The organism is Bartonella sp. AP30XZML, assembly GCF_042195945.1.
Classification (GTDB): Bacteria; Pseudomonadota; Alphaproteobacteria; order Rhizobiales; family Rhizobiaceae; genus Bartonella.
On record NZ_JBHIPJ010000019.1, the window covers coordinates 1 to 115,343 of the forward strand.

General features: G+C 37.6%; 94 protein-coding genes, 1 other RNA gene and 1 pseudogene (1 of these 96 running past the window's edge). 49 read left to right on the forward strand and 47 right to left on the reverse strand.

Annotation, left to right across the window (positions count from 1 at the left end; translation table 11 throughout):
- Nucleotides 1–2,779: pseudogene (locus ACFIL2_RS00530) on the reverse strand (hemagglutinin repeat-containing protein); the annotation flags it as partial.
- A gap of 39 nt (nt 2,780–2,818) precedes the next feature.
- Here ACFIL2_RS00530 and ACFIL2_RS00535 point away from each other — a divergent pair.
- The gene (locus ACFIL2_RS00535) at nt 2,819–3,043 is read left to right on the forward strand and encodes a hypothetical protein (protein WP_375618013.1); all 225 of its coding nucleotides are present in this window, start codon (nt 2,819–2,821) and stop codon (nt 3,041–3,043) included.
- A gap of 409 nt (nt 3,044–3,452) precedes the next feature.
- Here ACFIL2_RS00535 and ACFIL2_RS00540 read toward each other — a convergent pair whose 3' ends face one another.
- Together ACFIL2_RS00540 and ACFIL2_RS00545 are read right to left on the reverse strand one after the other, a co-directional pair.
- The gene (locus ACFIL2_RS00540) at nt 3,453–4,334 is read right to left on the reverse strand and encodes an outer membrane protein (protein WP_375634018.1); all 882 of its coding nucleotides are present in this window, start codon (nt 4,332–4,334) and stop codon (nt 3,453–3,455) included.
- A 398-nt stretch (nt 4,335–4,732) separates the two neighbouring features.
- The gene (locus tag ACFIL2_RS00545) at nt 4,733–5,203 is read right to left on the reverse strand and encodes a porin (protein WP_375643056.1); all 471 of its coding nucleotides are present in this window, start codon (nt 5,201–5,203) and stop codon (nt 4,733–4,735) included.
- Nucleotides 5,204–5,235: 32 nt separating this feature from the next.
- Here ACFIL2_RS00545 and ACFIL2_RS00550 point away from each other — a divergent pair, with 32 nt between their 5' ends.
- Nucleotides 5,236–5,406, forward strand: a complete 171-nt coding sequence (locus ACFIL2_RS00550) for a hypothetical protein (protein ID WP_375634572.1) — start codon at nt 5,236–5,238, stop codon at nt 5,404–5,406.
- A 289-nt stretch (nt 5,407–5,695) separates the two neighbouring features.
- Here the strand turns inward: ACFIL2_RS00550 and ACFIL2_RS00555 are convergent, their stop codons facing one another.
- The 3 genes from ACFIL2_RS00555 to ACFIL2_RS00565 form a co-directional block, all read right to left on the reverse strand.
- A complete protein-coding gene (locus ACFIL2_RS00555; RefSeq protein WP_375680662.1) occupies nt 5,696–6,532 on the reverse strand; it encodes an outer membrane protein in 837 nt (278 codons plus the stop codon).
- A 334-nt stretch (nt 6,533–6,866) separates the two neighbouring features.
- Nucleotides 6,867–7,700, reverse strand: a complete 834-nt coding sequence (locus tag ACFIL2_RS00560) for an outer membrane protein (protein ID WP_375618016.1) — start codon at nt 7,698–7,700, stop codon at nt 6,867–6,869.
- A gap of 1,358 nt (nt 7,701–9,058) precedes the next feature.
- Complete coding sequence (locus ACFIL2_RS00565; RefSeq protein WP_375634013.1) at nt 9,059–9,439, reverse strand: hypothetical protein; 381 nt, start codon at nt 9,437–9,439, stop codon at nt 9,059–9,061.
- 932 nt (nt 9,440–10,371) lie between these two features.
- Between ACFIL2_RS00565 and ACFIL2_RS00570 the strand changes: the two genes are divergently transcribed.
- The gene (locus ACFIL2_RS00570) at nt 10,372–10,500 is read left to right on the forward strand and encodes a hypothetical protein (protein ID WP_375634011.1); all 129 of its coding nucleotides are present in this window, start codon (nt 10,372–10,374) and stop codon (nt 10,498–10,500) included.
- Nucleotides 10,501–10,572: 72 nt separating this feature from the next.
- Here ACFIL2_RS00570 and ACFIL2_RS00575 read toward each other — a convergent pair whose 3' ends face one another.
- The 11 genes from ACFIL2_RS00575 to gshB form a co-directional block, all read right to left on the reverse strand.
- Nucleotides 10,573–11,193 carry a ribonuclease D gene (locus ACFIL2_RS00575; RefSeq protein WP_375618019.1) on the reverse strand — a complete coding sequence of 207 codons (621 nt, stop codon included), beginning with the start codon at nt 11,191–11,193 and terminating at the stop codon, nt 10,573–10,575.
- Complete coding sequence (locus ACFIL2_RS00580; protein ID WP_375611787.1) at nt 11,186–12,580, reverse strand: M20/M25/M40 family metallo-hydrolase; 1,395 nt, start codon at nt 12,578–12,580, stop codon at nt 11,186–11,188. The genes ACFIL2_RS00575 and ACFIL2_RS00580 overlap by 8 nt, the downstream gene beginning before the upstream one ends.
- 83 nt (nt 12,581–12,663) lie before the next feature.
- Entirely contained in the window at nt 12,664–13,539 is an 876-nt protein-coding gene (mutM, locus tag ACFIL2_RS00585) for a bifunctional DNA-formamidopyrimidine glycosylase/DNA-(apurinic or apyrimidinic site) lyase (protein WP_375634008.1), read from the reverse strand.
- 273 nt (nt 13,540–13,812) lie between these two features.
- Complete coding sequence (locus ACFIL2_RS00590) at nt 13,813–15,060, reverse strand: aminopeptidase (RefSeq protein WP_375680663.1); 1,248 nt, start codon at nt 15,058–15,060, stop codon at nt 13,813–13,815.
- A gap of 177 nt (nt 15,061–15,237) precedes the next feature.
- The gene (locus tag ACFIL2_RS00595) at nt 15,238–16,071 is read right to left on the reverse strand and encodes a cell wall hydrolase (RefSeq protein ID WP_375634006.1); all 834 of its coding nucleotides are present in this window, start codon (nt 16,069–16,071) and stop codon (nt 15,238–15,240) included.
- Nucleotides 16,072–16,618: 547 nt separating this feature from the next.
- A complete protein-coding gene (gene phoU, locus ACFIL2_RS00600) occupies nt 16,619–17,341 on the reverse strand; it encodes a phosphate signaling complex protein PhoU (protein WP_375680664.1) in 723 nt (240 codons plus the stop codon).
- A gap of 21 nt (nt 17,342–17,362) precedes the next feature.
- Complete coding sequence (gene pstB / locus ACFIL2_RS00605; protein WP_375611792.1) at nt 17,363–18,121, reverse strand: phosphate ABC transporter ATP-binding protein PstB; 759 nt, start codon at nt 18,119–18,121, stop codon at nt 17,363–17,365.
- A gap of 51 nt (nt 18,122–18,172) precedes the next feature.
- On the reverse strand, nt 18,173–19,462 hold the full coding sequence (pstA, locus tag ACFIL2_RS00610) for a phosphate ABC transporter permease PstA (protein WP_375634578.1): 1,290 nt from the start codon (nt 19,460–19,462) through the stop codon (nt 18,173–18,175).
- Nucleotides 19,459–20,919, reverse strand: coding sequence for a phosphate ABC transporter permease subunit PstC (gene pstC, locus ACFIL2_RS00615; RefSeq protein ID WP_375680665.1), 1,461 nt, complete (start codon nt 20,917–20,919; stop codon nt 19,459–19,461). The genes pstA and pstC overlap by 4 nt, the downstream gene beginning before the upstream one ends.
- A gap of 75 nt (nt 20,920–20,994) precedes the next feature.
- Nucleotides 20,995–22,041, reverse strand: a complete 1,047-nt coding sequence (locus ACFIL2_RS00620) for a substrate-binding domain-containing protein (RefSeq protein ID WP_375627631.1) — start codon at nt 22,039–22,041, stop codon at nt 20,995–20,997.
- A 133-nt stretch (nt 22,042–22,174) separates the two neighbouring features.
- Entirely contained in the window at nt 22,175–23,122 is a 948-nt protein-coding gene (gshB, locus tag ACFIL2_RS00625; protein WP_375634580.1) for a glutathione synthase, read from the reverse strand.
- A gap of 87 nt (nt 23,123–23,209) precedes the next feature.
- Between gshB and ACFIL2_RS00630 the strand changes: the two genes are divergently transcribed.
- Entirely contained in the window at nt 23,210–24,004 is a 795-nt protein-coding gene (locus ACFIL2_RS00630; protein ID WP_375636671.1) for a molybdopterin-synthase adenylyltransferase MoeB, read from the forward strand.
- Between the two features lie 920 nt (nt 24,005–24,924).
- On the opposite strand, the gene ACFIL2_RS00635 is transcribed toward ACFIL2_RS00630, so the two are convergent.
- Nucleotides 24,925–25,488 carry a c-type cytochrome gene (locus tag ACFIL2_RS00635; protein ID WP_375680666.1) on the reverse strand — a complete coding sequence of 188 codons (564 nt, stop codon included), beginning with the start codon at nt 25,486–25,488 and terminating at the stop codon, nt 24,925–24,927.
- A 104-nt stretch (nt 25,489–25,592) separates the two neighbouring features.
- Between ACFIL2_RS00635 and ACFIL2_RS00640 the strand changes: the two genes are divergently transcribed.
- The 24 genes from ACFIL2_RS00640 to truB all read left to right on the forward strand — a co-directional run bounded on the left by ACFIL2_RS00640 (nt 25,593) and on the right by truB (nt 51,621).
- On the forward strand, nt 25,593–26,324 hold the full coding sequence (locus ACFIL2_RS00640) for a 3-deoxy-manno-octulosonate cytidylyltransferase (RefSeq protein WP_375618030.1): 732 nt from the start codon (nt 25,593–25,595) through the stop codon (nt 26,322–26,324).
- Nucleotides 26,321–27,184 carry a prephenate dehydratase gene (locus tag ACFIL2_RS00645; protein ID WP_273790573.1) on the forward strand — a complete coding sequence of 288 codons (864 nt, stop codon included), beginning with the start codon at nt 26,321–26,323 and terminating at the stop codon, nt 27,182–27,184. The genes ACFIL2_RS00640 and ACFIL2_RS00645 overlap by 4 nt, the downstream gene beginning before the upstream one ends.
- 537 nt (nt 27,185–27,721) lie before the next feature.
- On the forward strand, nt 27,722–28,129 hold the full coding sequence (locus ACFIL2_RS00650) for a hypothetical protein (protein ID WP_375633994.1): 408 nt from the start codon (nt 27,722–27,724) through the stop codon (nt 28,127–28,129).
- Between the two features lie 1,594 nt (nt 28,130–29,723).
- Nucleotides 29,724–29,821, forward strand: an RNA gene (ffs, locus tag ACFIL2_RS00655) — signal recognition particle sRNA small type.
- Between the two features lie 224 nt (nt 29,822–30,045).
- Nucleotides 30,046–31,986: a DNA polymerase III subunit gamma/tau gene (locus ACFIL2_RS00660; protein ID WP_375640246.1), complete on the forward strand. Its 1,941-nt coding sequence runs from the start codon at nt 30,046–30,048 to the stop codon at nt 31,984–31,986.
- A 14-nt stretch (nt 31,987–32,000) separates the two neighbouring features.
- Nucleotides 32,001–32,324, forward strand: a complete 324-nt coding sequence (locus tag ACFIL2_RS00665) for a YbaB/EbfC family nucleoid-associated protein (protein ID WP_375606797.1) — start codon at nt 32,001–32,003, stop codon at nt 32,322–32,324.
- A gap of 30 nt (nt 32,325–32,354) precedes the next feature.
- Nucleotides 32,355–32,960: a recombination mediator RecR gene (recR, locus tag ACFIL2_RS00670; protein ID WP_273790577.1), complete on the forward strand. Its 606-nt coding sequence runs from the start codon at nt 32,355–32,357 to the stop codon at nt 32,958–32,960.
- A gap of 69 nt (nt 32,961–33,029) precedes the next feature.
- Nucleotides 33,030–34,058: a YeiH family protein gene (locus ACFIL2_RS00675; RefSeq protein ID WP_375618033.1), complete on the forward strand. Its 1,029-nt coding sequence runs from the start codon at nt 33,030–33,032 to the stop codon at nt 34,056–34,058.
- A 735-nt stretch (nt 34,059–34,793) separates the two neighbouring features.
- Nucleotides 34,794–35,480, forward strand: coding sequence for a tRNA (adenosine(37)-N6)-threonylcarbamoyltransferase complex dimerization subunit type 1 TsaB (gene tsaB / locus ACFIL2_RS00680; RefSeq protein WP_375640247.1), 687 nt, complete (start codon nt 34,794–34,796; stop codon nt 35,478–35,480).
- Nucleotides 35,480–35,971 carry a ribosomal protein S18-alanine N-acetyltransferase gene (gene rimI / locus ACFIL2_RS00685; protein ID WP_375618035.1) on the forward strand — a complete coding sequence of 164 codons (492 nt, stop codon included), beginning with the start codon at nt 35,480–35,482 and terminating at the stop codon, nt 35,969–35,971. Before tsaB ends, rimI begins: the two co-directional genes overlap by 1 nt.
- Nucleotides 35,972–36,002: 31 nt before the next feature.
- Nucleotides 36,003–37,379 (forward strand): tRNA (N6-isopentenyl adenosine(37)-C2)-methylthiotransferase MiaB, encoded by a 1,377-nt coding sequence (miaB, locus tag ACFIL2_RS00690; RefSeq protein WP_375680667.1) that lies wholly within the window; start codon nt 36,003–36,005, stop codon nt 37,377–37,379.
- A 159-nt stretch (nt 37,380–37,538) separates the two neighbouring features.
- Entirely contained in the window at nt 37,539–38,639 is a 1,101-nt protein-coding gene (locus tag ACFIL2_RS00695; RefSeq protein WP_375640287.1) for a PhoH family protein, read from the forward strand.
- 20 nt (nt 38,640–38,659) lie between these two features.
- On the forward strand, nt 38,660–39,127 hold the full coding sequence (gene ybeY / locus ACFIL2_RS00700; RefSeq protein ID WP_375618037.1) for an rRNA maturation RNase YbeY: 468 nt from the start codon (nt 38,660–38,662) through the stop codon (nt 39,125–39,127).
- A gap of 107 nt (nt 39,128–39,234) precedes the next feature.
- Nucleotides 39,235–40,260: a hemolysin family protein gene (locus tag ACFIL2_RS00705; protein ID WP_375680668.1), complete on the forward strand. Its 1,026-nt coding sequence runs from the start codon at nt 39,235–39,237 to the stop codon at nt 40,258–40,260.
- Nucleotides 40,241–41,857, forward strand: a complete 1,617-nt coding sequence (gene lnt / locus ACFIL2_RS00710) for an apolipoprotein N-acyltransferase (protein ID WP_375680669.1) — start codon at nt 40,241–40,243, stop codon at nt 41,855–41,857. The genes ACFIL2_RS00705 and lnt overlap by 20 nt, the downstream gene beginning before the upstream one ends.
- Before the next feature lie 148 nt (nt 41,858–42,005).
- The gene (locus ACFIL2_RS00715) at nt 42,006–42,419 is read left to right on the forward strand and encodes a helix-turn-helix domain-containing protein (RefSeq protein ID WP_375611810.1); all 414 of its coding nucleotides are present in this window, start codon (nt 42,006–42,008) and stop codon (nt 42,417–42,419) included.
- Nucleotides 42,420–42,549: 130 nt separating this feature from the next.
- Nucleotides 42,550–43,818, forward strand: a complete 1,269-nt coding sequence (metK, locus tag ACFIL2_RS00720) for a methionine adenosyltransferase (protein ID WP_375618040.1) — start codon at nt 42,550–42,552, stop codon at nt 43,816–43,818.
- The gene (locus ACFIL2_RS00725) at nt 43,815–44,516 is read left to right on the forward strand and encodes a tRNA (guanine(46)-N(7))-methyltransferase TrmB (protein ID WP_375655142.1); all 702 of its coding nucleotides are present in this window, start codon (nt 43,815–43,817) and stop codon (nt 44,514–44,516) included. The genes metK and ACFIL2_RS00725 overlap by 4 nt, the downstream gene beginning before the upstream one ends.
- Before the next feature lie 127 nt (nt 44,517–44,643).
- Nucleotides 44,644–45,294 (forward strand): ribosome maturation factor RimP, encoded by a 651-nt coding sequence (gene rimP / locus ACFIL2_RS00730; protein ID WP_375618093.1) that lies wholly within the window; start codon nt 44,644–44,646, stop codon nt 45,292–45,294.
- Nucleotides 45,295–45,341: 47 nt separating this feature from the next.
- Nucleotides 45,342–46,973 (forward strand): transcription termination factor NusA, encoded by a 1,632-nt coding sequence (gene nusA / locus ACFIL2_RS00735; protein ID WP_375634589.1) that lies wholly within the window; start codon nt 45,342–45,344, stop codon nt 46,971–46,973.
- A complete protein-coding gene (locus ACFIL2_RS00740) occupies nt 46,974–47,609 on the forward strand; it encodes an RNA-binding protein (protein ID WP_375633975.1) in 636 nt (211 codons plus the stop codon).
- A complete protein-coding gene (gene infB, locus ACFIL2_RS00745; protein ID WP_375680670.1) occupies nt 47,606–50,125 on the forward strand; it encodes a translation initiation factor IF-2 in 2,520 nt (839 codons plus the stop codon). The genes ACFIL2_RS00740 and infB overlap by 4 nt, the downstream gene beginning before the upstream one ends.
- Before the next feature lie 121 nt (nt 50,126–50,246).
- Nucleotides 50,247–50,654 (forward strand): 30S ribosome-binding factor RbfA, encoded by a 408-nt coding sequence (rbfA, locus tag ACFIL2_RS00750; RefSeq protein WP_375633973.1) that lies wholly within the window; start codon nt 50,247–50,249, stop codon nt 50,652–50,654.
- A gap of 4 nt (nt 50,655–50,658) precedes the next feature.
- The gene (gene truB, locus ACFIL2_RS00755; RefSeq protein WP_375633972.1) at nt 50,659–51,621 is read left to right on the forward strand and encodes a tRNA pseudouridine(55) synthase TruB; all 963 of its coding nucleotides are present in this window, start codon (nt 50,659–50,661) and stop codon (nt 51,619–51,621) included.
- A 459-nt stretch (nt 51,622–52,080) separates the two neighbouring features.
- Here the strand turns inward: truB and ACFIL2_RS00760 are convergent, their stop codons facing one another.
- On the reverse strand, nt 52,081–53,709 hold the full coding sequence (locus ACFIL2_RS00760; protein WP_375613307.1) for an MFS transporter: 1,629 nt from the start codon (nt 53,707–53,709) through the stop codon (nt 52,081–52,083).
- A gap of 314 nt (nt 53,710–54,023) precedes the next feature.
- On the opposite strand from ACFIL2_RS00760, the gene rpsO reads away from it, so the two are divergent.
- The 3 genes from rpsO (at nt 54,024) to ACFIL2_RS00775 (ending at nt 57,810) form a co-directional block, all read left to right on the forward strand.
- Nucleotides 54,024–54,293 carry a 30S ribosomal protein S15 gene (gene rpsO, locus ACFIL2_RS00765; protein WP_005774142.1) on the forward strand — a complete coding sequence of 90 codons (270 nt, stop codon included), beginning with the start codon at nt 54,024–54,026 and terminating at the stop codon, nt 54,291–54,293.
- A gap of 253 nt (nt 54,294–54,546) precedes the next feature.
- Complete coding sequence (gene pnp, locus ACFIL2_RS00770) at nt 54,547–56,742, forward strand: polyribonucleotide nucleotidyltransferase (protein WP_375640255.1); 2,196 nt, start codon at nt 54,547–54,549, stop codon at nt 56,740–56,742.
- Between the two features lie 72 nt (nt 56,743–56,814).
- Nucleotides 56,815–57,810 carry a class I SAM-dependent methyltransferase gene (locus ACFIL2_RS00775; RefSeq protein WP_375633968.1) on the forward strand — a complete coding sequence of 332 codons (996 nt, stop codon included), beginning with the start codon at nt 56,815–56,817 and terminating at the stop codon, nt 57,808–57,810.
- Between the two features lie 18 nt (nt 57,811–57,828).
- Here the strand turns inward: ACFIL2_RS00775 and hslU are convergent, their stop codons facing one another.
- Together hslU and hslV are read right to left on the reverse strand one after the other, a co-directional pair.
- The gene (hslU, locus tag ACFIL2_RS00780; protein ID WP_375640256.1) at nt 57,829–59,139 is read right to left on the reverse strand and encodes an ATP-dependent protease ATPase subunit HslU; all 1,311 of its coding nucleotides are present in this window, start codon (nt 59,137–59,139) and stop codon (nt 57,829–57,831) included.
- On the reverse strand, nt 59,140–59,721 hold the full coding sequence (hslV, locus tag ACFIL2_RS00785) for an ATP-dependent protease subunit HslV (RefSeq protein WP_375633964.1): 582 nt from the start codon (nt 59,719–59,721) through the stop codon (nt 59,140–59,142).
- Nucleotides 59,722–59,941: 220 nt separating this feature from the next.
- Between hslV and ACFIL2_RS00790 the strand changes: the two genes are divergently transcribed.
- From ACFIL2_RS00790 to ACFIL2_RS00805, 4 genes are all read left to right on the forward strand, one after another.
- Entirely contained in the window at nt 59,942–60,931 is a 990-nt protein-coding gene (locus tag ACFIL2_RS00790; RefSeq protein WP_375633962.1) for an asparaginase, read from the forward strand.
- A gap of 122 nt (nt 60,932–61,053) precedes the next feature.
- On the forward strand, nt 61,054–62,052 hold the full coding sequence (coaA, locus tag ACFIL2_RS00795; RefSeq protein WP_375633960.1) for a type I pantothenate kinase: 999 nt from the start codon (nt 61,054–61,056) through the stop codon (nt 62,050–62,052).
- Nucleotides 62,053–62,065: 13 nt separating this feature from the next.
- Nucleotides 62,066–63,439 carry a M17 family metallopeptidase gene (locus ACFIL2_RS00800; RefSeq protein ID WP_375680671.1) on the forward strand — a complete coding sequence of 458 codons (1,374 nt, stop codon included), beginning with the start codon at nt 62,066–62,068 and terminating at the stop codon, nt 63,437–63,439.
- A gap of 152 nt (nt 63,440–63,591) precedes the next feature.
- On the forward strand, nt 63,592–64,455 hold the full coding sequence (locus ACFIL2_RS00805; protein WP_375634025.1) for an NlpC/P60 family protein: 864 nt from the start codon (nt 63,592–63,594) through the stop codon (nt 64,453–64,455).
- 920 nt (nt 64,456–65,375) lie between these two features.
- On the opposite strand, the gene mutT is transcribed toward ACFIL2_RS00805, so the two are convergent.
- The 3 genes from mutT to ACFIL2_RS00820 form a co-directional block, all read right to left on the reverse strand.
- Complete coding sequence (mutT, locus tag ACFIL2_RS00810; RefSeq protein ID WP_375633956.1) at nt 65,376–65,789, reverse strand: 8-oxo-dGTP diphosphatase MutT; 414 nt, start codon at nt 65,787–65,789, stop codon at nt 65,376–65,378.
- A 125-nt stretch (nt 65,790–65,914) separates the two neighbouring features.
- Nucleotides 65,915–67,147 carry a bifunctional glutamate N-acetyltransferase/amino-acid acetyltransferase ArgJ gene (gene argJ / locus ACFIL2_RS00815; RefSeq protein ID WP_375633954.1) on the reverse strand — a complete coding sequence of 411 codons (1,233 nt, stop codon included), beginning with the start codon at nt 67,145–67,147 and terminating at the stop codon, nt 65,915–65,917.
- 131 nt (nt 67,148–67,278) lie between these two features.
- Nucleotides 67,279–68,232, reverse strand: coding sequence for a peptidylprolyl isomerase (locus tag ACFIL2_RS00820; protein WP_375680672.1), 954 nt, complete (start codon nt 68,230–68,232; stop codon nt 67,279–67,281).
- 434 nt (nt 68,233–68,666) lie between these two features.
- Between ACFIL2_RS00820 and secA the strand changes: the two genes are divergently transcribed.
- The 4 genes from secA (at nt 68,667) to prmC (ending at nt 73,975) form a co-directional block, all read left to right on the forward strand.
- Nucleotides 68,667–71,384, forward strand: coding sequence for a preprotein translocase subunit SecA (gene secA / locus ACFIL2_RS00825; RefSeq protein WP_375680673.1), 2,718 nt, complete (start codon nt 68,667–68,669; stop codon nt 71,382–71,384).
- Nucleotides 71,323–71,814, forward strand: coding sequence for a Fur family transcriptional regulator (locus ACFIL2_RS00830; protein ID WP_375618055.1), 492 nt, complete (start codon nt 71,323–71,325; stop codon nt 71,812–71,814). Before secA ends, ACFIL2_RS00830 begins: the two co-directional genes overlap by 62 nt.
- A gap of 221 nt (nt 71,815–72,035) precedes the next feature.
- A complete protein-coding gene (gene prfA, locus ACFIL2_RS00835; RefSeq protein ID WP_375680674.1) occupies nt 72,036–73,112 on the forward strand; it encodes a peptide chain release factor 1 in 1,077 nt (358 codons plus the stop codon).
- Nucleotides 73,109–73,975 (forward strand): peptide chain release factor N(5)-glutamine methyltransferase, encoded by an 867-nt coding sequence (gene prmC / locus ACFIL2_RS00840; RefSeq protein ID WP_375640260.1) that lies wholly within the window; start codon nt 73,109–73,111, stop codon nt 73,973–73,975. Before prfA ends, prmC begins: the two co-directional genes overlap by 4 nt.
- Here the strand turns inward: prmC and nrdF are convergent.
- From nrdF to nrdH, 4 genes are read right to left on the reverse strand one after another with little or no spacing between them, the layout of a single operon-like run.
- Nucleotides 73,972–74,946, reverse strand: a complete 975-nt coding sequence (gene nrdF, locus ACFIL2_RS00845) for a class 1b ribonucleoside-diphosphate reductase subunit beta (protein WP_273722534.1) — start codon at nt 74,944–74,946, stop codon at nt 73,972–73,974. The two genes, prmC and nrdF, sit on opposite strands and share 4 nt — an antisense overlap.
- An 11-nt stretch (nt 74,947–74,957) precedes the next feature.
- On the reverse strand, nt 74,958–77,108 hold the full coding sequence (nrdE, locus tag ACFIL2_RS00850) for a class 1b ribonucleoside-diphosphate reductase subunit alpha (RefSeq protein ID WP_375640261.1): 2,151 nt from the start codon (nt 77,106–77,108) through the stop codon (nt 74,958–74,960).
- On the reverse strand, nt 77,090–77,488 hold the full coding sequence (gene nrdI / locus ACFIL2_RS00855) for a class Ib ribonucleoside-diphosphate reductase assembly flavoprotein NrdI (protein WP_375613294.1): 399 nt from the start codon (nt 77,486–77,488) through the stop codon (nt 77,090–77,092). Before nrdI ends, nrdE begins: the two co-directional genes overlap by 19 nt.
- Nucleotides 77,488–77,712, reverse strand: coding sequence for a glutaredoxin-like protein NrdH (nrdH, locus tag ACFIL2_RS00860; protein WP_005774163.1), 225 nt, complete (start codon nt 77,710–77,712; stop codon nt 77,488–77,490). The genes nrdI and nrdH overlap by 1 nt, the downstream gene beginning before the upstream one ends.
- 680 nt (nt 77,713–78,392) lie before the next feature.
- Here nrdH and ACFIL2_RS00865 point away from each other — a divergent pair.
- The 3 genes from ACFIL2_RS00865 to ACFIL2_RS00875 are packed head-to-tail and all read left to right on the forward strand — an operon-like array spanning nt 78,393 to nt 80,945.
- Nucleotides 78,393–79,145, forward strand: coding sequence for an ABC transporter ATP-binding protein (locus tag ACFIL2_RS00865; protein WP_375640262.1), 753 nt, complete (start codon nt 78,393–78,395; stop codon nt 79,143–79,145).
- Between the two features lie 3 nt (nt 79,146–79,148).
- Nucleotides 79,149–80,018 (forward strand): metal ABC transporter permease, encoded by an 870-nt coding sequence (locus ACFIL2_RS00870; protein ID WP_375640263.1) that lies wholly within the window; start codon nt 79,149–79,151, stop codon nt 80,016–80,018.
- Nucleotides 80,019–80,027: 9 nt separating this feature from the next.
- A complete protein-coding gene (locus ACFIL2_RS00875; RefSeq protein WP_375613291.1) occupies nt 80,028–80,945 on the forward strand; it encodes a metal ABC transporter solute-binding protein, Zn/Mn family in 918 nt (305 codons plus the stop codon).
- A gap of 1,930 nt (nt 80,946–82,875) precedes the next feature.
- Here ACFIL2_RS00875 and ACFIL2_RS00880 read toward each other — a convergent pair.
- The 7 genes from ACFIL2_RS00880 to ACFIL2_RS00910 all read right to left on the reverse strand — a co-directional run bounded on the left by ACFIL2_RS00880 (nt 82,876) and on the right by ACFIL2_RS00910 (nt 91,933).
- On the reverse strand, nt 82,876–83,922 hold the full coding sequence (locus ACFIL2_RS00880; RefSeq protein WP_375680675.1) for a sn-glycerol-3-phosphate import ATP-binding protein UgpC: 1,047 nt from the start codon (nt 83,920–83,922) through the stop codon (nt 82,876–82,878).
- Between the two features lie 2 nt (nt 83,923–83,924).
- On the reverse strand, nt 83,925–84,776 hold the full coding sequence (ugpE, locus tag ACFIL2_RS00885; protein WP_375633937.1) for a sn-glycerol-3-phosphate ABC transporter permease UgpE: 852 nt from the start codon (nt 84,774–84,776) through the stop codon (nt 83,925–83,927).
- 10 nt (nt 84,777–84,786) lie between these two features.
- Nucleotides 84,787–85,671 carry a sn-glycerol-3-phosphate ABC transporter permease UgpA gene (ugpA, locus tag ACFIL2_RS00890; protein WP_375633935.1) on the reverse strand — a complete coding sequence of 295 codons (885 nt, stop codon included), beginning with the start codon at nt 85,669–85,671 and terminating at the stop codon, nt 84,787–84,789.
- Between the two features lie 95 nt (nt 85,672–85,766).
- Nucleotides 85,767–87,101: a sn-glycerol-3-phosphate ABC transporter substrate-binding protein UgpB gene (gene ugpB, locus ACFIL2_RS00895; RefSeq protein ID WP_375633933.1), complete on the reverse strand. Its 1,335-nt coding sequence runs from the start codon at nt 87,099–87,101 to the stop codon at nt 85,767–85,769.
- Nucleotides 87,102–88,065: 964 nt separating this feature from the next.
- Complete coding sequence (locus tag ACFIL2_RS00900; RefSeq protein WP_375611843.1) at nt 88,066–88,788, reverse strand: glycerophosphodiester phosphodiesterase; 723 nt, start codon at nt 88,786–88,788, stop codon at nt 88,066–88,068.
- 169 nt (nt 88,789–88,957) lie between these two features.
- Nucleotides 88,958–90,514: a glutamine-hydrolyzing GMP synthase gene (guaA, locus tag ACFIL2_RS00905; protein WP_375634023.1), complete on the reverse strand. Its 1,557-nt coding sequence runs from the start codon at nt 90,512–90,514 to the stop codon at nt 88,958–88,960.
- Between the two features lie 132 nt (nt 90,515–90,646).
- Nucleotides 90,647–91,933, reverse strand: a complete 1,287-nt coding sequence (locus ACFIL2_RS00910) for an RsmB/NOP family class I SAM-dependent RNA methyltransferase (RefSeq protein WP_375661931.1) — start codon at nt 91,931–91,933, stop codon at nt 90,647–90,649.
- Nucleotides 91,934–92,452: 519 nt separating this feature from the next.
- Between ACFIL2_RS00910 and ACFIL2_RS00915 the strand changes: the two genes are divergently transcribed.
- The gene (locus ACFIL2_RS00915) at nt 92,453–92,599 is read left to right on the forward strand and encodes a hypothetical protein (protein ID WP_273722522.1); all 147 of its coding nucleotides are present in this window, start codon (nt 92,453–92,455) and stop codon (nt 92,597–92,599) included.
- Nucleotides 92,600–92,778: 179 nt separating this feature from the next.
- Here the strand turns inward: ACFIL2_RS00915 and guaB are convergent, their stop codons facing one another.
- The 3 genes from guaB to ACFIL2_RS00930 form a co-directional block, all read right to left on the reverse strand.
- Nucleotides 92,779–94,278 (reverse strand): IMP dehydrogenase, encoded by a 1,500-nt coding sequence (gene guaB / locus ACFIL2_RS00920; RefSeq protein ID WP_375655128.1) that lies wholly within the window; start codon nt 94,276–94,278, stop codon nt 92,779–92,781.
- Nucleotides 94,279–94,428: 150 nt separating this feature from the next.
- Nucleotides 94,429–96,000 carry a phospholipase D family protein gene (locus ACFIL2_RS00925; protein WP_375680676.1) on the reverse strand — a complete coding sequence of 524 codons (1,572 nt, stop codon included), beginning with the start codon at nt 95,998–96,000 and terminating at the stop codon, nt 94,429–94,431.
- A gap of 403 nt (nt 96,001–96,403) precedes the next feature.
- The gene (locus ACFIL2_RS00930) at nt 96,404–97,789 is read right to left on the reverse strand and encodes a sigma-54-dependent transcriptional regulator (protein ID WP_375680677.1); all 1,386 of its coding nucleotides are present in this window, start codon (nt 97,787–97,789) and stop codon (nt 96,404–96,406) included.
- A gap of 253 nt (nt 97,790–98,042) precedes the next feature.
- Between ACFIL2_RS00930 and ACFIL2_RS00935 the strand changes: the two genes are divergently transcribed.
- Complete coding sequence (locus ACFIL2_RS00935; protein WP_375618071.1) at nt 98,043–98,402, forward strand: hypothetical protein; 360 nt, start codon at nt 98,043–98,045, stop codon at nt 98,400–98,402.
- A 274-nt stretch (nt 98,403–98,676) separates the two neighbouring features.
- Here the strand turns inward: ACFIL2_RS00935 and ACFIL2_RS00940 are convergent, their stop codons facing one another.
- Both ACFIL2_RS00940 and ACFIL2_RS00945 read right to left on the reverse strand, forming a co-directional pair.
- Nucleotides 98,677–99,669, reverse strand: a complete 993-nt coding sequence (locus tag ACFIL2_RS00940) for an SIS domain-containing protein (protein ID WP_375661932.1) — start codon at nt 99,667–99,669, stop codon at nt 98,677–98,679.
- A gap of 39 nt (nt 99,670–99,708) precedes the next feature.
- Nucleotides 99,709–100,599, reverse strand: a complete 891-nt coding sequence (locus ACFIL2_RS00945) for a UTP--glucose-1-phosphate uridylyltransferase (protein WP_375680678.1) — start codon at nt 100,597–100,599, stop codon at nt 99,709–99,711.
- Nucleotides 100,600–100,865: 266 nt separating this feature from the next.
- Here ACFIL2_RS00945 and ACFIL2_RS00950 point away from each other — a divergent pair, with 266 nt between their 5' ends.
- Complete coding sequence (locus ACFIL2_RS00950) at nt 100,866–102,122, forward strand: lytic murein transglycosylase (protein WP_375680679.1); 1,257 nt, start codon at nt 100,866–100,868, stop codon at nt 102,120–102,122.
- A 14-nt stretch (nt 102,123–102,136) separates the two neighbouring features.
- Complete coding sequence (locus tag ACFIL2_RS00955; RefSeq protein ID WP_375680680.1) at nt 102,137–103,213, forward strand: SGNH family hydrolase; 1,077 nt, start codon at nt 102,137–102,139, stop codon at nt 103,211–103,213.
- A gap of 162 nt (nt 103,214–103,375) precedes the next feature.
- On the opposite strand, the gene ACFIL2_RS00960 is transcribed toward ACFIL2_RS00955, so the two are convergent.
- Nucleotides 103,376–105,400: a M3 family metallopeptidase gene (locus ACFIL2_RS00960; protein WP_375680681.1), complete on the reverse strand. Its 2,025-nt coding sequence runs from the start codon at nt 105,398–105,400 to the stop codon at nt 103,376–103,378.
- 548 nt (nt 105,401–105,948) lie between these two features.
- On the opposite strand from ACFIL2_RS00960, the gene mgtE reads away from it, so the two are divergent.
- The 3 genes from mgtE (at nt 105,949) to ppa (ending at nt 111,017) form a co-directional block, all read left to right on the forward strand.
- Nucleotides 105,949–107,325, forward strand: a complete 1,377-nt coding sequence (gene mgtE, locus ACFIL2_RS00965; RefSeq protein ID WP_375680682.1) for a magnesium transporter — start codon at nt 105,949–105,951, stop codon at nt 107,323–107,325.
- Nucleotides 107,326–108,591: 1,266 nt separating this feature from the next.
- Nucleotides 108,592–110,418: a translational GTPase TypA gene (gene typA, locus ACFIL2_RS00970; protein ID WP_375680683.1), complete on the forward strand. Its 1,827-nt coding sequence runs from the start codon at nt 108,592–108,594 to the stop codon at nt 110,416–110,418.
- A 68-nt stretch (nt 110,419–110,486) separates the two neighbouring features.
- Nucleotides 110,487–111,017: an inorganic diphosphatase gene (gene ppa / locus ACFIL2_RS00975; RefSeq protein WP_375633911.1), complete on the forward strand. Its 531-nt coding sequence runs from the start codon at nt 110,487–110,489 to the stop codon at nt 111,015–111,017.
- 53 nt (nt 111,018–111,070) lie between these two features.
- Here ppa and ACFIL2_RS00980 read toward each other — a convergent pair whose 3' ends face one another.
- The 6 genes from ACFIL2_RS00980 to ACFIL2_RS01005 all read right to left on the reverse strand — a co-directional run.
- Nucleotides 111,071–111,385, reverse strand: a complete 315-nt coding sequence (locus tag ACFIL2_RS00980) for a DUF167 domain-containing protein (RefSeq protein ID WP_375618079.1) — start codon at nt 111,383–111,385, stop codon at nt 111,071–111,073.
- A 22-nt stretch (nt 111,386–111,407) separates the two neighbouring features.
- Nucleotides 111,408–111,701: a YggT family protein gene (locus ACFIL2_RS00985; RefSeq protein WP_375633909.1), complete on the reverse strand. Its 294-nt coding sequence runs from the start codon at nt 111,699–111,701 to the stop codon at nt 111,408–111,410.
- Between the two features lie 327 nt (nt 111,702–112,028).
- On the reverse strand, nt 112,029–112,589 hold the full coding sequence (locus ACFIL2_RS00990; protein WP_375633907.1) for an invasion associated locus B family protein: 561 nt from the start codon (nt 112,587–112,589) through the stop codon (nt 112,029–112,031).
- 99 nt (nt 112,590–112,688) lie between these two features.
- Nucleotides 112,689–113,216, reverse strand: coding sequence for an RNA pyrophosphohydrolase (locus tag ACFIL2_RS00995; RefSeq protein ID WP_375633905.1), 528 nt, complete (start codon nt 113,214–113,216; stop codon nt 112,689–112,691).
- A 39-nt stretch (nt 113,217–113,255) separates the two neighbouring features.
- A complete protein-coding gene (locus tag ACFIL2_RS01000) occupies nt 113,256–114,566 on the reverse strand; it encodes a S41 family peptidase (protein ID WP_273790634.1) in 1,311 nt (436 codons plus the stop codon).
- On the reverse strand, nt 114,556–115,343 hold the 3' portion of the coding sequence (locus ACFIL2_RS01005) for a murein hydrolase activator EnvC family protein (RefSeq protein WP_375634022.1). It continues 454 nt past the right edge of the window; 788 of the gene's 1,242 nt are visible here — the last part of the coding sequence; its start codon lies off the right edge, out of view; the stop codon is at nt 114,556–114,558. The genes ACFIL2_RS01000 and ACFIL2_RS01005 overlap by 11 nt, the downstream gene beginning before the upstream one ends.

Genomic DNA, 115,343 nt, shown 5'->3' on the forward strand with positions numbered 1-115,343 from the left:
CCCCAGAGTGAATAGTAATATCCGCTTGTTTCTGTTCTCCTGGTGCTTTCTCTCCTGACGTTTCCTCTGCCTTACCGGCTACGAGCGTCGAGGCTACAACTTCCGTGTTGTTTCCGGAATCAATGGCAATGCCTTCACCCCCTGTTATGCTTGACCCCACAACTTGGCTCACATCCATCTTGTTATGCTCAGATTTGCTGCTACTAAACACCCCACCGTCTTTATGGTACGACATCTCATAATGTAAGCTATCCTCTGCATTATTGATCAGGACATCGTTGCTGGCTTTCAGCCCCACCTTGCCCTCAGCCGCAATGGAACTACCTGTGATGCTAAGATCATGCGGTTTGCCATCCTGCCCTGCAATGACAGTGGTATCACCTCCCGATTTTATCGAAGAGCCAACGGCATGAGAGGCTTGCATGTCCACTTTCGTGTTTTTGGTGCGAAGATGATACTCCACTTCATCGTTTCTCACCCCTATCGCTATCTCCCCTTGGGCGCCAAGAGCAACATTACCCTTGGCATCTATATCGGAAGCAGCAATATGGATATCTTTTCCAGAGAGAACAGTGGTCTCTTTTCCAGAACTTAGATGAGAGCCATTGTGCAAGGCAACATGAGATGTTTCACTCCCACTCTGATTATCCATGCTGTTGCGTGTGGCATCAATCGAAACATTCCTCTCAGCTTGCAAGAGAAGTTTATCCGTTGTTTGAACATCAGAGCCTAAGATATTCAAATCTTTTCCAGAGGCAAGTGTCGTCGAGCCACCAGAGTTTAACGCAGATTTATGATGCATGGTGGCATCACCCTGTTCATCATGGTAATGGGTTTCTGCTGAACCGATCGTCAAGTTGCCTTCTTCTGTAGCCATGGCAAGATCACCCCCTGTGGTGATCTCCACCCCTGAGGCTGTGATATCTTGCTTGGCAAGAACTGTCGCATTGCCACCAGTAGAAAGCGCTTCGGTGTTTAAAACGGTCTCCACGCCGTCAACCGTTGTGCGCCCTGCATCCAAACGAATATTCTTCTCCGCAAGCAAAATAGCATCCCCACCCGCCGCAAAATGCCCTCCTTGACTAAAGATATCCCCGCCATGCACATGCAATTGGTGGTTTGCCGCAATCCGCCCTGAATTGGTTATCGTGGAATTGCTGGTATTCTGGCTGGTGATATTGATATCATCGCCCATGATCAAAGCCCCAGCAGAAACAAAGGAGGCTCTGTCTTTTTCAGGGATGTAAAGCACCGGTGCATAAACATCCATGCCCTTGACCTGTTGGCGCACATAAATCACCATCGGCGCTTCTAGGGACGCCAATTGTTCTTCACTCAAAGCCTCACCAAAAGGGAGATTGTGTGCTTTTGCATATTCTGCCCCGACATCCAGCAAAGTTTTGACTTGTTCAATGGCATCACTTCCAGGAATAAAGGAACCTTTGCCCAAACCTTGACCCACAAGATCACGCATTTGTTTTTCAATCAGTTCCTTTTCGAAATAAGCATCCCCTAAGAAAAAAATCTCCCGATCAGGATTGTAGCCAATTCTGTTCAAATAATAGGCTGAGCCATAAAACTTGCCGACATCAAGGAATTCTGCCCTAGTTTCATAAATGAAATTCTGGTTGGGCAGCGTGCCCCCAACACCCCCCGATTGGGGTTTTGGTAAAGGGAGCCCCTCAGCAAGTTCCCCTGCATTATTGAGATCGACTGTTGGTGTAAAGAGAGCGCCAGCCCCGGTTAAACCACTCAGCTCCTCCAGTGGTTTACGTTCAGCTGCTTGTGCTTTAAAATGTGCATCCCCTGTAATCGAACCTTCCGCTGCCGTGTTATTGAGTTGATCGACCACCAGATTTAAAGTGCCACCCGCTTGGACAAGACCAGGAACGCTCTCCAAAGCTTCTGAACCAATCTGGCGATCCTTGCCATTGGCTATATCTAAAGAAACATCGCGGCTTCCATCAGCTTTATAGCCATAACAACTGTCTGTATTAGCCTGACAACCAAGATAAGTGTTTTTATAAGCCGTTGCACCTAAATTGGTCAGCACATTGGCGTGGATATCGGCATTTCCCCCTGCTCTCATAGAGCTATAATGGTTGTCAATGGTATCAGCATTAATAATAAGATTGCCACTAGATTGTATTACCCCCGAAACAGTTGGTTTATGCGAAAATGCTTGTGTGACAGTCTTTTCTGTCATGTGTGACCAATTTTCGTTTATTGACCCAAACCATCCTCCCTTCCGCCGAGAACCATTCCATTGGTAGCGCTTTACGGACTTTTGATCATAGACAGGCTTAAATTCCCAAGCAAAAGCCTTATAGACTGTTCCATCGCTTGAAATTGCGGTGCCATAGGTTTCTTCTTTGCTCGACCAAAGAGGAACATCCAAGAAAATTTTTACGTGCCCTTTAAAAGGTCCGGTATGACTTTGATGTTCGTGCCCTTTTCCCCAAAGGTTAGGACCATCCTGATATAACATCCCATCACTGAGTTGATCAGAACCCTTTGGTTTTTGGAAAGAAATATCGCTATATTCCGTTTTTTCCGTGATGACAGGCGTGCTATCGGCTTCGTTTTTCAGGGTGTTGGTTTGGATATTTAAGTTTCCACCCGCTTGAATCAAGCCTGCTTTGTTCACAAGCGAAAGGCTTTTTCCGCTGCCAGCCGCATTGGTAAAAGATAAATCACCCTCTGCCATTATGGTGCCAAAATCATTCAACAAAGCCCCATCAACTTGTAAAGCACCATTGCCCTTCACATAAATTAAGCCCGNGATCATTTCCAAAGACATAAGTGAGATTGATGTACTTTGAAAAATATTTTTTTAAAACAAATGTGTGAATACACAACAACAAGTGTATTCCGTTTAGGGCGTTCTGTTTTGCATGAGGAGTATGATCCCATTAAAAAATGCAATAAACAAAAATGTAAGACAATGCATCATCTTCATTTTCATTATTTAAAAGACATTACTCTAAATGCTTTTGAAAACCGTAAAGCTAAATTAAAAGAAGATGATAAAGTTGGAAACTAGTTTTTCTTTTTGTAACTTTATATTCTTCTCCAATGAGGCTGTATTCCCGTTTCAGAACTTACTCCAACAGATATACGCAATACGCTCGCTCTAATCTGGCATATAAAAGTAAACTAAAGTTCATCACTGATTATGATCTTGTCCTATTTCTGAGATTAATTAAATACTTTTCACTTAAGCGTAAAATGATAGCCGTAATATAAGATTTTATGTAATAAGTAGTTATAAAATCGATGCATACTACTAATTCGCCTTTTATAATATAAAAATTTTTTTAAGCCTTATAATACAAAATGATACCAATAAAAATTAAGGGATTAAGAGAGATAAAATAGAGAGCTAATAAAATAAAGGCCCCGTTAAACGAGGCCTTAGTATTTTTTGTGCTGATAATTTCATTTTTTCGAAATTAGAATTTGTAAGCGACACCTACACGGAAGTCATTGGTTTTGTAGTTGAATTCACGTGTATCGTTTGCGAATTTCTTTTTACCAAAATCGGAGTAACGGTATTCTGCACGTAAAAGAACGTTGTCTGTCATTGCAAAGTCAACACCGCCACCAATAGTGAAACCAACCATTGTCTTCGTGTCATCAGCCCAAGTACCACCAGTCAAATCTACATTTTGCTTAACTGGTGGGTTTTCCACCACATCAGCATTCTGCTCAACCTTAGCTCTCTCTCCTTTTCCTGTAACTGATTGAATGCCCTGTACCTGCGCATAGGCAATACCACCAGCAACATAAGGCATAATACGGTCAACAGCAGCAAAACCGATACGAACGCGTGTAGCACCAGACCATTTTTCTTTGTAGCTGTGCTTTTCCGTTACCTTGTCACCTATTTCAAACCGTTGCTGATCTTTTAATTCAACCTTAGCTTTTTCAAGGGCATTATTAAAATCTGCTGCATTTTTTTCAGTAAGAGTCAATTCACGGGCTGTTTTTGATTCTTCACGGTCTGCCCAAACTGCATCGGTTTCAACACCGAGAATGAGACCATTTCCAAGGTCTACGTTAGATCCGGCATAAATCCCACCCATGAAACCAGAAGGACTAGGTGTATTATCTTTTTTAAAAAGTTCTTCATCTTCTCCTGGAATAGTTACTTTAGTTTTACTCGAAAAGTTACCAACTTGACCACCAAGATAAAAACCTGTCCAAGAAAACGAAGGGGCTGCTGCGATAACTGCTGGGGCTGTTTCACGAGGGATGATAACATCAGCAGCTTGTGCTGCAGAAGCTGAAATTAAAGCGGCAATAGAAGTTGCTATTAAAGATTTTGTATTCATAATTTTGCTCCTAAATTAACTATCAAACGACCTTACAAGATTACAGATAGAAAAGCTGTAGTAAAAATATCACAATCATACAAATAAAACCCCAGAAAACAGCGGTTTTTTAAAAGTCAATATCTTTTGGAAATTTAATTTTTTATTAATACTTTTTATTCATAATTGCACTTTTGATGAAATTAGAACTTGTAAGCGATACTTACACGAAAGTCATTGCTTTTGTAGACTAGTTTAAGATAATCCTTTTTAAATTCCTTCTTAGCAAAGTCTAAGTAACAGTATTCCGTACGAAGCAGAATATGATCTGTCATCGCGAAATCTATACCACCACCAAGGATAAAACCCTCCATCGTTTTTGTTTTATCAAATACTGTAGCAGAAACTCTTTACTTGGCTTACCCATTTTCCCAACTTTTTTGTTCCTGAAACTTTACCAACACCTTGTATTTGCGCATAAGCAATACCACCAGCCACATAAGGCATAATGCTGTCAGCGACAGAAAAACCAACACGAACCCGTGTTGCACCAGACCATTTTCTTTGAAACCAATGCGATACACTGCTGTGTCACCCTTTTGAAACTTTTCATTTTCATCCAATGTGACACCAGCATCTTTAAATTTATCATTAAAATCATCAATCACAAGAATCTTTGAGACCGTCTTCGTCTCTCCTCGGTCTGCCCAGACTGCATCGGTTTCAACACCTAGAATGAGAACATTTCCAAGATCTACGTTGGAACCTAAATAAATACCACCGATGAAACCGGAAGGCATAAGTAGTGCATCTTTATCTAAAGTTTTTTCTTTTGTCTCAAAATCAAATACATAAACTTTGACTTGAAAAGTTGCCAACTTAACTACCAAGATAAAAACCTGTCTAAGAAAACGAAAGAGCTGTGATAACTGTTGGAGCTGTTTTACGAGGAATGACAATATCAGCAGCTTGTGCCGCAGAAGCTGTAGTTATAGCGATAACAAAAGTTGTTACTAAAGATTTTATATTCGTAAACTTTGCTCCTCATTTATTTACGAGCACAGTATTATACGACTACAAAAAAACGCTGTAGTAAAATGATACAATTATAGGAAACGAAAGCTGACGCAAGATAAAGTCATTTCATAACTTCACGTTTCATAAAAATTTTCATAAGAAATTGTAAGTTACAAGTATGTGTAAATTATTGATTTTATGGCATAATTGTTATCTGTCATTTATAAAAATCTTTTTAAGAAAATCTAAATAATATTTTTTACTCCCCTAATAAATATAGGGTATGTGATAATATAACAACAGAAAAGAATAGAGGCCCTGTCTTTGACAGAGCCTCTTGGAAGTTTATTTCGTTTTTTACGAAATTAGAATTTGTATGCAACGCCAACACGGAAATCATTGACTCTGTATTGAAGTTCAGCTGTGTCTTTAAAGTATTTCTTTTTACCATAGTCTGAGTAACGGTATTCTGCACGTAACAGAACATTGTCTGTCATTGCGAAGTCAACACCAGCACCAAGGGTGAAACCAACAAGGGTCTTTGTTTCATCATATACGTTACCAGAAGCAATAACCTTATTAGCATCCTTACCAGCATTAGCATCTTTTTTCACTTCAAGTGCGGAAATGCCCTGCATCTGCGTATAAGCAACACCACCAGCGATATAAGGCATGATACGATCAGTAGCAAAACCTATGCGAACGCGTGTAGCTCCAGACCACTTTTCTTTCATAGTAATACTTTCTTTGTACTCATCTATGGCTGCAACTTCTAGACCATCGTTCTTTTTGATCTTAGCATCATTGAGGAGTTTATTAATTTCCTCAAGACTTTTACCAGTTGCCCGTCCAACAACCATTGTTATACCATCAATTGTGTCTTTCTTACCAATAAAAGAGACATCTGTATCCAAGCCGAAGATCACACCATTGCCGAGATCAACATTGTAACCTGTGTATAGGCCACCGAGCATACCGGAAAGCTTAAGATCGTGCCAACCTAAAGTGCTAGAACCTTTGTCAGATTTCATTGAACGACCACCAATCTGAGCACCAAGATAAAAACCTGTCCAAGAATAGGCAGGGGCTGCTGTGATGACTGCTGGGGCTGTTTCACGAGGGATAACAACATCAGCAGCTTGTGCTGCAGAAGCTGCCGCTATAGCGATAACAGAAGTTGTTACTAAAGATTTTATATTCATAAACTTTGCTCCTAATTTATTTATGAGCACAGTGCTACAAGATTACAGAAAGAAAAGCTGTAGTAAAAATGATACAGTCACAGAAAATGGAGGGCACATCCCAGACAAAATCGCTTCATAGCTTGATTTTGTACGAGAAACCTAAAGATATATATATAAATAACTTATTGATTTTTAAATATAATTCTTGTTTATTGTCTATGATTTTTTTAAGAAAACCTGAATAATATCTTTTCATATCCACAATAAATTATGTATTGTGTGATAATATAGCAACAGAAAATAACAGAGGCGCTGTTAAAGACGGCGCCTCTGTTATTTAACTTATCATCTGTTAAAATTTGTAAGCAACACCAACTCGGAAATCATTGGTTTTGTAAGATGTCTCATATTTATCATTTGAGAATTTCTTTTTCCCAAAATCAGAGTAACGATATTCCGCACGGACAATAACGTTATTGGTCATTGCTAAATCAACACCAGCACCCAGAGTGTAACCAACAAGGGTCTTTGTTTCATCAGACAAGGTACCAGAAGCTATTACTTTGTCTGAATCTTTGCCTGTTATTGAAATCAATGCAGTATCTTGAAGCTGGGTATAAGCGATACCACCAGCAACATAAGGCATAATGCGTTCAGCTGCAAAACCAATACGTACACGTGTCGCACCAGCCCACTTTTCTTTAAAAGTGAAACTGTGGGTTCGTTTAGCACCAGGTTCAAGCGCATCTTTACCAATATTAATTCCAGATTCTGTTAATATCTTCTTAATATAATTTATGTGATTTGGAGCAATAACATATGTGTTTCCTGTCTTCGTATCATCTTTATTAGACCACATGATATCTGTATCAACACCTAGAATAAGGCCATTACCAAGATCAACGTTGGAACCTGCATAAAGACCACCCATGAAACCAGATAGTTTAGGCAAAAGGTCATCAGGTACTGGAATCTTTTTTCCATTACTGAGAATATCCATTTTCGTTTTACCCGAAAAACCACCAATCTGGCCCCCAACATAAAAACCTGTCCAAGAAAAAGTTGGAGCAACAATAACGGGAGCAACAGGTGTTGGACTTGGGGGAACAATAACATCTGCTGCTTGTGCTGCTGAAGCTGAAACAAAAGCGAAAGCAGAAGCTGTTATTAACCATTTCATATTCATATTTTCTCTCCATAGCTGAATATTTATTTGAACACACCATTTCATATAGAGCCCCATCTTCAGATATCTGTAGCAAAAATGATACACTTATAAAAAAAACAAAAAGCCAATCAAAGTACCCTTAATTGCTTGATCTGTAATAAATGAGAATAAAACTATGCCCATGCACAAATGATCTCTTTTTCTCACATTTGCTCTCCTTTATAAATTTTGTAAAAAAACTGCGTCACAATACCCTCCGTGTAAAGCGTGTGCTATTGGAATGAAAATACAATATATTGATTTATAATGAAAAAATATTTTTTATATTAATTCGTCTGCAATATTGAAGATGTTCTTATCTTAAGCCTTTTTATATTAAAGAAACCAAAACCATCCCCCTGCACCTCACAAACGAGCAAGTGTGTGAATAGCTCTTTGATTGTTTTTTCTTCATTGTAAAGAATGCTTATACCGCATAAAACAAGATCTCCACTACCCCATGGACTGCAACAAGATTACATGCAATTTCATTACACTTGCTCTTTGTTTTTAATTTAGGCATTTATGCCTTTTTGACATACTTACCATTTTTTTCTTCTCTCAACCTTATAGTAAATCTTTTCAGAGCTTCAGCCTTATTTGTAGGATATCATTTCATACTCCTTTACAAGACTAAATTGAAAAAAATGCCTAAAGACAGACAACCGGTATGATAAACATTAAAACTTATATAGAAATCTCCTTAAAGCTGAAAAAACGAGAAATCTTTCTTAAAGTTTTCACACCACACCTTGCTTTAAAAATCATGAATTTGGCAGAAAAAATATCTGATATTTTGAATCATAGACAAATGAATATTTTATAAACTGTAGTCGAAGCATACCATCAAAGATCAAAAGTTTAACATTTTTGTTGCTTCACTCGATTTTGATGAAGTATCCTCTCAGATCCTCTCTGCAAACAGCTTAGTTTCTTGTCAAGAGGATTTTTCTTAACTCCTTACTTATGTGATTCACTTAACTAAAGGCTCTCTGGACAAGCCCTACTCTAAAAACACTTATCAAGGAGTTTTATATGCGCTGTATAGTCACGCTTAAATGACAGTATTTACAGTATAACAGCGTAACCCAAAATCGGGAGGTTATATTTATCCAAACCCATGAATTTTGTAACGAGCGATTGCCATTATACAGAGTATTCTTGCACCGAAATCCACCTCCCCATATCTTTTCCAAATAGTACTCTTCACCCCCTCCGTACACAATTATAATACCCTTTGCGAACAACTGCTCCTCCACTTTTCAAATGATAAAAAATATCTCCTCTCTTCAATTCCCGATCATACGTTAGACCTCTTGATGTTGTTTTCTTACTTTTTAATAACTCATTGGACTTCGTCTAAATAAATCTGGTCGTCTTCCTTTCCTTAATCCTTTTTTAGGCTTTTGAAATCTTTTTTTACCAGAATATGATACAGGTACTAACTCAGCTGCTGTTATGCATTGGTTGTTATGCGTGCAAGAAAGTTCCATTTGAACAACTTCAGAGAAGATCTTGCTCAACTGTTCACTAGAAAAAAGATCTCTAGGAGGAACAAGAGAAGGTATACCCTCTATTAACTTTTGAGAAGACAAGAAAGAAGCACCCTGAGCTACAGAGATTGAAGCAAACGTAGCAAAAGCCGTAATAAAATATTTTATGTTCATAAATTTAACCTCGTATAAATATCCATAATGGATTTTATCTAGTGTCTTCATTGCAAATTTCCAGAAAAAATAGCATGTTTATAGATAAAAAGTGAGAATCCTCAAAAAACAAGGCTTTGAAGCATTTTAATTTTAAAATAAATGCAAATTGCCCCACTTTACAAACATAGAAATCACTTGTTTGGCAATGCATAAAAGCACAAAATATCGTCTGGGGAGAATAAACTACACAAATGTCATATCAACATATTGATTTATAAATCCCCCCTATTGAATGAGCGCTCTCAGTATCATAAGATTATCTTATTTTAAATTCGCTCATTATACATTAAGCAAAATTATTCGCTTACATGTCATAAATGAGGTTGATATATGGATAAGACTCTTGAAAAAAGGAGTTTTATCTTATAAAGTCATTTAAACGCAAAAGTTACTATAACATTTTAACTTGGTAAAAGCATATTCCTTGCTAACTTGTTTCTAGGTCACTTTCTAGGTGTCGTTCTTTGCATTGTTCAGTATAATCGTGGTTATCTTTATATATTAATCATATAATATATTGATTTATAATGATAATATAGCGTTGTCCATATTAAATTAGAACTCCGAATACCATAAAACCCTTTCATTCCAAATCTTCCTCATGTTTAATCAACCAAAACCATTTGTTTGTACATTACAAGTGGGGAAGCCTATGTGGAGTGAAACTGTACAATAAAGGACTAAAAATGCCTTTTATGAAACGTCTCCAGTGCCAAGGGTTGTCGCAAAATTGGGTGTTGGCAAAATGTGTGATAGTAGCGGCTTGTTAACTCTATAAGCGTAAGATGGTAGTGTTCAATAGATTTTATATTGGTATTGGAGGCTTTATCGTTATATCTTTTATGAGCACCGCCGTAAAATGAACTTGGGTGTCTGTTTCTTTACAAAAAGTACATGAATTAGCAACACAAATATATTCCGTTTAGGGCGTTCTGTTTTACATGAAGAACGTAAATCCATTAAAAAAGCATGAGGCAATGCGTAATCTCTATTATTTAACAGACATCGCTTTAAATACTTTTGAAAGTCGTAAAGCAGAATTAAAAATGATGGTAAAGATGAGAGGATAAAATGCCCATAATGTACAAGCATTTTGTCCTCTCACATCAATAATTAACTCCATTTAAAAGCCAATTTTAAAGTTAGCTATGCGCAAAAATATCAACTTCCGCCCATCCTAAAAGATCAAGCCTAGCTCTCATAGGCAAAAATTGAAAGCATGCCTTGGCAACATTTTCTCGCTCTTCACGTCTTAAACGTTCTTCAAATATAACCTTTAAACGATGCAAATATAACACATCCGACGCAGCATATTCAATTTGTGCCTGTGATAACGTTTCTGCCGCCCAATCCGAAGATTGTTGCTGTTTAGAAATATTCACATTCAGCAATTCATTACAAATTTCTTTCAAGCCATGACGATCCGTATAAGTGCGCGTGAGTTTCGAAGCAATCTTTGTACAAAAAATAGCCTCTGGCATAACACCAAATGTATGTGCTAAAATAGCAAGATCAAAACGCCCAAAATGGAATATTTTTACGACTGCTTTATCTTCAAGAAGCTTGACCAAATTAGGTGCATTCTTTTGTCCTTTAGCAATCTGTATAATATCAGCAGTACCATCTCCAGAAGAAAGCTGAACAACGCATAAACGATCACGATGGGGTTGTAATCCTAAAGTTTCAGTATCAATCGCAACAGCATCAGTTTGATAATTATCTAAGTTTGGTAAATCACCTTGATGAACGCGAATCTCAGCCATTTACCCTCCTACTTGCTAAAGCAGCAAGAATACGCGCCCAAGACCGCTGCCCCTTATGAAACGATTTTAAATTATACTTTTCATTAGGAGAATGAATACGGTCATCAGCCAGTCCAAAACCAACCAAAAGAGTTTCCATACCAAGAATTGACCGAAAATCTGCTACAATTGGGATCGAGCCCCCCATGGCTGTCAAGACAGCAGGCACTTCCCACTCTTGTGATAAGGCATCCTTCGCCTCCTTGATAAAAGATGAATCATCAGAAATCTGAAGTGCCGGAGAAGAACCGTGATTCTTAAATTCAACCTTACAATCAGCAGGAATTGAGCTACGTACATAATCACGCAACGCTTGGCGTATTTTCTCTGGATCTTGCTTATGCACCAAACGACACGATACTTTTGCACTCGCTTGAGAAGCAATAACTGTTTTCATCCCTTCCCCTTCATAGCCGCCACTAATACCATTAATTTCCATGGTAGGACGTGCCCATACAAGCTCTAAAATGCTCCGCCCTTTTTCACCAGCTGGAACGGAAAGTCCTATAGGACCAAGAAAATTTTCAGCAGTACAATTAAGTGCATTCCATGATTGTAAAATCTGTGGAGGTGTTTCTTCTACGCCATCATAAAAACCAGGAAGTGTTGCCCTATTATTTTCATCGTGAAGTCCTGCTAAGATTTTCGTTAAAATACGAATGGGGTTAGCTGCTACTCCTCCAAAATAACCAGAATGCAAATCACGATTCGCTGCTGTGATAATAATCTCTTCTGCCATAATTCCCCGAAGAGAAAGAGCAATAGATGGTGTATCCGCATCCCACATTGACGTGTCACAAACTAATGCATAATCTGCCTTAAGTTCATCTGTATTTGCTTTTAAAAAAGGAATAAGGGAAGGAGAAGCACATTCTTCTTCTCCCTCAAATAAAACAGTAACTTTAATAGGAAGCTGCCCTGTTTCTTTCTTAAATGCACGACATGCTTCAATAAAAGTCATCAACTGACCTTTGTCATCTGAAGCTCCACGAGCACAAATAACTTTCTCTCCATCTCTCTCTTTTAAAGAAGGCGTAAATGGATCATCCTCCCATAAACTCAATGGATCAACAGGTTGAACATCATAATGTCCGTAAAACAACACATGCAAACAATCATCTGAAGGTCCTGGATGATGCCCAACAACCATTGGATGCCCCGGCGTATCACGGCGTGAAGCCTCAAAACCGATGCTTTTTAAATCCTCCACTAACCAATCAGCTGCTTTACGACATGCATCCTTGTAAGCCGAGTCTGTAGAAATCGATTGAAAACGTAAAAGAGAAAAAAGGCGTTCAAGGCTCTTCTCTATATTTCCATCAAGATGTGTTAGTACTTTATTCAGCATAAAAAAACCTTTCAAGCCTTGTGTAATTATATTATAGATGCGATGACTTTAAGCCTCTTGTAAGATTTTGCAAGACACCTTATTCATTTTTGACATTGTGAGCAGTAAAAACTTGAACGTCCAGCCTGTAAAATGCGCATAATAGGCGCTCCACATTCCAAACATTGCTTGCCTTCTCGTCCATAAACTGAAAAAGTATGCTGAAAATAACCAAGCGAACCATCTATATGCATATAATCACGTAAAGAAGAGCCACCAGACAAAATGGCTTCAGAAATCACATTGCATATATTTTGTGCTAAAGAATCTGCAAATTCACGTGCACGTGCCGTTTTTGATGCCAATGTAAATGCACCACGTTGTGGAGACAAACGACTCCGCCAAAGTGCTTCGCAAACATAAATATTCCCAAGACCTGCAACAATAGACTGATCAAGTAAAACACCCTTGAGAGACATTTTTTTATTAACAAAAGCCTTTTGTAAATAACGACCAGAAAACGAATTACTCATAGGTTCAAGACCTAGCTTATTTAAAAGTGGATGTTCATAAAGCTTATCCGTATCGACTAAAAGCATAAACCCAAAGCGACGCACATCATTATAAATAAGACGATAAACGTCACCATTCTTTGTCTGAATCTCCATGACAAAATGATCATGTTTAACTAATTTACTTGACGCTAAACAAGCTTTTCTTAAAAAATCATTCTCTATACGCCATGAACCAGACATTCCTAAATGGCTTAAAATCGTTTCATCCTGAGAAAGATGAAATAATAAATATTTCGCACGCCGGCCAAGTTCTATAATTGTTCTGCCAATAAGGCGCTCAGAAAAAGCCTCAGGAAAAGGAAAGCGCAAATCTCTACGATTAAGTTTGACAGATACTATCTTTGCATCAGTTACAACGGACTCAAGTCCACGACGAACTGTCTCTACTTCAGGAAGCTCAGGCATTACTCTTCTTTAATAATTATACACTTTCCAATCGTATCTCTGATAAATTGACTTCTTCCCACCCCTCAAAGAACGAAGACTTCCTCTACATCTACTAAACAAATTCTTGATGAGTGGATTTTACTTGGATTCCTACTCATGTGAGTCATTTAACTAAAGGCTTTATGGCCAAACCCTGCCTTGAATATATACCACACACTCTAAAATACTTAACGTATCAATGAGGCTTACATCCCACCCCACCTCAAATGACCGTGTTTTATGGTAACAAAATTAAGCCCATTCACCCTTACGAAATACAGGAACTCTTACACCATCTTGGGTAATGCCATCTATGTCAATTTCATCAGAACCAATCATCCAGTCAATATGAATGACACTTTTATTCCCACCACGTGCTGCAATCTCTTCTGACGTCAATGATGCCCCATCTAAAAAGCATTTGGAATAACACTGCCCTAAAGCAATATGACATGCAGCATTTTCATCAAATAAGGTATTATAAAAAAGGAAGCCACTCTTAGAAATTGGTGAAGAATGGGGCACAAGGGCAACTTCGCCCAACCGGCTTGCACCCTCATCACTTTGCAAAACCTGCTGTAAAACTTCTTGGCCTGTTGATGCACGAGCCTCAACAATACGCCCTGCTTCAAAACGTACTTCAATATTATCAACCAGAGTTCCTTGATAGGAAAGGGGCTTTGTTGAGCGAACGAAACCTTCAACCTTATGAGCATGAGGAGTCGTGAAAACTTCTTCTGTCGGAATATTCGGATTGCAAATAACACCATTTTGAGCAACGGATGCACCACCATGCCATTCATGATCATCTGCCAAACCAACAGTTAAATCAGTCCCTGTCCCTGTAAAGTGTAAGGCAGAAAAACGCTGCTCATTAAGCCAAGATGATCGTTTCTTTAAATTCTCGTTATGGACAGTCCACGCCTGCACCGGATCTTCTCCTGTAACACGTGAAGCAGAAAAAATTGCATCGGCTAATTTTTTAATCGCCTCATTAAGTGGTAAAGAAGGAAACATTGCCTCAGCCCATCCTGCTGTTGGATAAGCAACAATCGACCAATTCATAGCAAAATTTGATATTTGCTTGAGTGCCGGCTGGTAAGCTATTGAAGTGGCTTTATTTAAACGTGAAACCTTATCAAAATCCTGATTGGAAAGGAGCAAAGGATTATCACCAACAATCGCTAAACGCGCTGCCCCATTTTCAAAAGCCTTTGCCATTCCCTCATAAAGCCAAGAAGGGGCACAATCAAAACTAGTTGTATGGGCATTTTCAAACCGTGTAAGCGATAACATATCATCACTAAAAATTGGTGTAATGACACCAGCACCAACCTTATAAGCATGATATGCAATACGCCGAACAAAAGGTAACGCTGAAACTGGAGCAGTTAAAACAAGATCCTGCCCCTCTTGTAAATTCAACCCCACTTTCACTGTAATTTCTGCAAGACGATTAAGCATTTCAGGCGAAATTGTCTCATGAATATCAAAGTACATTACCAATACCCTTCTTTAAATAGAATGCGTTCTTTATGTCGTCATATTATAAATTGTTTTTCAGATCCTTTGAGTTCGCTTTCTCTACGTATATTTATGCGTATCATTATCGCTAAAATTCACTTAATTCATAAACCGCAATGGGTATATCATCCTTCTTTGGTCATGAAAAACTTACTAGTTCCTGTGTCGTTTTTCTAACATTGCAACAATTGCATTTAACTGATCAGATGAAGGTAAAGCCATAATCGTTTTATTTTCCTCTTTCCTAGCTAGATGTTGAGGTGCATAGGCAGGAATAGGAACTTTATCAAGCTGTACCATAGCAAAAGGAGCAGGATGTGCCGTCTTGGACTGTGCTACTTCTGTCAAAGGAGATGTACTTTTCTCTGCCTTTACTCCCCTACTCTCTAAGCCTTCATCTATAAAGCTTGGCGCATGACCAGAACGTTCTTGAGCAAAAGCATAAGCAACATCATAAGGGCGATTATTTGTAGGAACTTGAAGTTCTCCATCACGTGATCGTTTTTCATAAAAAGCATTTCCCCCTGCAACCTGAACATAATGCATGTTTTTATACGGAAAAGACAAACCAGCGGTATGAAAAAACTTAGCGTGTTTAACTTTCTTATCTCGTTCACCCCGTAAAACGGCATCAGCCGCCTCTCTTACACGAGCAACAGATGCTTTCTCCGTCATAGGACGCGTTAAAACACCAGGAGCAAATTGCCTATATTGACCAACAACACCACAAATCGTCTTAGGATAGGCGGTTGAATTAACACGATTCATAACAACCGTTCCAACGGCAATCATTCCTTCACGGCTTGTGCGATTTGATTCAAAATACATCGCTCGCATAAGACATTGACGCTCTGTCAATGGATATGTAACCGTTTTTGTCTTATTATTATCTACTTTTCCAGCATCTAAATAACTTGAAGCACATCCCACAACAACTAACGGCGCTACACAACAGGTAACAAAAACATTCCAACGATTTTTTTTCATCTTATGCAACACATTCCTATAATCTCTGAGATATTCAAGTCTTGAAATGAGCTTTAAATGTATCTCTCAATAAAGTACATAGCTAATTGTTACCACTCAGTAAAATTTTAATACAAGAGGTAATCAAAAAGTATCTATGCAAAATAAAAAATAAAAAACTATTAATTTGCGGATCGATATTGTTATTCTTCATGGCTCAATATAGGCTATAATAACCCACACGTTTCAATTACAATAAAGTAACACTATCCACTTCTTCTACATACGAAAAAATAATACAGATATCCCCTTTAATATAAAATTTTAACAAAATGATCTGAAAGGAAATCCCCTAGAAAACTCCCCTCCTGCCACAATACGAGTGATGATATCATCCAATATACAAATATGTCAAACCAAGAGTTAACAATCTGCCATGCTTCTCTGAAAAAACTCTTTGTTGCTTCTTTGTGCTTTTCCATAGATGGTTATCTTATTCTTTCTATAGCTGCACTATAAGAGAATACTCATATATCTACAAACTGATTTTATATATATAAGAGAAATTTTAATCTATTTTATTCTCACCTACCCCAACTTTATAAGTAAGGTCATCGCGAGGACGATCAGAGGACATATGGTAACCCGTTATGATATAATGCAGCATTTCAGCAATATTAGTAACATGATCACCAATTCGTTCAATATTCTTTAAACAAAACAGTAAGTGCGTACAAACCGTAATATTGCGCATATCTTCCATCATATACGTCAAAAGTTCACGAAAAAGAGAAGTATACAAAGCATCAATCTTCTCATCACGCTCACGCACCGCGTCAACACGCTCTAATAGGCGACTCGTATAAGCATTTAAGACTTCTTTTAATTGATTGAGTGCTAAAGCTGTGATTGTTTCAAGCCCATGATAAACAGAAGCAGATTGACGTATTTCTGAAAGTGCAATAGTCCTTTTAGCAATGTTTTTTGCCATATCCCCAATCCGTTCAAGATCAGAAGAAATACGAATGGCTCCAATAATTTCACGCAAATCGACAGCCATCGGTTGGCGTTTGCAAATAATAGCAACCGCTTTTTCATCAATGTCACGTTCTGCTTCATCTAAAAACACATCATCGGCAATCACTGTCGTTGCAAGTTGAAGATCACTACACACAACCGATGCGACAGAACGTTCAATCATCCTTTCTGCATGGCTCCCCATTTCTGTAATCCTTACTCTTAAATATTTTAGTTCTGCATCATAAGAACGGACAGTATGTTTCATAGACATATCTTACACTCCTCAATTCACCTATCCAAAACGCCCCGTAATATAATCTTGCGTCCGTTGCTCTTTTGGTGAGGTAAAGATCATTTCAGTCGCACCAACTTCTACCAAATGCCCTAAATGAAACATAGCCGTATATTGAGAAACACGTGCGGCCTGTTGCATGGAATGCGTTACGATAACAATTGTATAATTTTGCCGTAACGCATCGATAAGCTCTTCAATCCGTGCTGTCGCAATGGGATCAAGAGCTGAACATGGCTCATCCATCAAAATAACTTCAGGACTAACCGCAATAGCACGTGCAATACACAAACGCTGTTGTTGTCCCCCTGATAAACTTGTTCCAAGATCATGAAGGCGGTCTTTTACTTCTTCAAACAAACCTGCCTGCCTCAAACTCTTTTCAACGACATCATGCAATTCAGAGCGTGTTTTAACTAAACCATGAATGCGTGGACCATACGCAACATTCTCAAATATAGATTTTGGAAAAGGGCTGGGCTTTTGAAAAACCATTCCAACACGAGCGCGCAATTCTACAACATCAATCCGTGTGTCATAAATATTCTCCCCATCTAAGGTAATAAGACCAGTTGTTTTAGCGCCTTCAATTGTATCATTCATACGGTTAAAACAACGCAAAAAAGTTGACTTTCCGCATCCTGATGGACCAATCAAAGCAGTTACTTGATGTTCAGGAATATCAAGTGTAATACCGTGGAGTGCTTCTTTATCTCCGTAAGAAACCTTCACATCCTGACCGCGCATTTTAATCTTCATTACAAAAATTCACCTTACAAAAATCTTATCAAAGCTGTTGTTTTATTAAAATTACTGGCGGCGTTCAAATCGTCGACGTAAAAAAACCGCAGAAATATTCATGATCGCAAGAAAAATCATCAATACAATAATAGCACCTGATGTCTTTTCAACAAAAGCACGCTCTGCTTCACCCGCCCACATAAAAATTTGAACAGGCAAAGCCGTTGCTGGATCCATGGGGGTCGTAGGAATATTAACAACAAAAGCAACCATTCCAATCAAAAGCAAAGGAGCTGTTTCACCCAAAGCCTGAGCGACTCCAATAATTGTGCCTGTCAAAATGCCAGGCGCAGCTAAAGGAACAACATGATGAAAAATCATTTGTGTTTTTGATGCTCCCAACCCCAAAGCTGCTGCACGAATAGAGAGAGGAACAGCACGCAGAGCAGAACGTGTTGCAATAATGATCGTGGGAAGAGTCATGAGCGCTAAAACAAGACCACCAACAAAAGAGGCTGAACGTGGTAATCCTAAAAAATTAACAAAAAAAGAGAGTCCTAAAAGACCAAACACAATTGAAGGAACAGCTGCAAGATTATTGATATTAACCTCTATAAAATCTGTAAATTTATTTTTGCGTGCATATTCTTCTAAATAAAGAGCCGTTGCTATACCTATTGGAAGTGAAACTAATAAAACGATGCCTATCATATAAAGAGAACCAATGATCGCAACACCTAATCCCGCAGTCTCAGGACGACTTGAAGCGCCAAATGTAAAAAAACCAATATTAAATGTTTTATAAAGCGTACCATCATGCGCTAAACGCTTTATCCATTCTATTTGTCGATTAGAAACTTTACGGTTTTTTTCTGCTACACGCAAATCAATCTGTCCCTTATAAGCAGAATCAATATCCGCAGATGCCAAAACTTTAACTTTTTGCATTGTGCCAATCAGTTTTGGATTTTTTGTCACCATTTCACGCAGTTGAACACGGACACCATTCGAAAACATACGGTTAACGTCTCGAAGAGAGGCTCGATCATTTTGATTGATATTAAGTTTCTTTGCTAAAGCATTGCGTACAAGAAGTGGATAATTCGCCGTCATGAGCACTTGTGGTTTTGTTTTACGTTGACCACTTGGATCAATGATCTTTTCATCCAAATAAATCGACAATGTCATTTCACTTTGAAAAAAAGCTGTATAACCCTGACTAATGATAGACCATAAAAGCGCAAATAAAAAAAACAAACCAATAAAAATGGCAATCAAACCATAGGCACGAAAACGACGTTCAGCCCAATACCGACGATTGAGACTAATATTGCGACGAGGAAAAAAATCTTCATTCATTCATATTGTTCCCGATATTTACGCACAATATAAAGAGCTAGAATATTCATCAAAAGTGTCATAACAAAGAGCGTCATCCCTAAGGCAAAAGCCACCAGAGTTTGTGGAGAATTAAACTCAAAATCACTGGTCAATTGATTAACAATCTTAACAGTCATCGTAGTCATTGCTTCAAAAGGATTGAGTGTTAAGTTTGCTGCAACACCTGCCGCCAAAACCACAATCATTGTTTCTCCAATTGCACGCGATGCCGTCAACAAAATGGCCCCCATAATCCCTGGAAGCGCTGCTGGTATAACAACTTTTTTAATTGTTTCAGATTGCGTTGCGCCTAAACCATAAGAACCTTCACGTAAAATGCGTGGAACAGCCGTAATAACATCATCCGATAAAGAGGAAACAAAAGGTATCAACATAATTCCCATCACAACTCCAGCGGTCAAAACACTTTGTGCCATAATAAAACTAACCCCGTCTGAGAGAGAAGCAGAAAGATCACGTAAAAATGGTCCCACAACCTTCAAAGCAAAAAAGCCATAAACAATCGTTGGAATGCCAGCAAGAACTTCTAACAATGGTTTTACAATTGCTCGCAATCGCGCAGAAGCATACTCCGCCATATAAAGAGCTGAAAATAGTCCTATAGGTACAGCAAAAAGCATGGCAACAAATGCAATATAAAGCGTACCAGCAAGAAGCGGTATTAAACCAAATTGTCCTACTTCATCGCTGGAACCGCTCGCGGAAAAACGCGGATCCCAAACTGTTCCTAAAAAGAAATTTGAAAAGGATACAGACTGAAAAAAGCTTACTGTCTGAAAAAGCATAGAAAGCGCAATGGCTATTGTTGTCAAGACTGCAACAATAGATGCACAAATCAATCCAATAATAATAAAAGATTCAACCTTATTACGCGCACGTTGATGAGGCGCAATTTGCATCATTCCACAAATAAAACCAAAGGACGCAATAGCAAAAAGGAAAACATAACCTATAAATTTAAGCTTTTCAGAAGAAAATACCCACGACTGTGCTATTTTGAACACATCATCTGATGCTTCATCGGGTAAAATCAATCCCTTCGCGAGTAATTGTGCCTGCACTTCCTTATAGGAAGCGGTAGAAAGATTCCCCTCAAAACGATGAATCTTTTTGACGAGACTTCGAAGTGTCTCCCAAAGTAGATCGTGATTTACAGACTCTGTTACATGCGCACTATACGCCCCCAGCTCTCGAGAAGCATTATATTCTAAATAAATTGTACTCCCAGCATCCCAAACAATTAAAAAAATAAAAGCTGGAATAACAGTAATCAAAAATGTCCACCAGCCATAATAATACGCACGAGAATGCATTTTATGTTGTCTGTATTCAAGAATGCGTGCTCGCATATAAGAAATACAAAAGCCACAAAATCCAAAAATCAATAATAGCAAAACAATGAAGGAAATGCGCATTTTATCTTTCAGTTTTTATAAAAAAATAGCACCCAAATTTCCTATCTCAGAAATCCAACAAATTTTCCCTGCAAATTATTTCAATGTCATTACTCGACCAGCAGAAAAATCAGAACGCTGTGCTTGACGTTCCTTTTCAGGAGAAACAATCAAACCATATTCAGCCAAAGGACCCTCTGGACCAATCATTTGATCAGAAAGAAAAAAATCAACATACTCTCGCAAACCTGAAATAATACCTAAATGTGCTTTCTTAATATAGAAAAAAAGCGGACGAGAAACTGGATATTGTCCACTAGAAATCGTCTCAACTGTTGGCGCAAAACCGTTAATATCGGCAACCTTTAGCCTATCAGCATTATTTTGATAAAACGACAAACCAAAAATACCAACCCCTGTTTTATTAGAAGTTAGACGCGCAAATGTTTCAGAATAATCACCATCAATATCAACCGCTTTTCCATCCTTACGTACCGCAATACAAGCAGTGTGTATCTCCTTATCATCCATTCCTAAAGACTTCATCACCTCAACTGCCCCACTCTCTTTACACCCCTTAGTAAGTAATTTTTCCTCAAAAACTTCACGTGTCCCATGCTTCTCTCCAGGAATATACGCTGCTATCGTCCAATCAGGAAGAGCACTATTAACTGCACTCCATTTCAAAACATTATTCGGTTGCAACTTTCCGTCTATAATAATTCGAGCAGCAAGGGCTTTATAAACATCTACTGGCTGTAATTTCCAATCAGGCCCCTTAATATCAGTTGCAAAAACAATGCCATCATACCCAATACGTATTTCCTCAACATCTTTTACACCAGCATCAAAACAAGACTGTAATTCACTCGGTTTCATTGCTCGCGAAGCATTAACAATATCAACAGTGTTCTCCCCAATACCACGGCAGAATTCCTTAATACCAGCTCCTGTTCCTCCCGATTCGATAACAGGAACCTTAAAATGGGGATAAATTTCTCCAAATGTTTCAGCAACAATCTTTTGATAAGGTAAAACTGTAGATGAACCAGTAATCTGTATTTGATCGCGCGCATTGCCTCCATTTGCTGACAGCAGTAGCGCAAAAATCAATCCCACTCCAATTGATAATACTTTGTTCATCTATAAACTCCCTAAAAATTGAAAACAAAGCCTCTTAATTTATATCATACGGTCATTCTAGTTCACATTTGCAACATAACAAATATAAAAAACAACATGGATCATTTTTTTAAAACCATGTTTTTGTCCTCTGTCAAATAAATTCATTTGAACGCTTGAACTCAATAACATCCCAAAACAAATGAGCAACATCTATACCGCAGAAGCGTTTAATTTCACGAATTCCCGTAGGAGACGTCACATTAATTTCTGTTATATAATCTCCAATCACATCAATCCCCACAAAAAGAAGACCGCGTTCCTTTAAGGCTGGACCAATGCGTTCACAAATTTCATAATCACGTTTTGTTAACTCCACATTTTCCGCGCGACCTCCAACATGCATATTAGAGCGCACATCTGTTTCTGTCGGAATTCGATTAATAGCTCCAACAGGTGTACCATCAAGCAAAATAATCCTTTTATCTCCTTTTCGTACTGCCTCTAAATAGCGCTGAACAATAAAAGGTTCGTGATAAATTTCTGCAAATATTTCCAACAATGATGCTAAATTGCGATCATCTTGTTTTAAATAAAAAATACCAGCGCCCCCATTTCCATAAAGTGGTTTAACAATAATATCGCCAAATGTCTCTCTAAAAGCTGTTATTTCTTCAATATCTTTGGTAATTAATGTTTCTGGCATCAGATCAGAAAATTCAGTAACAAAAATTTTTTCTGGACTGTTGCGTACCCATGCCGGATCATTCACAACGAGTGTTTTAGGATGAATACGTTCTAACAAATGAGTTGTTGTGATATAATTGAGATTAAAAGGTGGATCTTGGCGTAAAAGAACCACATCCATATCTGTTAATTCCGTACGAACAGGCTTTTCTAATCGATAGTGGCTTCCCTCTTTATCATGTACAATCAATGGCTCTAGTCGTGCAATCACACAACCATCGTATAGAGATAAACGATCTGGTGTATAATGGAAGAGAGAGTGTCCACGTTCTTGGGCTGCTAAAGCGAGTGCAAATGTCGTATCTCCTTGAATCCGAACTGTTGAAATATGATCCATCTGAATGGCAATTTTCATAAATAAATCCTCTCTATCCTAAAAGCAGACTGGTCTATGCATCATAAACTTAGTAAACAATAAAAGAACTATGACAAGAGAAAATTTATGACACAAGAAACAGATATAAAATTAAACAACAAAGAAATCGAACGCTATGCACGCCACATCATTTTGCCTGAAATTGGTGGTGCAGGGCAACAAAAGCTAAAAAAAGCACGTGTTCTTGTTGTAGGCGCTGGTGGTCTTGGTGCTCCTGTCTTAACCTATTTGGCTGCCGCAGGTGTTGGAACTCTTGGAATTGTCGATAACGACATCGTTTCACTTTCCAATTTACAACGCCAAGTTATTCATAAAACAAATGCAATCAAAAAAAGTAAAACAGACAGTGCTGAAACCACTATAAAAGCAATAAATCCCCATGTTATAGTTGAAAAACACACCCTACGCTTAGACAAAAGTAATGTGGATAAACTGCTCAATGCTTACCACATCATTGTTGATGGAAGTGATAATTTTACGACACGCTATCTTCTTGCTGATCACGCTGCCCAATGTAAAAAACCTTTAATAAGTGGTGCTGTAGAACGTTTTAATGGCTCATTAACCGTCCTTATGCCATATAAAGACAATAATCCTCACTATCGCGATTTATTCCCCACCTCTCCAGCTCACGGGACTATCCCAACATGCGCTGAAACTGGAATCATCGGTGTTTTACCTGGCGTTATTGGAACCCTACAAGCAATGGAAGTTATTAAAATGATCACAAACATCGGAGAGCCATTAGTAGGAAAGATTCTTCTCTATAATGGATTATTAGCGCAATTTAATATTATTACTTATAAACGCTCAAATTATAAAGAAAATACCATAGTTATTAAGGAGCTTGGAGAATCATGATTATGTCCTCTCTTCCACTAATTTTTAGCACTCTCGCAATATGTATTGAAATACTAATTATTTTATCGCAAGTCATCGAAACATTGTAACCAATGAAACCTATTAAATTTATCACAAATATGGCAAACCTTTTGTGAAAAAATAATTCTCTATAATGGATTATCATCATAATTTCATGTCATCGTCTATAAATGGACAGAGACTCGTGGGAACGTAGCTGCTATCAGTATTCTTGTGTAAAAAATTTTCGACGTAGATAAAAATACAATCAGCAGAACTCTATTCAACTATTTTACTATTCACACATAAAAATTGTTTCACATGAAAGTGCTTACTTCAAACCATAACCTATAAATAATCTAAGTCATATTTTAGTGATCGATACTATAAAAGGTCAATGATCTGTCCATACATCTCTAACCTCAAGAGAAAACGTCTATTCATCAAGCATCATAAAATGCAGCTTAGGATTATTGCACGTATAAGAACAATCAATTATCTCTGTTCATAAGAAAAATACATGGGAATTGATGTAAAAGTACATAGGGATTGATGTGTATAGAAGGATTGAGATAAACTTCATGGAGAGCTTTAATTACATAATTATTGCATTCAGAAGCAGAAAGCTGCGGCTCATGAATTGATAATCCTTCAGCAATAATTTCACAGACAAGTATATGTAGAAAAAGTGAAGCACACAAATCTTGAAAACCAATCCGCAGATGACAGCGTAAAGAGTGCATTTTTATATAAGAGCTCTTTAAAATAAGCGAGTCAATATGCAATGTTAAATGTGTTCTGTTTTGCGTGAGGGGCGTTCCCCCTAACAAAACATCAATAAGAGCTCTTTTTATAAAACTATGAAACTAAAATTACAAAAAAATCAGACTTCTTTCTAAAGTTAACATCTATGGTATAAGTTAATTTGGCTCGTTCGCTTTATTATTATCCATTGGTAAAGGAACAGGATGATCGGATAAACTGCGTAAATAAAGCAAAAGATCGGCACGATCTTGGTCATTTTTAATTCCACGAAAAGACATAATAGTCCCAGGAAAAGCTTCACGTGGAGAACGTAGATAACGATCCAAAGTGATAAAATCCCATTTTTGATCAGAATGAGCACGCAATGCCCGTGAATAAGTAAAACCTGCTGCTGATGCCAAAGGGCGGTCAACAATCTTCCAGAGAACTGGACCAACACGCCCTGCTTCATTGCGTCCAGCAGTATGGCATATGGCACATTGGCGAAAAATTTTACGGCCATTTTCAAAATTGCCTTGTTGAAGGCGGCTATTTAGTGATAGGGAAACATCAGGTGCTTTTTGTTTTTCTTGAAATATATCATTCTTGGCAACTGTATGATGATATTGGACTGATGTAGGATGATCGTAAACTATATTGCTGAGTGTGAAAATCCCCACAATAGCAACCAGCACACATAAACAAGCACAAATAAAATAAATAAATCTCGGGCGATTCATAAAAACTCAAATGTTCACGGTTTCATTACAATTTTTAGTTTAAGCTTTTTCTTTATAACACACAATATCATAAATGCATCACAAATGACATTGGGAATCTTACAATGGCTCTTGAACCAATTATTCTTATTCCTGCCCGTATGGGCTCAACCCGTCTTCCTCAAAAAGCTCTCGCTGAAATTGGCGGAAAACCGATGATTGTTCATGTCGCAGAACAAGCCAAAAAAGCTGGAATAGGACGTACAATCGTTGCAACAGATCATAATGATATCGCTAAAGCTGTTGCAGATTATGGGCATGAATATATCATAACACGAGGTGATCATAAGTCTGGATCTGATCGTATTTATGAAGCTTTAGTGCGCATTGATCCTGAACAACGCTACAACGCCATTTTAAATATACAAGGTGACCTACCAACAATCATGCCTCGTGAAATCATTCGTGCACTACGCCCTTTAGAAAATAGCTTTACTGATATTGCAACCTTGGGTGCTCAAATCATTGAAGAAAATGAAACAAGAGATCCCAACGTTGTCAAAATCATTGGTACACCGCTTTCTCAAAATCGCCTTCGTGCTCTTTACTTTACGCGCGCCAAAGCACCTTATGGAGAGGGTCCTCTTTATCACCATATTGGAATATACGCCTATAGGCGCGAAGCACTTGAGAAATTTGTATCATTCAAACCCTCACCACTTGAGAAACGTGAAAAACTTGAACAATTACGTGCATTAGAAAACAATATGCGTATTGATGTGGAAATAGTCGATACAATTCCCTTAGGTGTAGATACACAACATGATCTCGATAGAGTTTGTGAGATTTTAGCATGAAAATACTTAAAAAAACTAATAAAATTTCTTTCCAAGGAGAATACGGCGCTAATTCCCATATTGCTTGCTCCAATATGTTCCCCAATATGGATGCTGTTCCCTCTGCTACTTTCGAAGACGCCCTTAATTTAGTGGAAAGCGGGAAAGCTGATCTTGCTATGATCCCTATTGAAAATACCCTTGCGGGACGCGTTGCAGACATTCATCATCTTTTACCGCAGTCATCTCTTTATATTATTGATGAATATTTTTTACCTATCCATTTTCAACTCATGGTTTTGCCCGGCGTTACACATGACGAAATTAAAACCGTCCACAGCCATACGCATGCCCTTGCACAATGCCGAAAAATCATACGAAACAACGGTTGGAAACCTGTTGTTTCTGCTGACACCGCTGGAGCTGCAAAATTTATTAAAAAAAATGCTAAACGTTCACAGGCTGCCTTAGCACCTTTAATCGCAGCAGAACTCTATGGACTTGATATTCTTGAAAGAGATGTTGAAGATAACCCTCATAATATTACCCGTTTTGTCATCCTTTCACGCTCCAAACGACATGTCCCCAAACCTCAAAATGGCGAAAAAATCATCACCAGTCTTCTTTTTCGAGTGCGCAATGTCCCCGCTGCTCTCTATAAAGCTATGGGAGGATTTGCAACGAATGGTATCAATATGACAAAATTAGAAAGCTATCAAATTGGTGGAAATTTCAATGCAACACAATTCTTTGTTGATATTGAAGGACATCCTGAAGACCCGATGATGAAACTTGCCTTAGAAGAATTATCTTTCTTTTCTGCAGAACTGCGTATTATCGGTACTTATCCAGCACAAAACGATCGAACATCGTATATATAAAAGCAATTAAGCTGCCATCATTTTTGTTGATATCAAAAAACATCATAAAAATTTCATAATGCAACGCATCTTGAAAGGGCTCGTTTTTTTCTACTCAACACCCTTCATAAACACTGAAGAAGAAAAAATAGCTCGTAACAGAATATATAAATTATTTTCATAATATTTTCTCACAAATTATATCATGATAAACCGCAATTCAATTCGTATAAAAACCAGTGTAAAAAACACAGTAACCAAAAATAAAAACGCTTGTACCATCTATTTCCCTTTGATATATTCAAAGAGAGCCTCTTGAGAAAAGTCATTTCCTCTGACAATATTCCAATAAAGATAACGAACTTCTAAATTAGCTCTCAAAACAATTCAAATTATTATACATAATAGAGCATTCGAATCTCTTAGATTAATATCATTCTAAACATGGTTTAAAACTAGAAAATGCAACTTAGCCCTGATTTTAGCGTTAAGTTTGAACTTGTATCTTTATAAAAACTGATTTATGATTCACCTCACTTTAGAAAAAAGGAGAGGATAATGAAAAAAGTCTTCACGCGAGGATTATTAGCCGCAAATATTCTCGCCTACTCTAGTGTTGCATTTGCTGGCTTTGGTGAAAAAAAATGGAATTTTGCGCGGGATGAAAGTGTTGTGATCACACCATCCTATACATTCCAGCAAGGAGTTGAATACTCTTGTAATATCTTTAAACCAAAGAAAGTATCCTTTACTTTATCATACTCTGCCCCTTCTGATTTAAACAAATTGAGAATTTTTGTTGATGATGAAAAGAAAATAACCCATGATAAAGAAAAGAAAATCTTTACCCTAAAAAATATAAAATCTCTTCATATAAGTTTTCCTTGGTCAGGACATTATATTTTTAAAAATATTACGAACAAAAAAGTTGTTGGAACAGATTGTGACACAGGAGGTTATGATTAACAATATTTCTATAACATCTAAATTTGAGTACAGTTATTCTTTTTTTCAGGTGTTTTTTTCAAAATACGGCATAATGAGCCATTAAAACTAATCGCTGAAAAGGTTATTTTTATACTAATATGGCAAACCTTAAGCTGCTTATAAGGTTAGATATTAAAGAATTTTTGCGAAAAATAGAAGACTAGACTTAAATTGTTCTGTATTTTCTACTATCAGAGCTATTTTTTTAATAAGAATATAACTTCTATCTTCGCAACTTCTTTATTTTAAGTACTATAAAGCACATCGTACCCAAATCACTTAGATAAACAGAAAAGTAGAATTTGCATCTACAGATGCATTCCTCACTGCACTTTAAGTCATACTCATTCAGCTTTTTATAAAAATTTATCTCGCTTTTCCCTCCTTATTAAAGAATATAATTATTTGAAACTATAAAATGTCGCTTATATCGAATAAGAACCATTTTTATGCTTATAAAATCAGTACCCCCTTATTTCTATAGCGTTTAATGTTGCATCTTCTCTTGCTGAGTACAATCCCTTTAAAATATATGAAATCTTTTCTCAAATAATGGAAATTCATATATTGATCCATTTTGTGATGAACATCAATGTTTTTTAATTAAAAGAACAAGCACGCAAAAAAAAGAGCGATAACATTTACTTAGTATTTATATTCATATATGTTAAAAGCAAAAATATTACATATTTGATATTCTCATTCACTATAGAAATGAGGTTGTTTTCTTATACGATATTTAAGATATTGACTTATCATTATAAGATTTTGATTTTCTTATACTGAATTAAAACCACGAATAAAGTAAGATCCTCCCATCTTAAATCTCATATTGAAATCAATTAAATTTTTTTCCTTGAAAGTTACAAATGGGAGTGATGTGTGAGTAAAAACGATTAAAAAAGGAATAAAAATGCTTCTTATAAAGCCTCTCAAGTGCAAGGGATCGCAACATTGGAGTTGTTAAGTAGTATGAGGTCTAAAGTTTATACTTTGTATTAAGCATAAAAGGGATAGTTCACAATGGACTTATATCTCAAGGAGAGTATGTATACTATTTACGAGTAGATTTTGAAATATAGTTAAGAGTATTGAGCAATCGCTTTTTAAAAAGCCTGTGAATGTACAACATTAAATGTATTCCGTTTGGGATGTTCTGTTTTGTATAGAGGAACAACACCATTAAAGCAATATTTTATAATTATTTAAATAGCACTCTTCCACCTGACTTTCGAATGTTAGCCAATTACATGATCTATCTGCTTTATTTGCCTTTTTTATCGTTGCAAATTTTTAATCATTCAATTTCGTAGTTTTAGAACAGACGTACCTATCTTAAAACTCTTACGGATTTCAGCAGTATCATCATACATTCAGATTATCTTAAACGAAGAAAATATTTTTATACCCAATAAATATAAAGAGCTATTATTATGAATAACTGATAAATTCTCAACCTCTTTGTTGTTTATATGTTAATAAATTAAACGCAAAGGAAAATTCTTCATCGTTCTTATGATATTTTTTGTTTCTGAGCTTGATTTTTCATTCTAAATCGACAATATGGATTTTGGGAGGTTGGTGGTGGACGAACTACTCGCCAACTGGGTCAGGTCTGGAAAGAAGCAGCCCCAACGAGTTCTGGTACGGGTCATTGTTCCAACCTCCTATTTTGCTGAAGAAATTATTTTTTTATACTGTCTTTTAGCGAGGTATTTTTAATCTTCAGAGCGGCATTTGTATGCAGCAAATAAAGGGATTTTGTTGTTTTTAAACAAATTGCCCCATAAATAATTTGATTAAGAAAAAATCCTTTTATATGAGACTACAGTATTGATCTATGCTTTTGTATTATCAAAATGTACGCATAAAGAACTTCGAAGTTGGAAATATTCATGGAAAATTTACCGGTAGAAACAGCCTATCGTGTTCTTGCTCGTAAATATCGGCCCCAAAACTTCTCTGACCTCATTGGTCAGGAAGCTATGGTGCGTACTCTCACCAACGCCTTTGAAAAAGGTCGTATTGCACAAGCGTGGATGTTAACAGGGATTCGTGGCGTAGGTAAAACCACAACAGCACGTATTTTGGCACGTGCGCTTAATTATAAAACAAAAGATATTGACCAACCAACAACTGTATTGGACTCTCTTGGTGAACATTGCACACAAATTATCGAAGGGCGCCATATTGATGTTATAGAAATGGATGCCGCTTCTCATACGGGCATTGATGATATTCGTGAAATTATTGAACAAATACGCTATCGTCCTGTTTCTGCACGCTATAAAGTTTACATTATCGATGAAGTACATATGCTCTCAACACAAGCCTTTAATGGTTTATTGAAAACTCTTGAAGAACCACCTTCCCATGTGAAATTTATTTTTGCCACAACAGAAATTCGCAAAGTTCCTATTACAATTCTTTCGCGTTGCCAACGTTTTGATTTGCGACGTATTGAATCAAAAGCTTTGAGTGCACATTTGCGCCAAATTGCGAAATATGAAAAGGTAGAAGTAGAAGATCAAGCGCTCTCTATGATTGCCCGTGCTGCAGAAGGATCTGCACGTGATGCATTATCCATTTTTGATCAAGCAATCGCCCATAGCAATGGCAATGTTAATGCTATTGCGGTGCGTACAATGTTAGGATTAGCGGATCAAGCACGTATTATTGATCTTTTTGAATTTATCATGAAGGGCGATGTTGTCAATGCGTTACATGAATTACGCAGTCAATATGAAGCAGGTGCTGATCCTCTTACTATATTGACAGAACTAGCCGATTTTAATCATCTGGTCACACGTTTACGTTTTACACCAAAAATAGTGGAAGATTTCTCTCTGACTGAAGAACAACGTTTAAGAAGTTTAGACTTTTCAAAAAAACTTTCCGTTCCTATTTTATCCCGAAACTGGCAAATGTTACTCAAAGGTTTACAGGAAGTTAATCAAACTGCACGTCCTCTTCAAGCCGCTGAAATGCTTTTAATTCGTCTTGCTCACACGGCTGACTTACCAACTCTTGATGAGGCTTTAAAAAAGCTTACGCAAGAAAAAACGCCTCTCACACTGGTTAAAAATTCTTCTCATCAAGAATCTACAAATGCAAATAATATAACAAAAGAAACAATGGTCGGAGCCCATGCTTCCTCGAGCGTTTCAAATATATTAGCCGATCAATCAGATTTAAAAAGCTCTTTGAAAAACCAATTAGATCATTCCTTACAACCAGAAAATTTAGTTAAAAATCAAAACCATGACAAAATCAACGCCCAAGAAGTAACAGAAATTCTAGAAACTTCTCAATCTACTGATTTTTCTGAAAAGATTGCAAATTTATCGCATTCTGTCACGCAAACAACAGAAAAGATTACTGAACCTAAAACTCTCGTGATTAATTCTTTGCACGATATTGTTCAATTAGCCGAACAGCATAATGACGTTCCTTTCAAACTCCTTGTTAAAGAATTTGTTCATCCTGTTTCTTTTGAAGCTGGGCATATTACCTTGAGACTTTCTGAAAATACCCCACAATTTCTTGCTCATGATATAGAAAAAAAGATATCTCAATGGACTGAAAAACGCTGGACAATAACTTTTGTTAATGAAGGAGGTGGCCCAACCTTACAGGAGGAAAGTATAGCGATTCAAAAGACTCTTTTTTCCAATGCAGAAACAGATCCTGATATCGCGAAAATCCTCAATCATTTCCCAGAAGCAAAAATTGTCGATATTCGACTCAATAAAGAAGAAAATGATCTTGATTTACTCCCCAATACCTTTAAAAATGCTGATATTTTTAAAAATAAAAATGATATCAATGATGAATAAGGATACCTATTCCTATGCGTGAAATGATGAGCATGATGAAAAAAGCCAAAGAAATGCAAGAAAAAATGCAGAAGATTCAGGAGGAAATAGCTAATCTGCAAGCTGTGGGCACTGCAGGGGGTGGTCTCGTCAATATCACTTTAAATGGCAAAAATATTATAACAGCAATTCAAATTGATCCTTCATTACTCAAACCTGAGGAAGCTGAAATTCTTGAAGATCTCATTATGGCGGCTTATAATGAAGCAAGAACAAAAATCGAAGTCGCAATAGAAGAAAAAACCAAAAGTATGACCGCAGGGCTACCACTCCCATCAGGTTTCAAGCTTCCATTTTAATGAAACGGATTTTTTCCGTGGGACAAAAATATGTCTAAATACATTGCAGGACCTGAAATTGAACGTCTCATTCAGATTTTATCACGGTTACCAGGTCTTGGTCCACGTTCAGCACGTCGTGCTGCGCTTCATCTTATTAAAAAAAAAGAGACATTGCTGGAGCCTTTGGGAGCGGCTATACAAGCAGCTATAGAAAAAGTCGGCATTTGTTCTGTTTGTGGAAATGTCGATACCATTGATCCTTGTTCAATTTGCACAGATTTACGCCGCGATGATACAACAATCATTGTTGTTGAGGATATTGCTGATCTGTGGGCTCTTGAGCGCGCAAAAACTTTAGCCGCACGTTACCATGTGTTGGGTGGACGACTCTCTCCCTTAGATGGAATAGGTCCTGATGAACTCAATATTGCCACCTTAATACAACGTGTTGTACAAAACCCTATTACGGAGATTATTCTTGCTGTCAATGCGACTGTCGAAGGTCAAACAACTGCTCACTATATCACCGATCAGCTTTCCAATTTTCCAGTTAAAATTACGCGACTTGCTCATGGTGTCCCTGTAGGAGGCGAGCTTGATTATCTTGATGACGGAACTTTAGCAGCAGCTGTACAAGCAAGAACAAATCTTTAAAAATTTCTTTCTCTTACCTGTTATCTCGTTTTATTTACTATCATTTCTTTGTATGGGGAAAATATTCAAGTGATAAAGAAAAAACTCTCACTTTTAAACGACTTTGGTCCTGGTATTCTAGTATGTTTACTCATATCAGCCTTAGCTTATGGCTTAGAAGTCGTAGAAAAACAGCTTTTGGGACAAGCTTGGCTTGAAAGCCTTGTTTTGGCAATTCTTTTAGGATCGATTATTCGTAGTTGTTTTCCTTTGCCAACATATTTTCAAAAAGGTATCACCTTTTGCGCAAAAACACTTCTCGAAATTGCTATCGTTCTTCTAGGAGCAAGCATTAGCATTAACGCAGTCCTTTCAGCTGGCTGGAATTTGCTTGCTAGTATCATATTCGTGATATTCGTAACGATTATCCTGAGCTTTGCCATCGGCCGACTTTTCGGGCTTTCTACACACTTAGCAATGCTGGTCGCTTGTGGGAATGCTATTTGTGGCAATTCAGCTATTGTCGCCGTTGCACCTGTCATAAAAGCAAAACATGACGATGTAGCCGCGTCAATTGCCTTCACTGCTCTTTTAGGAATTCTTATTATTTTATTTCTACCCTTTTTACATCCGTCTCTGAATTTGTCATTTAGCCAATATGGTGTGCTTGCTGGTATGGTTGTTTATGCTGTACCACAGGTTTTAGCAGCAACAGCATCTGTCTCTTTTCTGAGTGTTCAAATTGCAACAATTGTCAAATTAGTACGGGTTCTCATGTTAGGCCCTGTTATTTTTACTCTATCAATCATTTATCGCCGATCAGCACAAACACGCTTGCGTTTACATACCCTCGTCCCATGGTTTATCATTGGCTTTATTATCATGATGCTTGTTCGCTCAAGTGGTCTTATCCCTGAAAAGGCTATCAATCCCATCAAATTTATTGCCCAGTTGTTTACTGTTATCTCAATGGCTGCACTAGGATTAGGTGTTGATATCCGATCACTAAAAAAAGCAGGATGGCGCGTCATTTTGGCTTCAACCTGCTCCATAATTATTCTCGGTATTTGTAGCCTTATCATGATACAATTGAATGATTTAAATCATATAACATTTTAAATGTGCATTGATTATTATTTTTTTCAACGTAGTATGCAATCAACCCAAAGTCCTCATTATTATTAAAATCAGTTCTTTCATAAACCAAAAAAAGTTCTAAAATACTGCTCATTATTCTATACAAAAAATTGAAAGAGCTGATATTTAAGTGAAAACTGTCAAATTTGCTTTTCAGTCCATAATGATTTGCAACAGAGTAGTATCGAAATAGGTAACTCATGCAAAATAATGCCATTTCTTTCATCTGCTCTCATTACGCTGAGGTTTTTATATAAAGACGGATAGAATATATTCTTATTTGGAAAAATGTGGGGTCATAACTTTTCCTCTTTTAAATTACTTTTACTTACTATGTAATACAAGTGGCATCATCGTACTATTTGATAGCTTAAAAGTTGTGACAATCCTTACATTTAAACGATTCGTGAAAGGAGTTTTTATTCTTTTCTTCAACAGTTTTGATTCATACGCTAACTCCGCTTGTAATATACAAGCTAATAACTTTAATTGTTTCACCATAAGTAGATTTAAAATAAGAGAATCTTACAATACTCAAGATACTCATTCAAAAAGTGATAAAAATAAGGATTAAATCAACATCTCGTTCTATCCCATAAAAAGGTATTGTTGCTTATTGGCACTAGTAACTTTCTTACAAATGAAATATACGATAATGAAAAGATTAAAAATACAGCAGGACTTTTATTTATCGTTTTATTCAACTAAAATATTTTTATGCTTATCCTTGCTATAGATACTGCTTCAATTTATTGTGCTGTTGCGCTTATTCGTCATAAATCTGTTATTGCGCGTATCAATGAGCGCATGAACAAAGGACATGCTGAAAAACTTATTGGGCAGATTACACAAATAATGACACAAGCCAATATGACGCTTGATCAAGTTGAGCGTATTGCTGTCAATATTGGACCTGGGTCATTTACTGGTGTACGTGTCGGTGTTGCAACAGCGCGCGCTTTGGCATTAGCACTTGAAATACCAGCTATTGGAGTGAGTGCTCTTGAAGCGTTAGCAGCACAAGTCATAAATAGTAAAAGTACAGCATCGGCAATTACTGTTGTCATTGAAGCAGGGAGAGGGATGTTCTACCATCAAAATTTTCATAATGATCTCACACCTTTGGGAGAGCCGGGATTAAAAACAATTGAAAATATCCTCGAAGATTTGCCAAAAAAAACCCGACTGACTGGCCCAGCTGCTGATGTCGTTGTGGAGCATGTTAAAAACCATAAAATATACGAAAAAATTGTCCTAGAAAAAATCCCCTGCGAAGCGGCCGATATTGTAAACTATGCTTATCTTGCTGCAAACAAACAATCAAAAAATTCACCTCGCCCACTCTATCTACGCAACGCTGATGCAAAACAACAAACCAATTTTGCTTTACCACAAAAAAAATAATGCCCAAATTTTCATTGACAAAAAAGAATTTTGGAATTGCTCCGCTACAAGTTAATGATAGTGCTTCTCTTCATAAAATTCATCAGCATTGTTTTACCCCTTCTTGGGAAAAACAAGCTTTTGATAATTTCTTAACAGATCACTCTATCTTCGGACACAAAGTTTTTCTCATTGATCGCTCTGATCAAATTTTAGGCTTTTGCCTATGCCGTCTCATCCTTGATGAAGCAGAAATCATCACAATTGCTGTTCATCCTCATTATCGTCAACAAGGAATTGGTACCTTTCTTATCGAAAGCACAGTTCACCATCTTCACGACAAGGGCGCCATAAAATTATTCTTGGAAGTAGAAGCCACAAATCTTTCTGCTTTGAACCTTTATCAACGCTTTGAATTTCAAAAAATTTCTGAACGTCTTGCCTACTACGCGTCAAAAAATGGTCGTGGTGATGCAATTATCATGCAAAAAACTTTTAAGCAAATAGATTGAGATTTGTGTAAAAAACATTTACACATCCGCTATGAATAAAGTAAATCCTAAAAATACGCCTCCTGTTGCTCCTAAAAAGGTTTTTATCAAAACCTATGGATGTCAAATGAACGTTTATGATAGCCAACGGATGACTGATAGTCTCAGTTCGCAAGGCTATGTGACAACACAAATTCCCAATGATGCCGATCTTATTCTTGTTAATACCTGTCATATTCGTGAAAAAGCAGCAGAAAAACTTTATTCTGATCTCGGTCGTTTGCGCGTTATGCGTCAAGAGCGCACACCTGATAAACCCCTTATGGTTGGTGTAACAGGTTGTGTTGCACAAGCTGAGGGAAGTGAAATCTTGCGCCGTGCTCCAACAGTGGATCTTGTTATTGGTCCGCAAATGTATCATCGCTTGCCAGAATTGTTAGAAAAAGCCAAACAAGGGAAAAAAATTATCGAAACAGACTATGCTGTTGAAGATAAATTTGCTCATTTGCCGCCCCATAATAAACATGCAGTAAGAAAACGAGGTGTTAGCGCATTTTTAACAGTACAGGAAGGTTGCGATAAATTTTGCACTTTTTGTGTTGTTCCGTACACACGCGGTGCTGAAATATCACGATCCGTTGAACAAATTACTGAAGAGGCCCTTCAACTCATCGAAGCGGGTGTCAAAGAAATTACGCTGCTTGGACAAAATGTCAATGGTTGGCATGGACAAAGTGCTGATGGCAAAACTTGGCGTCTTGGCGATCTTCTTTATCATCTCGCAAAACTCGATGGTTTAAAGCGTTTGCGTTACACAACCAGCCACCCACGTGATATGGATGATAGCCTTATTGCCGCGCATCGAGATCTTGATATGTTAATGCCTTACCTCCATCTTCCTGTTCAATCAGGTTCAGATCGCATCTTAAAAGCCATGAACCGACAACACAAAAGCTCTCATTATCTTCATCTTATCGAAAAAATTCGAACCGCACGGCCAGATATTGCCTTTTCAGGCGATTTTATTGTAGGGTTTCCAGGAGAAACAGATGAAGACTTTGAAGAAACCATTAAACTTATTCAACAAGTACAGTACAGTTCAGCTTATTCTTTTAAATATTCCCCCCGTCCTGGAACAGTGGGAGCCACAATGAAAAATCATGTTGATGAATCTGTAAAAGATGCCCGACTTCAACATTTACAAATCCTTCTCCTTGAGCAACAAAATGCATTTTTGCGTTCTAAAATTGGTCAAAAAACGAACGTTCTCATCGAAAAACCTGGACATCACTCAGGGCAAATGGTAGGACGTTCCCCTTGGCTTTTACCTGTTGTCGTCGATACAGAAGCCTCTACAGGTAGCGTGATAGAAATTCATATTAAAAATGCAAGCTCAAACAGTTTTGTTGGTGAAGTGACAAATAGATAGACATGCCTCTAACACCTTGTTCACAATAAATATTTTGGAAAACTCTTTTATTTTAAAAGAAAATGATTACATCTAAAGCGTGCACTTTTTGTAAAAAATTGTCTTTTATAAAGTTTACTTAACAAAATGTGCAATATTTATGTAGATATGGAGAATAGGCTGAAAGCTTCAACCGAAAAAATAAAGCGTATTAAAGAAAAAGTAAATATGTCCCTTGAAAAGGCTGATACCTTGAAACAAACAAGCGCTTCAGATCTGAGCCAAGTTGTTTTGATTTTCGAAAATAATCAATATGCAAAAGCAGTTTTTGGTAAATTTGACGAAAATCTCGCTTATATCGAAAAAAAACTCGAACTTAGTATTCATCCGCGTGGTAATGAAGTCTTAATCCGTGGAAATATTTCCGTTATAAAACGTGCGCAATATGTATTGCAGCAGCTTTATGAACGTGCCAAAACACATCAAGAGCTCACTTTATCAGATATAAAAGGAGCGATTGCTATGGCAAATATACCAAAGAAGCAGAAAGAAGACACAATAACACACAAATCTGCAACGAAGCGTATACCAGCACGGTTGAGTACCCATAAAAAAATAATTCATGCAAGAACTCCAACACAAGACGCTTACATAAGTGCTATGGAGCATACTGAACTTGTGTTTGGTGTAGGACCAGCAGGAACAGGAAAAACGTATCTTGCTGTTGCTCATGCTGCAATGCTTCTAGAACGTGGTATCATTGAACGAATTATTCTCTCACGTCCGGCTGTTGAAGCTGGAGAACATCTTGGTTTTCTTCCCGGTGATCTCAAAGAAAAAGTCGACCCATATTTACGACCACTTTATGATGCTCTTTATGATATGATGCCCGCTGAAAAAATAGAACGCATTTTAGCTTCTGGTGTCATAGAAATTGCTCCTCTCGCCTTTATGCGCGGACGAACACTTGCCCATGCTGCTGTTATTCTTGATGAGGCACAAAATACTACGCCCATGCAAATGAAGATGTTCCTCACACGTCTTGGAGAAGGAACGCGTATGATCGTTACCGGTGACGTAAGCCAAATTGATTTGCCTACAGGGCAAAAATCAGGTCTCATTGAAGCAGTTCGCATTCTTTCAAATATAGAAAATATTGCAATTGTGCATTTTGATGAAAAAGATGTTGTACGCCATCCACTTGTTGCTGCTATCGTTCGTGCTTATGATCGTGATTCCGAAATACAAAATAAAAAAAAATCATTCGCATGCGATGCATAAAAAAATGAATTTGATTCATCATGATTATTATTGATATAATGATTAAAAGCGCAGGGTGGAATGATGAGAAAATGCTTTATAATATCACTGAAAAAGCATTAATGACGACTATGCATCATGTTTCATTGGGAAATGCTGTAAGCGAGATTAGCCTGCTTTTTACGGATGATGAACATATGGCACAAATCAATGCACAATGGCGCAACAAAAACAAATCTACTAATGTACTATCCTTTCCTGCTTTTCCACTTAAAGCTGGAAATCGACCTGGTCCCATGCTCGGTGATATTATTATTGCCCGAGAAACTGTTGTTTTCGAAGCAGAGAAAGAAGGAAAAACATTTCAAGACCATTTAACACATATGATTGTTCATGGTATCTTGCATCTGCTTGGTTATGACCATGAAACTGATGATGAAGCATATAAAATGGAAAAGCTCGAAAGAGAAATTCTTCAAAAGCTTTCCATAAAAGATCCTTACGCATAATTGTCTATCAATGATAAAATTTAACTTTTAAAATCAATATTACCAGCATACCATTTAAAGCCTCTTATTTATCTGTTATAAAAGAAAGTCTAGAAGATTTCAAAACCATGGCAAACAAAATAAATGCACAAAATAATAGTCAAGCATCTTCTAATAATGAAAAAGCCCCCTCTCAACAGACGAATCATACAGAAAAATATTCCCTGATGAATCATTTATTTTCATTCTTACGGGGTCGTAATTGTGCATCTACGTCACTGCGCGATGATCTTACCGTTGCACTCACGACTAACAATGAAAAAGATACCGCCCTCTTCTCACCTGAAGAACGTACTATGCTGCATAACATTTTACGCTTACGTGAAGCACGCGTGGATGATGTTATGATACCTCGTTCTGAAATCGAAGCATTAGAAATAAACACCTCTCTTGGAGAAACCCTTAAATGTTTTGCAAAAATTGGTCATTCTCGTATCCCCGTTTATGCTGAAACTTTAGATGATCCGCGCGGCATGATCCATATCCGCGATATTCTTAACTACATCACTCGCTTTATTATCAATCCAACAAAAACCGAACAAAAATCCGATTTTCTTCAATTAAACCATACAGACTTGCATACTCCAATTGGTGAATTGGATTTGATCCGAACAGTTCTCTTTGTTCCCAGTTCTATGCTTGCAAGCAAATTATTAACACGGATGCAAACTACACGAACTCAAATGGCTTTAGTTATTGATGAACATGGAGGAACAGATGGTCTCGTTTCAATGGAAGATATTGTTGAGTTAGTCGTTGGAGATATCGAAGATGAACATGATAATGTCGACAATGCTATCGTACGTGAACCAAATAATAAATGGCTCGTTGATGCAAGAACTGAACTAGAAGATGTGGAGAAAGCTCTTGGTCCTGATTTTATCGTAGGAGAATATGGTGATGAAGTTGATACTATTGGTGGTTTGATCGTCTCAATTCTTGATCGCATTCCTGCCAAAGGTGAAATTGTCGAAGCTGTACCTGGCTATAGATTTCGTATTTTAGAAGCTGATAAACGCCGGATCAAACGGTTGCGCATTTTTCGCATTCTAAAAAATAAGAATCTTGAGAACAATGCCATCCCTAAAGAATAGTCCAGCGTTTTTTAACAATTTCATCGTTTTTTTGTTCTCTGTTACAGGCTGGAAGCGCCAAGCATGGATATTTCTGTGTGGTGCTCTTACTTCTTTTGCACTTCCACCCTTTTATTTAACACCTCTTTGCTTTTTAACTTTCCCTCTCTTTATTGTTTTACTTGACTCAATACAGTCCACCAAAAACAATAAAAAACATTTTTTTACTTACGCTTTAAGCTGTGGAACATTTGGTTTTAGTTATTTTATTTGCGGACTTTGGTGGCTATGCAATGCTTTATTAACAGATCCAGATTCTTTTGGTTGGGCAGTCCCATTAGCCATTTTATTCCCTCCACTCTACCTTTCTCTTTATTGGTTTTTTTCTGGTTTCATTGTCGGTTTATTATGGACAAAAGGAATAGCACGCTTTTTTGTTTTAGCCTTTGCATTAGGATTATCCGAGTGGTTGCGTGCGTTTTTATTCACAGGATTTCCATGGAATTCTCTTGGCTATACAGCCATGCCAACCCCAGTGTTCATGCAATCTGATGCAATCGTAGGACTTTACGGAATGAATATTCTTGCTGTCTTAGCCTACAGTTTGCCAACTGTTTTATTAACGGATGAAAAAAAGAAAGTGGCACTTTCTCTTTGCTTATCACTTATATTAATTCACTGTGGTTTTGGGTTTTATCGTCTTCATACTATAGAAAACACAGCTGAAGATCAAAAAAGTGCTTATTGGGTGCGCATTGTTCAACCGTCCATCCAACAAAATATAAAATTGCGTGATAATACACGAGAATCTATGTTGGAAGCGCATATGAAGCTAAGTGCAACGCCAACAACCGATCAAAATTCAGAACCCGATTTTATCGTATGGTCTGAAGCTTCCGTTCCTTACCTTCTCTATGATAACTCATCTACCACAATGCGCATTGCCTCTCTTTTAAAACCTAAACAATGGGCTATCGTTGGAGCAATACGCGCCAGCAATGATCTACCTCATTCCCAAACACAATATTTTAATACAATTGCAGTCATTAATGCTCAAGGTAATATTTTAAATACTTCCGATAAACTTCATTTGGTTCCTTTTGGTGAGTATCTTCCTTATCAGAATTTATTGAAAAAAATTGGATTGCGTACCCTTGCCGATAATATTGGTGGATATAGTGCTGCAAGTGTGCGCAAAATTGTTACAATGCCAAACGGATTTTCTTATCTACCCTTGATTTGTTATGAAGCAATATTTCCCCATGAAATGACTTTTAAAGGCTCCCCGCCTCAAGCAATTATTAATATTACAAATGATGCATGGTTTGGTGTAACACCTGGACCCTATCAACATCTTCAACAAGCACAGCTTCGTGCCGTTGAACTGGGAATCCCCCTCATACGGGCAGCCAATAATGGCATATCAGCTGTTATTGATTCTTATGGACGAATCGTTGTAGCTCTTCGACAAAATGCTGTGGGCATTATTGATTCACGAGTTCCATCATCCATTACCCCTATAGGAAGCAATGAATACAGAACTTTCTCTACTTTTATCTTATTCATCCTTATGCTATTGTGTCGTATTGGTTTTGGTTTTACAAAACAGCTTAAATGATTCAAGTGCCCTTTGTACGGTATTATGTTGCGTGTACCAGTAATATTGGGAAAAAATATTACATATTGTTTTAATTATATGATAAATCAACTGCGCATAAATATGATGTTGGTTTAGAAGAAAAATGCTGGAAATAAAGAGTTGCATTATGACCGAAACTAGAAAAAAACCTGACCCTATAGATATCTATGTTGGAACTCGTATCCGTTTACGTCGTAATATTTTAGGACTCACTCAAGAGAAACTAGGTGAAAAATTAGGAATTACTTTTCAGCAAATCCAAAAATATGAAAAAGGAACAAACCGTATTGGTGCCAGCCGTCTTCAAGCGATAGCGGAAATTATGGATGTTCCTGTTTCTTACTTTTTTGATAAAGGTATTACCTCCCAACAAGTAGAGGGTTTTGCTGAAAGTGAACACAATTTTATAGACTTTTGTTCTAGCAGCGAAGGGATTCAACTCATGCGCGCTTTTACAAATATATCTGATGCTAAAGTGCGTAGAAAAATTATTGACTTGGCAAAAGCACTTTCTGAGGAAGATTTGACAAATAAGTTATAAATTAAAATTATATTTTTTCTCTTTTATTCATATACATTTGCATTGACTATTTGCTGTAGAATTAGCAAATGGTGATGACTTTAGTAAGCAATTGATTAAATCGTTGGTTTTCTTTTTTGAAGGAGTTCCTATGCCGCATCAAGATTATCTTTTTACGAGCGAATCGGTATCGGAAGGACATCCTGATAAAATTTGTGATCGTATTTCCGATGAAATCGTTGATATGATCTATAAAGAAGCTGAAAAGACTGGTACTGATCCATGGTTAGTACGCGTTGCCTGTGAAACTCTCGTCAGTGTCAACCGTGTTGTTATCGCTGGTGAAGTACGTGTTCCCGATACGCTATTAAAAAAAGATAAAAATAAAGAATTCATCTATGATGAAACTAGCTTTCCACTCATTAATCCCACACGTTTTCGTACAGCAGCCCGCCGTGCTATTCGTACCATTGGCTATGAACAAGCAGGCTTCCATTGGAAAACTGTTAAAATTGATGTTCTTTTGCGCCCACAATCAGCTGATATAGCAAGAGGGGTTGATAATGCTACGGATCGGCATGGTGAAGAAGGAGCAGGTGATCAAGGCATCATGTTTGGATATGCTTGCCGTGAAACACCTGATCTCATGCCTGCGCCAATTTATTATGCGCATAAAATTCTCAAACTTCTTGCCGCAGCTCGTCATAAAGGAGAGGGAGAAACTGGAAAATTAGGACCAGATGCTAAAAGCCAAATAACCATACGTTATAAAAATGGAAAACCGATGGAGGTCACATCCATTGTTCTTTCAACGCAGCACCTTGATGAAAGTTGGGATTCCAATAAAGTACGTACAGTGGTTGAACCTTACATTCGCCAAGCTTTACATGACATTCCCATTGCAGCTCAATGCAGTTGGTATATTAACCCAACAGGAAAATTTGTCATTGGAGGACCTCAAAGCGATGCCGGATTAACGGGACGCAAAATTATTGTGGATACTTACGGAGGTGCAGCACCCCATGGAGGCGGTGCTTTTTCAGGAAAAGATACAACAAAAGTTGATCGTTCTGCTGCCTATGCGGCACGCTATCTGGCTAAGAATATTGTTGCTGCTCATTTAGCAGAGAGATGCACCATTCAACTCTCCTATGCAATTGGTATTGCACAACCTTTATCTATTTATCTTAATCTTCATGGAACAGGAAAAGTCGATGAAAAAGTTATTGAAGAAGCCATCCGCAAAATAATGGACCTTTCACCTACCGGCATTCGAAAACATCTTGACCTCAATAAACCTATTTATGCGAAAACAGCTGCCTATGGTCACTTTGGTCGTAAACCAAAACACGATGGCTCGTTTTCATGGGAAAAAACTGATCTCGTGAAAACGCTTCAAACAATGATCCAAATCCCATGATTAAACATAATATACGTAAGAGTGAAGCATTTTTTGGACGCCGACAAGGAAAACAACTTCGAAACAGTCAGCTTACACGTATACAAATGCTTCTCCCCAATTTGAATATTGATTTAAATGTCCCTCCTCCCTTAAACCTTACATCCTTATTTTCAAGCAAAGTAAGAGAAATTCGACTTGAAATCGGTTTTGGTGGAGGTGAACATTTACTTCATGAAATGGAATATTTTCCAAAAACCGGTTTTATCGGCGTCGAGCCCTTTATCAATGGCATGGCAAAAATATTATCGTCTCTTGAACAGCATCAAAACCATCAAAATCGTCTTCGCCTCTATAATGATGATGCTACACGCCTTCTTGATTGGCTCCCTGATAACTCACTTGATGGAATAGACCTCTTCTATCCTGATCCTTGGCCGAAAAAGAAACACTGGAAACGACGCTTCATCAACATAAAAAATCTTAACCGTTTTGCTCGTGTTCTTAAAATAGGGAAATTTTTGCGCTTTGCTAGCGATATAGACAGTTATGTAAACTGGACTTTGTACCATTGTGCACAACATGATCACTTTGAATGGAAAGCAGAAAGCCCTCAAGACTGGAAACTCCCTTATCCACTATGGAGGGGAACCCGCTATGAAGCAAAAGCTTTACGCGAAGGACGAACGCCTGCCTATCTTACCTTTATCAAGAAATAAGTGATCAAACGCTTTTCTCATAAACAACTTGAAAAATTTTGAATTTAAGAGTATCAATAGTTAAATTCTTGGTCTTATGATGAAGAGTGGGCCGTTGGACCCGCTCTTTTTTAATATCATAAAACTGATGAAACCAACTTGGATAAAATGTATGAACGAAGCTGAAAAAATAAGCAATCTTGACGAACCACGCCTGTTTGAAGAAGATGGTATCGAAGCACAGGTTGCTGCTCTTGTCATACCACTACTTAAACCTTTAGGTTTTCGTTTGGTTCGTGTGAAACTTCTTGGTCAAAATGGTTTAACACTTCAAATTATGGTTGAACGTGCCAATGGTTCTATGACCATAGAAGATTGTGAAACTGTTAGTCGAACAGTTTCTCCCCTCCTTGATGTACAAAATGTTATTGAACGCAAATATCATTTAGAAATCTCATCACCTGGAATTGATCGTCCATTGGTAAGAAAATCTGATTTTTTTCATTGGCAAGGGCATCTTGCAAAAATTGAAACCAAAATAACAATTGATGGGCGCCGAAAATTTCGTGGGACACTTACAAATATCACGCAAGATGGATTTATTTTAAACACTGATAAAGCTGCTTATGGAGAAGCCATGTATACCCCTATTTCCTTTTGTGATATCATAAATGCGCATTTAGTGCTTACCGATGAGCTTATTCGCGATGCATTGAAACAAAATAAAGATTTAAGTCAACAATTCATTGCCGAAGAGAACGCTAACGACTCTATACAGACGCTCAATTTCAAAAAATAATATCACTGGGAAATACCCATCGTGTGGCACAAAGAAGGAGAAAATTGATGGCTACAAGCGCTAACAGGCTTGAGATTCTGCAAATTGCAGATGCTGTTGCACGTGAAAAGTCAATCGACCGTGAAATTGTCATTTCTGCGATGGCTGATGCTATTCAAAAAGCAGCACGTTCTCGTTATGGTCAAGAAACCAATATTCGTGCTGAAATCAATTCTAAAACAGGTGAAATTAAATTACAGCGCCTGCTTAAAATCGTTGATGTCGTTGAAGACTATACAACGGAAATTACTTTGTCTGATGCTCTCAAACGTCAAACAGAAGCAAAAATTGGTGATTTTTTTGCTGATCTTTTACCTCCTATGGATTTTGGACGTATCGCAGCACAATCTGCTAAACAGGTTATTGTACAAAAAGTACGCGATGCAGAGCGCGATCAGCAATATGAAGAATTCAAAAATAAAGTTGGTGAAATTATTTCTGGTACAGTTAAGCGTGTGGAATATGGTAACGTCATCGTTGATCTAGGACGCGGTGAAGCTATTGTTCGCCGTGATGAATTAATTCCTCGTGAATCATTCCGCTATGGAGATCGCATTCGTGCTTTTGTCAATGATGTACACCGTGAAACGCGTGGTCCACAAATTTTCCTTTCACGCACACATCCCCAATTTATGGTAAAACTTTTCACTATGGAAGTACCAGAAATTTATGATGGTATTATAGAAATCAAATCTGTTGCTCGTGATCCAGGTTCACGGGCTAAAATCGCCGTTGTTTCACGCGATGGTTCCATTGATCCTGTTGGAGCATGCGTTGGAATGCGAGGAAGTCGTGTACAAGCTGTTGTTGCTGAATTACAAGGCGAAAAAATTGATATTATTCCTTGGTCGCCTGATGCGGCAACATTTGTCGTTAATGCACTGCAACCTGCTGAAGTTTCTAAAATCATCCTTGATGAAGATGCTGAACGGATTGAAGTTATTGTGCCAGATGATCAACTTAGCCTTGCTATTGGACGACGTGGGCAAAATGTTCGCTTGGCTTCGCAACTAACAGGATGGAACATTGATATTTTAACGGAAAAGGAAGAATCTGAAAATCGTCAAAAAGAATTTACTGAACGGAGTAAATTGTTTATGGCAGCCTTAGAGGTTGACGAAATGATCGGACAGGTTATGGCATCAGAGGGTTTTTCTTCTATTGAAGAAATCGCCTATATTGATCTTGAAGAAATCGCTTCTATTGATGGTTTTGACCATGATACCGCCGCTGAAATCCAAAGTCGTGCCCGCGAATATCTTGATCATCAAGAAAAAGAACTTGATGAAAAACGCAAAAAGCTCGGAGTTTCTGACGAGTTGCGAACACTTCCTGGAATGACAAGTGCTATGTTGGTTGCTGTAGGTCAGGATGGTGTAAAAACAATAGAAGACTTTGCTGGCTATGCCGTTGATGATTTAGCTGGTTGGAGAGAACGTAAAGAAGGTCAAACACAGAATTTTTCTGGTATTTTAACCCCTTTTGATATTACACGCGCAGATGCAGAAGCTATGGTTTTAGCCGCACGTGTACAAGCAGGCTGGATAGACCAAGCTGATCTTGTTACAGAAAATCCTGTAGAAGATGAAAATTCTGCAGAAAATGAAAAAACAGATGATTTGGATGTGGATACACTTTAAATGAATGAACGGACTTGCATTGTGACCCGAAAAAATGCTTCAGCACAAACGCTGATCCGTTTTGTTATTGGTCCCAATAACCAAATTGTTCCTGATCTTAAAGCGAATTTACCAGGGCGTGGCGTTTGGATTTCTGCCCATCACGCTGTTATTGAGAAAGCAATCAAACAGAAAGCTTTTCATAGAAATTTTAAAACAGATGTTGAAGTTACACCAAATCTTGTGCATGTTGTTGATACGCTTTTACTAAAAGCCGCTCTTTCAAGCCTTTCCATGGCACGAAAAGCGGGAGCAATTGTTATGGGAGCAACAAAGGTTGACGCTGCTATCCGCTCTGGTAAAGTTATTCTTGTACTTCATGCTAAAGAAACAACAGAAGATGGGAAACGAAAAATTGCACAGGCCATCCATTCAATACAACAACAAACAAATCGGACTATAAAAACCATATCTTTATTTACAAATGATGAAATGCGAGTGGCTTTTGGCTCTAATCCTGTAATGCACGCGGCCTTACTGGACACAAAAGCTGCTGAAGGATTTCTCAAAACGACATGTAGATTGATCAGCTATCGTGACGACAAGCATAGTAAGTCTAGTGAGATGACGGCACAAGCCGTGAAGGAAGTACAATGAGTGAAAATAACAACGACAAAACAACGGTCAAGAAGATACTAACTCTCAAGAGGTCTGTCTTGGAAACGAGCACGGTTAAACAAAATTTTAGTCATGGCCGTACGAAGGCTGTCGTTGTCGAAACCAAACGGCGTAAAATTACGCGACCTGATGAAAAAGCTGAAACCCTACAGCCCATTACAAAGCCGCATGTGGCCCCCCAGCGTTCTAAACCGCGTTTTGAGGAAAAAAAGCCTCAAGAATCTGTGGCCAAAAGCAATCTTTCATCAACTGAAATGGAAGCGAGACTTCGCGCGTTAGAAGAAGCACATATCCAAGAAAGAATAACGCGAGAACAAGCCGAAGAAGAAGCAAGACGCGCTAAAGAGCGTGAAGAAATTTTACAGCAAGAAATTAAAGAAAAAGAAATCCATCTCCAACAAGAAGAAGAAATATCGCCAGTGCAGACTCCACCTGTTCCCCCTCTCATTGAACAGGCAGATATTCCTATTGCCACTAAACAGACAACCGTGGTTGAAAAACGCAAAATAGATGACAATAATGAGGAAGAACGGCATAGTCGACGTGCTAATCCTGCTAAATCAGAAATACGTGTACCCAAAGTTGTCAAAGGAGCTGATGAGCGGAGACGCGGAAAGCTAACTCTGAATAGTGCACTGGATGAAGAAGGAAGCGCACGTGGGCGCTCAATGGCTGCAATGCGGCGTAGACAGGAAAAGTTTAAGCGTGCACAAAATCAAGAACCAAGAGAAAAAATTTCTCGCGAAGTTGTTCTTCCTGAAACGATTACCATTCAAGAGCTCGCACAACGTATGACTGAGCGTTCTGTTGATGTGATTAAATTCTTGATGAAACAAGGACAAATGATGAAACCTGGCGATGTTATTGATGCAGATGTTGCCGAACTCATCGCTGTTGAATTTGGCCATACTGTTAAACGTGTTTTAGAATCTGACGTAGAAGAAGGTATCTTTAATATAACAGATAATCCTCAAAACATGCAGCAGCGCGCCCCTGTTGTAACCATTATGGGCCATGTTGACCACGGAAAAACTTCTCTTTTGGATGCTATTCGTAAAGCAAATGTTGTTTCTGGCGAAGCAGGAGGTATTACGCAGCATATTGGTGCCTATCAAGTAGAACAAAACGGTCAAAAAATTACCTTTATTGATACACCAGGTCATGCTGCATTTACGGCTATGCGTGCACGCGGAGCTCGTGTTACTGATATTGCTGTTCTCGTTGTAGCCGCTGATGATAGTGTTATGCCTCAAACGATTGAATCAATCAATCATGCGAAAGCTGCTGGTGTACCTATCATTGTTGCTATCAACAAAATTGATAAACCAGCTGCGAATGCACAAAAAGTGCGTACAGAACTTCTACAACATGAAGTGTTTGTTGAAACTATGGGTGGTGAAACTTTGGACGTTGAAGTTTCTGCTAAAACTGGTCAAAATCTTGATAAACTTCTCGAAGCTATCCTTCTTCAGGCTGAAATGCTTGATCTGAAAGCAGATCCCCAACGAACTGCAGAGGGCGTTATCATTGAAGCCAAATTGGATCGCGGACGTGGGTCTGTTGCAACAGTTCTTGTTCAAAAAGGTACATTACACCCTTCTGATATTATAGTTGCTGGAAATGAATGGGGTCGTGTGCGTGCTTTGATTGACGACCATGGCCGCCATGTCAAAGAAGCCGTTCCCTCTACACCAATTGAAATTTTAGGCATGCAAGGAACACCACAAGCCGGAGACCGTTTTGCTGTTGTCACACATGAAGCAAAAGCACGTGAAATTTCTGAATATCGACAACGATTAGCACGTGATAAAGCTGTTGCTCGGCAAACTGGTTCGCGTGGTTCTCTTGAGCAAATGATGACAAAATTGCAAACGACTGGTGTTAAGGAATTTTCTCTTATTATAAAAGGGGATGTGCAAGGATCAATCGAAGCAATTGCTTCAGCATTGGAAAAACTTGGAAATGATGAGGTTCGTGCACGTATTGTACATTCTGGTGCTGGAGGAATTACCGAAAGTGATATTTCTCTTGCAGAAGCTTCTAACTCTGCTGTAATTGGCTTTAATGTTCGAGCCAATAAGCAAGCACGTGATTTTGCTAAAACACAAGGAATTGAGATTCGTTATTACAACATCATTTATGATCTTGTTGACGATATCAAGGCTGCCATGTCTGGATTACTCTCACCAGAACAGCGTGAAACTTTCCTTGGTAATGCTGAAATTCTAGAAGTCTTTAACATTACAAAAATTGGAAAAGTTGCAGGATGTCGTGTTACAGAAGGTAAAATAGAACGAGGAGCCGGTGTTCGCCTTATCCGCGATAATATCGTTATTCACGAAGGAAAGCTGAAAACACTCAAACGCTTTAAGGATGAAGTCAATGAAGTGCAAAGTGGTCAAGAATGTGGAATAGCCTTTGAAAATTATGAAGACATGCGTGCAGGAGACATCATTGAGACCTTCCGTATCGAACATATTAATCGCACATTATAAAATAATCCAATAACTTTACTCTGTTGTGAAATGAGAAAAGTTATTAGGTTTTATACACAATATCTCTTTTTCCTTATCTAAATGGTCAAAAAAGAGATCTTGTAGCAAGGATAAAACTTTGATGAAAAATGCAGGTCCATCACAACGGCAACTTAGAGTAGCAGAGCAAGTACGTCATGCAATAGCGCATATATTACAGCGTGATATTTTGCTTGATGATATCTTAAAAGATATTGTTATTTCTGTCTCTGAAGTACGCATGTCACCAGATTTAAAAATTGCTACTTGCTTTGTATCACCTCTCAGCACTCTTAAAAATGCTTCTCATACCGATGTTGTTGATACCCTCAATAAACATAGTCGTTTTCTCCGTGGAGAAATCAGTCATGCGTTGCGACAAATGAAATATATGCCAGAACTGCGTTTCCGAATTGATAATAGTTTTGATAATTTTTCAAAAATTGATGCCCTCCTTCGCTCGCCTGAGGTTGCGCGCGATCTTCACCATAGTGATACAGATGAGGATTAAAGATATGGCGCGGCAACACAAGAAAAAAGGGCGTCCTGTTTCTGGCTGGGTCATATTTGATAAACCAAAAGGAATGAAATCAACAGAAGCTGTCTCACAAATCAAATGGCTCTTCCATGCTCAAAAGGCAGGACATGCGGGTACACTTGATCCTCTTGCTTCTGGTCTCCTTCCCATTGCATTGGGCGAAGCAACCAAAACCGTCCCTTACGTGATGCAAGGCAAAAAAACTTACCGTTTTCATATTGCTTGGGGGCAAGAGCGCTCAACAGATGATTTAGAAGGAGAAATAACGAAAACTTCTCTCATACGTCCAACACAAGAAGAAATACTTGCTCTTCTTCCTCAATATACAGGTGTTATTTTGCAAACACCTCCACAATTTTCAGCAATCAAAATTGCCGGAAATCGTGCCTATGATTTAGCGCGTGAAGGGGAAGTTGTTGAAATTCCGCCCCGTGAAGTGGAAATAGAAACTTTCAAGTTATTAGAAATGCCTACCAAAGAGCATTCTGTCTTTGAAATAACCTGCGGAAAAGGAACTTATGTGCGCTCTTTAGCACGCGATATGGGACGTGATCTCAGTTGCTATGGGCATATTGCTGATTTAAGACGTATTGCCGTCGCACCTTTTGATGAAGAAGATCTCATTACATGGGAGGAACTAAAAGCAGCCATTCCGCCAAATAAAAACACTACAGATGAAAATAATCGTTCTTTTGAAAAAAACTTCACAACACTTGATGAGCTCTTAATTGACACAAGCGCCGCATTGGATTGCCTCCCTCACTATATCCTTAATGAAACTCAAGCACAGAGGATTATAAGAGGCCATTCTATCCTCTTGAATCATCACAAAGTACCTCTTGATGAAGAGGAAGTTTGTGTCCTCTATAAGGAACAACTTCTTGCTATTGGCACTCTCGACAAAGGTCTATTTAAACCAAAGCGGATTTTCACAATTTAATCGATTCTTTTCCCAACCACCTTCTGCGGAAAGATATTTTTCTCTATCAATTAAGAAACATATGGTGCTTTTCATTGTCTATATTTACCGTATTCATATCAAAATTTAAGTCAGTGCTATAAGCTAACACCACCACACACTTTTTCCTCTTAATGTCGCAACAATCCTTGCATTTAAAGGATTCATAAGAGGCTTTTTATTTCTTTTTTAATCGTTTTTTACTCATACTTTAGTCCTCGTTTATAATGTACAAGCAAAGATATGGACTGATTTACTCTAAATAGATTTGAAACGAGAAAAGCTTAAGATTTTCAGAACTATCACTCAACATGAAAAATAACAAATAACCATTATAAATCAATTCATTAAATATTGAAACAGCAATTTTTTTATGATTATGCTAACAAATTGATCGAAATAATATTAATATATTTAATATTTACAAAAACTGTTTTAATCCTAAGGGAGATGATCAGAGGAAACTTTTAAAAGCATCTCATTGGCTTGAGGTATTGTTTGGCGTTCAATCATGCGGTGCACTCTTATACCGTTAGGAGCACAATTTAAATGACGCAGACGCTTATTGACTTCTGCATCTGCTTTTGTACGACGATGATTATGGCGTAAATAATCTACCCATGTTGGCATATGATAAGCCTCTGTCCAATATTCAGGTCTTTCAAGATCTCGTAAAAGGACCCACTGACGCGCACCATCACGTAATCGAATATGGCGTCGACGCGTCATCACTTTGAGAAACTCTTCAAGATCATTTTCATGAATTTTATAATCGATCATTATCATGATCGGTCCACTTCTTGCTTTGAGGTCAAGTAATAATTCCGGCTCTCTAAAATGATCAAGAGGATTTAAATCTATCTGAGGAATTTCTTGAATTCTAAATTTTACCCCCGCAAGAGCACCAAAAATCAAGAATAGAGAACAAACGCTCAAAGCAATTGTTGGAGAATAACCATCAGCCAAAACTCCCCAGATTGCACTTCCAATAGCCATCCCCCCATAAGATGCCGTTTGATAAAGTGCTAAAGAACGTGCAACAACCCAGCGTGGTGTAGAGAGTTGTACAGATGTATTAAACAATGATAATGCCAAAACCCAACATAACCCTGCAGGAAATAAAGCAATATGGCTTATAATCAGTGAACGGCTTATTCCCAATAAAAAGCAAGAAAAGGCAAAACCAATAAATGCACTTGCAATAATTGTTTCTGAACGAAAATGATGCCGTACAACTGCATTAATAATACCTGCTGTCATGGCTCCTAACCCAAAACAACCGAGCAATGTACCATAAAGAAGGGCACTTCCTCCAAGAACTTTATGCGCAACAATTGGCAAAAGTGCTAAAATAGAAATTGCTCCTATACCAAAAAGGAACGCTCGAACCATAATACTCAGGAGATTAGGTGACATCGCAACATAACGCAAACCATCTGAGACAGCTCCTAACAGCCTTTCTCGTGGTAATGAGTTGTTTTCATAATTCGACTTCCAGAAAAACAACGCACCAATAAGAGGAATATAGCTTATAGCATTAAACAAAAAAGCAGCAGATGCCCCCAAAGTTGCAATGATGGCACCACCAATAGCAGGACCAACACTCCGCATCAAATTAAAGCCTACACTATTCAAACTAACAGCAGCAGGAATATTTTCCCTGCTCACAATATCTCCTATCGTTGCTTGCCAAGAAGGATTATAAAAAGCTGTGCCACATCCAATCAAAAACGTAAAACATAACAAAAGCCAAGGTGTTAGAAATCCCATATAGGCTAAAACAGATAAACTCATGGATATGACCATCATCATAATCTGCGCACACAACATAATTTGACGCCGATTAAAATTATCCGCTAATGCCCCTGCCATCAAAGAAAACATAACAAGTGGTAATGTTGTGGCACTTTGAACAAGCCCAACCATGGAATGCGAAGAACTAATCAACGCCATTAACCACCCTGCTCCAACAGCCTGTATCAGCCCCCCTAAATTAGAAATAAGAGTAGATGACCATAGATTTCGAAATACCGAATTACGAAAAAGTTTTAATGTTGAAATGCTCTGCATCTTTTTCCTCCAAATCGGTATTTATCATCTTTGTTATCACACACACGCTCATAATCTTTGTATCAAAAGGATGCATAATTCTTTAAAAAACTTCTCATAAAACTCTATTTAAATCAATATTTCAAAACAAAAGCTTTTATTTAAAGAAAGACTTCAAAATGCTGTAAAGGACTAGTATTTTAACCTTCTTTCCTATATAAGGACGAAAATAGGTAAGAGTCTTTGACTCTTCTTGTTTCCTCACAGACCCTTGCTGAACGACATCTCGGCTATGGGTGACTTTATGTTTCTTCGTTTTTGGAAAGGATAATACGATGTCGATTACAGCTGAACGTAAACAAGCTCTTGTCGCAGAATACGCAAATAAAGTTGGTGATACAGGATCACCAGAAGTACAGATTGCTGTACTTTCTGAACGTATTTCTAATTTAACAAACCACTTTAAATCTCACAAAAAGGATAATCATTCTCGTCGTGGTCTTTTGAAGATGGTGTCTCAACGTCGGCGTCTTCTTGATTATCTTAAAGGAGTTGACCAAAATCGTTATCAGACACTTATCAAAAAGTTAGGTTTGCGTCGCTAAAAGAAAAATGGTGGTGGCGTTTAAAAAAAAACCACCCATTTTTTCAACGTGTTGCTTTTAATTAAAAAATTTAAAAACTGACAAGTTATTATGGGATAGGACTGCTCATCATTTCGCATTTAAGGCAGTTTACTTCTCTATTCTCGTAACAAAGATAAAAAGTATGTTGTCCACCCCAGAGCTTGGAAATATGCTACGCAAAACCAGAATGTGAGCAATCAAAGATTTAAACACTGGTCATTAAGGATAAAAAATGTTCAAAACGCACAAGATAGAAATTGAATGGGCTGGGCGTCCTCTCACCCTTGAAACAGGGAAAATAGCACGTCAAGCTGATGGTGCAGTGATTGCTACCTATGGAGAAACTATTGTCTTAGCAACCGTTGTATCAGCCAAAAGTCCAAAACCAGACCAGGACTTTTTTCCACTCACCGTTAATTATCAAGAAAAATCCTATGCTGTTGGTCGAATACCTGGGGGCTATTTAAAACGTGAAAGTCGACCAAGTGAAAATGAAACTTTGGTTTCACGTTTGATTGATCGCCCAATTCGTCCCCTTTTCGTTGAGGGATATAAAAATGATACGCAATTGATTGTTTCCGTTATACAGCATGATCTCGAAAATAATCCCGATATCCTTGCGATGATTGCATCTTCTGCCGCATTGACCCTGTCAGGTGTTCCTTTCATGGGGCCTATAGCCGGTGCCCGCGTTGGCTATTGTAATGGACAATATATTCTTAATCCTCATATTGATGAAATGCCTGAATCAAAACTTGATCTTGTTGTTGCTGGAACAGAAAGTGCTGTTTTGATGGTTGAATCAGAAGCACAAGAATTATCGGAAGATATCATGTTGGGAGCAGTGATGTTTGGTCACAAAGGCCTTCAACCTGTCCTTGATGCCATTATAAAGCTTGCTGAAGTTGCTGCAAAAGATCCTCGTGATTTTGTTCCTGAAAATCTTTCTGAACTTGAAAAAGCGGTGCAGAAAATAGCAGAACAGGATATACGAAAGGCTTACACAATTACTGATAAGCAAGAACGTTATGCTGCAATTGATGCACTAAAGACAGAAATCCTCAATAAATTTATGCCAGAAACAGAAAAAGACTGTCAATTTAGTGCAGATCAAATTGCAACCGTATTTAAACAGTTGCAAGCAAAAATTGTTCGCGGGAATATTCTTGATACCCAAAAGCGGATTGATGGACGCAATCTTTCTACCGTGCGCCCTATCCAATCAGAAGTAAGTATTTTACCCCGCACACATGGATCAGCACTCTTTACCCGCGGAGAAACACAAGCTATTGTCGTTGCAACACTAGGAACTGGTGAAGATGAACAATATGTTGATTCCTTAACGGGAATGTATAAGGAAACATTCCTTCTCCATTACAATTTTCCACCATTTTCAGTGGGTGAAACGGGACGCCTTGGTTCTCCTGGTCGTCGTGAAATTGGACATGGCAAATTGGCATGGCGAGCAATTCACCCCATGTTGCCAACGAAAGAATCTTTCCCTTATACTATTCGTGCTGTCTCAGAAATCACTGAATCCAATGGATCTTCTTCTATGGCAACGGTTTGTGGGACCTCACTTGCTCTCATGGATGCCGGCGTTCCTCTAGCACGCCCTGTTGCTGGTATTGCCATGGGCTTGATTAAAGAAGGAGAACGCTTTGCTGTTCTGTCTGATATTTTAGGGGATGAAGATCATCTTGGAGATATGGATTTCAAAGTCGCAGGAACAGAAAATGGTATTACTGCCTTGCAAATGGATATCAAAATTGATGGTATTACCGAAGAAATTATGAAAATCGCGCTTGAACAAGCCAAAGGTGGACGAATCCATATCCTCAATGAGATGGCGAAAGCTTTAACCAGTGCACGTGCTGAGCTGAGTGAATTTTCTCCACGAATCGAAGTTATGAATATTTCTGTCGATAAAATCCGTGATGTTATCGGCTCTGGTGGTAAAGTTATTCGGGAAATCGTGGAACAAACTGGAGCAAAAATTAATATTGAAGATGATGGTACCATTAAAATTGCTTCTGCTGATGCTAAAACCATTGAAGCAGCAAAACGCTGGATCCATTCTATTGTCGATGAGCCTGAAGTTGGTGCTGTCTACCAAGGAACAGTTGTAAAAACTGCAGAATTTGGTGCATTTATAAACTTCTTTGGTTCTCGTGATGGACTCGTTCATATCTCTCAGCTTGCATCAGAACGCGTCACCAAAACAACCGATATTGTGAAGGAAGGTGACAAAGTTTGGGTTAAATTAATGGGCTTTGATGAGCGTGGAAAAGTTCGGTTATCAATGAAGGTTGTTGATCAAAAAACCGGAAAGGAAATCACCGGTGATAAAGCGATGAATGAAGAAAAGTGCGTGGATGAAAAAAAACAACCTGAAAATAAGCGCCGCCGTAAGAAAAAAGAAGAGTAAGTTTTTCCTCTTATCGTATCATGAAATGCCATCCCAACATTGGAGTGGCATTTTTCTTTGAAAGAGTCATATGTGTTATTATTTTTGCCTTTTGAAAATCATGAACTCCCATATCCTGATCCAAACCAATGTTGGTTAAGTTTCGGTTTAACAGAAATCCCAGCTCCAGAATGGGCACAGAATTTAAAAGTTATTACGCCTTGGCGACCAGATTTTTTAAAATTTGTCGATACTCAATTTCACTGCTCTCCCCAAATAGATAAAACCTTCAGCTATGATGGTGCATTTTTACATTTGAGCAAATATCGTGGTTTTAACCAAAATTGTTTTCTTGATTTATTAGAATGCGTTAAACCCAATGGATGGATTGTAATCAGTGGGAATAAAACTGCTGGTGCTGCTTCAATGATGAAGTGGGTCAAAACAATTGTTCCCATCACCAACAAATTGTCTAAAAATCATGGTCTTGTATTTTGGTTGCAAGTTCCTCAACAAATTGAGAGACATAACATTGCACAATTGCGCTCACCACCGCTCACTTTTGGTAAATTTCAAACCACTTCTGGTATGTTCTCACACGGACGTATTGATCCGGGATCCGCTGCACTTGCTTCTTATATGCCCAAAGTTATTTCTGGAAAAATGGCTGATTTTGGTGCTGGATGGGGCTATCTTTCTCACGTTGCGCTTGAAAGAAGTGAAAAACTCACCGCTCTCGACCTTTATGAAGCAGACTACAACGCTTTGAGAGCAGCAAAACAGCACCTTAAATCCAGAACAGCTCCTTTTTCAATTCATTTTTATTGGCACGACCTTGTGCATGAACCTATCACAAATCTGTATGACACAATCATTTCAAACCCACCGTTTCACACGCAACAAACGACAGATATTTCATTAGGAAAAAATTTTATTATAAATGCTGCAAAGTGCCTAAAACCAGGCGGCAGTCTGCTTTTTGTTGCAAACCGCCACCTGCCTTATGAAACATTATTAAAAAATATTTTCCGCACAGTGTTGATACATGAACAAGCCCATGGTTTCAAAATTATCGAAGCGCGCAGATAAAGAAAACAAGCGATAACTCTAAAGAATAAAACGTGAAAGATCGATATCAGCAGCAAGTTCGCCAATAGATTTTCTCACATAAGCGGCATCAATTGTAAAGGATGTTCCAGCTTTATCAGGTGCCGTGAAAGAAATTTCATCCAAAACGCGCTCCATCACTGTTTGCAAACGACGTGCCCCTATATTTTCAATCCTTGCATTTAAATCTACAGCAATATCTGCTAAAGCATCAATTGCATCATCGGTAATTTCTAAATGAACCTCTTCTGTTGCCATAAGAGCAATATATTGTTTAATCAAACTAGCTTCTGGTTCCGTTAGAATGCGCCGTAAATCTTCTCTTGTTAAAGGGTTTAGCTCCACACGGATGGGCAAACGTCCTTGAAGTTCCGGTAATAAATCAGATGGCTTAGAAACATGAAATGCACCTGAGGCAATAAAAAGAATATGATCTGTTTTGATTTGCCCATATTTTGTAGCAATTGTTGTTCCTTCAACCAAAGGCAAAAGATCCCGTTGAACGCCCTCACGCGAAACCGCAACACTTGCTCCACCATCCCTAGTTGCAATTTTATCAATCTCGTCAATAAAAACAATCCCGTCATTTTCAGCAACACGAAGCGCTTCTTGAATAATTTGATCCTGATCAAGGAGTTTTTCAGATTCATCATCAATGAGCGGCTTAAAAGCATCCCTTACTGTCGTCTTATGAACTTTTGTACGACTGCCCATTTTACCCAAAATATCTGATAAATTCATAATACCCATTTGTGCCCCAGGCATACCAGGAATATCAAAGGTTGAAGCACTATTGCTATTATTATCGGCTACTTCAATTTCAATCTCTTTCTCATCCAATTCACCTCCACGCAATTTTTTGCGAAAACTATCACGGGTAGCGGGACTGGCTGTTTTACCAACAAGGGCATCTAAAACGCGCTCTTCAGCATTCACGTGAGCCTTTTCTTTTATTTCATCCCGTTTCTTTTCACGCACAAGAGAAATGGCAATTTCAACAAGATCTCGAATAATTTGCTCAACATCACGTCCCACATAACCAACTTCAGTAAATTTAGTCGCTTCTACTTTAACGAAGGGTGCTCCAGAAAGTTTTGCTAATCGACGTGCAATACCAGTTTTACCAACTCCTGTTGGCCCTATCATTAAAATATTTTTTGGCATAACTTCTTCACGCATCGGCGCATCAAGCTGTTGCCTACGCCACCGATTGCGCAGTGCAATAGCTACAGAGCGTTTGGCATCATTTTGGCCAATAATAAAACGATCAAGTTCAGAAACAGTTTCACGAGGGGAAAATACAACACACATTTAAATAGCTTTCTCTAAAGAAGATAATTCTGCATCCAATGTTTCAATCGTAAAATGATCATTGGTGTAAACACAAATTTTAGCGGCAATAGCCATAGCTTTACGAGCAATAGTTTCTGCATCCAAATCCAAATCCATGAGTGCACGCGCTGCTGAAAGAGCAAAATTTCCTCCAGAGCCAATTGCCATAACCCCATCTTCTGGTTCTAAGACATCACCAAGCCCTGTTAGAGCCAAAGTTACTTTCTTATCAGCCACGAGCATCATTGCTTCGAGACGACGCAAATAGCGATCTGTTCTCCAATCTTTTGCAAGTTCCACACAAGCACGCATAAGCTGATCAGGATATTGCTCAAGCTTTGTTTCCAATCTCTCCAGTAATGTAAAAGCATCTGCCGTAGCACCAGCAAAACCAGCAATAACCACTCCGTTCTTTCCAAGACGACGCACTTTACGTGCATTACCTTTCATAATTGTCTGTCCAAGAGAGACCTGACCATCCCCGGACATCACGACTTTTCCACCTTTTCGTACCGTAATAATTGTTGTACCATACATTATGTCTGGCTTATGTTCTGTCATAAGGAAACTCCTTAATATTAACTTTACTTTTTAATATTGATTTCTTTTCATACAATGTAAAACTCAATTACTATTGTCCTATTTAAGAACATATACAGCAAAACACAATGATTCAGCATAACTCAATTTGTTGAAAATGGAAAAATGATATCATTGTTGTCAATGTAAATTACTGCTAAATAGCTTTATATAAACAGTTTGTGCTTTTTAGAGGAAAATTATGAAAAAAATAGCCATAGGGACCTTAGGTGGAACAATTGCAATGACTGCTGATAGTTTTGGTCACATGCAACCGACTTTAACTTCAGATAACCTCATAAAAAGTGTTCCTGATTTAAATAACGTTGCTGATATTAATGCACAAACATTAATGCAAATACCAAGTGGATCTTTATCGTTTCAAATGCTTTTTGAAATAATTAAGTGGGCAAAACAACAAATAAACGCTGGTGCAGAAGGTATTGTTTTAACACAAGGGACTGATACTCTGGAAGAAACAGCTTTTTTTCTTTCTCTTTATTGGAAAGAAGCCGAACCACTCATCATAACCGGTGCTATGCGCATGCCTCATGAAGCAGGCGCCGATGGCCCCGCCAACATTTTAGCAGCCACTCGTGTCGCAGCAGCCACACAAAGTCGTAACAGGGGCGTTCTTGTTGTCATAAATGATACAATTCATTCACCTTATTGGCTCTATAAAAGTCATACCGTCAAAGTCGAAACATTTCAATCAGGTCTTGCAGGTATTTTAGGAACTATTTTAGAGGGAAAACTTATTTATTTCAATGATCGAAAATTTTTCCCAAAAACGTTTGATCTTCCCCAAAACCATGATCATCAAATTGCACTCCTCTATTCCTCTTTATCATCTGATGCACAATTAATGAAACTATGCCTTGAAAGTGGGTATTATGCTGGAGTTGTTATTGCTGGTTTTGGTGCAGGACACTGTAGTTTTCAAGAAGCAGACCTTGTACAACAATATGCACAAAAAATACCAATCATTATTGCTAGTCGTTGTTGTAATGGCTCAACAACTCGTATAACTTATGGCTATAAAGGCTCCGAAATCGATATGATTGCTTCTGGTGCTCTCATGTCTGGTTATTTATCAGCCGTAAAAGCGCGCCTACTTTTATGGGCTTTTTGGGCACAAGGGTACTCATTAGCACAAATCCGTGCAAACTGGAATGACTGGACTATAAGTTAATGAAAAATGATCTATTATCTTAAAAGAAGAGAGCATGCAAAACAAAATTTACTTGAAAATAAAGCCGCTCATCTGTCTGCTCTTAATCAATTGCTGCTGCAAAAAATTCTCGACCAATACAAATGATTGATACGACTATACAAAAAATTAATCAGAAAGATAATCTGGTCAAATCCGTTTCTGACCGATATTCACCCTATCGCGTTTTTACTGCACAAGAATGGTCAGAGTTTCGTGCAGACACACCTCTTACTTTGACTTTTGATGAAATTAAGCGTTTACGCTCTATTGATGATCCTATTGATCTTAAAGAAGTCCAACGCATTTATCTTTCTTTATCGCGTCTATTATCATGCCATGTTGAAGCAGTACAGGAACTTTTTCACAAACGTCAGCAGTTTCTCCATCAAGAAGAGAGTAGAAAAACGCCCTTTATTATTGGAATTGCTGGTTCTGTAGCTGTAGGAAAATCAACCACGGCTCGCATTCTTCAAGAACTGTTGAAAAGATGGACATCTAGCCTTAAAGTTGATCTGATAACGACGGATGGTTTTCTCTATCCTAACGCAATCTTACAGCAAAAAAATCGAATGAATCGCAAAGGATTTCCTGATTCCTATGACATTAAAAAGTTGCTGTGCTTTCTTTCGGCGATAAAAGCAGGTATCGGAAATGTCCGTGCCCCGCTTTACTCACATATGATCTATGATGTTCTAGAAAATCAGACTATTACCATTGATCGTCCTGATATTTTAATTGTTGAAGGTATTAATGTATTACAGGTCAGTGATCTTCCTAAAGATGGGAAAGTTATTCCTTTCGTATCAGATTTTTTTGATTTTTCAATCTATGTCGATGCCGAAACAGAAGTCATTCGTCACTGGTATTTAGAGCGCTTTAAACGTTTGCGTAAAACAGCTTTTCAAAATCCTGAATCCTATTTTCATCGTTATGCCCACCTCAATGAAAAAGAAGCTTCAAAAATCGCTGAGGATCTTTGGCAAACGATTAATTTAAAAAATTTACAGGAAAATATATTGCCAACACGACCACGGTCCAATCTCATTCTACGAAAGGGAAAAAATCATTTGGTCGAATATGTCGCACTTAGACGACTATAAGGATCTCATAACTATGCAGCACCACCACATTCATTTTACCTCAACGCGTATCGATAACAGTTGCCCTATCATCTTGGTAAACCAAAGAACTCTTGCCAACTTATCACTTGATGCGTCAACAACAGCATGGATAAAAGTTAATGACTTTACTGGTAAAGCAGGACAAATACTCTTTATTCCTCACGAAACGGGACATTTAAAAAAAGTTTTATTTGGAATTGGCAATGGTAACGATCCTTTTATCACAGGACTGCTTGCTCAAAAGCTTCCTGCTGGTCAATGGCATCTAAAAGGTACAACCTCTGATGAAATAAATACCTATCTTGGATTGGCATTTGGTAGCTATCAATTTAATCGCTATCGTCAAAATTCTTCTTTCAAATCATTATCTATCCATGTCAATGAGGCGATTGATCTTAATGAGCTCCAACGAATTTATGAAGCTGTCTTTTTCGTCCGTGATCTCATTAATATTCCAGCCAATGATATGAACCCTGATACTCTCGAAAAAGAAGCTCGAAAACTAGGAAAAACCTACGGTGCTCATATCAAAAGTATTTGTGGAGACGATCTCTTAATCCATAACTTTCCGATGATTCATGCTGTAGGACGAGCAGGCAGCACTGCACCACGACTGATTGAGTTACTCTGGGGGCAAGAACATCATCCTAAAATAACGTTGGTGGGCAAAGGCGTAACTTTTGATACTGGAGGTCTTGATATTAAATCAGCCAATAACATGTTGCTTATGAAAAAAGATATGGGGGGTGGAGCAAACGTTTTGGGATTGGCTAAACTTATCATGGATGCAAAATTGCCTTTCCGTTTACGCGTTTTGATTCCAGCTGTAGAAAATGCAATTTCTGGGAATGCTTACCGACCAGGTGATATTCTCAAAAGTCGTAAAGGTTTAAGTGTTGAAGTAGGTAATACAGATGCTGAAGGGCGAATTGTCCTTGCCGATGCACTCGCCTATGGTGATGAAGAAAGTCCACAATTCATGCTTTGTATGGCTACTTTAACAGGGGCAGCGCGTATAGCATTAGGACCAGATCTTCCCGCATTTTATTGTAATGATTCAATATGGGCACAACAAATTTCTGAATCTGCTCACGCTGTCTTTGATCCTCTTTGGCAAATGCCCCTTTGGAAACCTTATCAAGAGATGTTATCATCACCAATTGCTGATCTTAACAATGTAACTGGAAATAGCTTTGCTGGTTCTATAACGGCTGCTTTATTTCTTAATTCTTTTGTTGAAAAAGCTGAACATTTTGCGCATTTTGACCTTTATGGATGGGTTCCAAAAGAAAAACCAGGATACCCTATTGGTGGATCAGCACAAACTATTCGTGCCCTTTATAATATTTTTAAAAATGAATTTTGACACAAATATCCACAAAAATGGACAATTTTGCAGCTTAAAGAATAATTGGTCTTACACTGTGTTCTTAGTTTTGTTTGAGGATAAAAACCTTACCAATACAGTTTTCATGAGTTTGTTTAAAGGTAAGGAGTAACAAAATGGACAGCAAAAAGATGATCTCTAAAGACCCAAGACTTCATGCATTCAGAGATGATCTAGCAGATCAACGTCTTGAAACAGAAATTACAGCTCAGCGCTTTGTTCAAGGTGAAAAAAGACGTGTTAATACAGCGGTCGCTGAACTTTTTAAAGAAAATAGTAAAAAAAGTGAAAGACAAACAGAATGCTTATTGGGAGAAGAACTTCTCATTTTTGAACAAGGGGAAACATTGTCGTGGGGACAATCACTCAAAGATGGTTATGTCGGTTATATTGATACAAAAGTTCTTTGTACATCAACCATAAAACAAACCCATGTTGTTTCAGTACCACGCACATTTAAATATTTACACGCTGACTTACGTGGACCAATAGTATCCCCATTATCTATGGGAAGCAAAGTCAGTGTTGTTGATGAAATTGAAGTCCGTGACACAATGTATTCTATTCTTGAAAATAGAACAGCAATCATTACGAGCCATCTCAGCCCCATTGGACGCGTATATGAAGATTATGTCACAGTTGCAGAAACCTTTATCCGTACACCTTATCTTTGGGGTGGTGTCAGCGGTTTTGGAATTGATTGTTCGGGACTCATTCAGCTCTCTATGATGATGACTGATCAAATAGTTTTACGTGACACCGATATGCAGCAAAAAACTATAGGCAGTCCTCTTACAGATACTGATAAACTTCAACGAGGTGATTTAATTTTTTGGAAAGATCATGTTGCTATTATGGTCGATCACGCAAATATTATTCACGCAAATGGTTTTTCTATGGACGTTATGATTGAGCCATTGGAAAAAACAATTACGCGTATCGCTAAAAAAAATCAATATCCCATCGCAAAACGCCGTCCAATTCAAGAAACTTAATACATGCCTCCTATAAAAAGTTAATTGAATGTTTTTATTATACAATAGATTGATTTATAAGGATAACTATCCATCATTCGCTCTGCATCAAGCATTCTAAATATCGTAAAATTCTCTTATTTCAAATCTGTTTTTATGTTGAATCAATCAAAATCGCTTGCTTGTTCATCACAAGCGAAATTGATGTATAAGTAAAAATGATTACGAAAAGAAAAAATATCCCTTCTGAATGCTCTCAAATGCCAAGAGCTATCATAACTAACATTGGAACCAGCTTACTCCTTCATAAGCGTAAAGATAGTGGCGCTCAATAGATTTTATCTTATAAGGCTTTACCATTATACCATTCACGAGTGCCAGCACGAAATGGGCTTTGGAATATTGCGAGATGTCTCTTTTAAACAACCCCGTAAATATGCAACACAATGGCGTTCTATATTACGTAAGGGATATGCCCCTCTTAATCAAAAGCAACATTTTTTGAAATTTTTCCTATTATCGATATCTTATGAAATAAATACTCCTAATATCTCTCGATGCATCCAAGACAATCTCTCAATAATAATCGCGAAAAGTATAAATCCATTATCTACCACCATTTTTATGCTTATGAAGCGCGCAAAGGCATCATTATACACTTTTTGCCAATTCTCAATGTTGCGATAACCCTTGGCTATTGAAGAGTGTTCTTTCAGCACGTATTTTATTTATTTCTGTCTTAAATAATTTTATCCATATGACCCGCCCCACTTGGAACGTGCAAAAGAATGATTTTGATTAATTTAACATAAAACAGATTTGAAATGAAAAAATTTTTTATGACCCTGGACTTCCCCATTCAACATAAAAAAAATTATAAATTATTATTATAACTCAATATATTGATTTATATTTAAACAATATTTCCTTCTTATGACACATTAAAGAAGGTGATTTTTCAATACCTGAACCAATGGTTTATCAGCATCAGGCATAGGGTATTTATCAAGATCATTAATAAAAACCCATTCTAAATTTTGCCCTTCTCGTCCTTGCGCAACGCCCTCATAATGGTCACAAAGATACAATGGCATTAAGAGATGAAATGTTTTATAGCTATGACTTGCAAATGTTAAAGGGTGTAAATTATTTGGTTGAACATAAATACCAAGCTCTTCCTCTAGTTCACGAATCAATGATGCTTCCAGAGTTTCACCTTGCTCAACCTTGCCACCAGGAAACTCCCATAAACCAGCCAGCGATTTTCCTTCAGGACGCTGTGTAAGCAAAACACGATTATTCTGATCTAACAGTGCGCATGCAACAACAAGAAGAATGGAACTTTTCATACACATATCACTCCCCAATAGGGAACATAAAGATAACTGACTTTTCTATCATATCCCCTCTGCTCCTAAAAGAGCTCACATACCCCATTTGCTCTGAAAAATAATAAACTGTTAAATATAAAGTGCATCCATTAACTTCTGTAATCGCTATTGATCATAACGTACTCTTTTGTTAAATCGCAAGACCAAACCGTCGCCGTGCTCTTACCCAAACCGATATCAACACGAATCGTGATGTGCTTACCTTGCATATAAGTACCTATTGTTTCTTCACAATACTCAGGATCTCGTACGCCATTCACGGCCACACGATGCTCACCAAACCAAATCGTCAATAGATCACGATCGACTTCAACACCGGCCTTCCCAACTGCCATAACGACCCGCCCCCAATTCGCATCTTCACCGGCAATAGCCGTTTTTACGAGCGGTGAATTTGCAATTGATAAAGCAATAGTTTTAGCTGCATTATTTGTTGTAGCACCCACCACATTAACCTCAATTAAATGACGAGCACCTTCACCATCACAAACAACTTGTAGTGCAAGTTCATGCAGAAGTGCACTCAATTGTTTCACAAAAACCCCATAGCGCGGATCAGATTTACTTGTAAGACATGGAAAATGTTCTTTCCCTGTCGCAAACAACATAAGCGTATCTGAAGTTGAGGTATCGCTATCAACAGTAATTGAATTGAAAGAACCCTCAACTGCCTCTGATAACATGGATTGGAGTACATCCGAAGAAATGGTAGCATCACTAACCACAAATGACAGCATTGTCGCCATATCGGGTGCAATCATACCAGCACCTTTTGCAATTCCATTAATGGTAACACGCTCTCCCCCACAGTCAAAAGTGCGCGTCGCAAGTTTTGGAAATGTGTCCGTTGTCATTATGGCTTTTGCAGCTTCCAACCAATTTCCCTCTTCTGCTGTCTCTGTCATACTTGGTAAAAGATTGACAATACCCGATGCATCCATTGGCTCACCAATAACACCCGTAGAAGCTATAAAAATTTCATCTTCTCTAACCTTTAAAGCGTTCGCTGCTGCACAAATAATTGCATCGGTTGTGTGCTTTCCTTTGCTTCCTGTAAAAGCATTTGCATTTCCAGAATTCACAACAACACCCCTCGCAACCCCATGAGGAAGCGATGCACGACAATGCTCTACAGGGGCAGATGGACATTTTGAACGAGTAAAAACACCGGCCACACTCACTGGCTTATCAAATATGATGAAAAGAAGATCTGTACGATCTTTATATTTAATCCCAGCTTCAGCTGTTGCTATCCGTACACCAGATAATGGAGAAAGCTCCTGGATCTTTTGAGGCGACAAAGGAGAAATTTTCAAAACCACAATATGCTTTCTATAAAAACAAATGAAACGATTGCAGATCAATAACCTCTCATAGAAAACTGCTAGGCTTTTTGAACAAAACTAACCTAGCAAATTATCTATTAAAGAGGCTATCCACCTATTTTTCCTAGCTATTCCGTATCTTCTTCATCAGATGTTTCATCGGGAAGTAGCGTCCCATTTTGATGAAGCGATTCCATGATTTTTGTAACATTAGGATCAGGGTATTTCACATCTATCTTGCTACGTAAATCAACAATTAGTTCTTGATAGCGCTTTTTTATCAGCTGTGTCCGCAACATCTCTTTAACATCATCAAATGCAGGCGGTTGTTTTACACGACGATCTTCTAATTTAATAATATGCCAACCAAAAGGACTTTCAACGGGTTGTTTAGTGTATTCGCCAACTTTCAAACCAAATGCAGCATCTTCAAAAGGCTTGACCATTTGACCATGGCTAAAATAACCAAGATCACCCCCAACGGCAGCAGAACCATCTGTTGAACTTTTCTTTGCAATCTCTTCAAAATTTTTGCCTTTATTTAAATGCTTAATGATAGCTTCTGCTTCTTTTCTCGTTTTGACCAAAATATGACGCGCTTTAACCTCATCCTCTTTAGGTAAAGCAGCAACTTCTTGCTTATAAAGAGCTTCCAAATCAGTATCCGATATTTTGTCAACAATCGCCTGTTTAAAATAAAGCTGTTGAAGAACATTGTCACGCATGACTGCCATACGTTTATCGTAAGCTTCTGTCTTATCAAGACCTTTGCTTCTTGCTGCTTTTGCAAGTGCCTGCATATCTAAATAAGCTTTTAGAACCATCATACGACGTTGTTCATCAGGAAAACGTGCTAAATTAGGATTTATTTCAAGTGCTAAATCATCCAATTGGCCTGCTGTAATATTTTTCCCATCAATAACCGCCATAACATGAGAAGGAGAAACGGCTTTTTCAGAAGCTTTCTCCAAAGTCTTTAAATCATTCGACGATGAATTCAAACCTTCTTGGGCTCTCACCCCTAAACTTGTACTTGCCAATAAAGTTGATGCTAAAAAAAGCGCGATAAAGTTAAATTTCATAAATATACTCCTTAAAAATGAAGGCAGGTTCAAGATTCCAATTTTCTTTAACATAACACTTTAATCTTTAAACATAGAGAAATAAATTAGTAATTTATTTTAAAAAAGTATAAAATTATCCTTTTATCTCAGTTTCTCCAATCCTATCTAATGCAGATGAAAAGCATGATAATAGAGAAAAATGACATATTGTATCTTAAATTACTTTGTATTGTATCAGTTAAATAGCATACTTAAAGTTGACATAAAGCGCTTAGCCTCTTATCTCTACTTTACAATTAGAGTGAAAAATTGCACACCAGCAAGTATAATGGTACCATCTGCATTTCATGATGTCTCCAATGATATCAGACAACCTGAAGGAAATGTAGAGTATGGGGAGAGCATATGAATTACCCAACAAGAGTGACAACAATTAAAAGAAAGGGCCAGAGATGGTCAGTTTAGGTGTTTTTGCCCGTAAGTTTTTTGGTTCAGCTCATGAGCGACATCTCAAAGCACTCCGCCAAAAAGTTGCACAAATTAATGCTTTGGAAGAACAATTCGTAAAATTAAGTGATGAGCAGCTTTGCCAAAAAACAGATGCCTTTCGTAAACGTCTTAGTGAAGGTGAAAGTGTTGATTTGCTCTTACCAGAAGCTTTCGCGACTGTTCGTGAAGCCGCAAAACGTGTTTATGACATGCGTCCTTTTGACGTGCAACTTATTGGTGGAATGGTCCTTCACGACTGTGGCATAGCTGAAATGCGTACTGGTGAAGGTAAAACATTAATGGCAACTCTACCAATTTATCTCAATGCATTGGAAGGTAAAGGCGTTCATGTTGTGACAGTAAACGATTATCTCGCCAGTCGTGATGCTGAAACAATGGGGAAAATTTTTAGTTTTCTAGGGCTTACAACAGGCGTGATTCTTCATGATCTTGATAGTGATGCCCGCCGAGAGGCCTATGCATGCGACATCACCTATGCCACAAATAATGAACTAGGTTTTGATTATTTGCGTGATAATATGGCCTTCGATCATAGTCAAATGGTCCAACGTGGACATCATTACGCAATTGTTGATGAAGTTGATTCGATTCTTATTGATGAAGCCCGTACCCCCCTTATTATTTCTGGTCCTCTAGAAGATCGTACTGACTTCTATAACCTTATTGATACATTTATTCCTGCCTTAACTCCAGAAGACTATGAAATAGACGAAAAACAAAAAACAACGACCTTTACCGAAGTTGGTACTGAAAAAATTGAAAAAATGCTCGAACAAGCTGGGCATCTTAAAGGTGAGAGTCTTTATGACATAGAAAATGTCGCTATCGTTCATCATGTCAATAATGCTCTAAAAGCTCATAAACTGTTTGCTCGCGATAAAGATTATATTGTTCGCAATGATGAAATCGTTATTATTGACGAATTTACAGGGCGAATGATGCCTGGGCGGCGTTATTCTGAAGGACTTCATCAAGCGTTAGAAGCTAAAGAGCATGTTTCTATTCAACCAGAAAACCAGACACTTGCTTCCATCACTTTCCAAAATTACTTCCGTATGTATAGAAAATTATCTGGCATGACTGGAACTGCAACAACAGAAGCCGAAGAATTCAGAAATATTTATGGTCTTGACGTTGTCGAAGTCCCTACCAATTTGCCAATACAACGTATTGATGAAGATGATGAGATTTATCGAACAGCAGAAGAGAAATATCGGGCAATTGTGCGTGATATCCGTCAAGCACACGAAAAAGAACAACCTATTCTTGTTGGAACAACCTCTATTGAAAAATCAGAACAATTGGCAGAGCGTTTGCGAAAAGAAGGCATTACCGATTTTAGAGTCTTAAATGCTCGCTATCACGAACAAGAAGCATATATCATTGCGCAAGCAGGAGTTCCTAGAGCTCTCACCATTGCAACCAACATGGCAGGACGCGGTACGGATATACAGCTTGGTGGTAATGTTGAAATGCGCATCCGACAAGAGTTACAGGATATCCCCGAAGGTCCAGAGCGGACAGCTAAAATTGAAGAAATAAAAAAAGATGTTCAGAAGCTTAAAGAAAAAGCTTTAGCGGCTGGAGGGCTTTACGTTATCGCTACTGAACGTCATGAAAGCCGTCGTATTGATAACCAGCTTCGTGGACGTTCTGGTCGCCAAGGCGATCCTGGTCGCTCAAAATTCTTTCTCTCTCTTCAAGATGATCTTATGCGTATCTTTGGCTCTAACCGTATGGATGGTATGCTGCAAAAACTTGGATTGAAAGAAAATGAAGCTATTATCCATCCATGGATTAATAAAGCCCTTGAAAAAGCGCAAAAAAAGGTCGAAGCACGAAACTTTGAAATTCGTAAAAATCTGCTAAAATATGATGATGTCATGAATGATCAACGCAAGGTTATTTTTGAACAGCGTATGGAGGTCATGAACGCAGATGATTTATCAGAAATGATCCTTGAAATGCGCAATGAAGTCGTAGAGGATCTCGTAGAGGCTTATATTCCATCAGGGACATATTCTGAAAAATGGGATGCAAAAACTCTCGAAGAAGAGCTTCAACAACTCTTTAATCTTGAGCTTCCAGTGGAAGAATGGGCAAAAGAAGATGGAATTGCCGAGGAGCAAATTCTAGAGCGTGTATCAGATGCTGTTACAAAACTTGAAAATGAGCGTACTGAACGATATTCTCCAGAAGTTATGGCTTATTTTCACAAAGCAGTATTGCTCGAAACTATTGACACGTTATGGCGTGAACATCTGGTGAGTTTAGACCATTTGCGTTCTGTTGTTGGGTTTCGTGGTTATGCGCAGCGGGATCCGCTCAATGAATATAAGACAGAATCATTTGAACTCTTTCAAAGTATGTTGAAAAATTTGCGCCGAATTGTCACTTCTAAGCTTATGCGCTTTGAAATCATTCAACACCCCACAGAACCGACCATGCCTGAGCAAACTGATGCTGCTTCTTCTGTCTTTAATGATCAAAGTCAAGAAAATGCTCCCACCTTATGGGCACGATCACAAGAAAATAGATTTGTTAATCCACAAGATCGTGACCCTAACGATATAACCACATGGGGAAAAGTTGGACGTAATGAGCGTTGTCCTTGCGGTTCAGAAAAAAAATACAAACACTGTCATGGAGCCTTTGTTTGAAAAGCAAATTATGCAAATGAATAAAAAGCGAAATTATGAGCAAGAATTGCGTACAGCTGGTTTAAGAGTAACACGTCAACGACGAGTTATTCTTGATATTTTGACTGATACAAATGATCATCCCAATGCATTTGAAATTTTTCAGCGTGCAAACAAAATAGATTCGAATATTTCACTCTCAACTGTTTATCGAACCATGAAAATATTAGAAGGAAATGGAACAATTCATCGCCATAGCTTTAGTGGTGGTCCATCTCGTTTTGAGCAAGCAGATGGGCAACATCATGATCATCTCATTGATATAGAAACAGGACAAGTCATCGAGTTTCATTCTGATGTTATTGAAAAGCTACAAGAGGAAATTGCAAAATCTCTTGGCTATGATATTATTCATCACCGCCTTGAACTTTACGGAAAAAAAAACTCTTAAAAAGGTGATCATATATCATTAGATAAAAAACCTCAGGCAAATCAAATTTTATAAAAATTTACCTTTAAAATATAATAGTTTTCATTGGCAAAAAAAAGAATTGCTTTATTACCCCTCTTTGTATGATGCTATACGGTAATTCATTGCCAATATTATAACAAACAATCATTGCAACAAAATATTATAAAAATTGTATTATGAAAAATTAGGCCAATATTATCATGGTTTCCTTGCCACAAGATCGTATGAGACAGCTTGAAAAGCGCTTTGAAATAATTGAAAGCCAAATGACGACGAATCCAAATGCTGAAACATATGTCAAATTAGCTTCTGAATATGCAGAACTACAACCCGTTATTGCCTCTATACGCGCATTAAATGCTCTTTACGAAGAGATTACAGAATTAGAAACGATTATCAACGATAAACAAACAGATATAGAGATGCGTAATCTTGCTCAAGAAGAGCTACCATCGTTATATAAAAAAGTAGAGCAATTTGAAAAAGAACTCCAAATTCTGCTTTTGCCTAAAGATGTTGCTGATGAAAAAAACGCTATTGTTGAAATTCGAGCAGGAACGGGTGGCTCAGAAGCAGCACTCTTTTCCGGTGATCTTTTCCGCATGTATGAACGTTATGCCCATGCTCACCATTGGAAAGTAGAAGTTATTTCACTTAGTGAGGGGGAAGTTGGCGGATATAAAGAGATTATTGCTAGCATTTCAGGAAAAGGTGTCTTTTCTAAATTGAAATATGAATCAGGGGTTCATCGTGTGCAACGCATCCCTGAAACAGAGACAGGTGGACGTATCCATACATCTGCTGCTACCGTTGCTGTGCTTCCAGAAGCTGAAGATATTGATATCGATATTCGTCCTGAAGATATTCGTATCGACACAATGCGTGCATCTGGAGCAGGAGGACAGCATGTTAATACAACGGATTCAGCTGTTCGTATCACGCATATTCCAACAGGAATTATGGTCGTACAAGCAGAAAAATCACAACATCAAAACCGAGCACGAGCCCTTCAAATTTTACGGGCACGCTTATTCGATATCGAACGACAAAAAGCGGAAAGTGAACGTTCAGCTTCTCGTAAAAGCCAAGTTGGTTCTGGTGATCGCTCAGAACGTATTCGTACCTATAATTTTCCACAAGGACGTGTCACGGATCACCGTATTAATCTAACCTTGTATAAGCTTGATCGCATTCTAGAGGGAGATCTTGATGAGCTTCTTCATGCACTCATCTCAGATCATCAAACAACACTGCTGATGGAAATGGATAATAATTGAGCAAATATTCTTTCAAGAACGTTATCCAACAAATGCAAGAAAAATTGCGCACGAAAGGGATTGCTGAAGCCGATCTCGATGCGAAAATACTCGTTGAATGGATAACAGGAATAAATGCTGCTAAAAGAATTTCTAAACCAGATATGCATCTATCTTCTGAGCATATTATACAAATAGAACAGGCTTTACAACGGCGTATTGCAGGCGAACCCGTTTACCGTATTATAGGAGCACGAGAATTTTATGGTATATCTTTTACATTGTCTCAAGAGACGTTAGAACCTCGTCCTGATACAGAAACGCTGATAGATCTTGTTCTCCCTTTTCTCCAAAAACAGGTCGAAAATTCGAGAAGAACAACATTCCTTGATATGGGAACAGGAAGTGGCGCCATTGCTATTGCACTCCTTAAACAAATTCCCCAATCCTATGCGGTGGCAGTCGATATTTCTGAAGATGCCCTTAAAACAGCGAAAAAAAATGCAAAAAATGCTGAAGTAGCACACCGCTTCACACCTCTTCTTAGCGACTGGTTTGATTCTGTCACAGATCGCTTTGATTTTATTGTTTCCAATCCACCTTATATTCCCGCAAAAGATATCAAAAAACTTGCAAAAGAAGTGCGCTTACATGACCCATTGCGCGCTCTGATAGGAGGGGAAGATGGACTTGATTTTTATCGAAAACTCGCCCATGAAGCAGCCAATTACTTAAAAGAAAACGGCTATGTCGCTGTTGAAATTGGTTTCTCTCAAGAAAATGAAGCCTGCAATTTGTTTGAAAAAAATGGTTTTCAATGTTTAGAAGTGCGCAAAGATCTAAGTGGAATACCCCGCGCACTTCTATTTGCATGCAAACATTAAAATTCCCAATCATCATCCGTAGTAGCAACCGCCTTGCCAATGACATAAGAAGAACCTGCCCCTGAAAAAAAGTCATGATTTTCGTCAGAGTTTGGTGATAAAGCTGCCAAAATAGCGGGATTAACACGACAAACCTCAGGGGGGAAAAGAGCTTCAAAACCTAAATTCATTAAAGCCTTGTTAGCATTATAATGAAGAAAAATTTTAACATCTTCTGTCAATCCAAGTGCATCATAAAGATCTTCAGTATATTTGCACTCGATATTATAAAGGTCAAAGAGCAGGTTAAAAGCAAAATCTTTAATTTCTTGTCTTTTGGCTTCATCAAGCTTTGCAAAGCCCAATTGGAATTTATAACCTATATAATAACCATGGACTGCTTCATCACGAATGATTAATCGAATGAGATCTGCTGTATTGGTCAACTTAGCGCGACTGGCCCAATACATGGGCAAATAAAAACCAGAATAAAATAAAAAGCTTTCCAGCAAAGTCGAAGCAATTTTTTTCTTAAGTGGATCATTTGCTTCATAACGCTCAAGTACTAATCTAGCCTTTTTCTGCAAATGAATATTTTCTTCTGACCATCTAAACGCATCATCAACTTCTACCGTCGAACAAAGGGTTGAAAAAATAGAGGAATAAGAACGTGCATGAACAGCTTCCATAAAGGCAATATTCGTCAAAACTGCCTCCTCATGCTCTGTTATCGCATCAGCCAGAAGCGAAATGGCTCCTACAGTGTTTTGAATTGTATCGAGAAGCGTTAGTCCTGTAAAAACACGAATCGTTAGCTTGCGTTCTTCATCCGTTAAGCTTGACCATGAGGGAATGTCATTGGAAAGTGGAACCTTCTCAGGTAACCAAAAATTCCCAGTTAAGCGGTTCCATACTTCAAGATCTTTCTCATCATGTAATCTATTCCAATTAACAGCGCACACAACAGGATTTTTGGTTGTAATCTTTGTCATATGATGATCTCCTATAAACTGCACGAAACACAGCCATCAACTTCTGTTCCACTTAATGCTACTTGCCGTAATCGTACATAGTAAATACTCTTGATACCCTTTTTCCAAGCATAAATTTGTGCGCGGTTAATATCACGTGTGGTCGCTGTATCAGGAAAAAATAATGTTAATGAAAGACCTTGATCAACATGCTGTGTTGCAGCAGCATAGGTATCTATAATTTTTTCAGGACCAATCTCATAAGCATCTTGGTAAAAATTCAAATTCGTATTATCCATATAAGGAGCGGGATAATAAACGCGCCCAATTTTTCCCTCTTTGCGAATTTCAATTTTTGAAGCAATTGGATGAATGGAAGAAGTGGCATGATTAATATAGGAAATAGATCCCGTAGGTGGAACTGCCTGCAAATTGCGGTTATAAAGCCCATACTCAATAACTAATTTTTTGAGTTCCTGCCAATCCTTTTGATCTGGAATAACAATATTATTCCGTGCAAAAAGCTCTTGCACAAGCGGAAATTGCGGTTTCCATTCTTTTTCAATATATTTTTCGAAAAAACGTCCATCTGCATAAGCTGATTTTTCAAACCCTGCAAACATTTCTTGACGTTCGTGCGCAATTAAATTGGAAGCCCGTATGGCGTGATATGTCACAATATAAAAATAGATATTGGTAAAATCAATCGCTTCTGGAGACCCATAATAGATCTGCTCACGCGCTAGAAACCCATGCAAATTCATTTGTCCCAAACCAATCGCATGACTTTCAGCATTGCCTTTCGCAATGGAAGGCACACAAGCAATATTGCTCATATCCGAAACAGCAGTAAGAGCACGAACAGCAGATTCCACGGTCTGTCCAAAATCAGGACTTTCCATTGCTTTGGCAATATTCATGGATCCAAGATTGCAGGATATATCACTTCCAATCGTGCGATAAGTTAAATCTGTCTCCAGTTCACTCGCCTCACTCACCTGCAAAATTTCTGAACATAAATTGCTCATACTTATGCGCCCAGCTATCGGATTCGATCGATTAGCAGTATCCTCAAATAAAATATAGGGATAACCCGACTCGAATTGTATTTCCGCTAATGTCTGGAAAAAAACGCGTGCACTTATTTTCTTTTTACGAATCTTTGCATTATCAACAAAAGAACGATAATGCTCCGTTAAAGAAATATCGCTAAAGGGCTTACCTGTCACACGCTCGATGTCATACGATGAGAAGAGATACATATCCTCATTATTCCGTGCAAGCTCAAAAGTAATATCAGGAATAACGACACCAAGCGAAAGCGTTTTAATTCTAACTTTTTCATCAGCATTTTCACGCTTTGTATCCAAAAACTTCATAATATCTAAATGATGAGCATGCAAATAAACAGCTCCAGCCCCCTGTCGTGCCCCAAGCTGATTGGCGTAAGAAAAAGAATCTTCCAAGAGTTTCATCACCGGTAAAACACCTGAGGACTGATTTTCTATTTGCTTAATTGGCGCCCCTGCTTCCCGCAAATTCGTTAAACAAAGCGCCACACCTCCACCACGTTTTGAAAGCTGCAAAGCCGAATTAACCGAACGACCTATCGATTCCATATTATCTTCAACACGTAGCAAAAAACACGAAACCAATTCACCTCGTTGTTTTTTCCCAGCATTTAAAAATGTTGGTGTTGCCGGTTGAAAACGTCCTGTAATAATTTCATCCACAAAACTTTCAGAAAGAGCTTTATTCCCTTGTGCCAAATATAAAGCTACAAGACAAACGCGATCTTCATAACGTTCAAGATAACGTTTCCCATCAAAAGTCTTCAGTGTATAGCTGGTATAATACTTAAATGCGCCTAAAAAGGTAGGAAAACGAAATTTAAATGCATAAGCACGTTTAAAAAGCTTTTTAATAAAAGAAAAATCATAAAGCTCAAATAAAGCTTTTTCATAATAACCTTCCTCTATTAAGTAATCTATTTTTTCCTTCAGGTTATGAAAAAAAACTGTATTTTGATTAACATGCTGAAGAAAATATTGCCGCGCAGCAAGCCGATCCATATCAAATTGAATATGACCATTTTCATCATAAAGATTAAGCATTGCATTCAACGCATGATAATCAGTAATCTGATCCGATTTCTGCGATTGTCCTATACCAATTGTTTCCAAAATCTTTCCAATCCCTTTTTTACATAAATAACGTCTTCATCAGTTCCACGCAGCTCAAAACGATAAAGGCAAGGTACACAACATTTTTCAGCAATAATTTTACTTGCTAGATTATAATAGCGACCAAAATTACGATTCCCACCGCCAATAACACCACAAATTAATTTTCGGTTCTCAGCTTCATTAAGAAACTGGACAACGGCTTTCGGCACGGCCCCTCTTCCTTCACCATCTGCATATGTAGGAACAACCAATACATAAGGTTCACCAACCAATGCAGAAGGCTTTCTTTTATCAATTTTGAAGAGTCGTTGCCCAAGCTGCGAGACAAAATGTTCTGTATTACCCGTTGCACTCGAATAATAAACAATAAGCCCCATTAAGCACAAAGACCACTAATCATATCTGGTCTAAAACCAGACCAATGATTTTCACCACAAACAACGACAGGAACCTGACGATACCCCAGAGATTGAACAAAACTGTATGCTTGTTCATCACAGGAAATATCAACAACACGATAATGAATGCCTTTTGCATCAAAAGCGCGGCGTGTAGCATCACATTGGACACAAGATGGTTTGCTATAAATAGTGATCGACATTTTCTTCAACTTTCACAATTCCAAACAATCAACCCTGAAAGGTCAATCTAATAATTTTATAGGTACTCAAGAATAACAAAAAATAGAAATTGTACGCAAAACATGTGGTTATTTTCAAATAATACACAGCTTCCTGAACATAACAGAATTCCTCATCAAATAACTTCAAAAACTATGATGAGAATAAGCGATTATTCTACAACTTAAATGACAAAGCCCCCTAGTTATAAAACAATCTTTTGCTTGCATTACAATTCCCTCCTGCTGTCTAAAAAACTAATGTTCTAAACTACCGTTTTTCAAGAGCTCTGTTCGCTCTTTTACGGCAAAAATCAATTACAAAAACGAAAGGAAATCCTTCCAAAAGAGACCCTTCAGTAAAAATACTGCTATACCTTTGGCCAATAAACTCTTTACAATAATGGAAATAACTTAGATACCAAACGAAACACACTAACACCCTCTCTTGTGCTTATTTAGAATCACCAATCATTTTGATACTATATATAGTATATACTCTCTCTCTTTCGTCAAGGTGAATTCAATTATTATTTTTAATTTTCCACGATCTTCCCACTAAAATTTTCAGTACTCAAAACTATGTAATAATATAACATTTTGTTGACAAACGTTATATTATTACATAGTTTCCAAAATAATAAGCAACGATGGTAAAAAATATGGATCTGCACTTCAATAAGACAACATTAGGCTATAGGAATAGAATAGCAATAAAGAACTTTTCAGCAAAGTTAAAAGCTGGTTCATTGGTCGCAATAACAGGTGATAATGGCGCTGGAAAATCGACACTGCTAAAAGCCATCGCCGGATTGATTAAACCTCTTAAAGGAAAAATTACAAAACCAAAAAAAAGCCGCATTGCTTATCTTGCTCAGCAATGTGATGTAGATCAAACATTTCCAATTGATGTGAAAACGCTTGTAAAAACAGGACTGTGGTCTTTTTGTGGATTATGGAAGAATCAGCGCCCTTATGATTCTAAGATTCAAAATGCTCTTAAAATGGTTGGGCTTACAGAACTCGCACCCCGTTCACTTGAAACATTATCAGGCGGGCAATTGCAACGCGCTCTTTTTGCACGTATCATTGTACAAGATGCCAATATTATTTTACTTGATGAACCTTTCAATGGTGTAGATCATAATACCCAAAAAGACCTTCTTGCACTGATCACATACTGGCAACAGCAAGGACGCACAATTCTCACAGCACTCCATAACCCTCTCATCGTGCAAGAATTTTTCCCCCAAATGATTCAAATTGATCAACAAAACGCCTTTTATGGAGAAACAACACAGTTTTTAAACAACACCATTCATCACGTTATGCCACATCTCATATCCAATTCTTTCCCTATTAGCGCACAAAAACAAAATCTTCTCATCAATGATCCTCTCTTTCTTAGGTTATAAGACGTGTATGCATTTTTTCTTGCCCCCTTTGTTGATTTCCAATTTATGCAAAACGCCCTTATCGGTTCTATTTTTCTGTCTATTAGCGCTTGTCCTGTTGGTGTGTTTTTGATGCTCCGTGGAATGAGCTTGACAGGAGATGCTATTTCTCATGCCATTCTTCCTGGTGTTGCAACTGCTTTTCTGATTTGTGGTTTTTCCCTCATATCTATGACACTTGGTGGCATCTTCGCTGGTCTTATTGTTGCTTTAGCAACCATTTTGATTTCACGAAACAGCTTTCAGAAAGAAGATGCATCCATGACCGTCTTTTATCTTATTGCACTCGCGGCAGGTGTTATTATTATCTCACTGAAAGACTCAACAATTGAGCTGCTTCATCTCTTATTCGGATCGGTTCTTGCACTTGATGCACAAGCCCTTTGGTTAATCGCTACTATAATGCTGATTACACTATGCAGCCTTTGTGTTTTTTGGCGTGCACTCGTTTTAGAAAGCTTTGACCCCCTCTTTTTTAAATCACTCTCTCCATTGAGTAAATATATTCATATTTCATTGCTTGGACTTGTCGTATTGAATCTGGTTGGAGGCTTTCAATCATTGGGAACATTACTTTCCGTTGGCATTATGATGATTCCAGCCATTACAGCCCGTTTTTGGTTTTCACGGCTAGGCCCTATTTGCGCGCTTTCCACTCTTTTTGGAATCATTTCTAGCGTATGTGGTCTCCTGCTTTCTTTTCATCTTTCACTTCCCTCCGGCCCTGCTATCATCATTGCCGCAGGATTTATTTATCTCGTTTCCTGTTTGATAAGTCCACGTGGCTTTATTGTAACATGGTTTCCCCACCTCTTTTATACCTCCTCACTTTAAGGAAAAAATGTGCCTAAGTTTGCTCAAAAATTTGTTCTTCTTGGAGCTTTATTGCTTGCTCTTTCTCCATTTTCTGCTTCTGCACACAATAAAATCAAAGTTGTTGCGAGCTTTTCTATTCTCGCAGATCTCGTAAAAAATGTAGGAGACAACCATATCTCTATGACTACTTTTGTAGGTCCAAATGCGAATACCCACACTTATGAACCTACCCCCCATGATGCTCAAGCGCTTAGAAATGCTCAAATTATTTTCATCAACGGGCTTCATTTAGAAGGATTCATTGATCGCCTCATTACAGCAAGCGGTACAAAAGCACTTCTTGTCGAAGTTAGCGCTAACATTCCCTCTCTCAAAATGAAAAATCAAGAACATAATGCCCATCACCACCATAGCGTTATTGATCCACACGCTTGGCAAACAATTCCCAATGTCAAAATCTATGTGAAAAATATCGCTGCTGCTTTTTGTAAAATCGATCCACAATCCTGCACCAGCTACAAAAAAAATGCCGAAACCTACATCCAAAAACTTAAAATAGCACAAGATACCCTGAAAACAAAAATTGCTACCATTCCTAAAGATAAACGTATCATTATCACATCTCATGATGCCTTTGGCTATTTTGCCAAGGAATATGGTTTTACTATCCTTGCCCCTCAAAGTGCTTCAACAGAAACTGAAGCAACCGCAGCCGATGTTGCTAAACTTATAAAACAAATTAAAGCGAATAAAGCAACTGCCCTATTCGTTGAAAATATCTCTAATCCCCGTCTCATAAAACAGATTGCAAAAGAAACAGGTTTAACAATTGGTGGAACACTTTATTCTGATGCATTGTCAAACAAAAATGGCCCTGCAGCAACTTATCTCGATATGATGGAACACAATGTGAATACCATCATTGATGCTATCACAAAACATTAAGATCTTCTATAAAAGAGAGTTCATAAAATCGTAAGTCTATGATTATGTTACTAATGATGCTCCAACAGCTATAATTGATAACATTGATATGAAATAAAGTTACTTTTACAGAGAAATTTATACTCTATAGATTCTAAGATAGATAAAGTAAGTGGATTTATTGCCTCATGGTGCCCAAACTGTCAGCAGTAGAGTAGCATTCTATTTTTCAATGCTTCTTTTACAATAACTCTCGACACTTGAAACGATTCATAAGAAGAATTTGGTGTCTTTTTCTTAAAGTATTTTTATCTATCCAACTTCATTTATAACATGCAAGTAGAATTAGTGTATGAATAAAAACCACTTGAAGAAAAAATGCCTCTTATGAAGAGTCTCAACACAATAATTGTTGCAATGTTGGAGACTGAAAGAGAGTATGATGATGGCCCCAGCTTGCATTTTTATAAGCATAAAGATGGCGATACACAATGGATTTTATGTTATACTACTTATAAACGACTGCGTGAATAAATAGTTGGAACAACCTTGCAAGATATTTTTTAAAAAAAGTGCGTAAATTGGCAACCCAATAGCCTTCTGTTTAGGTATTCTGTTTTGTATGAGAGATGCAATTCTATTCAAAGAACGTAAAAAAATGTGTTCGGCAATGCTTAATCGCCATTATGTAAGAGACACTGGCTCAGATGTTTTTGAAAATTGCAATACTAAATTAAAAGATGATGCTAAAGACAGAATCTATTTTTTATCTTGATGCTTTCATATTCCCCCCTAAATTAAGCTGTCTCCTCATTTTAAAAATTACACAAGCAGATAAGCTTATTCTACTCTGGCATACAAAACTGAATACAGCACTGAACCGTCTTCATATTTGTCTCAAACATACTGCTGTATAAAGTTTAGGTTGATTTATAAGCAACAAAAAAGCACGCGCTTTATAAGAAAGTAATATCATAAAACCATTAATAGACTGGTAATATATTGAAAAAATATACCAGCTTTTATAAAATGCTTTGTAAAACAATAATATAACTGTCTTGGTCTCTGCTGATTCTTATAGGTGCTTGCATCGATCCCTTATGCTATATTCATAAAGATCTGTTTGAGGATGATCTATAGGCAATTTTTAACTCAAGAATATAGAAAAGATCGATGAGATGTTACAGATGTGTTTCATCTGCTTTTATCGTTAAAAGTAATGAAAATTCTAAAACAAGCACGCCTTCTATCTCTCAGTGATTTTTTTGCAACTTATCAGATACCCTCGCTGAGAATTGCATAGTGATTTACATGAGAAAAAAATAAACTTGCAGCATGCGCGCATAGGTTTCTCTCTAATTTATGTGATTGATAGAAAAAACAAATGCTTCTTATAGGAGCTCTGAAACCATTTTAGATCATATGGCCAGCGGTAAAATAGAACGCGCCTATTCTTGTACAGACTATTTAAAACAACGTCGTATTTTGTGGATCAAATAGACCTCTTATGTTAGGGGTCAAAGCTAAGATATGGGGCGTATCCTCCCTTATCTGTGACTCATTTTTTCTCTCTATTTCTCTCATTTACTTTTATAATACACATAAATTATTACATCAAGAAACATATTATAATATGTTTTTTTTTATAACAAAATTATAAATGAGTAAAAATATGGTTAATAAAGATTTATTCTATATTGATATTTTTTTATAATGAAAATGATGTTTGAAAATTATATTCTTCTTACAGACCGTGAAAATGCAAAATTTCTTCATATAAATGTTTTGACATTCTCAGCGCCATGGGACAATGGATCATTACTAAAACTGTTAAAATTTTGTTTTTAATCCCATCGGTTACAACCTGAGTTTGTAAATGTAATCGAGAAAGTCAAAACACAACATTATCATGACGCAGCATAAAAGAGAGTCGTATCACATCAAGTAATGCTTACTTATTATTTGTGCGCTTTCCTGTGTTTTTATTAAAAGTATGAAAACTCTGATGAGCAACTGTGAAACTTAGTTTTTGACCATAGTCTTGTGTCAAGCGTTCTTTTATTTCAATCGTAAAGATGATACCATTCCAACGCGTTAAAACATGGCAACCTGTTCCAATAAGCTTGATAAGCTCAATTTTTGTGTGAAAGACAGGCCCTTTATCTGGATGTTGTCCCAATAAGATTATTTCAGGTCTGAATGCCAAAAGATCAGTTTCTTCGCCATAAGAAAATGAATGCCCTAAATGTTGTTCTAAGACATGGCGATCAAGAAAATTCATAGGAGGAGAACCAATAAAATCAGCAACAAATGTTGTTGCTGGAGTATCGTAAATTTCCATTGGTGTTCCAATTTGCTCGATAGCTCCTTTATTCAAAACGACTATTCTATCAGCTAATGTCATAGCTTCTAGTTGATCATGGGTAACATAGAGGCTCGTTGTTCCTAATGAACGCTGTAGTGTTTTTATTTCAATACACATTTGCGCCCGTAATTTTGCATCAAGATTTGAAAGAGGTTCATCAAAGAGAAAAACACGGGGTTGACGTACAATCACACGCCCCATTGCAACACGCTGACGTTGTCCTCCTGATAATTGTCGTGGTTTACGATCAAGAAATGGTTCTATCTCCAAAAGCTTTGCAGCATGTGCGATACGTTTTTTAATTTCTTCTTTAGGAGTTTTACGATTTTTAAGACCATATTCTAAGTTTCCACGAACTGTCATATGGGGATAAAGGGCATAATTTTGAAAAACCATAGCGATATCACGATCAGCTGGTTCACGATCATTGATACATTCGTTATCAATGCATAATTCACCTGAAGTAACTTGTTCAAGTCCTGCTATAATACGTAATAAGGTCGATTTTCCGCACCCTGAAGGACCGACAAGAACAAGAAGTTCTTTATCGGCAACAGTTAAATTTAAATCATCAATGACCAGAATGCCGTTGTCATACTGTTTTTTTATATTTGATAACTGGATTATGGCCACAATTACTTCTCCGTTTCAATAAGGCCTTTGATAAAAAGCCGCTGCATGAAGATAACAACAAGAACAGGGGGAACCATGGCAACAACCGATACTGCCATGAGTATATTCCATTGAGGATCATGTTGAAGTGATTCGACAATAAGCTGTTTTAAAATAATAAGGATCGTTTGATGATTTTGATCCGTTGTGATGATAAGAGGCCAGAGATATTGTATCCATCCATAAATGAACATAATGATAAATAAAGCAGCGATATTGCTTTTACTAAGAGGAAGAAGAATATCCTTAAAAAATTTAACTGGACCTGCACCATCAACACGTGCCGCCTCTAAGAGTTCATCTGGAACAGTCAAAAAAAACTGGCGAAATAAAAATGTAGCGGTTGCAGATGCAATAAGTGGAATAATCATTCCACTATAGGTGTTAACCATCCCCAATTTCGCAACAATCTCATAGGTTGGAAGAATACGAACTTCGACAGGGAGCATCAATGTAACAAAAATAAGAACAAAAGCAGTTTTTCGGAAGGGAAAGCGCATGTAAATAATTGCATAAGCAGACAAAAGTGAAATAATAATTTTTCCAACGCTAATCCCAAGAGCCATAATGAATGAATTCATTAAGAGTGGCCAGAGGTTGGGCAAACCCAGCTGTGCAAGGCCATCACCAAAGATTGTTTTATAATTTTCCAGAGCATATTTCCCAGGCAAAAGAGGAAGTGTTCCTGAGTTAAATGCTGCTGAACTATGAGTTGATGCAATGATAGCAACATAAACTGGAAAGCAAATAATGATAATACCAACAATAAGAGTAATATGGGTTAGAAATTTCAAAACAGGGCGATTTTCAACCATAATTTGTTTCCTAATATTGTACACGGCGCTCAATCCAGCGAAACTGGATAAACGTTAAGACAATAACCATCAACATCAATATTGTTGATTGTGCTGCTGATGCACCGATTATTTGATTTCTAAAGCCATCGTCATATACTTTATAGACGAGGATGCTCGTTTCACGCGCAGGACCTCCAGAAGTTGTATTATCAATAATACCAAAAGTATCAAACATAACATAATTGACATTGACAATAAGAAGGAAAAACGTCGTTGGTGAAATTTGCGGGAAAACCACTGTCCAAAATCGTTTAAATGGACCAGCACCATCAATGGCGGCTGCTTCTATTTGAGAACGCGGAACAGACTGAAGACCTGTAAGAAAAAAGAGAAAATTGTAAGAAATTTGTTTCCAACTAGCCGCAATGACAATAAGAATCATTGCTTGAGTGCCATTAATACGATAATTCCATAGCACCCCTATTTTCTCGAGAAAAAAAGGGATAATTCCGATGGTGGGATGAAAGATAAACAGCCACAATATACCTGCCAATACTGGAGCAACAGCATAGGGCCAGAGCAAAAGCATTGTATAAGCCTTTTTTGCACGGATGACACGATCAACACAGACAGCTAAGAGAAGTGATATTGTCATTGAAGCGACAGTAACTGAGATGGAAAATACTGCGGTTGTAAGAAGCGATTGCCGATATGTAGGATCAGAAAGAACGGTTAGATAATTCTCAAAACCAATAAAGGTTGTTGTAAAGCCAAAAGGGTCTTCACGCTCAAAAGATGATTTTATTGCTTGAGCAGCAGGCCAAAAGAAAAACAAAAAAGTCACAAGAAGCTGAGGAAAAAGCAGTCCGTAAGAAAGTAGACTATTTTTAAAATATGCATGTTTTTCTTGCATTCGTAGGGCTCTTTAAATGTAGAGACTTTAAAAAAGTAAACAAAAAGGACTCAACCGTTTTTGTTGAGTCTTTAATGTTTAACAATAAAACGAAATTAATGATTAGATCTTTCAAATTCACGCAAGAGTTTATTTCCACGTTCAACGGTCTCATCTAAACCATCTTTCGGCGTTTTTGAACCACTAAGAACAGCTTCCAACTCTTGATCAAGAATGGCACGAATTTGTGGTAAATTACCAAATCTTATCCCTTTTGAGTTAACTGTTGGTGGATTAAGATTAATCTGTTTGATAGCTATATCCGCACCTGGCGTTTTTTCATAGAAATGTTGTTTTTTGCTCAATTCATAAGTCGCTTTTGTGGTTGGGAGATAACCTGTTTCCTGATGCCACTTTGCTTGATTTTCTGTTTTTGAAAGAAATTTAAGAAAAGCGGCTGCCCCTGCATATTCCTTTGGAGTATGGCCCTTAAACGCCCAAATAGAAGCTCCCCCAATAACTGAATTTTGTGGTGCTCCTTCTGTATCCTTATAGTACGGTAGCATACCAACCCCCACATTAAACTGAGCTTCAGAAACAATCCCAGCATGTGATCCTGAAGATTGCATAAAAATTGCACAATTTTGTGCCATAAACATTGGTGTTGAATCTAATGCACCTGCTGGACCACCATAACGGAAAATACCTTGATCAGACCACTTTTTCAGGTCAGCCCACATACGCACTTGTAAAGGTCCATTAAATGTAAGTTCTGAATCAAGTCCTTTAAAGCCATTTTCCTTCGTTCCAAAAGGAACATTATGCAACGCTGAAAAATTTTCTATACCAATCCATTGAGCGGCATAAGCCATTGTAAAACCACAATTTGCCGCTTTAGTCTCAAGAATTTTCTTGGAAAAGTTTTCTATATCTTGCCACGTTCTAGGAGGCTGTTCTGGATCAAGCCCTGCTTTTTTAAAGATATCTTTGTTATAATAAAGGATGGGTGTTGAAATATTAAATGGCATAGAGACGATACGTCCCTGTTCATCGGAGTAATAACCACTAATAACAGGGAAATAATCTGTAGGATCAAATTCTTGTTTTGTATCAGCCATAAGTTGATAAAATGGGTAGATTGCGCCTTTTGCAGCCATCATAGTTCCAGTACCAACGTCATAAATTTGAGCAAGTACTGGCTGTTTCTTTCCACGAAATGCTGCAATGAGTGAAATCAATCCCTCTTCATATTCACCGCGAAATGAAGAAACAACTTTATACTCAGATTGACTTGCATTAAAATCGTTAATGAGACTTTCAGTTTGCTTTCCTAATTCACCACTCATAGAATGCCAAAAGCTGATTTTTGTCTGTGCAAAACTTTCTGTCATCCCCGCTGTGGACATTATGATAGCAACCGTGGCCGCTATGGAAAGATAAAAACGACTCATGCTTCACCCTTTCTGAAGTGATGGAATACAAACTACCCCCTAAATTTATAGTATTACACATGAACATGCTATGACAGTTTTATTTCAGAAACATACTCTCTCATTTAAACAGGAACCACCTAAAGGTCAAATGAATTTATTTAAATTTATTTATTTTCTTTTATAAGCTTTCTTATATATTCACGAAATACGCGTTTGTAACTATCTGAAAAAAGTGAGATGGCTTAAATAAGCAAAGCCACTTGGTAAAAAGATATGGATCGTAAATATCATTCAATGACTATTTTAATATCTGGATTTACTTTTTTAAAAAGAATTGTTTATTCTTTTATTATTTGTCTTATAACTTTCGGCTTATAACTTGAACACGATGTTGCTACTGAATTTAAAGAAGAGACAAATAGAATTTTTTTAAAATTAAGAAAATCATTTTGAAGCGCTTAATAGTCTCTTTCCCTGTAACAAGATCACACCCCTCATGCAAAACAAAATGACACTGTATGACCAATTTCCATGCTGTTAAAAAATCTTTCAATACATCTACATTTCATGATAGAACCTGTAAAATAAGACATAAAGCCTCTCCATTAAAGTATATAAGACTTTTTGTATGCCATCATTTTTACACTTCATAAAAGTGCAAAACGACATCATCATATGAGACCCTAATGCTTAATAAGCCTTGCATTTGAAATACGTTAAATGAATATTTTTATTCTTTTCTCAATTATTTTTTATCCACACACCAACCCTACTTGTAATGTTCAAACAAATGATTTTGATTGATTCATTGTAAAAATATTTGAAATAAGAGAATCTTACGTATTAAGGTCTCTTACTCACATGAGTAAAATATTAATTATCATTATAAATCAATGTATTATTGTTATATATTAGATAATTTTTCTTCTTTCATTACGCTAACTTTATGAAAATATATAGTTCCTTTTGTGTTGATGTATTTTTACCTTTGTGCACACAATTGCAATGCGAGATCAGGTTGATCTGTCGTAATATAATGTACAGGCATATCAAGCCAATATGATAACCGAGCTTTTCCATTAATTGTCCATACCCCTACAGTAAAACCAGCCTCAAGAGCTGATTCAATAAAGTTCTGTGAAACAATAGAGCCATCTAAACTTAGGTCAGAATAACCTAATTGCTTCCATTCAGAAAAATGACGGTACATATCACCTTCAAAATTATCAACACATGGACCAGATGGTATTCCTGCTTCAATAAAAGGACGAAGGATAAAAGGATCAAAACTAATTGCAGAAACCCGTTCTGATAAATTTCGGCTTTTTATTAGCGCAAGCGCTTTTTGGGATAATATTGTTTCGCGCTCCACTTCACCGCATGTCTTGATTTCAAGATGCAATGCAACATTCGTTGGTGCTAAAAGATCAAGCACTTCTTCTAATAAGGGAGGTGCTTCTTGGCTTCCTTTTACGCAGAGTTGTTTGCGTGTTTCATTATCAATGTCATGAATATACCCCTTTTTTCCAACCAATTGGTCTAGACGGAAGTCGTGAAAGACAACCACTTCACCGCTTTTTAGCAAATGAACGTCGCATTCAACTTCATCAACACCTAACGCTATAGCATTATTAAATGCCGAAAGGGTATTTTCAGGATAAAGATGAGCTCCTCCACGGTGTGCAACAATTTTTTTCTCAGACATGCAAAATCCCACACTTCTCAATTTTAAACGATATTGACGTACAGATTGTCAGATAAAGGCTTATATCATATGAAAATACACAATCATTTTTAAATGATTTTTTCTACACTTCTCGAATATCAAACCCTCAGTCATATTTTATTCTTAAAAAACTTATCCTTCATTTTAATTATTCCCATTCAATAGTACTAGGAGGTTTTGAGGTTACATCATATACAACACGATTAATCCCTCTAACTTCGTTAATAATACGTGCTGCTGTCTTACTTAAAAACGCCATATCATAGGGATAAAAATCAGCAGTCATTCCATCTACAGATGTGACGGCGCGAAGAGCACAAACAAATTCATAAGTGCGATCATCCCCCATCACGCCAACAGTTTGAACAGGAAGAAGAACAGCAAAAGCTTGCCAAATTTCGTCATAAAGACCAGCTTTATGGATTTCCTCAAGGTAGATAGCATCTGCTTCACGTAAAATTTCTAATTTTTCACGGGTCACAGTACCTGGACAGCGAATTGCAAGACCGGGACCTGGAAAAGGATGGCGACCAATAAACTGCTCCGGTAATCCTAACTCTCGCCCTAGCAAGCGAACCTCATCCTTAAAGAGCTCACGCAACGGTTCTACAAGTTTCATATTCATCTGTTCTGGTAGCCCACCCACATTATGATGGCTTTTAATGGTTACCGTTTCACCAATAGCAGACACACTCTCAATAACATCTGGATAAAGTGTTCCTTGTGCTAAAAACTCTGCACCTCCTATTTTTTTAGTTTCTTCTTCGAAAACTTCAATAAAAAGGCGACCAATCGTTTTGCGCTTTTTTTCTGGATCTGTCTCACCTTCTAAAGCATTAAGAAATATATCGGCAGCATTAACGTGAATAAGCTCTATATTATAATGATCACGAAAGAGCGTGAGAACTTCTTCAGCTTCATTCTTGCGCATCAGCCCATGGTCTACCAAAATGCATGTCAGTTGATCTCCTATGGCTTCATGAAGGAGTACCGCTACAACAGATGAATCCACTCCCCCTGAAAGACCACAAATCACACGACTTTTCCCAACTTTTTGTCGTATCGTAGCAATTGCCTGCTCACGATAAGAAGCCATTGACCAATTGCCTTTAATAGCAGAGATCTTATGAACAAAATTTTGCAAAAGTTTTGTACCATCCGGTGTATGGATAACTTCAGGATGAAACTGTACCGCATAAAAATATCTTTTCTCATCAGCAATAGCCGCATAGGGAGCTCCTTTTGAGGTTCCTATGACACGAAAACCTTCTGGTAAAGCTGCCACACGGTCACCATGGCTCATCCATACTTGATAACGAGAACCTTTTTCCCACACTCCATCAAAAAGGGCACTCTCTTCTTGAACTTCCAAAAAAGCACGCCCAAATTCACGCTCATGTCCAGCTTCAACCTTTCCTCCAAGCTGAACACACATGACTTGTTCACCATAGCAAATGCCCAAAATCGGAACACCCGCCTCAAAAATTTCCATTGGAGCACGCGGAGAGCCCTCATCAATAACGGAATAAGGACTCCCTGATAAAATAATAGCTTTAGGATTTATGCGGCGCACAGCTTCTAAAGCCAATTGAAAAGGAGTAATTTCACAATACACTCCCATTGCTCGTACCCGTCGTGCAATAAGTTGTGTAACTTGTGAACCAAAGTCAATAATAAGAACAGTGTCTGGATGTGATATGCTCATAGAAAACCAATCAACAATTGTAAAAGAAAACTCATGAGAGTTATGATTCAATCTTTCTCTTTTCACAAGCCTGTTTTCTTAAGAAAAAGATTATTCTCGTAAAGTTTATGATAAAAAGTGTAAGAATATGGATCAATGTTTTTTTTGCAACACAGATAAAAAGAACCCATCTGTTTGTGTTGTGGCCGGCGACAAAGTAAGTCCATAATTTGAAAAAACTGGTTGCACAGGAGAAAAACTAAAATGTTTCTGCCAAAGCGCTGGCATATCTATTGGAGAAAAATGAGAATGTTGTTGAAGGAAATGGGAAATTTGTTCCTCATTTTCATCTGTAAAAAGAGAACAGGTAATATAGATTAGGCGCCCATTTGGCTTAAGATAAGCTATCGCTTCATTCAAAATATCCCTCTGTTCTGTTTGGCGTTGTTTCACCTGTTCTAATGTTAAACGCCATTTCGCATCTGGACGACGACGCCATGTTCCTGTCCCACTACATGGTGCATCTAGTAGAACTCTATCCATCTGGCCTATTAATGGCTTCAATTCTTCTTTTTGTGCTCGTGTTTGTACATTACGAACACCAGCGCGTCGAAGACGATCAAAAATAGGAGCTAAGCGCGCTTTATCAAAATCATAAGCATAAATTTGCCCACGATTGTTCATATCGGAAGCTAAAGCTAATGTTTTGCCCCCAGCACCTGCACAATAATCTAATACCTGCATGCTCTCTTGCGCTTCCACAAGGTGAGCAACAATTTGAGATCCTAAATCCTGTATTTCAAAGTGTCCTTTTTGAAAAGCTGGTTCCACTTGAACATTGGGATGACGATTAAACTTTTCAATCGGTGCAATTCTTAAAGCTTGCCCAAACCATGGAAAAGATTTAAGTTTGGTTTTTGCTAATTCTTTCAGCACCTTTTCTGGTGTTGCCTTTAGGTTATTTACCCGTAGATCTAAAGAAGGACGCGTTGCTAACGCAGCCGCTTCAGTGATCCAATTATCACCAAATAAAGGACGCAGATGCGCTTGACACCATTGCGGAATATCACCACGAATATAGTCTGGAGCATCCACTAATTGCTGACCTTGCCACGATTTACGCTGTTTAGCCCCTAATAACTGCGGTGCAAACCGATCTTCTGCCAATTCACCGTCAATTTGCTCCAGCGTCATTTTTTCAGAATCTAATAAGGCACCAAAAACGATATCTCGGATATCATCACTCTCCATACGCCATTGTAAAGAATAACGTCGTCTTAAAACATCATAAACGATTGTACCAATAGCTGCACGATCACCTGCTCCAGCAAAGCGATGAGAAAGACCCCAATCCTTTAAAGCTTCTCCTACTGGGCGATGCTTCACTTCTATCTCTGTGAGAACATCTATTGCTGCTTGCAAACGCCCACCTAATCGCATTCATTTCTCCCATTAAAATAATAAAATTTTAAATCATCTAAAAAAATAATATTATCGCCTTCTTGCCAATGAAACCTTCTCAAAGCCATAAAAAATTTACATTCAATATTAAAATGATCTGATCATACTTTTTTATAAGATCCAATTTAGAGTATCTAAATTTTTCCTTTCATCTTCTGCCCATTCGCTTTTTATCCTTCTACCTCTTATGCTAAAAGATACGTAGCCATCCATAAAGAACTTATTTCCGCCATGCATTACGAAAAAACCAAACTCTTTAATTTATTTGCGTAAAATAAAATTTACGAGGATTGTCTGAACAATAGAAAAAAATCAAATATCTCCCATCTTTATATGGCTATCCTTCTGAAAAAATAGAAAAAATCTTCTCATAAAATTAAACAAGTTCATCTTACGTTCAACAAAAAATTAACTTTTTAGAAAATGCTTGGAACCACTATTTGGCATGACCGTTTTTACTCTAATGGCAACTGCCAGACAATTTTAAAGGAGAAAATAATGACTTATAATAATGGAAAAACAACTTCGTCTAAAAGCCGTCATAATACAATGCCCTCAAACAACGGAAAGAAATCCGTCCAAAGTGATCAGACAAACACTCGCCAACGTGCGTCAAAGACTGGACGGAAGACAACAAAAAGTTAATTCTAATTTTATATAACTTATTTCATATAGTCTTAACAGAAAGAATTAGAGTTTTAACCTCTAATTCTTTCCTTTTTGGGATTATTACACCAAATTACAAACAGAAAAAAGCGCAGTCTCTCTTTCTTGTTCTCGGAAAATTTTATATTTATGCAATATGATATTAGGCTCTTGTATCTTTAAACTGGTCCACGATAATTTGGACTCTCTCGTGTGATAGAAACATCATGCGTATGACTTTCATGGAGTCCCGCATTCGTAATACGTACAAACGTTGCTTTTTCACGAAACTCTACGAGATCTTTTGCTCCAACATACCCCATCGAAGCACGAAGTCCACCAGCAAGCTGATGTAGAACTGATGCTATAGGACCTTTATAAGCCACCTGCCCCTCCACACCTTCAGGAACTAACTTAAGTTCATCACGAACATCATCTTGAAAATAGCGATCTGCCGATCCTCGTGCCATAGCACCAACAGATCCCATGCCGCGATAAGCTTTAAAGGATCGTCCTTGATAAAGATAAACTTCGCCAGGACTTTCTTCTGTACCCGCTAAAAGAGAGCCAATCATAGCAGCACAAGCCCCACCTGCTAAGGCTTTAGCAAAATCACCGGAAGCTTTTATCCCCCCATCAGCAATAACGGGAATGCCCGCTTTTTCAGCAACTTCTGCAGCATTCATAATGGCTGCAAGCTGAGGAACACCAACACCTGCAACAATTCGCGTTGTGCAAATAGAACCAGGACCAATCCCAACTTTTATAGCATCCGCACCACTGTCAATCAAAGCCTGTGTTGCTTGAGCAGTCGCCACATTACCAGCAATAATAGCTGGAGAAAACGTCATTTTTTTAATACGCTCAACAGTGTCTAATACACGCTGAGAATGTCCATGTGCAGTATCAATTACTAGAATATCAACGCCTGCATCAATTAATCGTTCAGCCCGCTCAAACCCATCGTTCCCTACACTACTTGCAGCTGCAACACGCAAGCGACCTTGTGAATCTTTGGCAGCGTTTGGATTTAATTTTGCTTTTTCAATATCCTTAACTGTTATCAGTCCGACACAACGATTCTGTTCATCCACAACTAATAATTTTTCAATACGATGATGGTGTAAAAGATACTTCGCTTCATTGAGTTGAACATTTTCACGCACTGTGATTAAATTTTCATGCGTCATTAATTCATAAATTTTTTGTTTGGGATCCGATGCAAAACGCACATCCCTATTTGTCAAAATGCCAACAAGCCGTCCAGCAGTTTCACCTTTAGCACCATTTTCAACAACCGGAATACCGGAAATACCATGAGAGCACATCAAAGATTTTGCTTCTTCAAGTGTTGCATCTGGTCCAATGGTGACTGGATTAACAACCATACCAGATTCAAACTTTTTTACTTGGCGAACTTCTTCTGCCTGCTCTGCAGGAGACATATTACGATGAATAACCCCAAGACCACCAGCTTGAGCCATAGCAATTGCCAAACGCGATTCTGTTACCGTATCCATTGCCGCAGAAAGCAATGGCAAATTGAGCTTAATATCCGCTGCAATGCGCGTACTGAGATCCACTTGACTAGGCATAACAAGAGAATGACCGGGTTGTAAAAGTACATCATCAAAAGTCAGTGCCAATGCACCTGTCCCCGTTTCAACAATCTTTGCCATATCAAAATTCCTTTTATAATAAAACACCGCAAGAAGCTTTAAAATACAACTGCGGTTCTCATACATGGTAGATTGGCAAAAAATTATGCCATGCTACAAACAAAATGAAAAGAAAAATAAATATTTTTTTTAAGTGTGGTTTATAAAAATTTACAATTGTGATTCAATAGGTAACCAACTTATTATTTTTGCAAATGCGCGACGCCAAAAATTACTTTCTGGCTCATAGTCAATGCTATATTTTTTTTCATTTTCAATAAAATCCCAATAAATACGATTATTATCACCAAGACGCAGATGATAGCTCATTTCCCCTGTGGTTTCTTCAGAAAACAACAAATCTAATCTTGCTGTAATGGGAGCACATTCAAAAAGAATGCCCATTTCTGTATTTAATGATGCTGATCTTGGATCAAAATTTAAAGATCCAATAAAAGCTGTTTTACGATCAATTAAAAAAGCTTTAGCATGTAAACTTGCCTTACTCGATCGAAACAATCGCAACCCATGAGTATTGCCTTCCGCTTTTAATTCATAAAGATTAACACCACTTTTCAACAATGCCTTACGATAAGGTACATAACCACCATGCACTAATGCTACATCAGTAGCAGCTAAAGAATTTGTCAGAATTTTGACATCAACACCCTTTGAAACCAAATTACTAAAATTCTGCGTGCCAACCTTACCAGGAACAAAATAAGGTGACGTAATCTGAACCGTTTTTTTAGCATTTCCAATAACCTTTGAAAGTGCCTTCATAAGCCAATTGCTTGCTTTTTTACGCAATGCTTTTTCTGGAGGGTCAGAAAGAACAACAACTTTGTCTGCTAAAAATAACCGCTTTCCTGTTTGGATAAAACAATTAAAGTTAATGTGCTCTTTGACATAATCTAAATAAACTTTTGCAACCTTGGAATCACGAAACTTTCGTAATTTATCTTTCCAATAGCTAAGATCACTTGCGCTTTTAGGAACAACTAAAGTATGAATTGGCAAAACAACAGCACTATTCCAAAAATCATCAAAGATACTTTCTACCTTTTTAACAGAAGGACCGATTAACATCAAATCTAAATCTCGAAAATGGGATTCTTTACCAGCATCAAAATAAGAATCTGCAAGATTACGTCCTCCTACAAAAGCGACCCTGCCATCAACAATAAAAGCTTTATTATGCATTCTACGTGTTACAGTAATTGCCCGTAATATAATTTCTAAACCACGGCGTAAACCACCTTTACGCGATCGCCCTGGATTAAACATTCTCACCTCAATATGAGGATGTCTATCTAGCGCAATATAAGCTGGATCACGTGCCTGAGCATTAATATCATCCAAAAGAAGCCGTACCCGAACCCCTCGATCAGCTGCCTCAACTATTTCACTTAATAATAGGCGCCCCGTTAAATCATCATCCCAAATATAATACATCAGATCAAGGCTACGCCCAGCCTCTGCAGCTCCTATTACACGAACACAAAACGCATCCAAATTGCTGATAATGAGGGAAAGGGCATCTTTATCAATCCCCAATCCATTTTCTTCCTCAGCTAATTGACTGACGATACGATCAAGCTTAGTTTCATCTTTCTGAATAGGTAACGCATAAGAACATTGCCCCCTAGCATTTTTCACAAAACGCCCATAGGTGTAGATTGCCAACATAGATGCAATAAAAAAAAAGAGGACAAAACCAATAACAATCTGTAAAAGAGTCAAAGAGGGTAAACTTTCTATTTTAAACTATCACATCATCAGTAATGCAAACGATAACACTAATCACTTTATCTTAATCGTATAGAAGATAAAATGCCACTTCTTGCTTAAGAGAGTATAAATTTAATATTGATGATACAAAAATTTTAGCGGTAGTATTTAAAAGTTTTTAAAAATGCTTGTCTGTTTTAATAAATGTAAACTTAACTAAAATTGTATAAATTGAAACAAACGATTAAAATAGTCACATAAAATTTATATTTGATTTAAATCTACAAAATCATCCTCTATAGATAAATTTTACAATAAATGATTGTTTTCTTAAGCTTCCTCCACGGAATTTATCAAAATCCACTCTATTTTTTTGAAACGCATGCTTGTCATGAAGAGAAATTTGTTATGAATTTTACTTTCGTTCTTGATTTCTTATTGCTCTCAATTCTTCCATTTTTCTATAAAGTGTAGAGCGACCAATATGAAGGCGGCGCGCAATCTCACTCATATGTCCTTTATAATGTTTAATCGCTTTCTCTATAATATCATGTTCCATCTCTGCAAAAGTACGTACATGCCCATCAGTATTCAAAAATTTTATCGATTCTTGCTCATTATCTTCTTGCATATTACCCTCAATGATATTGGGAACACTCATTAATGAATTTCCCATTAATTGCGGAAAATCTCGAACAGTTAATAACGGTCCTTCACTGAGTAAAATCGCACGAAATAAAAAGGTTTCAAGCTCATTTCTATTGCCAGGCCAATCATACTGCATAAGCAAGGAAAGAGCAGAGCCTGCTAAACCATGGACATGTGATCGCCCTGTTTCTGTGATAATGCGATCAATCAAACGTTGTGTGATCTCTGGAAAATCATCCCTTAATTCTCGTAAAGCAGGGACGCTAATAGACAAGTGAGAAAATTGTTCAAACAAACTATGCAAAAAAAAGTTCTCACTAACCAAGTCCTTTAAACGCGATGTTGAAATAGCGATGATCCGAAAAGGAAAAAAATCTCCTTTTGTATCCCTTTCCCTTTCTTTAAGGTAATGAGCAAACCGTTTTTGCTGTATGGGCTCAAGTCGATCAATATCACAAAGGCAAAGTGTCCCTTTTTCAAGAGAAGAAACCAATGGTAGGAATTCTTTAAACCACTGCTGATTTTCTTCTTCTGGATCAACGATGGCTGAACATTGAAAGCGAACAAAAACACCCTCCGAAAATAATCCCTCATGATGAATAATCCGAGCTAATGTCTCACGTCCTGTTCCAGCTTCCCCCTCTATCAAAAGATTCTGTAAAGAAGTTGCTGCTTGTCTCGATTGTTCTAACACTATCTGCATAGCTCTACTTTTTACGCAAAGATCAGAAAACCGTAAATGATTCTCTTTTTTTCGCCGAATATCTCGAACCTCATGCTCCAAGGCAGAAATAAGAGCAAGGATATCCAAAGTAACTCTTACACGTAATAATGTTACTGGATGGATCCAATAATCAATAGCTCCAGCTGTTAAAGCTTTCTGGAGTAAATGCTGATTCTCTTGTTGTGCTATAACGACAATAGGAACAGAAACACCAGCAACTCTAATCATTTTAATCAAATCGCTCACACTCAAATCACTCATAACAACATCAAGGAGTGCAAGCACAATGTTTTTACGCCTGTGTAAAAGATCAATCGTACGGAGACCATTTTCTGCTTCAATGACACGATAACCAAAACCTCGCAGCATAGAAGAAAGTTCTATACGTCTTCCATAATCTTCACTCGCAACAAGAATGGGACCAACCATAATGTCAATAATCTCCTTTGAGACTACTTAGCAGCTTAATATAAAAATTGTTGTAAACCATAAGAAATATTTTACCTCTTGTGTTTCACTTACGAACTTCATCAAGCTGTCAATTAAATACAACATTAAGGCATTTTTTTCCATTTTTTTGCTTTTTCATTGATTTTTATCAAATTTTTCATATTGACTCATGGGGTAATTTAATAATGTTATAGAAACTAGAGAGCAAAATAATCTAAATAGAGTGCAATAAATGAAACATCCCTATCATATTTTATGTCTTACAATTACCGCCTTGCTGTTAAGTGCCTGTAACTTTTCGCGATATTATAACTCAAATATGCCAACTGGAATTGATGGAAAATGGGTTGATGAGAATGGTATTATTTCTTCTTTCCACAATGGTGTTTTTGAAACGCGTGCAGCAGATACAGAAGAAAAACTATCAGAAGGAGCATATAATTATCTCAATGCCCAAAATATAGAAATTGAAATACGCTCTATTCTCCGTGGAACAATTTCTAGAGTCAATTGTACAATGTCATATGACGCCACACAACTTCTCTGCACCTCACATACAGGAGCACAGTTTTTCCTTAAGCGGAAATCTTAACAAAGTACAAGGGAAACCTCTCTTAAGAACAGAGGGAGCACACACATTAAGCAGAAGGCGATATCCTTTCTCCTCCTGATAGAAAATCCTCTCTAAAATACGCAAAGAGGCTAGTATAATCTAGCCCCTGAGAATTTTTTAAACATTATGAAATGCGTAAAATAATCATTTTCTTCCACAAAATATCAATAAAGCCACCTCACAATAAAATTGTAACTTTGTATCATTCAATCTATTTCAACCTATAACATTTTATTTGATAGGGAAGCTTAATCTAAGCAGCGCCAATGCGCAAAAGATCATGAAAATGAACAATTCCTATCGGTTTTTTATCTTCAACCACAAAAAATGCACCAATCTGATGATCATTAATAAAAGCTGTTGCTGCACCAACAAGTGTATTTGGCTTTACAACTTTAGGAGCTTTGGTCATCACCTCGTCAACATTAAATTTTGATAAATTAAAATGAATGTTACGTGCAAGATCGCCATCAGTTACAATTCCGATTAGTTCACCTTCTTGATTCACAACACCAACACAACCAAAATGTTTTTCCACCAAAACATTCATCGCTTCAGTCATAGCTGTTCCCTGCATAACCAAAGGAATATTATCACCCTCATGCATAATATCACACACGTATTTAAGGCTTGCACCAAGAGAGCCACCAGGATGATATATTTTGAAATCCGTTGCGGTAAAACCACGCATTTCTAAAAGAGAAACCGCTAATGCATCTCCCATTGCCAATTGCATAATTGTTGAAGTTGTAGGGGCTAAACCATGGGGGCAAGCCTCTTCTATCTTTGGTAATAATAGCACAATATCAGCTTGTCGTCCTAACACAGAGTGCTTACTTGATGTCATCGCAATAAGAGGAATACGAAAACGCGCCGCATAACTCATAATACCACTTAACTCTTGAGTTTCACCAGACCATGATAAAGCAAGAATAACGTCATCAGAACCAATCATACCAAGATCACCATGATTGGCTTCTGCAGCGTGCACAAAAAAGGCAGGTGTTCCAGTTGAGGCTAAGGTTGCTGCAATTTTTGTCCCTATATGACCACTTTTTCCAAGACCAGTAATGACCACATGTCCACAAGCATTTCTAATAGTTTGAACAGCCGCTTCAAAAGAAGAAGAAAGACTTTCCAGAAGAGCTTTTTCAAGGGCTTCAAGCCCCTGCTTTTCACTAGCAAGTGTTTTAAGCGCTGATGCAACTGCACCTTGCAAAGCCATATGAGGAGACGGTATTGTCATAATCAAATTCGATCAATAAAATTAAGTGAGAGATCTATATCACTTTTCAACATTAATGGTTTCTAGTAAATTTTTCAATGAAGTAGAAACGTGGCTGTGCATATCAGCGCGTGCCAAAGAAAATGCAACGTTGGCTTCAATAAAACCAGCTTTAGAACCGCAATCAAAAGTGCGCCCTTTTACTTGCAAACCCCAAAAATCTTGCTCATTTGAAAGCCGTATCATAGCATCTGTTAATTGAATTTCATTTCCTGTTCCCCGTTCTTGAGTGGAAAGAATATTAAAAATTTCTGGCTGCAAAATATAACGTCCATTGATGTACAAATTTGATGGTGCCGTTCCTTGTACTGGTTTCTCTACCATTTTTGTGATTTCAAAACCATTTGCAATCTGTTTGCCTTTCCCAACAATACCATATTTATGTGTTTCTCTAGGATCGCATTCCTGAACTGCTATAATATTTCCCCCACCCACCTTTTCATAAAGGCTCATCATTTCAGAAAGACAGCCCTTTTTCGTCTGTATCAACATATCGGGTAATAATAAAGCAAAAGGTTCCCCTGCAACTAATTCACGCGCACACCAAAGAGCATGCCCTAATCCCAAAGGTTGCTGTTGCCGAGTGAAAGAAGTTGACCCTGGTAATGGCTGTAAACGGTATAAGTGTGCAAGATCTTCTTTCTTTCCACATTCAGCAAGTGTCGTGTATAATTCAACTTGCGCATCAAAATAATCCTCAATGACTGCTTTGTTACGTCCAGTCACAAAAATAAAATGCTCAATACCAGCTTCCCTCGCCTCATCCACAACATATTGAATAACAGGTTTATCAACAACTGTTAACATTTCTTTAGGAATCGTTTTTGTCGCAGGAAGGAAACGCGTACCAAGACCTGCTACTGGGAATACTGCTTTCCGGATTTTACGCACACTCACCCTCCTCAATGAATTCATATAACTTTTTTGTTTTATTTATCATATGTTTTTACGAAATGGTAAAAAAGATATCTTATTGTTTTGATTATCATTATAATGGGCAATCAAAAATGTAAAAAGAGTCTGAGAATTTATTGAAAGGATTAAAACGAATTATTTATTTCAGTTTTTTCCTCTTCTTGATCATATTATCGATTAAACTAGATACAAAATAAAGTTATTGCACATCTAATAAATTGAATATTAATGGGGATTTCAAAATGCAAAAAACAGAATTGAAGACTTTCTCTTTTTTAGAGAAGTCAATAGCTTGGAGAACTCTTTTCACTGTCTCTGCCGTTATTTTTTCTGCTTTTTTTATGTTTTTTATATCCCTTTCATATGCTGATAGCGGATTTAAACACTGGATTAAAGAATTTAAAAAAGTAGCTATTGCTCACAATATTACCCCTTCTACGTTTCATATGACGTTTCAAGGTGTTAATGCCATTGATCCTGAAGTTCTAAAAAGCGCCGCATACCAACCGGAATTTGTTGCTCCTTCCTGGAACTATTTCGATAATCGTGTCCATGATATTGCAATTGAGGAAGGACGGCGCCAAACTCAAAAATGGAACAAATGGCTTCTTCAAATTGAAAAACGTTTTGGTGTTGACCGCAATATTCTGCTTGCTATTTGGTCAATGGAAAGCAACTATGGGAAGGTTTTAGCCAATAAAAGTGTAATGCGTGATACCATTCGCTCTCTTGCAACTTTAGCCTATGCTGATAAAAAACGTGCAAAATATGCATATACACAGCTGATTGCTGCTATGAAAATTCTACAAAGTGGCGAAATTAAACGCTCTCAACTCACAGGATCTTGGGCCGGTGCATTGGGGCATACACAATTTATTCCAAGCAGTTATCTCACCTATGCAGTTGATATGGACCAAGATGGACGGCGTGATATCTGGAACTCTGTTCCAGATGCTCTGGCTACTGCAGCTAACCTTCTCCACAAAAATGGCTGGCAACCTAATCTTATTTGGGGAGTAGAGGTAAAAGTGCCGCAGGGGAAAAACCTTCCTGAAGGCTGGTATTCCTTTGAACAATGGAAAAAATTAGGTGTAAAACACGCAAATGGGCATCCTCTTCCTACATTAGCTGAACAAGCAATATTAAAATATCCAGATGGAGCAAAAGGACCTATATTTTTAGTCACAAAAAATTTCTTTGTTCTGAAACATTATAATAATGCAGATCGTTATGCGTTTGCTGTTGTCCTTCTTGCTGATCGCATTGCTGGACATCCTGGATTGGTGAACGATTGGCAAAGACCTTTTCAACCTCTCACTTTCCAAGAATGTAAAGAACTACAATCTCGCTTAAGTGCACTGGGCTATTATAAAGGGAATGTCGATGGAAAAATTGGAACAGCTTCTCGCAAAGCAATTAAAGCTTTTCAACTGCGTCACGGTCTAAAAGCAAATGGATATCCATCATCTCAAGTGCTTTTGCTCCTTCGCAAACAATAATGGAGACTAAGGTTTTGTCTTCTTTTCGCCTGATATACTTGACATTATTGCTTTTTTCACTTTCTATTGTGGGGATCTTACAGCCATCCCCAAGTAAAGCAACGAACTTCTTCAAATGGTTATCACAACAAAACAAACAGACACAGCAGCCACCGCAAATTATAGAACAAAAAATAGACAAGCCGCAAAAAAAGATCGTAACACAAAAAAACATACAAAAGCTAAAAAATGAGAATGCAAAACGCATTCTTGTTGTAGGGGATTTTGCAGCCTCTGCTGTTGCCGATGCACTTAAAAAGTTTTTTATAAATAATAGCGATATCGTTATCATGAACAACACAATACCAGCTTCCGGCTTAGTTCGAACGGATTATTATTCTTGGCAAAGCAATATTTCTAAACTCATTGACCAAAATAGCCCCGATGTTATTATCATGATGATCGGTGCAAATGATAATCAACCCATCACAGATTCTCATAATATGATTAACACAGATCAGTCAGAATGGATGCGCATCTACAAACGAAGAATTATCGAAATTACTGAAAGTCTTCACGCCTCTGGAAAATCATGGATATGGATAGGTCAGCCTTCTTTTGGAAATGACCTTTTGACACAAAAAATGAAAATTTTTAATGCGCTCTATAAACAAGAAACAGAAACAGCAGGAGGGTATTTTCTCGATATCTGGAGCGGCTTTAGTGATGAAGAAGGAAATTTTTCTTTTTCAAGCTATGATATTAATGGAAAAACAACCAAATTACGCACCAATAATGGCATGCATTTCACCCCTGAAGGAAAAAAAAAACTTGCCTCTTATTTAGAAAAACCATTGAAAAATATTTTAAATTTTTACGCCTTTTCTCATGAAAATTCATACTCAACCGATAAAGCTATTCAAAAACTTATACAAGAATCAGAGAATCAAGAGCGGAGTAAAATTATGCGTCAGCCTCCAATGAACCTCGATGATATGGTACAAAAAAACACTCACCTTTTAGGCAAACGAAAGTCAAGTTTTATAAAAAAATCATGGTTTCCACCAAATGGGCATCAAAAAGATCGAGCTGATAATTTTTCTTTCCCATAATGTCTATTTAAAATACAAAATCTATTTTCCTCTATAAACAAAAAGCGAATAAGATAAAAAACTCTGTTTACAGAGCTATAATGAAGAGAAAATTTGCATAAATCACAACTGCACCTTTCGAATAATATGAAAACGGCATGGTGTTAACCATACCGTTATATCTTATAGTCCACGTTTGTTAATCATTGCCTCTGGGAAAGGCATTCGTCCCCGAAAAGCTTTATAAAGCTCCTCTGGATCACGACTTCCTCCAGCGGAGTAAATAAAACGTTTCAACTTAACAGCAAGCTCTGAATTAAAAACATCTCCCGTTTCTTCAAAAGCTTGAAAAGCATCAGTATCAAGGACTTCCGACCACATATAAGAATAGTAACCAGATGCATAACCATCCCCCGCAAACACGTGCATAAAATGTGGGGGACGATGACGCATAATAATTGTATCAGGCATTTGCAGCTTTTCTAATTCTTGGCGTTCAAACACTGTTGGATCCGTGACTGTTTCGCCTTGATGAAAAGCCATATCCACTAAAGCTGATGAGATAAATTCAACGGCAGAAAATCCTGCATTAAATGTCTGTGCTACTAAGACTTTATCTATCAACTCTTGTGGCATAGGATGGCCTGTTTTTGTATGTATAGCATAAGATTTTAATATCTCTGGTACTGTTAACCAATGTTCGTAAAGTTGAGAAGGTAGCTCAACAAAATCACGTGAAACAGATGTTCCCGACACAGATGGCCATGTGACATCAGAAAGCAAACCATGCAATGCATGTCCAAATTCGTGGAAAAGCGTACGTGCATCATCAAGTGATAAAAGAGCAACTTCCCCTTTAGGTGGTTTAGCAAAATTACAAACATTGTAGATAATAGGCTTTTGTCCGCCATCCAATTTATGTTGTGATTGCAAACTACTCATCCACGCACCGGAGCGTTTTGAAGAACGCGCAAAATAATCACCAATAAAATGCCCAAGTAGACTTCCATCAGACTTTTTTACTTCCCACAAACGTGCATCAGGATGCCAAAGTGTAACAGCGTTTTTTTCTTCAAATGTAATGCTAAAGAGTTTTTCGGCTACCCCAAAAGCCGCTTTAATCATAAGATCAAGCTGAAAATAATATTTAATCTCAGCGCTATCGAAAGAAAGTTTTTCAGTACGAAGCTTTTCAGCATAATAACGCCAATCCCAAGCAGCTAAAGATTCATTGCTGCCCTGATTGTTGGCAAAATTTTGTAAGTCAATTTGCTCAGTAGAAGCTTTCGCTCTTGCGCGCTTCCATACAGGCATAAGCAAATCCATAACGGAATCAACACTTTTAGCCATAGTATTATCGAGCTTCAAATCCGCGAAAGATTTATATCCCAATAATTTAGCCTGCTCATCTCGAAGCGCAACAATCTCTACAATAATTGTTTTATTATCATTCTTGTTATTATTTTCACCACGTTTAGCCCAAGCTTGGAATGCAACCTCACGCAAATCACGACGATCAGAGAATTTTAAAAAAGGTTCAACAATCGAACGTGCTAGTGTTAATGCATACGCTTCTTCATTGCCTCTTTCACACGCAATTTCCTTCATTGAAGCAATGAGATCTTGTGGTAAACCAGATAAGTCTGTTTGTTTTAAAAACAGAATCCATTCAGCTTCATCATTTAAGACATTTTGTCCAAAAGTAGCATTTAAAAAAGCAAGTCTTTCATTAATTTCCAAAAGCCGTTTCTTAGCTTTTTCATCGAGTTTTGCCCCATGACAAACAAACTTTTTCCACCATAATTCAAGAACACGTGTTGTTTCACTCTCAAATGTGCCCAGCTGCGACTGTTTATAAAGCACATCTATTTTCGCAAATATCCGCGCATCCATCATCATTTTTGAAGAATAACAAGAAAGTTTTACAACGAACTCTTGCTCTAGCTGTTGAATTAATACATTCGTATGAGCACTGGTGCGTAAGAAAAATATTGAACAGACACGATCAAGCGCTTTGCCGCAAAGCTCAAAAGGCTGCAAAAAATTCTCAAGCGTTGGTGGTTCTTGCACCATCGCAATTGCCTCTAGTTCTTCTTCTGCTTCTTGAAGTGCCTGTTCAAAAGCGGGTTTAAAATCTTCATCACTTATAGAAGAAAAATCAGGAAGACCTGAAAATCCCTTCCAGTCCAGCACTGCTGCTTTTGTCATAATACTTTATGTCTCCATTATAAATTTAAACTGTAACAATTATCTTTACGACACAAATTGATAACATACTAAAACTATTTCGTGAGTTTCAAAACTACCTTTCAAAACACTATTGAATAAAAAACCTTAAAATCGTAAAGCTCTTCCATTTCAAACCATATTATATTGAAGCAATAAAGATTATTCGCTCGCACATCACAATAGAATTGCATATTAACAAAAACACTTGGAGAAAAGCATAATCTCCACTCTTTATAAAATATTGCTGTAGATTCTTTTGAAAATCGCAAACTGCATTAAAGAAATGATGGTAAAATCAGAACTGATTTTTACATTTACGTTTTTATATTATCCTCAAATTAAGCTGTATTCTCGTTTTAGTGATTCAGAAACTTGTTTATAACTTATAATTTACCCTTGACTTTACTTCAAATATTAACAATTGGGAATATAGCTGGGGAGTTTTTTAAATCTTCCATAAACTTTTGTTTTTATCTCATCTATTATCTAGATTTACAACTCTCCAACTCTTCAGGAGGTACTTTATCATGACTGAAATCAAAACGGACTTCGACTTCAAAAATTTTTCTCCTGAAGCTCTCGCTGAAAACTTAAAGAACCAGCATTTTGCAGACTCTATTGATATCATCAATGACCTCGATATCATGGAACGTGTAACTATTCTTAGTCTTCTGCCTCTTGATTATGTTATCGAACTTTTTGATAAACCAGAGCTTGAGCAACCTTCTGCCATCCTAGAACTTCTCCCTATAAATCGTGCTGTTGAAATTCTTGATGGCATGTCTGCTGATGCTGCTGCAGACGTCTTTCAAGAAATGGATAAAGAAACCCGCACACGACTTTATGCCTTGCTTAACTCCTTAACGCGCGCTGAACTTAAAAAACTCACCAGTTATCCTGATCATACAGCAGGAGCACTGATGACAACAGAGTTTATAGCCGTTCCTTCAAACTGGACCATACAAAAAACTTTGGATCACATTCGTGAGGTCGAGCGAACACGTGAAACAGTTTATACCAGCTATGTAATTGATCCCAAAACAGGTACTCTTCTCAAAGCTGTTTCCCTGCGTAACCTTATTCTTGCCTCACCTGATGAACAAATTCTTAATGTCCCTACCCATGACTCGCCCATTACAATATCACCCTTCACACATCATGAAGATATCGCACGCCTTTTCCAGCGCCATGATCTTCTCTCTGTGCCTGTAGTTGATGAAAGTAACCATGTCATTGGTATTGTAACCGTTGATGACGTGCTTGATACTATGGTCGATGAGATGAATGAAGATGCCTATAAATTTGGGGGTATGGAAGCGCTTAATAAGCCCTATATGCAAATTAAGTTTCCTGAAATGATGAAAAAACGTGGCGGATGGCTCGCTTTACTCTTTATCGGTGAAATGCTGACAGCAAGCGCTATGCAACATTTCGAAACAGAACTCGAAAAAGCGATTATTCTTACACTGTTCATACCTCTCATTATGAGCTCAGGAGGAAATTCCGGCTCACAGGCTACATCCCTTATTATCCGTGCATTGGCTTTACGTGAACTCACGTTGAAAGACTGGTGGAAAGTGATCATTCGTGAAATTCCAACAGGACTATCCCTTGGTCTCTTACTAGGAATTATTGGTGTTACGCGCATTGCTCTTTGGCAAAAACTGGGTATCTACGACTATGGCCAACATTGGATTGCTATTTCGACAACAGTGGGTACAGCTTTAGTTGGAATCGTTACCTTTGGTTCTCTTTCTGGATCTATGTTGCCTTTTATTCTTAAAGGTTTAAAATTTGATCCAGCAAGTGCTTCTGCTCCTTTTGTGGCAACTTTAGTAGATGTCATGGGCATTATAATCTACTTTTCTGTAGCTTCTCTCATTTTGTCAGGAACTCTTCTTTAAACATGTAAAGTAAAAACTCTTACTTATGGAAAAATCTTGTCATGTAACCTAAGATTCTTTCCATAAGAGAATAAGCTTTATTATTTATTTTCTAGCGCACCGCTCTATAGATAATTTATTATTTTTTTGAATAACAGCTCCGAATAACGTAATTTTACCTCATCATAAAGCTTCTCATATTAAATCGATTAAAGTCATCTTCTTGCCAGTCACAAACGAGATCGGTGTATGGCTAAAAACTATTCAAGAAAAAATAAAATACTTCTTATATCCTCTCTCTCTCGTATCAAAAACTGGCGCAATATTGACAGCTGAGAAAGAATAATAATGATGATACTCAACAGGCTTTATATTTCTTCACAAAGGCGTTAATAGTATACTATTCGCGTATGTTATATCATTTATGAGCCCTATCATGGAATGGATGTAGTGTACGTTAAGCAATCTCTCTTAAGTACATGAATATGCAACAAAAAGTATATTCTGTTTAAAGTGTTCTGTTTGGCATAAAAAGCATACTCCTATTAGAGAGTGCAATTAACAAAAGTGTAAGGCAATGCACTATCTCCATGGTTTAAAAGATATTACTTTAGATGCTTTTGAAATCATAAATTGGATTAACAGCAAAGATGGGAATTTTCTTTGGATGCCTTCATATTCTTTCTAAATAAGACTGTATGACGGGTTCATAAATAAATCAAACAGATATAACTCTTGCCCTAATCTGGCATACAAAAGCTAGAACTTCTTATAAAATTCTTAATCGTCTCAATATCTACCTCAAATACACGATTGCATTAGATCTGATTTTGATTGACAAGTTATGGAATAAGACAAAGCTTTATTTAGAATAAAAATGTTGTAAAGTTGTCAATAAATTGGCTATGGATTGAGAGATATTCCGGATTTTTATCAATCTCTTTGCAAAACAACAACAACAATACCGCTAGCTTTATACTTACTTACTCTTACAAGAATTCATATAAATTTCTTGTGTCATATTGATAAAAATCAAATTGACTGTGATTTTTGGGATAATTCTTAACTCGAGAATAGAACATACGTACTATAAAAAACTTTTACGAAGCTTCAGAAATTGAAGCTCAATAGAGCCTTAAAGACTTGGATAAATAGTTTTGCCATAAAAATATTGCCTCCATCTTCCAAAATTATAAAAAAACATGTAAAAGGTTTTCTAATAGTCAGGCAAAGAATGTAAAGACTTTGCCTCAAATGAAATTTCATTAAACGAAAAGAAGAAAATTTATGCAATTGCGTAACATTGCCATCATTGCCCACGTTGACCATGGGAAAACAACGCTTGTAGACGGGCTTCTCAAGCAATCAGGAAACTTCCGTGATAATCAGCGTACAAGCGAACGTATGATGGATTCAAATGATATTGAGAAAGAACGCGGAATTACAATCCTAGCGAAAGTGACATCTGTTGTTTGGAAAGATACTCGAATTAATATTGTTGATACACCAGGACACGCCGACTTTGGTGGAGAAGTTGAACGCATCCTCAATATGGTTGATGGAGCCATTGTACTTGTTGATGCTGCTGAAGGACCAATGCCACAAACAAAATTTGTCGTTGGCAAAGCATTGAAAGTGGGATTGCGCCCTATTGTTGCTATTAATAAAATTGACCGACCGGATGCACGCGTTGATGAAGTCATTAATGAGGTTTTTGACCTTTTCGCTGCTCTTGATGCAACCGATGAACAGCTTGATTTTCCTATTCTTTATGGATCTGGACGCGATGGATGGATGGCTGAAGCCCCTGAAGGACCAAAAGATCAGGGATTAGGTCCTTTATTTGATCTTGTGACGCAGCATGTCCCTTCTCCTAGTGTAGCAGAAGGACCGTTTCGCATGATTGGAACTATTCTTGAAGCGGATCCGTTTTTGGGACGAATTATTACAGGACGGATTCATTCTGGCTCTTTGAAACCCAATCAAAATGTCAAGGTTCTTGGACAAGATGGAAAACTTTTAGAAACTGGGCGTATTTCAAAAATTTTAGCATTTCGTGGCTTAGAACGGCAACCTATTGAAGAAGGAAGTGCTGGTGATATTGTTGCGATTGCAGGTCTACAAAAAGGTACCGTTGCTGATACTTTCTGTGACCCTACTGTCAATGACCCCCTTACTGCCCAACCAATTGATCCTCCTACTGTTACTATGAGTTTTCTCGTCAACGATAGTCCCCTTGCTGGAACTGAAGGCGATAAAGTAACAAGTCGTGTCATTCGTGACCGATTGTTAAAAGAAGCAGAAGGCAATATCGCTCTTAAAATTGAAGAATCAGCCGATAAAGATTCTTTCTACGTTTCAGGACGAGGAGAATTACAGCTTGCAGTTCTCATTGAAAATATGCGCCGTGAAGGATTTGAGCTTAGTGTTTCACGTCCACGTGTTGTTATGCAAAAAGATGAAAATGGAATAACTCTTGAGCCAATCGAAGAAGTTGTTATCGATGTTGATGAAGAATATTCCGGTACTGTTGTACAAAAAATGTCTGAACGTAAAGGCGAAATGGTGGAATTACGTCCTTCTGGAGGTAATCGTGTCCGCCTTGTCTTTTATGCACCAACCCGAGGACTCATTGGTTATCAATCTGAACTTTTAACGGACACACGTGGTACAGCAATTATGAATCGCCTTTTCCATGCTTATGAACCTTATAAAGGAGACATTGCTGGTCGTGTTAATGGTGTTATGATTTCAAATGACAACGGTGAATCTGTCGCTTATGCTCTTTTTAATCTTGAAGATCGTGGACCTATGATCATCGATGCGGGTGTGAAAGTCTATCAAGGTATGATTATTGGCATCCACTCACGAGATAATGACTTAGAAGTTAATGTGTTAAAAGGGAAAAAACTCACCAATATGCGCGCTTCCGGAAAAGATGAAGCCGTAAAGCTAACGCCTCCCATTAAAATGACGTTAGAACGCGCCTTATCGTGGATACAAGATGATGAACTTGTGGAAGTAACCCCTAAAAATATTCGTCTCCGCAAACTCTATCTTGATCCTAATGAACGTAAACGTTTTGAAAAAGCACGTGCATCAATTTCAAGTTAATTTCATAATCTCTTTGGTAAAATATTTAATTGTATTGAGCCTCACTATATTCCAGAAAGGATGTCTCTATGAATATTAAGGAAATACCCGTAGGTAAAAATCCACCAGAAGATATTAACGTTATTGTGGAAGTCTCCCTTGGTGGTCAACCAATAAAATATGAGATGGATAAAAAGTCGGGTGCATTATTTGTTGACCGTTTTCTTCATACATCAATGGTTTATCCTGGAAATTACGGTTTTGTCCCTCATACGCTTTCAGATGATGGTGATCCTATTGATGTTCTTATCTGTAATACCCGTCCACTTATGCCTGGTTGTGTTATCAATGTTCGCCCCATCGGAGCTCTAATGATGGAAGATGATGGTGGTAAAGATGAAAAAATTATTGCCATTCCCACTACAAAATTAACAAAACGCTATATCAATATTCATGACTATACAGATCTGCCCGAGATTACACTCAAACAAATTGAACATTTCTTCAAGCATTACAAAGATCTGGAACCTGGAAAATGGGCTAAAATTGAAGGATGGCGTGATAAAAACTTTGCTCATGAATTAATTAAGCAAGCTGTTGAGCGCAATAAAAAAGTATAACGATTTTAATAAAATAAAGCCTATAAAAAAATAGGCTTTGTTATTTATTTTTTCTACGAGATGTAATCTCTAAAGGATTGCCATATCTGCTTTAGCTCTTCTAAATGTGTTGAAAAGTAAAGTTGTTTGTAGCGAGATATTGCGCCGCTTTTCAGAGAAATAGAAGAAGATGGGATTTTCCACTGCTTCGCAAGAAATTTAATGAGAGCTTTATTCGCTTTTCCATCTTCAGGAACAGCCCGAAGGCGTATAACCAGATATTGTTTTTCACCATCCCTACATTCAACCCCTATTATTTTGTCAACGGATGATTTAGGAATGAGATATACAAACAAAATCAAGTTATTTTCATCAACTTGATAAAACATGTATTCGCCTCAAGTAATATTTCTATAAATACATGTTTGCGTAAACGCGCCACATGAAAGTACGAATAAAATAAATAATAATAAAAACTATAATAGGTGAAATATCAATTGTTCCAAAATTTGGTAAAATTTGCCGGATACGGCTTAGAATGGGATTTGTAAGACGATATAGAAAGCTTCCTATCAAAACAACAAAGCGATTGCGCGAATTTATGATATTAAAGACATAAAGCCAAGAAAAAATGACACTAGCGATTAAAATATCAATATAAATCTCAAAAATCAAATCAATCGTTCGAAGCAATGCATAAATCATGCGTCATCCCTTTCAATCAAGGAAACAGAAGAGCGTATAGAAAACCTTCATTAAAGCAGGTCTGTGTATCAAAAAATGGTTTTATATTTCAATACTCTTTTTTCTTGAATAAAAACCAGACATCTAAATTCTTCATCTCTCTATTTAATGACGATGCAGTTAGAAAACAAATATCAAAATTAAAAATAGCACATAAAATAGAAGAAACAGCAAAAAATCTGAATATTCCTTAATAGGATTAATCTTAAATCTCATCGTTTTAATTATTAATTATAAAAAACAAACAAACTAAAAGCGGCCTTTTAAAGTCCGCTTTTAGTTTTAAAATTATTTCTGCAAAGCAGTCAAACGATTAAGAGCACTGCTAAAACCATCTAGCTGAACAAATAGATCATTCAAAGCTGGTTCACCTGCAGCAGCAATTGTCATCGCCAACTTTAACTTTTTTCCAGAACGTAAAGCTGCTACGTGATTTTTGTCAAAAACGACAGGAACTACACAACCTGCTGGTACACAAGTCCGGATACCGGTTTCGATAACAGCTTTTCCCTCATCAACTTGTAAACGAACAGGCTTAGAAACCAAAATGCCAAAAGGAACTGTTAAATTACCAGATACAACACCCTCAGCATCGAGAGTAAGTCCCATAGCCACAACAACACGCCCCTGCTCATTCACTTCTTGACGGTGCATAAAACAAATTCTTTTCCCTTCTTGTATACCACAGTTAATAGTCCACAAACCGTAGGTTTCAGTCAAAGAAGAAGCTCCATTTGGCAATGTCGCTGCCGCATCTTTTGATGCAGGAGGCTTTGAACTTGTTGCAAATGCAACAGATGAAATACTCAAGAGAGTAAAAACTATAAGTAAATTAAATAACTTTTTCATTTTATATTCCTGTTCTTTACATAAAAGATAAACATGTTTATTATTTATTATAATATAAAGCATCTTAATAAAAAAAGCTTTCTCATAATCATATAGCTTTTATAATGGTCTAAGGCTACCTCGAAATTCGCTGACAATTTTCGTATAAACGTGCTTTTTAAAAGAAACAGCAATCAACGGAAGGGTTTCTAGATCAATCCATTTCCATTGATCGAATTCTGCTTTATTGCCATCTGGTGGCGGATTAATCGCAATTTCAGAAAGCTTTCCTGTAAACTGGAAAGCAAACCATTTTTGTATTTGCCCACGATATTTATTTGTTAATGTGCACCCAATAAGTTCTTGTGGAAAATCATAATGGAACCAATTTTGTGCTTCTTTAATCAACTTTACAGATCGAATACCCGTTTCTTCATAAAGTTCACGATATGCCGCATCTAATGGTTTTTCATCTTCATCAATCCCTCCTTGAGGAAGCTGCCAACGATGAGATATGTCAATATCTGCATCTGCATGAATGGGCATCATTAAACGACGCCCAACCCACACTTTCCCCTCATGATTAAAGACAACAATCCCAACACATTTGCGATATGGAAGAATCTTCAAATTAATATCTGCATCCATTTAATATTCCTCAAAATCGCAAGCTATAGATATCAATTCTCACTTTAACACATCCTTATTGGGATCTGGTGGAAATGCTGCATTTGCCATTTCACCTCGTAACAGTTTATAGGCCTCATTCAATTGAATATCATCTTTAGGGTCTTTGGGAACAAAAGCAGCTGAACCAGATCCTTTATTACTTTCTCGTTTTCCTTTGATATGTCCTTTTAATGCAGACTCACCAACTTTTACATCATAACCTTTATATTTTTCAGGAAGTGGTTGCTCTACAATAATATCAGGCGTAATCCCTGTTCCTTGAATAGAAGTGCCTGATGGCGTGTAATAAAGTGCTGTTGTTAAGCGTAAAGCCCCATTTTCACCCAAAGGAATAATTGTTTGAACAGATCCTTTACCAAAAGACTGCGTCCCTAAAATTGTTGCACGACGATGATCTTGCAATGCACCCGCAACAATTTCAGAAGCACTTGCTGAACCACCATTAATAAGAACAATGAGCGGTTTTCCATTGATGACATCACCTGGCTTCGCATCAAATCTTGTCACATCACTCTTTTTGCGCCCACGAGTCGACACAATTTCACCTTTATTGAGAAAAGCACTCGAAACATTAACAGCTTGATCTAAAAGCCCACCCGGATTAAGCCGCAAATCAAGGACGTAACCTTTTAGCTTATCTTCAGGAATTTTAGATTGGATATCTTTAATTGCCGCTAGAAGATTATTTAATGTCTGTTCAGAAAACTGGATAACTCTTAAATATCCAATATCACCCTCAACCCGATATTTCACCGCTTTTACTTTGATAATATCACGAACAATCTTCACTTCAAATGGCTTATCAACGCCAGAACGAATAATTGTTAAGGTAATTGGTGTTCCAGGAGCACCTCGCATCTTATTAACAGCTTCATTCAATGTTTGACCATTCGTTTGTACATCATCAATTTTTGAAATAAGGTCTCCTGCTAGAATACCTGCTTTTGAAGCGGGAGTATCATCCATTGGTGAAACAACTTTAATTAAGTTTTTTTCCATAGTGACCTCAATACCAAGACCTCCGAACTCTCCTTTCGTAGAATCCCGCATATCCTTGGCTTCTTCAGCATTCAAATAAGATGAATGAGGGTCCAGTGATGTGAGCATGCCATTGATAGCATTTTCAATAAGCTTTTTATCATCTGGAACTGTAACGTATTGCATACGCACACGCTCAAAAACATCGCCAAATATAGCTAGCTTTTTATATGCATTATCTTCATTATTCGCAGCAACAGACTGCACCATAATCATTGAACAGGCGCCGAGCAATACCCCAGCGACCAAAAGAATAACTTTACGAATCATTTTGGCTCCTTCTTATTTTTTCAGTCTGCCACCAAGGAGTTGGATTTACAGGTTTTCCCTGCTTTCTAAACTCAATGTAAAGCATTGGAGAAGTTTTTCCTATATCCAATGCAACACTGTTTGAAATAAATTGCATCTCCATTATACCCAGAGGCTCACCTGAAAGAACAAACTGCCCCTGTTTTACATTAATTCTCGACATTCCAGTAAAAATGATATGATAACCATTTCCAACATTGAGAATGATTAAATGTCCGTAAGAACGAAATGGCCCAGCAAAAGCAACAAAAGCATCCACAGGTGAAATAACAACAGCTCCTGACTCTGTTTCTATCGTTTCACCAAAGCGCGTAATCTGCGAACTTTTGTTAGAGTGATGTATTCTTTTTCCTGAAACAGGAAAAAGTAAAGAACCTTTTCGGCTTTCAAAATTGGACTGTTCTAACAATTGTAAACTTTTCCGTACCTGTACTGATGCATCAGAGCTAAGTTTTGACTGACGATCGAGCTCTAAAATCAATTCTTCCAAAGACTGCGCTTTTTTAGCAAGAGCAATATTTTTTTGTTGCTGTTCTGTAAGTTCTTTTTCTGATTTTTTTTGTAGTTTGTTTTTTTGGTCTAATAAAAGCTCTAGACGTTTTCGCTGCTCTGCTTGATTTTGCAGTTTTGTCTTTAATGCCGTATATTCCGTAGTAATGGAATTACTCAAATTGGTCAACTCCTTGAGTTCCCCTTTTAAATCTCGTGTTTTCTCTTGCATCTGAGGAATAACAGTAC

What these genes read in the sequence shown, in the direction of transcription:
- ACFIL2_RS00540 (WP_375634018.1), bottom strand. Translation starts at nt 4,334, where the DNA reads ATGAATACAAAATCTTTAATAGCAACTTCTATTGCCGCTTTAATTTCA.
- ACFIL2_RS00555 (WP_375680662.1), bottom strand. Translation starts at nt 6,532, where the DNA reads ATGAATATAAAATCTTTAGTAACAACTTCTGTTATCGCTATAGCGGCA.
- ACFIL2_RS00560 (WP_375618016.1), bottom strand. Translation starts at nt 7,700, where the DNA reads ATGAATATGAAATGGTTAATAACAGCTTCTGCTTTCGCTTTTGTTTCA.
- ACFIL2_RS00565 (WP_375634013.1), bottom strand. Translation starts at nt 9,439, where the DNA reads ATGAAGACACTAGATAAAATCCATTATGGATATTTATACGAGGTTAAA.
- ACFIL2_RS00570 (WP_375634011.1), top strand. Translation starts at nt 10,372, where the DNA reads ATGAAGAACGTAAATCCATTAAAAAAGCATGAGGCAATGCGTAATCTC.
- ACFIL2_RS00575 (WP_375618019.1), bottom strand. Translation starts at nt 11,193, where the DNA reads ATGGCTGAGATTCGCGTTCATCAAGGTGATTTACCAAACTTAGATAAT.
- ACFIL2_RS00580 (WP_375611787.1), bottom strand. Translation starts at nt 12,580, where the DNA reads ATGCTGAATAAAGTACTAACACATCTTGATGGAAATATAGAGAAGAGC.
- mutM (WP_375634008.1), bottom strand. Translation starts at nt 13,539, where the DNA reads ATGCCTGAGCTTCCTGAAGTAGAGACAGTTCGTCGTGGACTTGAGTCC.
- ACFIL2_RS00590 (WP_375680663.1), bottom strand. Translation starts at nt 15,060, where the DNA reads ATGTACTTTGATATTCATGAGACAATTTCGCCTGAAATGCTTAATCGT.
- ACFIL2_RS00595 (WP_375634006.1), bottom strand. Translation starts at nt 16,071, where the DNA reads ATGAAAAAAAATCGTTGGAATGTTTTTGTTACCTGTTGTGTAGCGCCG.
- phoU (WP_375680664.1), bottom strand. Translation starts at nt 17,341, where the DNA reads ATGTCTATGAAACATACTGTCCGTTCTTATGATGCAGAACTAAAATAT.
- pstB (WP_375611792.1), bottom strand. Translation starts at nt 18,121, where the DNA reads ATGAAGATTAAAATGCGCGGTCAGGATGTGAAGGTTTCTTACGGAGAT.
- pstA (WP_375634578.1), bottom strand. Translation starts at nt 19,462, where the DNA reads ATGAATGAAGATTTTTTTCCTCGTCGCAATATTAGTCTCAATCGTCGG.
- pstC (WP_375680665.1), bottom strand. Translation starts at nt 20,919, where the DNA reads ATGCGCATTTCCTTCATTGTTTTGCTATTATTGATTTTTGGATTTTGT.
- ACFIL2_RS00620 (WP_375627631.1), bottom strand. Translation starts at nt 22,041, where the DNA reads ATGAACAAAGTATTATCAATTGGAGTGGGATTGATTTTTGCGCTACTG.
- gshB (WP_375634580.1), bottom strand. Translation starts at nt 23,122, where the DNA reads ATGAAAATTGCCATTCAGATGGATCATATTTCAACAGTTCGGATTCAA.
- ACFIL2_RS00630 (WP_375636671.1), top strand. Translation starts at nt 23,210, where the DNA reads ATGACACAAGAAACAGATATAAAATTAAACAACAAAGAAATCGAACGC.
- ACFIL2_RS00635 (WP_375680666.1), bottom strand. Translation starts at nt 25,488, where the DNA reads ATGAATCGCCCGAGATTTATTTATTTTATTTGTGCTTGTTTATGTGTG.
- ACFIL2_RS00640 (WP_375618030.1), top strand. Translation starts at nt 25,593, where the DNA reads ATGGCTCTTGAACCAATTATTCTTATTCCTGCCCGTATGGGCTCAACC.
- ACFIL2_RS00645 (WP_273790573.1), top strand. Translation starts at nt 26,321, where the DNA reads ATGAAAATACTTAAAAAAACTAATAAAATTTCTTTCCAAGGAGAATAC.
- ACFIL2_RS00650 (WP_375633994.1), top strand. Translation starts at nt 27,722, where the DNA reads ATGAAAAAAGTCTTCACGCGAGGATTATTAGCCGCAAATATTCTCGCC.
- ACFIL2_RS00660 (WP_375640246.1), top strand. Translation starts at nt 30,046, where the DNA reads ATGGAAAATTTACCGGTAGAAACAGCCTATCGTGTTCTTGCTCGTAAA.
- ACFIL2_RS00665 (WP_375606797.1), top strand. Translation starts at nt 32,001, where the DNA reads ATGCGTGAAATGATGAGCATGATGAAAAAAGCCAAAGAAATGCAAGAA.
- recR (WP_273790577.1), top strand. Translation starts at nt 32,355, where the DNA reads ATGTCTAAATACATTGCAGGACCTGAAATTGAACGTCTCATTCAGATT.
- tsaB (WP_375640247.1), top strand. Translation starts at nt 34,794, where the DNA reads ATGCTTATCCTTGCTATAGATACTGCTTCAATTTATTGTGCTGTTGCG.
- rimI (WP_375618035.1), top strand. Translation starts at nt 35,480, where the DNA reads ATGCCCAAATTTTCATTGACAAAAAAGAATTTTGGAATTGCTCCGCTA.
- miaB (WP_375680667.1), top strand. Translation starts at nt 36,003, where the DNA reads ATGAATAAAGTAAATCCTAAAAATACGCCTCCTGTTGCTCCTAAAAAG.
- ybeY (WP_375618037.1), top strand. Translation starts at nt 38,660, where the DNA reads ATGATTATTATTGATATAATGATTAAAAGCGCAGGGTGGAATGATGAG.
- ACFIL2_RS00705 (WP_375680668.1), top strand. Translation starts at nt 39,235, where the DNA reads ATGGCAAACAAAATAAATGCACAAAATAATAGTCAAGCATCTTCTAAT.
- lnt (WP_375680669.1), top strand. Translation starts at nt 40,241, where the DNA reads ATGCCATCCCTAAAGAATAGTCCAGCGTTTTTTAACAATTTCATCGTT.
- ACFIL2_RS00715 (WP_375611810.1), top strand. Translation starts at nt 42,006, where the DNA reads ATGACCGAAACTAGAAAAAAACCTGACCCTATAGATATCTATGTTGGA.
- metK (WP_375618040.1), top strand. Translation starts at nt 42,550, where the DNA reads ATGCCGCATCAAGATTATCTTTTTACGAGCGAATCGGTATCGGAAGGA.
- ACFIL2_RS00725 (WP_375655142.1), top strand. Translation starts at nt 43,815, where the DNA reads ATGATTAAACATAATATACGTAAGAGTGAAGCATTTTTTGGACGCCGA.
- rimP (WP_375618093.1), top strand. Translation starts at nt 44,644, where the DNA reads ATGAAACCAACTTGGATAAAATGTATGAACGAAGCTGAAAAAATAAGC.
- nusA (WP_375634589.1), top strand. Translation starts at nt 45,342, where the DNA reads ATGGCTACAAGCGCTAACAGGCTTGAGATTCTGCAAATTGCAGATGCT.
- ACFIL2_RS00740 (WP_375633975.1), top strand. Translation starts at nt 46,974, where the DNA reads ATGAATGAACGGACTTGCATTGTGACCCGAAAAAATGCTTCAGCACAA.
- infB (WP_375680670.1), top strand. Translation starts at nt 47,606, where the DNA reads ATGAGTGAAAATAACAACGACAAAACAACGGTCAAGAAGATACTAACT.
- rbfA (WP_375633973.1), top strand. Translation starts at nt 50,247, where the DNA reads ATGAAAAATGCAGGTCCATCACAACGGCAACTTAGAGTAGCAGAGCAA.
- truB (WP_375633972.1), top strand. Translation starts at nt 50,659, where the DNA reads ATGGCGCGGCAACACAAGAAAAAAGGGCGTCCTGTTTCTGGCTGGGTC.
- ACFIL2_RS00760 (WP_375613307.1), bottom strand. Translation starts at nt 53,709, where the DNA reads ATGCAGAGCATTTCAACATTAAAACTTTTTCGTAATTCGGTATTTCGA.
- rpsO (WP_005774142.1), top strand. Translation starts at nt 54,024, where the DNA reads ATGTCGATTACAGCTGAACGTAAACAAGCTCTTGTCGCAGAATACGCA.
- pnp (WP_375640255.1), top strand. Translation starts at nt 54,547, where the DNA reads ATGTTCAAAACGCACAAGATAGAAATTGAATGGGCTGGGCGTCCTCTC.
- hslU (WP_375640256.1), bottom strand. Translation starts at nt 59,139, where the DNA reads ATGTGTGTTGTATTTTCCCCTCGTGAAACTGTTTCTGAACTTGATCGT.
- hslV (WP_375633964.1), bottom strand. Translation starts at nt 59,721, where the DNA reads ATGACAGAACATAAGCCAGACATAATGTATGGTACAACAATTATTACG.
- ACFIL2_RS00790 (WP_375633962.1), top strand. Translation starts at nt 59,942, where the DNA reads ATGAAAAAAATAGCCATAGGGACCTTAGGTGGAACAATTGCAATGACT.
- coaA (WP_375633960.1), top strand. Translation starts at nt 61,054, where the DNA reads ATGATTGATACGACTATACAAAAAATTAATCAGAAAGATAATCTGGTC.
- ACFIL2_RS00800 (WP_375680671.1), top strand. Translation starts at nt 62,066, where the DNA reads ATGCAGCACCACCACATTCATTTTACCTCAACGCGTATCGATAACAGT.
- ACFIL2_RS00805 (WP_375634025.1), top strand. Translation starts at nt 63,592, where the DNA reads ATGATCTCTAAAGACCCAAGACTTCATGCATTCAGAGATGATCTAGCA.
- mutT (WP_375633956.1), bottom strand. Translation starts at nt 65,789, where the DNA reads ATGTGTATGAAAAGTTCCATTCTTCTTGTTGTTGCATGCGCACTGTTA.
- ACFIL2_RS00820 (WP_375680672.1), bottom strand. Translation starts at nt 68,232, where the DNA reads ATGAAATTTAACTTTATCGCGCTTTTTTTAGCATCAACTTTATTGGCA.
- secA (WP_375680673.1), top strand. Translation starts at nt 68,667, where the DNA reads ATGGTCAGTTTAGGTGTTTTTGCCCGTAAGTTTTTTGGTTCAGCTCAT.
- ACFIL2_RS00830 (WP_375618055.1), top strand. Translation starts at nt 71,323, where the DNA reads ATGAGCGTTGTCCTTGCGGTTCAGAAAAAAAATACAAACACTGTCATG.
- prfA (WP_375680674.1), top strand. Translation starts at nt 72,036, where the DNA reads ATGGTTTCCTTGCCACAAGATCGTATGAGACAGCTTGAAAAGCGCTTT.
- nrdF (WP_273722534.1), bottom strand. Translation starts at nt 74,946, where the DNA reads ATGACAAAGATTACAACCAAAAATCCTGTTGTGTGCGCTGTTAATTGG.
- nrdI (WP_375613294.1), bottom strand. Translation starts at nt 77,488, where the DNA reads ATGGGGCTTATTGTTTATTATTCGAGTGCAACGGGTAATACAGAACAT.
- nrdH (WP_005774163.1), bottom strand. Translation starts at nt 77,712, where the DNA reads ATGTCGATCACTATTTATAGCAAACCATCTTGTGTCCAATGTGATGCT.
- ACFIL2_RS00865 (WP_375640262.1), top strand. Translation starts at nt 78,393, where the DNA reads ATGGATCTGCACTTCAATAAGACAACATTAGGCTATAGGAATAGAATA.
- ugpE (WP_375633937.1), bottom strand. Translation starts at nt 84,776, where the DNA reads ATGGTTGAAAATCGCCCTGTTTTGAAATTTCTAACCCATATTACTCTT.
- ugpA (WP_375633935.1), bottom strand. Translation starts at nt 85,671, where the DNA reads ATGCAAGAAAAACATGCATATTTTAAAAATAGTCTACTTTCTTACGGA.
- ugpB (WP_375633933.1), bottom strand. Translation starts at nt 87,101, where the DNA reads ATGAGTCGTTTTTATCTTTCCATAGCGGCCACGGTTGCTATCATAATG.
- ACFIL2_RS00900 (WP_375611843.1), bottom strand. Translation starts at nt 88,788, where the DNA reads ATGTCTGAGAAAAAAATTGTTGCACACCGTGGAGGAGCTCATCTTTAT.
- guaA (WP_375634023.1), bottom strand. Translation starts at nt 90,514, where the DNA reads ATGAGCATATCACATCCAGACACTGTTCTTATTATTGACTTTGGTTCA.
- ACFIL2_RS00910 (WP_375661931.1), bottom strand. Translation starts at nt 91,933, where the DNA reads ATGCGATTAGGTGGGCGTTTGCAAGCAGCAATAGATGTTCTCACAGAG.
- ACFIL2_RS00915 (WP_273722522.1), top strand. Translation starts at nt 92,453, where the DNA reads ATGACTTATAATAATGGAAAAACAACTTCGTCTAAAAGCCGTCATAAT.
- guaB (WP_375655128.1), bottom strand. Translation starts at nt 94,278, where the DNA reads ATGGCAAAGATTGTTGAAACGGGGACAGGTGCATTGGCACTGACTTTT.
- ACFIL2_RS00930 (WP_375680677.1), bottom strand. Translation starts at nt 97,789, where the DNA reads ATGGTTGGTCCCATTCTTGTTGCGAGTGAAGATTATGGAAGACGTATA.
- ACFIL2_RS00935 (WP_375618071.1), top strand. Translation starts at nt 98,043, where the DNA reads ATGAAACATCCCTATCATATTTTATGTCTTACAATTACCGCCTTGCTG.
- ACFIL2_RS00940 (WP_375661932.1), bottom strand. Translation starts at nt 99,669, where the DNA reads ATGACAATACCGTCTCCTCATATGGCTTTGCAAGGTGCAGTTGCATCA.
- ACFIL2_RS00950 (WP_375680679.1), top strand. Translation starts at nt 100,866, where the DNA reads ATGCAAAAAACAGAATTGAAGACTTTCTCTTTTTTAGAGAAGTCAATA.
- ACFIL2_RS00960 (WP_375680681.1), bottom strand. Translation starts at nt 105,400, where the DNA reads ATGACAAAAGCAGCAGTGCTGGACTGGAAGGGATTTTCAGGTCTTCCT.
- mgtE (WP_375680682.1), top strand. Translation starts at nt 105,949, where the DNA reads ATGACTGAAATCAAAACGGACTTCGACTTCAAAAATTTTTCTCCTGAA.
- typA (WP_375680683.1), top strand. Translation starts at nt 108,592, where the DNA reads ATGCAATTGCGTAACATTGCCATCATTGCCCACGTTGACCATGGGAAA.
- ppa (WP_375633911.1), top strand. Translation starts at nt 110,487, where the DNA reads ATGAATATTAAGGAAATACCCGTAGGTAAAAATCCACCAGAAGATATT.
- ACFIL2_RS00980 (WP_375618079.1), bottom strand. Translation starts at nt 111,385, where the DNA reads ATGTTTTATCAAGTTGATGAAAATAACTTGATTTTGTTTGTATATCTC.
- ACFIL2_RS00985 (WP_375633909.1), bottom strand. Translation starts at nt 111,701, where the DNA reads ATGATTTATGCATTGCTTCGAACGATTGATTTGATTTTTGAGATTTAT.
- ACFIL2_RS00990 (WP_375633907.1), bottom strand. Translation starts at nt 112,589, where the DNA reads ATGAAAAAGTTATTTAATTTACTTATAGTTTTTACTCTCTTGAGTATT.
- ACFIL2_RS00995 (WP_375633905.1), bottom strand. Translation starts at nt 113,216, where the DNA reads ATGGATGCAGATATTAATTTGAAGATTCTTCCATATCGCAAATGTGTT.
- ACFIL2_RS01000 (WP_273790634.1), bottom strand. Translation starts at nt 114,566, where the DNA reads ATGATTCGTAAAGTTATTCTTTTGGTCGCTGGGGTATTGCTCGGCGCC.